Source organism: Modestobacter sp. VKM Ac-2984, assembly GCF_026967985.1.
GTDB lineage: Bacteria > Actinomycetota > Actinomycetes > Mycobacteriales > Geodermatophilaceae > Modestobacter.
Genome location: NZ_JAPVBJ010000008.1, coordinates 57672 through 173014, shown reverse-complemented (window position 1 = coordinate 173014; position 115343 = coordinate 57672). Strand labels below are relative to the sequence as shown.

Below are 115343 nucleotides of genomic sequence, written 5' to 3'. Positions count from 1 at the left end.
CGTCGCCGACTACCTGCGCGCGCGCCGCGGCCGCCGCGGCCGGTGACCGAACGTAGCTGCCCGGTGCGCAGACGACGGGCTGAGCCGGGATCGGGGAGACTGTTGTCGTGACCACCGAGGCGGAGACCGGGACGATCACCATCGAACAGGTGGACGCGGCGACCACCTACCCGCTGCGCGCCCAGGAGCTCCGTCAGGGTCGGCCGGTCGAGATCGACGAGGACGACGCCCCGTACACGCTGCACCTGGCCGCCCGGATCGACGGGGACGAGGTGGTCGGCGTGGTCCGCTTCCACCCGCGCGACTGCCCCTGGCGGGAGGGCGAGGGCTCCTGGCAGCTGCGGGGCATGGCCACCGATCCGCGGGTGCGGGGGCTCGGGGCCGGCCGGGCCCTGGTGGCCGAGGGCCTGGCCCGGGTGTCGGCTCTCGGCGGGCAGCTGGTCTGGTGCGATGCCCGGGCGTCCGCCGTCGGTTTCTACGAGCGGCTGGGTTTCGCGTTCGTCACCGAGGAGTACGACCTGCGGCCGGTGGGCGGGCACCGCGGCATGGTGATCGAGCTGCCGATCAGGTGACCGGGTGGGCTCCGCTGGAGCTGACCCCGGGGATCTTGCCGGAGCGGAAGGCGTTGACGAAGAGCCGGTGGTCGGCGCGGGTCCGCTCGGCGTAGGAGTGCGCGAAGGCGGTCAGGTCGGCGATGAACTCCTCCCGCCGGTCGCCGATCATCTCGGTGATCGCCTCCTCGGTCTGGAAGTCGACCAGCTCGTGGTCGCTGTCGGCGTCCCCGACGCAGTGCATCTTGGCCGTGGCCCGCCCCAGCTGGGCGACCACCGGCAGGATCTCCTCGGGCTCGGTCAGGTCGTCCCAGTCCAGGTCCAGCTCGTAGGGCGAGAGCTCGGCGACCACGAAGCCGATGCCGTCGATCTCGGTGTGCCCCAGGAACGACGAGGCGTAGGACTGCAGCGCCCGCTGGCTCATCGCCGTCCGGTGCCCCTCGTGCTCGAAGTGCCGGCGGATCTCCGGGTCGGTCACCACCCGGCTGGGGGCCGGCACGTTGCCCTGCTTCATCGACAGGACGACGTCGTTCTCCAGCGCCTGGTCGTACCCCTCGATCAGCACGTTGTAGGCCGGCAGCCCGGCGCTGCCGATGCCGAAGCCACCGGTGGCGACGACGTCCTTGACGTCGTAGGTCACCTCCCGACGGCGCTTGCCCGGCGGCAGGGTCTCCCGGTAGCGCTCCACCGCGGCCAGCACACGGTCCCGCTCGGCGTCGTCCAGCCGGCGGGTGCGCGGGCGGTCGGCGAAGCGGCGCTGGTGCCCCTCGATCACCGTCATCCGCTCCAGCAGGGCGATCCGGGTGTGCTCGGTGGTCTCCAGGACGAGCTCGTGCACCGCACCCTCGGTGTTCTCCCGGCGGAGGGCGAAGGAGCGGTCGTCGTCGGCGGCGACGAAGGCGTGCACCTGGTCCAGGTAGGACTCCAGGTAGCGGCGGAGGACGGCGTCGATCACGTCGTCGCCGAGGGCCTTGCGCCAGGCGAGGAGGGCGAAGCTGGCGGCGAACCGGCGCACGTCCCAGCTGACGTGGCCGAGGTAGGCCTCGTCGAAGTCGTTGACGTCGAAGACGATCCGCCCCTGACCGTCCATGTAGGTGCCGAAGTTCTCCGCGTGCAGGTCACCCTGGATCCACACGCGCGACGTCCGCTCGTCACACCAGCGGTCCTCCAGCGTCGCCATGTCGGCGTAGAACAGGCACGCCGACCCGCGGTAGAAGGCGAACGGGTCCGCCGCCATCTTGCGGAACTTGGTCCGGAAGGCATCGGCGTCGGCGGCCATCAGGCCGGAGAAGGCGTCGACGAGGACGTCGACGATCTGCTGCTGCCGGTCGTCGGGGTGCTCGCCAGCAGGGGTGATCTCGGTGCGGTCGGCCACGGCACAACCGTAGGGGGTGGCTAGCCTGGAGATCAGCACTCTCGACCGCGCCATGCGGCCGGGGAGCCGGGGAGAGGGGACGGGCCGCGTGACGCGAGCGAGCAGGGCGCGGCGGCTGGCGACCGGTGCCGCCTACGGCGGTGGCGGCGTCGGGCTCGCCGGAGCCGCCCTGGTGACCCTGCTGCGCGAGGAGGCGAGGGCCGCCCGGCGCCGGGTCAAGGCGAACCCGTCCGACGCCGACCCGCCCACCGGCAACGGCGTGTACGGCCGTGGCCGCGGCAAGCCGATCGTGCTCGCGGTGCTCGGCGACTCCAGCGCCGTGGGGCTCGGGGTGGACAGAGCCGGGGAGACCCCTGGTGTGCTGATCGCCGCGGCACTGGCCGAGCTGGCCGAGCGGCCGGTCCGGCTGGCCAAGTTCGCCCGGTCCGGGGCCGTGTCCAAGGACCTCACCGCCCAGGTCGACCAGGCGTTGCTCGAACGGCCGGACGTCGCCCTGATCATGATCGGCGCCAACGACGTCACCAGCCGGGCCCGGCCCGCGGACTCGGTGCGGGCGCTCGCCGAGGCCGTGCGCCAGCTGATCGCCGCCGACTGCCAGGCCGTCGTCGGCACCTGCCCCGACCTGGGCACCATCCGGCCGATCGCCCAGCCGCTGCGGGTGCTGGCCCGGCGCTGGAGCCGCCAGCTGGCCGCTGCGCAGACGATCGCCGTGGTGGCCGAGGGCGGGCGCACCGTCTCCCTCGGCTCGGTCCTCGGTCCCTCGTTCGCCAGCGACCGGACGCTGTTCAGCCACGACGAGTTCCACCCGTCCGCGGCCGGCTACGCCGCAGCCGCCGCCTCGCTGCTCCCCTCGATCGCCGACTCGATCGGCGTCTGGCCGGCGGCAGCCGACCGCGGCCTGCGGCTGCGCCGGGACACCGTCCGGCCGGTCGCCCAGGCCGCGGCCCGCGCCGCCGGCCGGTCCGGCACCGAGGTGCAGCCGACCGCCGTCCGCGGGAACGAGTCCGGTCCCCGCGGCCCGTGGGCCCGGCTCCGCCGGCGGCGCCCCCCGGACATCTCGACGCCGGAGCGCGCGGACGAGTCCGCCCTCGAGGTCGCGCCGCACTGAGCTCCACGCCACCGTGGGTGGCGCAGCTACCCGGGGGTAGGTTCGGGAGGCATCTGACGTCCGTCGCCGCCCTCGAGGTGGCGCGCCCTCATCGTGGAGGACCCATGCCCGAAGCCGTCATCGTCGCCGTCGCCCGATCCCCCATCGGCCGCGCGTTCAAGGGGTCGCTGAAGGACTTCCGCCCGGACGACCTGGCCGCGACGATCACCCGGGCGGCGCTGGACCAGGTGCCGCAGCTGGACCCGACCGACATCGACGACCTGATGCTGGGCTGCGGGCTGCCCGGCGGTGAGCAGGGCTTCAACATGGGCCGGGTCGTCGCCGTCCTGCTGGGGATGGACCACCTGCCCGGGACGACGATCACCCGGTACTGCTCCTCCTCGCTGCAGACCACCCGGATGGCGCTGCACGCGATCAAGGCCGGCGAGGGCGACGTGTTCATCTCCGCCGGCGTCGAGTTGGTGTCCCGCTTCACCAAGGGCAACTCCGACGCCATCCCGGACACCCACAACCCGCGCTTCGCCGACGCCGAGGCCCGGGTCGCCAAGACCGCCGAGAGCGGCGCGGAGAGCTGGCAGGACCCGCGCGAGGACGGCGAACTCCCCAACGCCTACATCGCCATGGGCCAGACCGCGGAGAACCTCGCGCTGCTCAAGGACGTCTCCCGCGCCGAGATGGACGAGTTCGCCGTGCGCAGCCAGAACCTGGCCGAGCAGGCGATCGCCAGCGGCTTCTGGGAGCGGGAGATCACCCCGGTCACCACGCCGGACGGCACCGTGGTCAGCTCCGACGACGGCCCGCGCGCCGGCACCACCCTCGAGGCGCTCGCCGGGCTGAAGCCGGTCTTCCGCCCCGACGGCCGGGTGACCGCGGGCAACGCCTGCCCGCTCAACGACGGCGCCGCCGCGCTCGTGATCATGAGCGACCGCAAGGCGCAGGACCTCGGCATCACCCCGCTGGCCCGGATCGTCTCCACCGGTGTCACCGGGCTGTCGCCGGAGATCATGGGCTACGGCCCGGTCGCAGCCTCGCAGCAGGCGCTGGCCCGGGCCGGCATGTCCATCTCGGACATGGACCTCGTGGAGATCAACGAGGCCTTTGCGGCGCAGGTCATCCCCAGCTACCGGGACCTGGGCATCGACATCGACAAGCTGAACGTGCACGGCGGCGCGATCGCGGTCGGGCACCCGTTCGGCATGACCGGCGCCCGGATCACCGGCACGCTGCTCAACGGGCTGCGCGCCCGGGACGGCCAGTTCGGCCTGGAGACCATGTGCGTCGGCGGCGGCCAGGGCATGGCGATGGTGCTGGAGCGCCTCTCCTGAGCGCATGACGACCAGTTGATCATCGGCATCTGGCTCTTCGGCACGCCGCCGGGCACCGCCGGATGCCGGTGATCAACGCAGCAGGACCCGCACGAACGACCGTGGCCCGGCCCCCTCGCGGGGACCGGGCCACGGTCGTTGGTGTGTCAGGCCCCGGGACGGGGCCCTGCGATCACTCGCGGAAGTAGCTGAGCAGCCGCAGGATCTCGATGTACAGCCAGATGACCGTGACGAGCAGGCCGAAGGCGATGTACCAGGCGAACTTCGGCTCGACGCCGCGGCGGATCGCCTCGTCGGCCATGTCGAAGTCCAGCAGCAGCGTGAACGCCGCGACGCCGATGACGACGATGCTGAAGATGATGGCCAGCGGGCCACCGTCGCGCAGGCCCAGGCCGCCCGGGATGAAGAAGCTGGCGACCAGGTTGACGATCACGAGCGCCAGGACGCCGAAGAGCGCGCCCACGATCCACCGGGTGAGCTTCGGGGTGACCCGGATGGCGCCGGTCTTGTAGACCACCAGCATGCCGGCGAAGACACCGAAGGTGCCGATGAGCGCCTGCGAGACGATGCCGCTGTACTGGTCGTTGAACGTCTCGCTGATCGCGCCGAGCGCGACGCCGTAGAGAGCGCCGTACGTCAGCGTCGCGACCGGGTTGGCGACCTGCTTGAACGCGATCACCAGGCCGAGGACGAGGGCGACCAGGACGGCCGGGAGCGTCAGGCCCAGCGCGAGGCTGTCCGGCAGCACGGCCCAGGTCACGGCCGCGGAGAGCACCGTCACGAGGAAGCTGAGGCCGGTCTTGGTGACGACGTCGTCCATCGTCATGTAGGCGCGGTCGGTGGCGGCGTACGGCGACGGTGCGGCGTACGGGTCGTGCTGGGTGGGTGCCCCGCCGTACGTCTGCTGCGGGGCGGAGCCCCAGCCGGCGGACGGGCCGTTGCCGGCTGCCGGGAGGCCCCGGAAGGCCGGGTTGCTGCTGGGCATCGTCATCTCCTCGAGGTGACTGGTCGGGCCGTGGGGCTCAGTTCGTCCGCCCCACGCTGTCTGGTGTAACGCCAGGTCAGTGCCGGTAGTTCCCGTTGGCCCCGGACCACCCGGACGGGTGCCCCCGGTCGGGTTCGAACCGACACCGGAACCCTTTTAAGGGGTCTGCCTCTGCCGATTGGGCTACGGGGGCGATCGCGCCAAGGGGCCCGCAGGCCCGCCCGGGACCCTAGCTGGCCCGGGGGCCCGACTGGTCCAGGTCCGCCTCGCTCTGGTCCCCTGGGGCATGGCTCGGCGGCGGGATCGACGGGGCCTGGCCGCCGGTGGCCGCGGCGACGAACTCCCGCCGCGGGTTCTGCAGCTGCCCGAGCGCGATCACCTCGCGGCGGAACACCGAGGCCAGCGCCCAGTCGGCGACCACCCGGACCTTGCGGTTGAGGGTGGGCACCCGGCTGACGTGGTACGCCCGGTGCATCAGCCAGGCCGGCCGGCCCTTGAGCTTGACCCCGTAGACCTGGGCCACCCCCTTGTGCAGCCCGAGGCTGGCCACCGACCCGGCGTAGGCGTGCCGGTACTCCACCGGCTGTTCACCGTTCAGCACGGCCACGATGTTGTCGGCCAGCCGCTTGGCCTGGCGCACCGCGTGCTGGGCGTTCGGGGCGGTGGTGGCGCCGGGCTCGTCCTTGGTCAGGTCCGGGACGGCGGCCAGGTCACCGGCCGCCCACGCGCCGGCCAGCACCGCGCCGTCCGGGCCCTCGACCTGCAGCGTGGCCCGGCAGCGCACCCGGCCGCGCTCGTCCAGGGGGAGGTCGGTCTGGGCGAGCATCGGGTGCGGCTTGGTGCCCGCCGTCCACACCAGGGTGTCGCTGGCGAACTCGTCGCCGTCGCCGGTGCGGACGACGCCGTCGTCGGAGACGGAGTCCAGCGTCGTGTTGAGCTTGACCTCCATCCCCCGTGCCTGCAGCTGCTGCACGGTCCAGGCACCCATGTCGGCGTCGACCTCAGGCAGGATCCGGCCGGTCGCCTCGACCAGGACCCAGCGCATGTCCGCCGGGGAGAGCCGGGGGTAGTAGCGCTCGAGCGCGTAGCGGGCCATGTCCTCCAGCTCGGCGAACGCCTCGATCCCGGCGTAGCCCCCGCCGACGAAGGTGAAGGTGAGCGCCCGCCGGCGCACCTGCGGGTCGTCGGTGGAGCTCGCGGCGTCCAACCGGGCCAGCACGTGGTTGCGCAGGTAGATGGCCTCGCCGACGTTCTTGAAGCCGATGCCGTGCTCGGCGAGACCGGGGATGGGCAGGGTGCGGGCGACCGAGCCGGCGGCCATCACCAGCACGTCGTAGCGCAGCTCGAAGGAGTCGCCCTCGGCCGGTGTCACCGTCGCGGTCCGGTCGGCGTGGCTGAGCCCGGCCACCGCACCGGTGATCACCCGGCACTGCTCCAGCGTGCGCCGCAGCGGGACGACGACGTGCCTGGGCTCCACGGAGCCGGCCGCCGCCTCGGGCAGGAAGGGCTGGTAGGTCATGTGCGGCTGGGGGTCGACCACGATGATCTCCACCCGACCGCGGCGGAGCTTCTTCTGCAACCGCAGGGCGGTGTAGAGGCCGACGTAGCCGCCGCCCACGATCAGGATCACCGGTCGCTGGGCCATGACCTCACCGTAGGCCCGCCGGGGCCCCGGCAAACCCCTGGCGGCTGCGTCAGTCTGCGGCGGCCAGCTCCTTCGCGCGGCTGAGCACCGCGTCCAGCATCGGCTCGGTGAGCCTGCCGGTGAAGGTGTTCTGCTGGCTGACGTGGTAGCTACCGAGCAGGGTCAGCGGGCCGCTCGGGCCGGCCAGCGACACCTCCACGCCGTGCCCGAACGCCGGCCGCGGCCGCGGCAGCGGCACCCCGGCGCCGGCCAGCACCGGCCACAGCGCGGTCCACCCGAACCCGCCGAGCACCACGACCACCCGCAGCCGGGGCAGCAGCGCCAGCTCCCGGGCCAGCCAGGGGGAACAGGTGTCCCGCTCCTCCGGGGTGGGGGCGTTGGCCGGCGGCGCGCACCGCACCGCAGCGCACACCCGGACGTCGGTGAGCTCCAGCCCGTCGTCCCTGGCCACCGACGTCGGCTGGTTGGCCAGCCCCGCCCGCCACAGCGCGGCGAAGATCCAGTCGCCGCTGCGGTCACCGGTGAACACCCGGCCAGTGCGGTTCCCGCCGTGTGCGGCCGGGGCCAGGCCGACCACCCCGATCCGCGCGTCGGCGGGCCCCAGCCCCGGGACCGGGCGCCCCCAGTACTCCTCCGCCCGGAAGGAGGCCCGCTTGACCCGGGCCACCTCCTCGCGCCAGGTCACCAGCCGCGGGCAGGCCCGGCAGCCGGAGATGCGTTCGTCCAGCACCGCCAGCTCACGGCTGCCGGCGGCGGCGCGGACGACCCCGGCCGGGCTGCGGGTGACGGGGTAGCCGTCGGCGTCGCGTGCCACCCGGACAGCACAGCACGCGACTGCGAAGCGCGCGCCGACCGCCCCCACGGCATGATCGGGGGGTGGCGAAGAAGCAGAAGGTGAAGACCCCGTTGCTGTACAAGCTGCTCGGCCCTGCGATGGCCATCCCGGCCGGGATCGTGGTCAAGAAGCTCGCCGACACGACGTGGGAGAAGGTGCGCGGCTACCCGCCGCCGAAGAACCCGACCGCACCCGGCGTCAGTTGGCCCGACGCGCTGGCCTGGGCCGCGGTCTCCGGCGCGCTGTACGCCGCCGGCCGGCTGGTCGCCGCCGCCGGTGCCGCCACCGTCTACGAGAAGATCACCGGCAGCCTGCCGCCGGGCGTCAACGCCGACAGCGCCGCCTGAAGAAGCAGGAGGACCCCCTCCTCCCCACCCTTCGCAAGCTCAGGGCGGTGCCCTGGAGGGGGCCGCTGCCCACCGCTCGCAAGCTCGCGGCGGGACCCTGCAGGGGGGCCGCCGTACGGCCCTGACGCCGCAGGCGGCGTCAGGGCCGCGCGAGGCGGAGGGCGATGCCGTCGAGGATGTCGTGCTCGCTGACGACGACCTCGTCGAGGTCGAACGCGTCCATGACCACCCGCAGCACCAGTGCGCCGGCGCCGATCACGTCGACCCGGCCCGGGTGCATGACCGGCGAGGCGGCCCGCCGGGCCCGGGTGGCGGTCAGCAGGCCGGCGGCGACCGAGCGGACGGCGCCCACCGGGATCCGTGACCCGTGGATGGCGACCGGGTCGTAGGCGGGCAGGCCGAGCGCCAGGGCCGCGACCGTGGTCACCGAGCCGGCCAGCCCGACCAGGGTCGCGGCCTCGCCGACCGGCACCGCGGCGGCGACCAGTTCCAGGGCTGCGCGCACGTCGGCCTCGGCGGCCTGCACCTCGTCGGGGGGCGGTGGGTCGCTGCGCAGGTGCCGCTCGGTCAGCCGGACACAGCCGACGTCCACCGACCGGGCGGACCGCACCCCGCCGGCGTCCCCGAGCACGAACTCCGTCGAACCGCCGCCGATGTCGACGACCAGGTACGGCGGCCGCGGGGCCGCCGAGCCGTGGGCCTGCGCGGCGGCGGCCAGCGAGGCGGTGGCCCCGAGGAAGGAGAGCTCGGCCTCCTCCGTGCCGGTGACCACGTCGGGCAGCTGGCCCAGGGTGGCGGTCACCATCGCCTCGAAGTCCTCGCGGTTGGCGGCGTCCCGGCTGGCGCTGGTGGCCACCATCCGCACCCGGTCGGCGCCCAGCTCCCGGGCCTGGGCGGCGTACTCGGCGAGCACCAGGCGGGTGCGCTCGATCGCCTCGGGCGCCAGCCGGCCGGTCGCGTCGACTCCCTGACCCAGCCGGACGACCTCCATCCGCCGGAGCAGGTCGGTGTGCGGGCCCTCGACGGGCACGTCGGCGACCAGCAGGCGGATCGAGTTGGTGCCGCAGTCGATCGCGGCGACCCGGGTCACGCCTGGTCCCGGACGTCGGCCGGGTCCTCGGGTGAGGGCTGGGCGCACGGACCGGCCGCCCACCACTCCCCCATCTCCGCGACCGCCCGGTCACCGATCGGGTTCACCCCGGGCCCGGCGGCCAGGGCGTGACCGGCCAGGGCGTGCAGGCACTTGACCCGGTCGGGCATCCCCCCGGCGCTGGCCCGGGTGGGCAGCACGTCGCGGGAGTCGCGGGTGGCGAGGAACGACTCGTGCGCCGCGCGGTAGCCCGCCGCCAGCTCCAGGTCGGTGGCCAGTTCCGCCTGCCAGTCCCGCATCCTCCCGGCCGACTCCAGCCGGCTGGCGGCGGCGGTGGCCCGCGGGCAGGTCAGGTAGTACAGCGTGGGGAACGGGGTGCCGTCCTCCAGCCGGGGCGCGGTCTCGACGACGTCGGGCTGGCCGCAGGGACAGCGGTGCGCGACGCCGACGAGGGCGCGTGGCGGCCGTCCGAGCTGACGGGCGATGACGGCGCGCTCGGCGGCGGTGACCGGCGGCGAGACCGGCGCAGGGTCGGGACTGTGCACGTCCCTAGTCTGCGGGAGGGCCCGGATCGGTCGCCGGGGGGTCGCCGTCGGCTGCGGCGAGCGAGCCGAGCAGCCCCTCGTACCAGGGCACGGGCGCGTTCCGTGCCGTGCTGCCGGCCGGGGGCTGCGCGGTGTCCCCGGGATCGCCGGCGTCCCCGACGACGACCAGCCGCTCGCCGGGCAGCACCATGGTCAGCCGCTCCCGGGCCTGCTGGGCGATGTAGGCCGGGTCGGCCTGGCGGTCCAGCTGGGCCTGGAGGTCGGCGGCGCGCTGGTCGAGCGCCTGCTGCTCGGCGGCCAGCTCGGCCAGCTCCTGCTGCCCGGCCACGTACTGGCGCAGCGGGCCGGCGAGGGTCAGGGCCAGCAGCAGCACCAGCGCACCCAGCAGCACGGCGCGGCCGGTGAACCGCGGGCCGCGTCGGGGTCCGGTGCTCCGGGCCGGGCGCCGGGTGGTGCGGCGGCCCGGCCGGTTGTCGGCCGCGCCGCGGGCACCGGCCCGCACCGGCCGCGACGAGCTCCGGCGGCGGGTGCCACCGGGCCGGGCGCGGCGGGTGCGGGCGGTGCTCACGTCGTGCGCTGGCTCAGCTGCGCGCAGCCAGGCGCGGGAACGCGGCGGCGCCGGCGTAGCGCGCGGCGTCGTCCAGCTCCTCCTCGATCCGCAGCAGCTGGTTGTACTTGGCCACGCGCTCGCTGCGGGCCGGGGCACCGGTCTTGATCTGCCCGCAGTCGGTGGCGACGGCGAGGTCGGCGATCGTGGTGTCCTCGGTCTCCCCCGACCGGTGGCTCATCATCGACCGGTAGCCGCCCCGGTGGGCCATGGTGACCGCGTCCAGGGTCTCGGTGAGCGTGCCGATCTGGTTCACCTTCACCAGCAGCGCGTTCGCCGCGCCGCGGGCGATGCCGTCGGCGAGCCGGGTCGGGTTGGTGACGAACAGGTCGTCGCCGACGATCTGCACGCGATCGCCCAGTTCCTGCGTCATCGACACCCAGCCGGCCCAGTCCTCCTCGTCGAGGGGGTCCTCGATCGAGACGATCGGGTAGGCGTCGACCAGGCCCTTGTAGTAGTCGATGAGGTACTCCGCCGACCGGGTCTGCCCCTCGAAGTCGTAGCCGCCGTCGGTGTGGAACTCGGTGGCGGCGACGTCCAGGGCGAAGGCGATGTCGGTGCCGACGGTGTACCCGGCGGCCTGCACGGCCTCGACGATGAGGTCGAGGGCGTCCCGGTTGCTGGGCAGCGACGGGGCGAAGCCGCCCTCGTCACCCAGGCCGGTGGCCAGGCCGCGCTTCTTCAGCACCGCCTTCAGGGCGTGGTACGTCTCGGTGCCGACCTGCAGCGCCTCGGCGAAGCTCGCCGCGCCGATCGGGGCGATCATGAACTCCTGCACGTCGACGTTGCTGTCGGCGTGCGCGCCACCGTTGAGGATGTTCATCATCGGCACCGGCAGGAGGTGCGCCGAGGGGCCGCCGACGTAGCGGAACAGCGGCAGGCCCGCGGACTCCGCGGCCGCCTTCGCGACGGCGAGGGAGACGCCGAGGATCGCGTTGGCCCCGAGCCGGGACTTGTCCGGGGTGCCGTCGAGCTCGATCAGCCGCTGGTCGACCAGCCGCTGCTCGGCGGCGTCGTAACCGACGAGCTCGGGGCCGATGACGTCCAGGACGCCGTCGACGGCCTGGGTCACGCCCTTGCCGCCGTAGCGGGTACCGCCGTCCCGGAGCTCCACCGCCTCGAAGGCGCCGGTCGAGGCGCCGCTGGGCACGGCGGCCCGGGTGATCGTCCCGTCGTCGAGTGCGACCTCGACCTCCACGGTGGGGTTTCCGCGCGAGTCGAGGATCTCCCGCGCGCCTACTGCATCGATGCTGGCCACGGGCTGCAGCCTAGCCAGCTCCCGGGGTCCTGCGGCACACCCGCGCCCGGAGCGGTCAGGCCGGCGCCCGGCCGGCGCCTGGGACGATGGCCGGCGATGACTCCCCCGCCCCCGTCCCGCCGGCACCGGCGCGCCGTCCGGCAGCTGCTCCTCGGACTGGTCCCCGTGCTGGTGGTGGGGGTCGTCGTGCTGCTCGCGCTGGCGCTGCGCCTGTCCGACGTGCAGGCCCCGCTGTCCGCCGCCGACCGCGCCGCGGCCGCGACGGTCACCGCCGCCGGCACCGCCCCCGAGGGCCGCGGGCTGGAGGTCTCCTTCCGCGACGACGCCGGCCGGGAGCGCAGCGGCACCCTCGTGCTCGACGAACCGCTCGACGTGCCGGTCGGCGCCGAGCTGACCGTGCAGTACCCCTCGGCCGCCGCCGCGGGCGACCCGGTCCGCGTGTACACCGCCGGGGACGCCGCCCACGCCGCCGTCGGGGATGTCGTCTTCGGCCTGGCCGCCGTGGTCCTGGTGCTGCTCACCGTGGCCACGCTGACCCTGGCCCGGCTGCTCAGCCGACCGCGGCTGCGCTCCCGGCCCGCCACCACGGTCACCGCCACCCACGTCGTCGGGAACCAGGGGCTGCTGATGCGCAGCTGGCTGGAGCTGGAGACGCCGGCCGGGCGGCGCTGGCTGCCCACGCACTGGGCACCGGAGCTGGACCGGCTTCCCCCGGGCAGCCGGGTGGAGGTACGGGGTGACCCGGCCCGGGACCGCCTGGTGCTGCCGGTGCTCGACGGTGCCGAGGTGTGGCCGTCGGGGCGGCTGCGCAGCCAGGAGCCGCGCGGTGACGTGCGGCAGGCGCCCGTCGTCCCCGACGCCGTCGAGGTGGGGCTGGCCCGGCAGGCGCGGGCGGACGGCGTCCTGCCCTTCCTCGCCCCGGTGCTGGGCCTGCTGTGGGCCTACGTGGACAGCAGCGGCCTGGCGGGGTTCGTCGTGGCGACCGCGCTGTCGGCGGCCGTGCTGTTCTGGGTCCCCCAGCTGCTGGGCTCGGACCCGCAGGCCACGCGCCAGGGCTGAGGGCGGACCCGCACGTCAGGCGAGCGGGTGCTCGTGGGACTCCTCGTCGATCCGGGCCCGCTCGGCCAGCTCGGCCTCGCTGGGGCCGGTGAAGGCCCGGGAGCGCTCCCGGGCCTCCTGGCTCCCGGTGAACAGGCCGGACTGCGCACCGGCCGGCCGGGTGCCGCCGTCGACCGCGGCCGGCGGCCGCGTCGGCGCGGTGTCCGGGCCGGCGACGCCCTCGTTGCGCACCTTCGGCAGCGCGCTGGGGTGCTCGCGCTGCAGCCACACGACCAGTCCCTCCCGCACGTGGCAGCGCAGGTCGAACAGGGTCGGGCCGTCCTTGGCGCTGACCAGCACCCGGACCCGCACCACGGCCCCGACCGCGTCGGTCACCTGGAGCACCACGACCCGCTCGTCCCACAACTCGTTGCCCAGCACCAGCCGGTCGAGCTCGGCGCGCATCTCCTCCAGGGGCACCGTCCAGTCGACGTCGAGTTCGACCGACCCGAGCACGGCGGACTCCTTGCGGGTCCAGTTCTGGAAGGGCGTCGTCGTGAAGTGGGTGGAGGGCAGCACCAGCCGCCGGTCGTCCCACACGTGCACCACGACGTAGGTGAGCGTGATCTCCTCGATCCGGCCCCACTCGTCCTCGACCACCACCACGTCGTCGACCCGGATGGCGTCGGTGAAGGCCAGCTGCATCCCGGCGAACACGTTGGCCAGCGAGGTCTGGGCGGCGAGCCCGGCCACCACCGACAGCACGCCGGCGCTGGCCAGGATGCTGGTGCCGGCCGCACGGGCCGCCGGGAAGGTCAGCAGCATCCCCGCGATCGCCAGCACCGCGATCACCGCGACGGTCAGCCGGCGGATCAGCGTGACCTGGGTGCGCACCCGCCGGGCGTGCCGGTTGTCGTCGACGTCGACGTCGTAGCGGGCCAGCGCCAGGTCCTCGACGACGAACGCGGTGACCGCGATCAGCCAGGCCACCACGGCGATGAGCGCCAGCCCGAGGACCCGGACGACGACGTCCCGCCAGTCGCCCACGCCGGGCGCGGCGTCCAGCACCAACGTGACCGCGAGCAGCACGAGGAGCACCCGCAGCGGCCGGCGGCCCCGCCGGGACAGGTCGGCCGCCACCGGCGAGGACCCGGCGAGCCGGCGCACCAGCGCCCCGATCGCGACGGCGACCAGCCAGGCCACCAGCGCGGCCCCCGCGACCACCACCAGCAGCAACCAGGTGCTCCGGGGCAGCACGCCGGAGAAGAGGCCGTCGGCGGCGAGGCTGTCGGCGGCGAGCGGGGGCGGGGTGGTCGGGAACGCGGTCAGCGGCACGCGGCGGGAGCTCCTTCGTCGTCGGCGAGCGGCCGGCCACCTCCGCGGCCGGTCGCCGTCCACGCTAGGGGCCGGCCCCGGCACCCGCGTCGCCCGGTGACCCGGACGGGGCAGGTCAGCCGCGCGCGTGGGCCGCCTCGTCGAGCTCGTCGGCGTAGCGGCGGACGGCGGCGCGCAGCGCGTCCTCGGCGTCCCACCCGCGCTGCCGGGCCGCGACGACCAGCCCGAGCAGCTGCTCCCCGAGCTCGGCAGGATCCGCGGCGGCCAGTTCGGCGGCCGGCGGGGTGGGCAGCCCGGCCCGCGCGGCCCGCCCGGCCAGCGCGGCTCCCCACGAGCTGGCCGGCTGCGAGCGCGACACCCCCTCGGTCGGCGAGCGACGCTGCTTCTCGGTCTTCTTGATCTCGTCCCAGCCGCGCTCGACCGCGGCGACGTCCCGGGGACCGGCGTCGGAGAAGACGTGCGGGTGCCGGCGGACGAGCTTGTCGACCAGGTCACCGGCCACGTCGTCGACGTCGAAGCGCCGGCCGGGCTCCGCCTCGGCGGCGACCCGGGCGTGGAAGGCGACCTGGAGCAGCACGTCGCCCAGCTCCTCGCGCATCGCGACCGGGTCGTCGTCGACGATCGCGTCGTAGGCCTCGTGCGCCTCCTCCAGCAGGTAGCCGCGGAGCGAGGCGTGCGTCTGCTCGGCGTCCCAGGGGCAGCCACCGGGCGAGCGCAGCCGGTCCATCACGCCCACGACGTCCAGCAGCCGGGCGCCGGGCGGCTCCGGTGCGCCCGCGACCCGCGGGACGCCCTCCCAGCCGGCGACCTCCTCGGGGATGGCCAGCAGGACGGCGCCGGGGCCCGCCGCAGCCGCCGCGGCCGGGTCGGGGACGTCGGTCACCGCGATCCCCTCCGTCCGCAGCGCCGCGGCGGTGGCGGCAGCGCCGGGCAGCGCCAGCACGGCCGGGGCGGTGGTGACCGCCCGCCAGCCGGCGGCGGCGAGCAGTCCGGGCAGGCGGGGGCTGACGGTGACGAGGAGCGCGACAGGCACCCGGTCAGTCTCCGGCAAGCCCGGCGGCGTCCTCACCGGCGTCCTCGAGGAGCTGCACCACGCCGCCGTCCGCGGCGACCACCTGCCCGCCCTCCAGCGTGCCGAAGCGCGGGTTGACCACCAGGTCGAGGTCGTCCCGCACCCGGGCCACCAGCGCGGCGCCGGCCTCCGCCGCCTCGGCCGCGGCCTGGTCGGCCAGCTGCGGGCGCAGCTGCTCGAACGTCGGGACGACGACGTCGCTGACGAAGCCGACCACCACCCCGCCGGCCTCCGGCAGCGCCAGGGTGAAGCCCTGGCCGGGGGGCGTGGCCGCGATCGGCTCGGCCAGCACCGCGGGCAGGTCGGCCGGTGCCCGGGGCTCGATCTGCGGCAGCGTGTTCGGCCCGGCGTACTGGGCGGCGACGGCCGGGTAGCCGGCCGGGTCGGTGGTCAGCTGGGCCAGCACGGCGTCGGCGGTGGCCTGGTCGGGCACCGTCACCAGACCGAGCTCGACCTGCGCGAGGCCGGGGGCCACCTGCTCGTAGCGCTCGCGCAGCGCCGCCGCGGAGGGCTCGACCAGCCCGGCGGCGACCGCGGCGCGCTGGCGGACCAGCTGCTGGCGGACGTTCTCCACCACGTCGGCCTCACTGGCGCCCTGCTGCTGGGCCACCTGGGTGAAGACCTCTTCCGGGTCGGCGCCGCCGAGCAGCTCGACGATCCGCGCCCGCACGTCGGCGTCGGACACCTCGACACCCCAGCGCCGGGCCACCTCGTCGTGGAGCTCCTCGCCCACGCGCAGGCTCAGCACCTGGCGGGTGTAGCCGACCTCGTTCCCGGCGGCGTACGCGGCGATGTCGGGGTCGGCGAGCCGGGTGTCGACCGCCTCGTCCAGCTCGGCGACGGTCACCTGGTCCTCGCCGACGTAGGCGGCGACGTCCGGGTCGGTGCGGCACCCGGTCAGGCCACCCACCCCGGCGGCACCCACGAGCAGGACGGCGAGGAGTCTGCGGCGCGGCACGGCGCGAGCGTGCCACACCCGGTGTGACCCACGCCGCACCCCGCGCTCAGGAGGCGACGGCGACGGGCTGTTCGAGGACGGACGTGAGCAGCGCGTGCAGCTTCTCCAGCAGGGCGACGTCGCGCAGCGGCGTGCGCCGGTCCGGGCCCACCGGCACCTTGATCGACACCGTGCGGACGGCGTCCTTGTAGGTGGCCCCCTCGGCGAGCCGGGACAGCTTCATCACCTGGGACTCGCGCAGCTCCACCGGGCCGACCCGGACGTTGCGCCCCTGCATCGACACCTCGGTGACCCCCAGGTGGCGCATGGCCGCCCGGAACCGGGCCACCGCCAGCAGGTTGAGCACCGGGGCCGGGGGCGCGCCGTAGCGGTCGGTGAGCTCGTCGAGCACCGCCTGCGCCTGGTCGTCGTCCTGGACGGAGGCCACCTTGCGGTAGGCCTCCATCCGCAGCCGCTCGCCGGGCACGTAGTCGTGCGGCAGGTGCGCGTCGACCGGCAGGTCGACCCGGACCTCCGCCGGCTCCACGGCCGGGGACTCCCCCGTCGCCTGGGCCCGGTAGTCGCTGACCGCCTCGCCGACCAGCCGGACGTAGAGGTCGAAGCCGACGCCGGCGATGTGCCCGGACTGCTCGCCGCCGAGCAGGTTGCCCGAGCCGCGGATCTCCAGGTCCTTCATCGCCACCGCCATCCCGGCACCGAGATCGGTGTTGTGCGCGATGGTGGTCAGCCGGTCGACCGAGGTCTCGGTGAGCGGCCGGGACGGGTCGTAGGTGAAGTAGGCGTAGGCCCGCTCCCGGCCCCGGCCGACGCGGCCGCGGATCTGGTGCAGCTGGGAGAGGCCGAAGGTGTCGGCCCGGTCGACGATCAGGGTGTTGGCGTTGGGGATGTCCAGCCCGGACTCGACGATCGTGGTGGCGACCAGGACGTCGTACTCCTTCTCCCAGAAGCCGACCATGATCCGTTCGAGCTCGTGCTCCTTCATCTGGCCGTGGCCGACCGCCACCCGCGCCTCGGGCACCAGGTTGCGGATCTTCGCCGCCGCCTTGTCGATCGACTGCACCCGGTTGTGGATCACGAACACCTGGCCGTCGCGGAGCAGCTCGCGGCGGATCGCGGCGGCCATCTGCTTGTCCTCCCAGGCGCCGACGTAGGTCAGCACCGGGTGCCGCTCCTCCGGCGGGGTGAGGATCGTCGACATCTCGCGGATGCCGGTGAGGCTCATCTCCAGGGTGCGCGGGATCGGGGTGGCCGACATCGACAGCACGTCGACCGCCGTCCGGACGCTCTTCAGGTACTCCTTGTGCTCGACGCCGAAGCGCTGCTCCTCGTCGACGATGACCAGCCCCAGGTCCTTGAACCGGGTGGTCGGCTGCAGCAGCCGGTGGGTGCCGACCAGGACGTCGATCTCGCCGTCGGCCAGCTTGCGCAGCACCTCGTCGGACTCGGTCTTCGACTGGAACCGGGACAGCACCGCCACGGTCACCGGGAACTGCGCGAACCGCTCGGAGAACGTCTTGAAGTGCTGGTTGGCCAGCAGCGTCGTCGGCACCAGGATGCCGACCTGCTTGCCGTCCTGCACGGCCTTGAACGCCGCCCGCACCGCGATCTCGGTCTTCCCGTAGCCGACGTCGCCGCAGATGATCCGGTCCATCGGCACCGGCTGGGCCATGTCCGCCTTGACCTCGTCGATCGCGGCCAGCTGGTCGGGGGTCTCGGTGAAGGGGAAGGCGTCCTCCAGCTCGCGCTGCCAGACGGTGTCGGGCCCGAAGGCATGGCCCTTGGACGCCATCCGCGCCGAGTACAACCGGATGAGCTCCGCGGCGATCTGCTTGACCGCCTTGCGGGCCTGGTTCTTCGTCTTCTGCCAGTCCGCACCGCCGAGCTTGGACAGCGCGGGCGCCTCGCCGCCCACGTAGCGGGTCAGCTGGTCCAGGGAGTCGGTGGGCACGAACAGCCGGTCCGGCGGCTGGTTCCGCTTGCCCGGCGCGTACTCCACGATCAGGTAGTCGCGCTGCCCGCCGTGCACGGTGCGGCTGACCATCTCCACGTAGCGGCCGACGCCGTGCTGCTCGTGCACCACCAGGTCACCGGGCTGGAGCTGCACCAAGTCCACGGCGTTGCGCCGGCGGGCCGGCATCTTGGTGGCGTCCTTCATCGAGGTGCCGCGCTGGCCGGTGAGGTCGCCCTCGGTGACCAGCGCCAGGCCCACGGCCGGGAAGGTGAAGCCGGCCTCCAGGTTGCCCTGGGTGATCAGCGTCGGCCCCGTGGTGGGCGCGGTCTCGATGCCGGGCACCAGCCGGGCGCCCAGGTCGGCCTCGGTGAGCTGGTCGGCCGCGCGCTGGGCCGGGCCGGGACCGGCGAAGGTCAGGGCGACCCGCCAGCCGTCGCGGCCCCAGCTGCGCAGCTGGTCGAAGGCGCGCTCCTGGTCGCCGTGGAAGCGCTCGACCCCGGTGGCGTCCAGGGTGACGTGCTGCTCGTCGTCGTCCGGGGAGAGGGTGAAGGCGCCCGTCGTCCACCAGGGCAGGCCCCGGGCCCGGGCGGCGTCCTGGACGTCGGCGAGGTCCTGGAAGGAGGAGGCGCCCAGGTCGATCGGCGCCTGGCCGGCCTCGGCCGCGGTCTGCCAGGAGGCGGCGAGGAACTCCTCGGCGGTGCGCACCAGGTCCGCCGACCGGCTGCGCACCCGCTCGGGGTCGCAGACCAGCACGTGCGTGCCCGGCGCCACCAGGTCGGTCAGCAGCTGCATCTGGTGACCAGCATCCTGTCCCGCCCCACCGCCCCCACCGATGAGCGCCGGGATCAACGACTCCATGCCCTCCACGGCGATGCCCTCGGCGAGCTTGCCGGTCACCTCGGCCAGCTCCGGGTGGTCGACCCCCAGCTGGACGGCGCGCGCCCGGACCTCGGCGGTGAGCAGCAGCTCCCGGCACGGCGCGGCCCACAGCCGGTCGGGCCGCTCGTCCAGCGACCGCTGGTCGGCGGCGGAGAAGTACCGCAGCTCGTCGACCTCGTCACCCCAGAACTCCACCCGCACCGGGTGCGGCTCGGTGGGCGGGAAGACGTCGAGCAGGCCACCGCGGACGGCGAACTCCCCGCGCTTCTCGACCAGCTCCACCCGGGTGTAGGCGGCGTCGGACAGCGCCTGGGAGACCGCGTCGAGGTCCGCGCTCTGACCCGGCGCCAGCTCCACCGGCACCAGGTCGCCCAGCCCGGGGGCCAGCGGCTGCAGCACGCTGCGCACCGGGGCGACCAGCACGTCGACGGTGCCGTTCTCCCCGGGGTGGGCCAGGTCGCGGAGCACGGCCAGCCGGCGGCCGACGGTGTCGGCGCGGGGGCTGAGCCGCTCGTGCGGCAGCGTCTCCCAGGCGGGGAAGACCTCGACCCGGCGGTCGGGGAGGAAGCAGCGCAGCACCGTCGCCAGCGCGTCGGCGTCCCGCTCCCCCGCGGTGACCACCAGCACCGGCACGCCGGCACCGGGTGCCGGGGCCGCCAGGGCCGCCGCCACCAGCGGCTGGACCGGCGGCGGGGCGGTGACGGTCAGGTCGGCGGTGCCGGCCTTGCCCACCACCGAGGCAACGCCGGCGTCGGACAGGACGACGTCGAGCACGCCGCGCAAGCTCACGGGGGTCACTCCAGTTCCTGGGGCCGCACCATGTCCGCTGCAGAGCAGAACGCGCCGGGTGCGCGCGGGGGCCGTCGTCCAGGTTAGTCCCGGTCGCGGCGGGGCGCGGGGTCGCTCAGGAGCTCAGGGCGCGGGCCCCGCGGCCCACCGGCTCCTGGGCGTCGATGGCGGCCAGCGCCCTGCGCAGGATCGTGCTGGAGGTGTGCACCGTGTACGGGAAGTACTGCACCTGCACGCCGACCGCGGCGAAGTCCCGCTCGAGCTTCTGGCCCTTGGCGGTGCCCCGCCAGTCGTCGCCCTTGAAGAGGACGTCGAACCGCACCTCGCGCCAGGTGTCGATCTTCTCCGGGACCACCTCGGCGTGCACGTCGTCGACGAAGCGCAGGTTGCGCACGATCTCCATCCGCTCGGCCAGCGGGACCACCGGGAGCCGGCCCTTGGCCTGCAGCAGCATCTCGTCCGACACCACGCCGACGACGAGCCGGTCGCAGTGCTCGGCGGCGTGCTTGAGGACGTTGAGGTGCCCGATGTGGAACAGGTCGTACGCACCCGGCGCGTATCCGACGACGGTCACCAGTGGGTCCTCTCCGCAGCAGTGCGCCGGGCGCGGGACGCACCTCGGTCGAACACCCACCGTGACCAGGAGGACGAATCTCCCTGGCATGGCGAGCAGCTGACCAGCACGTTAGCTGCGGACCATGACCGAGCGTGAGCGATCTGGGCCTGCTTCACCCGATCGGGAGCCGCCGGTCACCCGTCCGTTGCGGTGACCGCGGCGACGATGTCGTCGACCCGGTCGGCGACGGTGGCGAAGGTGCGGCGGTGGACGTCCCTGGACTGCCGGAAGGGGTCGTCGACGTCCGGCGCACCGCCCCGGAGGACCTGTGGTCGGTGGCGGCCGGCCAGCCGCGGCAGGGCCGCCAACCGCGCAGCGGGGTCCGCCGGGACGTCGGCCGGCCAGCCCGCTGCGGCCACCAGGGACGCGATGGCTCCCAGCTCCGCGAGCAGGAAGGTCCGCCGGACGGCGGTGGGGTCGGCGCCGACCACCGCGGCACGGTGCCCGCGCTCCATCACCAGCACCAGGTCCGCGGTGCGGACCTGGTCGGCCTGGAGCTGCCGGGCGGCGAACCCGGTGGGGTCGGCGCCGGCCAGGCGGAGCAGCTCGGCGACGGGCGGGTCGATCGCCTGCCCGACCAGCGCCGAGGTCCCGGCGCTGGCGACGGTCACCCCGGCACCGGCGGGGAGCCGGGCGGCGAGCAGCCGCTCGGCCGCCGGCGAGCGACAGACGTTGCCGGTGCAGACGACGAGGAGCCGGGTCACGGCCGGGCCGCTCTGCCGAGCAGGGGCCCGGTCACGTGCGCGGCCGGTCGAGGAGCCGCGCGGCCCCACCAGGCCGGACGGTCTCGGTCGCCGCACCGGGCGCCTCGGCTGCACGGCCGGCCGGCACGGACGGCCGCTGGACCGCGGGGGTGCGCGGCGCGGCCGGACGGCGGCGGCGGCGGCGGATGCGGTCCACCGACCTGCGCCACCGCGACGGCTCCGGCAGCGCGCCGTAGCCGTACCCGTGGCTGGCCAGCTGGCTCCGCGCCGGGAGCTTGTTGAGCACGACGCCGAACAGCCGGGCATCGACCCGGACCAGCGACTCCAGCGTCTCGGCGAGCTGCGCCCGGCGCACGCTGCTGCTGTCGGCGACGACCACCACGCCCGAGACGGCGCGGGACAGGACCAGGGCGTCGGTCACCGGCAGCACCGGCGCCGCGTCGATGACGACGACGTCGTGGTGGGCCCCGAGCTCGGCCAGCAGCTCGGCCATCCGGGCGGACGACAGCAGCTGCACCGGGTTGGGCGGGACGGCGCCGGAGGTCAGCACGTGCATCCCGTGCGCCCCCCACTCCTGCTGGACGTCGGCCAGGCCGGCCCGGCCCAGCAGCACCGTGGAGAGGCCGGCCGCACCCTCCAGGCCGAGCCGGTCGGCGACCGTGGGCCGGCGCAGGTCGGCGTCGACCAGCACCACGCGGTGGCCGACCTCGGCCAGCGCGAGGGCCAGGTTCACCGCCACGGTCGACTTGCCCTCGCCCGGCAGGGCGGAGGTGACCAGCAGGGTCGTCGACCCCCCGCCGACCCGCAGGAACTCCACGTTGGTGGCCAGCTGCCGGAACATCTCCGCGTGGGTGCCCCGCGGTTCGTCGGCGACGGGGACGAGGCCGGACCGGCTCGCCGGGGCAGCGGCGATCGAGCCCAGCAGGGGCGCATCGGTGAGCGACTCCAGCCGGCCGACGTCCCGCACCCGGGTGTCCAGGTTCTCGCGGGCGACCGCGTAGAGGACGCCGACCGCGAGGCCCAGCAGCACGCCGACGGCGACGTTGCGCAGCGTGTTCGGCGAGGAGGGGTACAGCGGCACCGCCGCCGGGGTCACCTGGGTCACCCGCACGGTGGCCCGCCCGTCGGAGTCGGTCGGGGCGACGTCGGCCATGACCTCGACCAGCTGCTCGCTCACGGCCTGGGCGATCCGGGCCGCCGCGGCCGGGGCCGGGTCGGTGGCGCTGATCTGCAGCACGACGGTGTCGTTCGGCGCGGTGGCCGTCACCCGCCGGCCCAGCGCGCGGGCCGACTCCGTCAGGCCCAGCTCGTCGACGACCGGCTGCAGGACCGCCGGGGTGGTGACCAGCGTGGCGTAGGAGGCCATCTGGTCCTGCGTGTAGTTGGCGCCCTGCGCGAGGTCGCTGGCCGTCGTGCTGTTCTCCAGGGAGACGAACAGCTCGGCCGTGGAGGTGTAGGTGGGGGTGGCCAGCAGGCTCAGGCCCAGCGCCAGCGACGGGAAGACGACGAGGCTCACCACCAGCGCGGCGACGTGCCGACGGAGGAGTTCCAGATGGCTGCGCAAGCCCATCAGGGCCTCCCTCGTTCGACGTGCCGGTCACTCACTGCGAGCGACGGTAGCGGCGGTTCTGCCTGGTCTGCGCGGTGCGTCATCACGAAGAGTGACCTGACGCTGGCTCTCCGGGCCGCCGGGACCGTGTCCTGCGGCCGTCCGTCGCGGGCCGCCGCCTGGGCGGCCACCGCGAGGCCGGCGACGAACCAGGCCCAGGTCGCGTACTGGGTGATGAGCGCGACGGTGGCGAAGGCCGGCAGCTGCGCGACCAGGGCCAGCGTCGGCGGGGCGGCGCGCCGGCGCAGCACCGCGACGACCGCCATGGTCAGCCCGGCCAGCAGGCAGCCCAGCGGGATCAGCCCGTAGGTGAGGCCGATCAGGACGAAGGCGCTGTCGATGGACCGGAACGACCCGAACGAGACCTCTCCGGTCGGCGACCGGTAGAAGCTGTCGGACAGGCCGAGCAGCTCCATCCGGCCGACGAGGCCGAGCAGGTCACCCCGGTAGGCGGCGCTCCCGGCGGCCTCGTCCCCCGCGGCGCCGAAGACGCCGGCCACCAGCGGCAACGCGGCGACGGCGACCGCGGCCAGCCCGGCGGCCAGGGCCAACCGGAGCCGGCGGGTCAGGCCGGTGCGGCCGGCCAGCACCGTCAGCAGCACCCCGAGCACCGCCGTCCCCAGGCCGATCCGGCTGAACGTGAGGACGCAGGCCACGGCCATCAGCAGCACCAGCAGCAGCCGCACGCCGGCGCGGAAGGGCGCAGCCAGGGTCAGCGGGATCGCCAGCGCCAGGCTCCCGCCGAGGGCGATGGAGTGCCCGAACGCACCCTCGGCCCGCGGCAGGCCCCCGCGGAACTGGACGGTCGCCCAGGTCGAGTGCAGGGCGCCGGAGCCGGGCACCGACAAGAAGGGGTTCCAGCCGGTGGCGCCCTCGACCAGGGCGAGCACCGCGACGACCGAGAAGGTGACGGCGACGGCGGCGTGCACCCGGTCGGCGGACACCCGGTGCAGCACCAGGCGGCCGACGAGGAAGGCCCCGGTCCACTGCACGAGCAGGTCGAAGACGCTGGTGAGGGTGGCCCCGCCGAGGAACACCGGCACGAGGGCGGACGTGACGAACGCCAGGAGCACGGCGTCCGCGGCGGTCAGCGCGATCGGCAGCGAGCGGCGGAACGGCAGCAGCGCGGCCAGCACGAGCAGCCCGACGGCCACCTGCGGCTGCAGGAACACCCCGACCGAGACGCCGGCCCACACCGGCACCAGGCCCAGGACCGCCAACCACCCGGCGAGCGCCAGCAGCGGCGAGGTCCGCGCGACCAGGAGGGCCAGCAGCGCCAGGGCCAGGGCAGCCGCCGCGAGCAGGCCGTCGTCCGGGGCGCTCAGCAGACCGCTCACCGCGCGGTGCCGACCGGCACGTCGCCCGGCTCCTCGGCCGCGCCCGGCTCCGGCTGGCCGGTCCCGCGCGGAGCCCCCTGCCGGGCGATCGCGCGGCGGACCACGGTGAGCACCGAGAGCGCGTCCCGGCGCAGCGACGGCACCGGCACCACCACGGCGGCGTAGCCGACCAGTCCGCCGGCCACCCCCGCCAGGAGGGAGAGGACCGGGCCGGCGGCCACGGTGGCCGTCGACGCCGCCCAGCCGGCGGCCGCCACGGTGGCAGAGACGGCCAGCACCCGGCCGGCTCCGCGCAGCAGGTCGGCGACCGGGATGGTGGCCCGGCGGGACAGCCACCAGAACGACAGCGGCCACAGGACGGCCGGGGCGGCGGCGTAGCCGATCGCCACGCCGACGACCCCGCCGGTGCTGCCGATGCCGATGCAGACCAGCTTCACCGCCACCTGGACGAACGACCAGTGCAGCAGGTGCCGGGTCAGGCCCCGGGAGAGGTAGACCCAGTAGCTGACCAGGGCCAGCGTCTGGAACACCCCGGCGACCGCCAGCAGCCGCAGCAGCGGCGACACCGACGACCACTGCTCGCCGAGGAACACCTCGGTCAGCGGCGTGGCCGTGCCGATGACCAGCGCCAGGCCGACGACCAGGCTGTGTCCCAGGGCGAGCTGGCCGCGGAGCAGGAGGGCGGACCAGGCGCGCTGGTCGGACTGCAGCCGGGACAGCACCGGGAGGGCGACCTGGGTGGCCGGGCCGCGCAACTGGTTCAGCGGCGTCATCAGCAGCTGGAAGGCACGGTTGTACAGCCCCAGGGGCACCGCCCCGAACCGCAGACCGACCACCAGGGTGTCGATGTTGTTGCCCGCGTAGCCGATGAGCTGGGTGCTGACCAGGTGCCAGCCGAACCGGAGCAGGCCCGACATCGGCTCCCGCCGGTCGGGACGACCGGGGAGCCACCGGCCGGCGGCCAGCACCATCGTCATCATCACCGCGTACTGGACGAGCTGCTGCACCACGAGGGCCCAGAAGCCGGCCCCGGCCAGCGCCGCCGCCAGCGCCGCGGCCAGCCCGCAGATCGGGGAGACCGTGTCGGCCAGGACCAGCCGGCCGAACAGCAGCCGACGGGTGAGGTCGGCGCGGTACTGGGTCGCGATCCCGTTGAGCACGAACGTCCAGCACAGCACCTGGGTCAGCGCGGTCAGCTCCGGTCGCCCGTAGACGGCGGCCAGCAGCGGCGCCCCGGCGAAGACCAGCAGGGCCAGCCCCAGCCCGATCGCACTGTTGATCCAGAAGAGGTTGGACCGCTGGCCTCGGGTGAGGACGCGGGCCTGGACGGCAGCGGTGGACAGGCCGAGGTCGCGGAAGATGTCGGCGATGCCGATCACCACGGTCGTCATCGCCAGCAGGCCGTAGTCGGCGGGCGACAGCAGTCGCGACAGCAGCACGACGGACAGGACCTGGACGCCGATCCGCACGCCCTGACCGGCCAGGGTCACGACGGCGCCGCGTGCGGCCCGGTCCCCGAGCTGACCGGCGGGCGGCCCCGGGACCGACCCGGCGGTGGCGTCCAGCTGCCCGGTCCCGCCGAGGGATGCAGGCTCCGGGCCGGGCGGTGTGCCCGCAGAGGTCATCCGAGCCGCCGCAGAGCCGTCTCTGCCGGGACCAGCAGCTCCTGCGCCCGGTCCCGCACGCCGCGGGCGGTGGCGGCCAGGTCGGTGCGCTCGACGATCCGCAGGGTGGCGTCCACCGGGTCCGGCTCGGTCCGCAGGTCGATCAGGTGCGGCCAGCCGACCCCGGCCAGCAGCGGCTCGAACTTCCGCGAGTAGGCCAGCGGCACCGCAGGCGTGCCGACCGACAGCGCGTTCAGGCAGGCGTGCATCCGGCTGCCGATGACCAGCTCGGCCCCGGCCACCATCCGCCGCACCTCCGCCAGCGACGTCGGGACCAGCACCTCCGGTGCGTCCTCCCGCTCGGCTGCGAACTCGCGGGCGGCGCGCACGTCGTTGTCGGCGGACGCCGAGTCCAGCACGTGCGCCAGCAGGGCCACCCGCCGTCCGCGCCGGACCAGTTCCTCGTGCAGCCGGCCCACCGTCTGGCGGTAGCGGTCGGAGTCGACGTGCTCACCGGAGCGCCACAGCAGCCCGGAGACGTTGAGCAGCACGTCGTGGGTGGACACCCGCGCCGGCAGGTCGAGGGCGAAGACGACGTCGGTGGTCAGCACGTCGACCGGGCGGCCCAGCTCGGCGGCGTGGTCGGCGCTGAGGTGGTCGCGGGCCATGGTCGTCGTCGCGACACCCAGGCTGCGGCGGGCCAACGCCCGGGCCCGGCGTCCGTCGAAGGGCCCGATGGTCTGCGGGCCCAGGACGAGCGGGACGCCGGTGGAGTGCACGTGCTCCGCCGCCCACGACATCGCGAACAGCCGCTGGAGACCGTAGATGTCGGAGAAGCTGTCACCGGAGCGCGTGTCGACCACGACGTCGAAGTCACGGACCCACTCCCGCAGACCCGCGCGGCGGGTCACCCGCTCCACGGCCAGGGCACGCGGGTCCCCGAGCCGGACGGGGGCGACGGCGGAGCCGTAGTTCTGGGTCACGACCTCCACCCCCGGCCACACCCGCCCGAGCAGCGCGGCGGTGCCCTCGGCCAGAGCCCGCACACCCAGGTTGGGCGAGTGCTGGTCGGCCCACAGGACGAGAGCTCGCATGGTGAGGTGACCTCCGCCGGAGGACGACCGACGGCCGCGCTCGGCCGACGTCGTCCGGTCAGGACCCCGGGCCTCGTGGCCCAGGTCTGCGGCGAGGCTAGCCACGCTCTCGCCCCGGTCCGGCCCGCTGACCCCCCGTCCGGGGGAGGCCGGAGGGCGTTCTCCCCCGACCGGGTCAGCGCCGGTCGCCCGCCGGTCCCCCGGGCTCCTACCCTCCTCGAGTCGGGCCGGCGACCGTCGGCCTCCCGAGGCTGGGAGCACCGTGCCGGATCCGTCCTCTCCTGGGTTCGTCGTCCAGCAGTCCTTCCCGACGCCACGGCCCACGACGAACCCCTACATCGTCATGCTGGGCCGCAGCCTGGCCGCGCTCGAGGGCGTCGAGCTGCGGACGTTCAGCTGGCGCCGGGCACTGCTGCGCCGCTGCGACGTCTTCCACGTGCACTGGCCCGAGATCCTGGTGGCCGGGCAGAGTCCGCTGAAGGCGCTGGTCCGTCAGGTGCTGTTCCTGCTCCTGCTGGCCCGGCTGCGGCTGACCCGCACGCCGCTGGTGCGCACCGTGCACAACCTGGAGCTGCCGCAGGGCATCTCCCGGTGCGAGGTGGCCCTGCTGCGGCTGGCCGAGCGGCTGACCACGCTGCGGATCCGGCTCAACGAGAGCACCGAGGTCGCCGCCGGCCGGCCCGCGGAGCTGATCGTGCACGGCCACTACCGCGACTGGTTCGCCCGCTTCCCCGCGGCCGAGGTGGTCCCCGGGCGGGTCACCTTCTTCGGGCTGGTCCGGCGGTACAAGGGCGTCGAACGACTCACCGAGGTGGTCGCCGCGACCCCCGACGACCGCATCGAGGGCGGTCTGTCGCTGCACGTCGCCGGCCGGCCCTCCAGCGACGAGCTGGCCGACACCCTCCGCCGCACCGCGGGCACCGACCCCCGCGTGCACCTGCGGCTGGAGTTCCTCGACGACGCGGACCTGGTGGTCGAGGTGACCGCCGCCGAGCTGGTCGTGCTCCCCTACCGGGAGATGCACAACTCCGGCGGCGCGCTGACGGCGCTGTCGCTGTCCCGTCCGGTGCTGGTCCCGGCCAACGACGTCACCCGGGCCCTGGCCGACGAGGTCGGCCCGGGCTGGGTGTGGACCTACGACGGCGAGCTGGAGTCCGCGGACCTGGTCGGCGCACTGCACGGTGTCCGCGCCCGCGGCGACGTCCCCCCGCCCGACCTGTCCGCGCGCGACTGGGACGCCGCCGGCCGGGCGCACCTGGCCGCCTACCGGCGAGCGGTGGCCCTGGCCCGCAGCTGACCGGCCCGCAGCTGACCGGCCCGGCCGCGGACCGGCGTGCCGTACTCCTGGTACGCGTGCCCGACGGTCCCGGCCAGCATGCCGGCGCCACGGGCGGCGCTGCGGGCGCCGCGGGCCCGGTGCCGGACGTCGGCGGTGACCACACCGAGCGCCCAGCGGGCTGCTCCGCCGAGCACCCGCACACCACCGGCGGTCCAGCCCTGCGCGCGGGCGACGAGCCGGCCGCGCCGGCCGCGGGCCAGCACCAGGGCGACCCGGGTGACCGAGTTGCCCGAGCTGAAGGCCCGCCGCAGCACCCACTCCGGGCGGGCCCGCTCCACCGGGACGACGTCGGTGACGACGGCCTCCGCGCACCACACCAGCGCGCCGCCGGCAGCCGCGAGCTGCCGGGTGAACAGGGTGTCCTCTCCACCGCTGAGCCCGAACGCGGGGTCGAACCGCAGGCCGGCCGCGCGGACCCGGGGCAGGTGCAGCAACAGGTTGTTGGTGGCCGCGACGTCGAGCGGGGTGCCGGTGGGTAGCCGGCGACGGTCGAAGAAGCCACCCGCCGCGATCCAGGTCGGCAGCGGGGCCGGGAAGCGGGAGGTGACCGTGCCGGCGACCGCCGCGGCCCCGGAGTCGCGCTGGGTGGCCAGCAGGTGGCGGAGCCAGCCGGGGTGCGGCAGCTCGTCGTCGTCGATGAAGACCAGGAACTCGCTGCCGTCGGACTCCGCCAGTGCCCGGTTCCGGCCTGCGGCGATCCCCGGCGTCGGCTCGTGGACGTAGTCGACCCCGACGCCTGGCGAGCCCGTCCAGACGGCGTCCTCGACGATCCTGCGCCCGCTGCCGGCCGGGTCGTTGTCCACCACCAGCACGCGGGCGCCACCGCCCCCGGCGACCTCGGCCGCCTGCTCCACCAGCTCGGGCAGCAGCGCGGCGAGGGTCTCCGGTCGCCGGAACGTCAGCACGGCGACGGTGACCGACGACGGTGTCCGCCCGGCCGTCACCGGGCGTCCCAGGTGTGGTGCAGCAGGCGGGCGATCTCCGCCCGGTAGGTCTCCGGGGCGTGCCGGGCCCGGGCGAGCTGCGCGTCCTCGACCGCCAGCCGGCCCACCGTCGGCCAGTCGGCCACCAGCTCCGCGACCGCTTCGGCCCAGGCGGCCGGCCGGCCCGGGGGCACCGCACGAGCCGAGGCGTACCCGGCAGCGGCCTCCCGGAGCCCGCTGCTGTCGCTGACGACGAGCGGCCGTGCGGCCAGGACCGCCTCGACCGCGGTGTTGCCGAACGGCTCGTCCACCACCGACGGGACCAGGACGACGTCGGCGGCGGCCAGGACCGGCCAGACGTCGGCCTCGAAGCCCCGGAAGGCGACCTGCCCGTCCAGCCCCGCGGCGGACACCGCCTCCCGCAGCTCGGCCTCGAACCACTCGTAGCCCGGGAACACCCCGCCCAGCAGGTCCAGGCGGGCCGGCACCCCGCGGGCGCGGAGCTCCTCCAGCGCGGCGACCGCCACCTGCGGTCCCTTCCGCGCCGACAGCCGGCCGACGTAGAGCAGCCGGACGCCTCCGGTCAGCTCGGCCCGGGGCGGCGGCACGGTCGCCGGGGACGGGATGCCGTTGTGCACGACGGTGGCCCGGCCCGCCACCCGCGGCGCCGACTCGGCGAGCACCCCCAGGCTGAACCGGCTGTTGACCACGACCGCGGAGGCCCAGGTGACCGGCAGGGTGAGCAGCCGGCGGACCGGCGCCGGGGCGCCGCGTTCGGCCTCGTGCACGTGGCACACCACCCGCCGGCCCAGCAGCCGGGCCAGCAGCACCCACAGCGGGATGGTCAGGGTGCTGACGTAGACGCCGTCCCGGCCCGCGGTGCGCAGCAGCCGCACCGACGGGAGCAGGCCCGCGGCCGCGTCGCCGAGCAGCGCGAGCGCGCCGACCGGGCGCAGGGCGCTCTTGCGGACCACGGGCATGCGGCAGGTCACGACCTCCGCGCCGAGCTCGCGCAGCGCGTCGGCCAGCGGGCCGGGGCCGGGCAGCGCGACGACCACCTGGTCGGTCGCGACGAGCGCCGCGACCGACTCCAGGAACACCCGGTCGGAGCCGTAGAGCTCCGACCCGGGGTGGACCAGCAGCACCCGACGGGGACCTCGGTGCCCGCCGGCCGGCCGGCGGCGGACCGGCCGGACGAGGGCGGCCAGCGCCAGCACCGCCCCCTCGACCGAGCCGCGCAGCGCGGCCCACATCGGCCGCGGGGACTCGACCAGTTGCCGGCGGCCACCCCGCAGCAGGACCTCCCAGCTGACCCGCGGCGTGGCGGCGAGCCACCGCAGCAGGTCGGGGCGGGACAGGTTCCGCGCGGCGAAGGCCAGCCGGTTCCGGCAGTTGTAGCGGTAGTACAGGGCCGACTTCCCCCGGGTCCGGGTGGCACCGTGCGTGCCGCCCTCGTCGTGGACCACCCGCAGGTCCGAGCGGACCTCCAGGCGGCCACCGGCGGCGAGGGCCCGGTGGCTGAGGTCGACGTCCTCCCAGTAGAGGAAGTAGGTCTCGTCGAAGCCGCCCAGCCGGTCCCACAGCTGGGCGTGGACCACCAGGCAGGCCCCGGTCAACCACGGTTCGCCGTCCGGCAGGGGCGGGCGCGGCGAGCGGGCTCCGCGGATGCGCCCGTCGCGCAGCGACAGCGTCGACCCGCTGAACACCAGCTCGCCGGCCGAGGAGGTGATCAGCGGACTGAGCACGGTCAGCGGTTCGCGCAGGCTGTGCGCCCGCAGCTCGGCGACCACGGCCGGGGTGGCGCGGGCGTCGGGGTTGAGGCAGAGGAAGGTGACGCACCCCAGGGCACGGGCGCGCGCCACCCCCACGTTGGTCGCCGCACCGAAGCCGCGGTTGTCCGGCAGCCCGACCACGTCCCAGCCACGGACCCGGCCCAGCTCGACCAGGGACCGGCGCTCGGCCGCCGTGGTGTGGTTGTCGACGACGACCACCCGCACGTCGGGTCCCAGCTCCGGCGCGCTGTCCAGGTTCTCGGCCAGCAGCGCGTGCGAGCCGTAGTTCACCACCACGATGCCGATCGGCCCCGCAGCCGGCGTCGTCGTCTCAGCTGCGTGCACGTGACGACTCCCGTCGCACCCGGGCCCGGGTGCCGCGGGCGGCCCGGAGGGTGTCCCGGGGAGACCGCCACGCCCGCCCGAGGAGGCCGAAGCCCCGGTACCGCGGGACGGGGCGGCCGGCCAGCGCGTTGCCCACCAGCCGGCCGGCGAGGGTCCGGCGCCGGTCGGCCTGCAGCGGCTGGACGGCGACCACGGCGTCCAGGTCCACCGGGCCGACGGTCAGCACGCCGGCGGCCACGGCCCGCTCGACCAGCTCACGCCCCCGGCGGGTGCGGGCGATGAGCACGCTGCGCCCGGCGTCGTCGGCGAAGACCGGGTACCCGCGGTCGTCGGCGTGCCAGAAGTCGCCGGCGACCAGGTCGGCGCTCTCCCCGGTGCCGTCGGGGCACAGCTTGCACCGCCACTGCGTGGTCGGACCGAGGTGCCGGCCCCAGGACTCGTCGTAGGAGGTCCGGACGGTCTGCTGCTCGGTCACCGCGGTGAACTCCCCCGGCCACCCACGCCCCCGGTACCTCAGGTCGGTCACCCGTTCGCCGTCGCCCACGCCGAGGCTCCGCACCAGGTCCGTCGTCGCCGTCTGGGCAGGGACCCCCGCGCAGAAGAAGGACATCAGCAGAGGTGCGTCGGTGTCACCGGCCAGCGCCCGCAGGGCGGACACCTCACAGGGCTTGCCGACCACGGCCCCGCGCGGGTCCAGCGCGGCCGGGTGTGCGGCGTTCGCGACCGGGGCGTAGCGCGAACCGGCGGCGACGAGCGCACCGGCACGGTCGGTCACGGCGACCGCCACGGTCCGGGTGGCGTCGGTGGGGTCGGCCTGGGCGCCCACGACCTGGTCGACCTGCCCGGTGGACGCGAGCCACGCGGTCAGCGCGGTCAGGACACCGCCGCTGCTGCCGGCGTGCCGCACGTCCGGATCGGTCGCCCAGGCCTCCCACGCCGCGACGACCGGGCCCAGCAGGTCGTGCCGGACCGAGCCCTCCGGCGCCTGCGCGTCGACCCGTCGGCCAGGGCAGGAGCGGTCGAACGCCGCCACGACGTCACCGGCAGGCGGGCGGCGGGTGGAGAGCTGGACCGGGACCGGGCGGCTGCGGCCGGCCGGGTCGAGCTGCATCTCGAGCCCTCGGTCGAGCTGGACACAGGCGCCGCACCCGGAGCAGTTCCCGGCGGCCACCACACGGGCGACCTCAGCGGCCAGGGTCGGCACCGCCCGGCCCACGGAGCTGTTGCCTGCGGAGCTGCTGCCTGCAGAGAGGTGCCCGGTGGCCGTGGCCCTCGGGCTGGTTGAAGCGGACATGCAGCTCTCCCGGTCGTTGATCCCGGCGTCCGCCACCGCTGGTGGCCGGCTGTCGAGGTGACCACCCATCCCACCGCAGCCGGGCGCTGCACCACATCCCTCGTGCTGGTGACCCGGCCGGGGCCGGAGGGTGCACCGGAGGCCCGGTGCACCCTCCCCCGGGTCAGCCCGCGGCGGGGACCGAGCCGGCGGCGGTCACGCTCAGGCCGTCGAGGGAGAGGACCTGCGGGCCGGTGGCCGAACCGGAGGTGTACCCCATCACGTACAGCGCCCCGGCCCCCTGCAGCCCCGCACTGTCATCGGTCGCGCTCACCAGCCAGTCCACCGGCTCGGTCCCGCTCACCGCCCAGACCTTGGCCTGCACCGTCGTCGTCCCCGAGCCCACCGCCTCGACCCGGACCCGCAGCACGTCACCAGCGGTGTACGTACCCGGCAACGTCACCGTCCGCAGCGCCGTCTCCGCACCCGAGACCACCCGCACCACCGACAGCTGCACCACACCCCGAGAGGAGAACCACACCTTCGCCCGGTAGTCACTGCTCCCGACCCGACGCACCCCCAGGTTCACGAACGACCCACCACCGGACGGCGCAGCCTGCAACGCCACGTCCAGCTGCGCCGACACGTCCTGCACCGACACCGGCAGGGTCGCCCCCGCACTCCGCGCCGGAGCCACCGTCAACGTGCCCACCCCACCGCTCACCGCAGCGTTGGACACCCCACCGGCGATCGCCCACACACCACCCAGGTCAGCCGCACCCCACCCACCGGAGACCTCCCGACCGAACGCATCGGTCGCGAGCTGCTCCACCGTCGGCTCGGTCGGGTCCGTCGGCTCCGTCGGGTCCGTCGGGTCCGTCGGGTCCGTCGGGTCCGTCGGGTCCGTCGGCTCGGTCGGGTCCGTCGGCTCGGTCGGGTCCGTCGGCTCGGTCGGGTCCGTCGGCTCGGTCGGGTCCGTGGGCTCGATCGGCGCCGCCACGGTCACCTCGCGGGTCACGGTGCCGGTCACACCGTCGTCGTCGGTCACCGTCAGCGTCACCGCGTAGGTGCCGGCCGCCGCGTAGGTGTGCGACACCGTCGTCCCGGTCGCGGTCGTGCCGTCACCGAAGTCCCAGGCGTGGCCGGTCAGCACACCGTCGGTGTCGGCCGAGCCGGTCCCGTCGAACTGCACGGCCAGGTCGGCCGGGGTCGCCGTGAAGGACGCCGTCGGCGCCACGTCCACCGGTGCGGGCGCCGGCGTGGTGCCCGGCGCCCCGACGTGCAGCCCGTCGAGGGAGAGGACCTGCGGGCCGGTGGCCGAACCGGAGGTGTACCCCATCACGTACAGCGCCCCGGCCCCCTGCAGCCCCGCACTGTCATCGGTCGCGCTCACCAGCCAGTCCACCGGCTCGGTCCCGCTCACCGCCCAGGCCTTGGCCTGCACCGTCGTCGTCCCCGAGCCCACCGCCTCCACCCGGACCCGCAGCACGTCACCAGCGGTGTACGTACCCGGCAACGTCACCGTCCGCAGCGCCGTCTCCGCACCCGAGACCACCCGCACCACCGACAGCTGCACCACACCCCGAGAGGAGAACCACACCTTCGCCCGGTAGTCACTGCTCCCGACCCGACGCACCCCCAGGTTCACGAACGACCCACCACCGGACGGCGCAACCTGCAACGCCACGTCCAGCTGCGCCGACACGTCCTGCACCGACACCGGCAGGGTCGCCCCCGCACTCCGCGCCGGAGCCACCGTCAACGTGCCCACCCCACCGCTCACCGCAGCGTTGGACACCCCACCGGCGATCGCCCACACACCACCCAGGTCAGCCGCACCCCACCCACCGGAGACCTCCCGACCGAACGCATCGGTCGCGATGGCAGCCGGCGCCGTGGTCACGGTGACCTGCTGGGTGACGGTGCCGGTGACACCGTCGTCGTCGGTCACCGTCAGCGTCACCGCGTAGGTGCCGGCCGCCGCGTAGGTGTGCGACACCGTCGTCCCGGTGCCGGTCGTCCCGTCACCGAAGTCCCACGCGGAGGAGACGACCGTGCCGTCGGGGTCCACGGACCCGGAGCCGTCGAAGGTCGCGGACAGCGCGTCGGTCGCGACCGTGAAGGCCGCCGTCGGCGGAACGTCGGCCGGCGGCGCGAGGACCGTGACCTCGCGGGTGACGGTGCCGGTCGCGCCGTCGTCGTCGGTCACCGTCAGCGTCACCGCGTAGGTGCCGGCCGCCGCGTAGGTGTGCGACACCGTCGTCCCGGTGCCGGTCGTCCCGTCACCGAAGTCCCACGCGGAGGAGACGACCGTGCCGTCGGGGTCCGTGGAGTTGCCGGCGTCGAACTGCACGGCCAGATCGGCCGCGGTCACCGTGGCGGACGCCGTCGGCGGGACGTTGGCCGCCTCGCCGGTGGTGGCCGCGGTGTGGTGACCGGCGACCTGGGCAGCCGTCAGGGCGGTCGGGTAGATGGCCACCTCGTCGAGCTGGCCGCCGAACCACGTGCCGTTCCCGCCCCAGGTCTTGTCGCCACCGAGCCGCCAGTAGCCGTTGTAGGCCTGCGCGGCGGTGGTGTCGGCGCGCTCGGCCACCAGCTCGCCGTCGACGTAGAGGGCCATCCCCTCCGCCGAGAGGGTCGCCACGACCTGGTGCCACTGGCCGTCGTTGACCCGGCCGGGGGTCTTGAGGACCCGCTCCTGGCCCGGGTACACCCCGAAGTACAGGTACCCCGAGCTGTCGAGGTACAGGTGGCGGTCGTAGCTGCTGCTGGTCGTGCTGGTCCGGGAGGACCCGAAGCCGATCAGCTTCCCGCCCTTGGTCGAGGTCGTCTTCACGAACGTCTCGATGGAGAAGGTCTGCGGCCCGGCGACGGCGGTCTGGGTGGAGGCCAGCCCGCGGTAGGTGCCGTTGAACTGCGCGGCCGTGTCCTCGTCACCGGTCAGGGCGCCCTCACGTCCGCCGGTGACCCCGCTGGAGGCGGTGAGGTCCAGACCCGAGGTCCCGAAGTCGTACGCGGTGGTGCCGCTGGTCTCCCCCAGCCGCCACTGGTGGACGGCGCCGTCGGCGCGCACCGTCGCGGCGTACGCACCACCCGCCGAGGGCCCGGTGTCGGCCACGGTGACCGCGGTCGAGCCACTGGTCACGGTGTTGCCGAAGGGGTCGGAGACGACCACCTGGTAGCTGTGCTGCGCCCCGGGCGTGAGCCCGGTGTCCAGGAAGCCGATCCGGCTGGCGGTCTGCCGGTGGGCCGACCGCGTGGCGGTCTGGAACACCGGGACGGTGCCCCCGTCGCGGTACACCGAGTAGGTGAGCGTGCCGTTGTCCCGGTCGGTGGTGGTCGACCAGCCGACCCGGGCGGAGCCGGTGGAGAACGAGGTGACGTCCGGGGTCAGCGCGGGGCTGTCCACCGGCCCGACCGCGTTCGGCGCCAGGCTGGGCACGGCGAACCGGACGAGCCCGGCCTGCGCCTTGTTGTTCACGCCGGGGAACTCACCGGCGTAGGCGACGTACTGGCTGTTCCCGGTGACCGACCAGCCGGCCTGGCCCTGCCCGGTGACGGTGCCGGACAGGAACGTCGGGTACCAGTCGAGCACGGTCGGCGCAGCCTCGCCGACGAACCGCTTGTTGCGGATGGTCGCCGAGCCGACCGTGGTCGCGCTGGGCGCTGCGCTGTAGGCGATGGCGTACTCCGAGACCCGGGGGTCGGACTCCGGGAAGCCACCGATGTTGCTGCAGACGTGCGGGTGCCCGGCGATGTAGACCGCCCCGTTGATCGGCACGCTGGAGTAGGTGTCCCCGTGGCAGTCGCCCATCCAGACGAGCTCACCGGTGGCGGCGTTCGCCGCCAGGGCGCCCTCGACGTTGCCCGGCCCACCGAAGTCGTAGCCGGTGGCGTACACGTTGGTGCCGTCGGTGGACAGGCTGTAGACCGCGGACTTGTCGCCCTGGTTGGTGACCTGCTGGTTCACGGCGAAGGGCAGGGTCTCCCCGGTGACGGCGTCGACCGCGCCGATGCCGCTGGCCGCCACGCCGTTGAGCGTGCCGAACCGGCCGCCGACGACGACCTTCGAGCCGCCGTCGGTCACGACCATCGCCATGACGGAGGAGTTGACGGCGGTGCTGCCGTCGAGGTTGACCCCGGCCCCGGCCTGGGGAGCCCAGGGCAGCAGGCTGCCGTCGGTCGCGCTGACCGCGGCGAGCCGGCTGCGCGGGGCACCGTTCATCGAGGAGAAGCCGCCACCGAGGTGGACGGTCGAGCCGCTGACCGCGATCGTCCGGACCTGGTAGCCGGCGATCGGCCGGAAGTCCGGCACCAGCTGACCGGTCGCGGTGCTGTACGCGGCGACCCGGTAGCGGGCCTGGCCGTCGGCGGTCGTGAAGTCGCCGCCGACGTAGATCCGGGAGCCGTCCGGCGACGCGGTGACCACCAGCGCCTGGCCGTTGAGGTCCGGCGCGAAGGAGGTGATCAGGTTGCCGGTGCGGATGTCGTAGGCGAGGAGGTTGTTGCGGGTCGTCTCCTGCGTGCCGGCGGCGGCACCGGCCGGGCGGGCGGAGCTGAACTTGCCGGCCACGTAGACGGTGTCGCCGACGACCGCCTGGGACCACGCGACGCCGTCGATCTGCACGGTGGGCAGCGCATCGGCGGTCACGGTGGCCGGGGTGAGGGGGTCGGCGGGGTCCACCGGCGCGGAGTCGGCCCGCGCTGCGGCCGGCAGGAGAGCCAGCGACCCGGCGAAGAGCGCCATGCTCACCAGCCCGGCGACCGCCGCCCGACCCGTCGTCCTCAGTACGTTCATGTGCCGATGTCCCCGCTCACGCCGAGTAGCTGCCCAACTGGGCATTCGGATGCTAAGCGTGATGATCAGGGCGTCGTCACCCCCTGAACGGGTGCTTCCGCCCAGCTGGACCGCCAGATGGGTGAACACTCGCCACGCAGGGTGATCGGTTGATGTCACGCTGTGTGCCCGCTGCCCGGTCGGCCCGGACGCGGGTCGAGCCCGCACCCCGGTGTTCGGGTGCGGGCTCGACGGGATCGGCAGCGGTCGGCTGCGGGTGGTCAGCCCACCGGCCCCTGGAAGACCAGCAGCGGTGCAGCGGCGGTGTACCCGACGGTCACCGTGACCAGGTCCCGCTCGCCTGCGGGCACGGTGAAGACGTAGCGCCCCTCCGCCGCGGCACCCGCGGCCAGGACGCCCTGGGCCGGGGCAGCCGCCGGGTCGTTGACCGGCGAGGCCGCCGTCTCCTGCTCGGAGTAGGCGACGTTGACCTGCAGCCCGTCCAGCGAGATGGGCTCGGCCGTGGCGTTCGCGACCCGGACCGTGATCGCCAGGGCCGGCCCGCTGACGTTGCCCGGGCCGGAGCCGACCGCGTCGATCGCCGCGATGGCCGGGAGGGTGACCGTGACCCCGTCCGCGGCCACCGCCGCCTCGTCCAGGGCCACCGGCGCCAGCATCGCGGGGATGCCGGTGACCGGCCCGGGCCCCGCCGGCTCCGTGGGCGCCGCGGCCGGCGTGGAGGCCGCCGGCCCGCTCGGGCTCGAGCTCGGCGCCGAGGTCGGGCTCTGGCCAGGTGACGCGTCGGGTCCCGGGCCGGCGGACGACGTCGCCGCGGGCGCCGCCGAGGCCTGCCCGTCGCCGTCCCCGTCGCCGGTCAGGACCAGGACGAGGACGACGACCAGGACCACGAGCGCGGCCCCGACCGACGCCAGCACCCACCGCCGCCGGGCCCCCGTGATCGACGGTCGGTCTCTCGTGCTGCTCACGCGGTCAACCTCCCCATCTCGCCGAACCACTTGACGCAGGCCAGGGCCAGGTAGGCGGCCGTGGCGAGGAACAGCAGGCCGTAGGCGGTCACGAAGACCACCGGGGCGCCGAGCAGGACGAACACCAGGCAGAGGAGCCCGTAGTCGGTCGGCACCACCAGCAGCGACCGGAGCACGCTGGGGCGCTCGCCGGTGTGCGCGGCCCGGGTCGGCGCACCGTGCTGGGCCCGCAGCGACTCGTTGAGCAGGGTGCCGAAGAAGAGCACGACCGACACCGCGGAGAACCCCAGCGGCAGCAGCAGCCACGCCTCGCCCTCGACCAGGTCGGCGCGGTACCAGCCGATCAGCAGCGCGAGGTGCAGGCTGGCGATCTTGAGCGCGTCCACCATGTGGTCCAGCCACTCCCCGGCCGGGGAGCCGCCGCCACGCAGCCGGGCCAGCTGGCCGTCGGCGGAGTCGAAGGCGTACCCGAGGACCAGCAGCAGCGCGACCGTCAGGCCCATCGCCCAGGACGGGGGCACCAGAGCCAGCACCGTGATGCCGGTGAAGGTGCAGACGGCGCTGACGCCGGTGACGGCGTTCGGGGTGAGCCGGGCGTGGAACGCCACCGCCGCGAGCACCCGACCCAGCTTGCGGTTCACGAACCGGGAGTAGGCGGGGGCGCCCTGGGCACCCTTCTGCGCGCCGGCCAGCCGGCGCACCGTGTCGGCGATCGTTCCCTCCGGGCGGGCCACGGAGCCCGACACGGCGGTCACGACTGCGCCGTCCGGGCCGGCGGGACGGCCGCCGACCCGCCGGCCGCGGGCCGGGTTGCCGGCCGGGCGGGCGCCCGGCGGGGCTGCGGAGCGACGTCACCCTGCGCCTGCGGCGCCGGCCGGACCTGCGTCCACTCCTCGGTCCGGGTCCCGGCGGCCGGGCCGAGCCGCAGCCGGCGGCCGCTCGGGCGGGACCGCGGGAACGCCCGGGCGGCGAGGGAACGGCACAGCTCCTCGTAGCGGGAGGCGACGTGGTCCCAGTCGTAGCGGGCGGCGAGCAGGCGCGCCCGCTTGCCCCGGCGGCGGAGCTTCTCGGGGTCGCCTTCCGCCTCGTGCAGCGCGGTGGTGACGTCCTCCGGCGTCCGGAAGTAGCGGCCGCTGGACTCCAGGACCTCCCGGTTGAAGGAGACGTCGTAGGCGATGGTGGCCGCACCCGCGCCGATGGCGCGCAGCAGCGAGGGGTTGGTGCCGCCCACGGAGTGCCCGTGCAGGTAGGTCGCGCAGTTGACGTACAGCTGGTCGAGGAGCTGCTGGTCCCAGACGCCCCCGAGGAAGCGGACCCGGTCGTCGGCGAGCGCGTGCACGTGGCGGGTGTAGTCGTCGGCGTAGGGCGCCGAACCGACGACCACGAGCGGCAGCTCGGCGTCGCTGCGCCGGTACCCGTCGACGATCACGTCGACGTGGTTCTCCGGCTCGAAGCGGGCGACGACGAGGTGGTAGCCACCGGGGGTCAGGTCGACGGTCGCCAGCCGGTCGGACCCGGCGCCGTCGGTCTTCGGTGCGCCGTAGGCGATCTGCTGGGTGGGGGCCGCGAACTCGTCGCGGTAGTAGTCGGCGATGCCCTGCGCATCGGCGATCAGCGCGTCGGACCAGCGGACCGACAGCGCCTCGACGACGCGGTAGTACCGCTTGCCCACCCCGCCCCACTTGGCGCGCTTCCACTCCAGCCCGTCGACGTGGGTGGCGACCGGGATGCGGGCGGCCCGCAGCAGCGGCAGCCAGGGCGCGTTGGCTGCGTTGAACACGATCGCGGCGTCGACCCGGCGGGTGAGCAGGTGCGCGACCGAGAGTCCGGTGTGGCTCAGGGTCTCCAGCGACCGGCGGCGCAGAGCGGGCAGGTGCACCAGCCGCATCCCCAGGTGGGTGGCCGGCCGGGGTCCGCCGGTGGTGGTGCGGCAGTAGACGACGACGTCGTGACCGGCCTCCGCGAGGCGACGGCCGACCTCTTCGACGGCGGTCTCGAAGCCGCCGTACCGGGCAGGCACGCCACGCGTCCCGACCAGGGCGATGCGAAGAGCGCCCGACCTCCTGGGTGGCATGTCCTGTGGCTCCGTTCCTCCGAGTCGGTGCGGACCTCGGGACGAGGACGCGGGGACCGACCGACCTGCGCGTGCTGGGCTGCCGTGCTGGCCGTCCAGCACCGACCCTGCCCTCATCGCGGAGTGGCGTCGCCCTCGGCAGTGGTGCGATCACCCGGAGGGAGGACCCTCGACGTCGTCCGTGGCCGTCCGTCCCGCAGCGTCGACGGGCGGGGTCTCAGTACGCGCCGGAGGAGGAGACGACCGCGCGGGCGGTCTTCCAGAGGATCTGCACGTCCATCGCGAGCGACCAGTTCTCCACGTAGCGGAGGTCCAGCCGGACGGCCTCCTCCCACGGCAGGTCGCTGCGCCCGGAGATCTGCCACAGCCCGGTGAGGCCCGGCTTCACCAGCAGCCGCCGGCTGACCGAGGTGTCGTAGCGCGCGACCTCGTCGGGCAGCGGCGGGCGCGGCCCCACCAGGGACATCTCCCCGGTGAGCACGTTGACCAGCTGGGGCAGCTCGTCGAGGGAGAGCCGGCGCATCCAGCGGCCGACCGGCGTCACCCGCGGGTCCTGGCGGATCTTGAACAGCAGGCCGTCGGCCTCGTTCCCGTCCGACAGCCCGGCGACCTGCTGGTCGGCCCCGACCACCATGCTGCGGAACTTGAGCATCGTGAAGTGGCGGCCGCCGAGCCCCACCCGCTGCTGCCGGTAGAGGACCGGGCCGGGGCCCGACAGCCGGACCGCCAGGGCGAGCGCGAGCAGGACCGGCGTGAGGAGGAGCAGGGCGAGGGAGGCGACCGACCGGTCCAGCGCGCCCTTCACCACCCGGCGCCAGCCCTCGAACCGGGGCTGCTCGACGGAGAGGAGGGGCAGCCCGTCGAAGGGCCGGATGTGCAGGCGCGGACCGGCCACCTCGACCAACCCGGGGGCCACCAGCAGCTCCAGGCCGGTGCCCTCCAGCTGCCAGGACAGCGCCCGCAGGTACGCCGACGCCGTCTCGCTGGCGGAGGTGACGGCGATCGTGTCGGCCCCGAGCCGGCCGGCGAGCTCGACGACGTCGTCCAGGCCGGCGACCGGCAGGCCGGCCACCCGCTCCACCCGGCTGCGGTCGCCCGGCGTCACGCAGACGCCGACGACGTCCAGACCGGCGTGCCGGGTGCGGTGCAACCGGTCGACCAGGTCCAGGACCGCTCCCCCGCGCCCGACGACCACGACGCGCTTGACGCAGCGTCCGGCCATCCGCCGGCGGTGCAGCACGCGCCGGGCGGCGTACCGCTCGACCAGTGTCGCGCCGGTGAGCGCCGGGACGGCGAGGACCACCAGCGCACGGCTGAGGTCGAGCTGGGCGGCGTAGCTGAGGAAGCCCATCCCGGCCAGGAGCAGCAACCCTGCCCGGCCGACCCGACGGAACTCGTCGCTGCCCACCCCGAACCAGCGTTCCTCGTAGGCACCGGTGACGGCGAGCAGCGCCGGCCAGGCGACGACCAGGCTCAGTCCGGCCCAGAACAGGACGCTGCCCACCACCGGCCCGTCGTGGGCGAGCAGCACCACGGCGGCTGCCGACGCCGCGATGAGCGCCTCGGCGACGACCAGGCCGGTGCGGTGCCGCCGGACCCAGCGGGCGGTGCCCCGGGCGCGGGCACCGGTGGCCGGCAGCTGCCCCGCGGCCGGGGTCGAGGGGACTGCCCCCGACGGCGCGTGACCGACGGTGTCGGGCAGTTCCGCACGTTCGAGCAGCATGGGGCCCCCAGGTTCTCCGCAGTGATCACGCACAGTGCGCTGGCGACTCGCAGGAGCTGGACGGTCCCGGGTCGGACCCGGCCGAACAGCTGCACTGGTGACGCTCAGCCACCATCACAGACGGTGAGGAACGGAGGCAACGCAGACGGCGACCCTTCACCCGATGGGGCCGGGACCGGGCCCGCTGCCACCCGTCCGGGCGACGGCGCGCCCGGACGGTGCTCAGCTGCGGGGGTGGACGACGTTCTGCGCCGCCTCCAGGCCACGCTCGAGCAGCAGCTCGGTGGCATCGGCGGCCTCGCCGACGAGCAGCTCGAGCGTCTTGCGCTCGGTCGCGGAGAAGTCCTTGAGGACGTAGTCGGCCGGGTCCTGCCGACCGGGCGGCCGGCCGATCCCCACCCGCACCCGCAGGTAGTCCCGGGTCCCGGTGGACCGGGAGATGGAACGCAGGCCGTTGTGCCCGCCCTCCCCGCCGCCCCGCTTGAGCCGCACCACGTCGAAGTCGAGGTCGAGCTCGTCGTGCACGACGACCAGGTCGGTGGGCGGCAGGTGGTGGTAGTCGAGCAGGCCGCGGACCGGGCCACCGGACTCGTTCATGTAGCTGGACGGCACGGCCAGGACCACCCGCCGCCCGGCCAGCCGGCCCTCACCGGACTGCGACCGGGCCCGCGGGCCCTTGCCGGGCGACAGCCGGACACCGGCCCGGGCAGCCAGCTCGGCCAGCACCATCGCGCCCACGTTGTGCCGGTTGCCGGCGTACCCGGGGCCGGGGTTGCCCAGCCCGACGACCAGGAAGGGCCCCTCGGACACGGGGGGCGTGGCGGCGGGGGACGCCGCAGGGGCGCCGGCGGTGCCGGCGCCCCTGCGGGTCGTGCTCTCGGTCAGCGTCGTCCTCCGAGGAGAGTCGTGCTCAGGCGTCGCTGGACTTCTCGGCGGACTCCATCGACTCGCCGCTGCCCTGGTCCTGCGGCTCCGGCACGACGTCGCCGTCGGTCTCGGACTCGTCGCGCTCGATGCCGGCCTCGGCCTCGGCCTCTTCCAGCTCGGCCTCCAGCTCGGCGGCGGTCGGCGCACCCAGGAAGCCGATGACCAGCGCCTCCGGGTCGGTGATCAGCGTCGCGCCGGCCGGCAGTGGCAGGTCGCCGGCGGTGACGCCGTTGCCCGCGGTGCGGCCGGTGATGTCGACCTCGATCGACTCCGGCAGGTTGGTGGCGTCGGCCTCGACGAGGACGCTGTTCAGCTGGTGGTTGCTGATCGTGTCGGGGGCCGGCTCGCCGGTGATGATCACCGGGACGTCGACGGTGGTCTTCTCACCGCGGCGGACCAGCAGCAGGTCGACGTGCTCGTGGACCCGGGTGATCGGGTCCCGCTGGATGGCCTTGGTCAGCGCCAGCTGGTCCTTGCCGTCCAGCTCGACGGTCAGCAGCACGTTGGTGCCGCCGTTGCGCAGGGCCGCGGCGAACTCGCGGGCCGGCAGCGACAGGTGGACGACGTCCTGGCCGTGCCCGTACAGGACGGCGGGGACGCGGCCCGCACGACGCGTCCGGCGGGCGCTGCCCTTGCCGAACTCGGTGCGGTGCTCGGCGGCGAGGCGGAATTCAGCCACGGTGGTGTGCTCCTCAACAGGTGGATCGGGTCTGTGTGCTCAGCGCACGAGCGCGGCACACCCCTGGAGGGCACACGCACGTCGATCACGGAGAACGGCAGACCGTCTCCCTCGCCGGGCAACCACACGAGCGTACCTGAGCGGCCGAGGCCCCGGCACAGGGCCGTGAACGGTGACGACCAACGCCGCCAGCGGAGCACCCAACCCCACGAGCGAGGACCGACGAACGCAACCAGCGGGCGGATCCCGGACCCATCGCCCGGAGGGCGTCTGCTGATCCCGGCGCGGGGCCGGAGGCTCCCGCCGGGATCAGCAGGAGGGTCCGTCCGCGACGCCGGCACGGGGCCCGGAGGGTCCCTGCCGGCGTCGCGGGAAACGGCTCAACTCACCAGGGGAACGGCTCCTGGCCGCGATGCGGCCCGGAGGGTCGCGAACTAACTGTCCCCACCGAACAAGCTCGTCACCGACCCGTCCTCGAAGACCTCCTTGATCGCCCGGCCGAGCAGCGGGGCGATGGAGAGCACGGTCAGCTTGTCGAACCGGCGGGCGGGCTCGATGGGCAGCGTGTTGGTGATGATCACCTCACTGACCCGGCTGTTCTTCAGGCGGTCGACCGCGGGGCCGGAGAGCACCCCGTGGGTGGCGGCGATGATCACGTCGGCGGCGCCGGACTCGAACAGCGTCTCGGCGGCCTTGGAGATCGTGCCGCCGGTGTCGATCATGTCGTCGACCAGGATGCAGACCCGGCCCTCGACCTCTCCGACCACCCGGTTGGCCACGACCTCGTTGGGCCGGGTGACGTCGCGGGTCTTGTGGATGAACGCCAGCGGGGTCCCGCCCAGCTTGTCGCTCCACCGCTCGGAGACCCGGACGCGGCCGGAGTCGGGCGAGACGACGGTGAGGTCGTGGCCGCTCCACTTCCGCTTGACCTCGTCGATGAGCAGGTCCATGGCGAACAGGTGGTCGACCGGGCCGTCGAAGAAGCCCTGGATCTGCGCGGTGTGCAGGTCGACGGTCATCAGCCGGTCGGCGCCGGCGGTCTTGAACATGTCGGCGACCAGGCGTGCGGAGATCGGCTCGCGGCCGCGGTGCTTCTTGTCCTGCCGGGCGTAGGGGAAGAACGGGGCGACCACGGTGATCCGCTTGGCGGAGGCGCGCTTGAGCGCGTCGACCATGATCAGCTGTTCCATCAGCCAGGTGTTGATCGGTGCGGTGTGGCTCTGGATGACGAAGGCGTCGCAGCCGCGCACCGACTCCTCGAACCGCACGAAGAGCTCACCGTTGGCGAACTCGTAGGACGAGGTGGGCGTGGGCGTGACGCCGAGGTGCCCGGCGATCTCCGTCGCCAGCTCGGGGTACGCCCGGCCGGAGAAGAGCATCAGGCTCTTGTTGGTGGTCTGCCTGATCGCGCTCATGTTCGCCCCTGCTGGTCGTCGTCCGTCGCGGCCGGGGGCCGGTCCGCGGACTCGGTGGTTCGGGTGTGGGTGGCGGCGGCCGCTGCGTCGTCAGCCGCTGCTGCAGCCTCTGCGCCGGGCGTACCCGGTCGGCGCCGCGCGACCCAGCCTGCCACATTGCGCTGGCGGGCCCGGGCGACGGCCATCGCCCCAGGCGGGACGTCGGTGGTGATCACGGACCCGGCAGCGGTGTAGGCACCGTCGCCCACGGTGACCGGCGCCACGAGCATGGTGTCCGAGCCGATCCGCACGTGGTCACCCACCGTGGTGCGGTGCTTGTCGACGCCGTCGTAGTTGACGAAGACGGTCGCCGCGCCGATGTTGCTGTGCTCGCCGATGGTCGCGTCGCCGACGTAGGACAGGTGCGGCACCTTGGACCCCTCGCCGACCTCGACGTTCTTGGTCTCGACGTAGGCGCCCACCTTTGCCCCGCGGCCCAGCCGGGTGCCCGGGCGGAGGTAGCTGAACGGGCCGACGGTCGCCGCCGGGCCGATCTCGGCCAGCTGGACGTGCGACCGGACGACCGACGCGCCCTCCCCCACCTCGGTGTCGACCAGCGTGCTGTCGGGGCCGACCACGGCACCGGCCCGGACGGTGGTCGCACCGAGCAGCTGTGTGCCCGGGTGCAGGACGACCTCCGCCGCCACCTCGACGGTCACGTCGACCCAGGTGGTCAGCGGGTCCACCACGACCACCCCGGCTCGCATCAGGTCGTCGAGCACCCGGTCGTTCATCGTGCGGCGCCGGGCGGCCAGCTCCCGCTGGTCGTTGCAGCCGAGCGTGTCCTCGGGGTCGGCCGCCCGGTGCCCGCCGACCGGCGCGCCGTCGGCCACGAGCAGACCCAGGACGTCGGTCAGGTACTGCTCGCCCTGGTCGTTGGCGGCCCCGACCCTGGTCAGCGCCTCTCGCACGGCGGTGGCGTTCCCGACGTACACCCCGGCGTTGACCTCGCGGATCGTGCGCTGGGCGTCGTCGGCGTCCCGCTCCTCGACGATGGCCCGCACCGCACCGTCGGCGTCCCGGACGATCCGCCCCAGGCCGGTGGGGTCGGCCACCTCGGCGGTGAGCACGGTGAGCAGGTCGCCGGCCTGCTGGTGCGCCCGGACGAGCGCGGTCAGGGTCTCCTCCCGCAGCAGCGGCGCGTCCCCGTTGAGGATCAGCACCGCGCCGGTGACCTCCGCCAGCGCGTCGAGCGCGACGGCCGCGGCGTGCCCGGAGCCCAGCTGCTCCTCCTGCACGACCGGCAGCGCCCCCGGCGCGACCTCGCTCAGGTGCTCGGCCACCGCATCCCGACCGGACCCGACGACGACGACGGTCTGCGCGGCCCGCAGCGGGGCGGCGGCCGCCAGCACGTGGCCCAGCAGCGAGCGACCCCCCAGCAGGTGCAGCACCTTGGGGGTGCGCGAGCGCATCCGGGTGCCCTGCCCGGCGGCGAGGACGACGACGGCGCCGACGGCGCCCTCCGTGGCGGCGGTGTCCTGCAGGGTCACTGAACGAGCTCCTCGCGGTGGCGACGGGACGACGGCGCGCGTCGGCGCTGACTGGCTGGGGGACTCGGACTCGAACCGAGACTGCACGGCTCCAAAGGCCGGCGGGCTGCCGATTACCCCATCCCCCATCGCGGTCCGCCGGGAAGAACCGCGACGGCCGCACGCCAGCCTAGGGCCGCGATCGGACGCCGGCACCCAGGGTCACCCGGCCGGCCGCGGGCAGGAGAGCACGATGGGGCTGATGAGCACCCTGGGCAACAACGCTCTGCCGGGTGGCGGCGCCGTCCGGCCGCGGGTGCGGATGACCGGTGCGCAGCGTCGGCAGCAGCTGCTGGACGTCGGCCGTGAGCTCTTCGGGCAGCGTGGCCACGAGGCGACCTGTCCTCGGTCAGCCCACCAGGCGGGCTCCGTGGACCGGCCCGTGCACGACCTGGACGGCCCGGAACACCCCGGACCCGGCGAGCTCGGCGGCGAGCCGGACAGCGCCGTCCTCGTCCTCGGCCAGCGCGGCCACCGTCGGGCCGGAGCCACTGACCAGCGCCGCCCGTGCCCCCGCGTCGGTCGCGACCTGCATCGCCCGGCCGAGCTCGGGGCGCAGCCGCAGCGCGGGCGCCTGGAGGTCGTTGCTCAGCGCGGCCGCCAGCGCCGACGCCGGCCCGCTGCGCAGGGCGGCGAGCACCGGCTCGGTGGAGGCCATCCGCTCGCCGTCCGGGAGCGCCCCGGCCGCCCGCTGGGCGTCCAGCTCGCCGTACACCGTGGGGGTCGACAGCCCCTCCCCGGCGATGCCGAGCACCCAGTCCCAGCGCCGGCGGGCCAGCACGGGCGAGAGCCGCTCACCGCGCCCGGTGCCCAGCGCCACCCCGCCGAGCAGGCTGAAGGGCACGTCGCTGCCCAGCTGCGCGGCGAGCGTGGCCAGGTCGCCACGGGTGGCCCGGGTCCCCCACAACGCGTCCAACGCGACCAGCGTCGCCGCCGCATCCGCGCTGCCGCCGGCGAGCCCGGCCGCGGCCGGGATCGACTTGTCGACCTCCAGGTGGGCGTCGGCGCGCACCCCGGCGTGCCGGGCGAGCAGCTCGGCGGCCTGCCAGACCAGGTTGCGCTGGTCGGTGGGCACGCTCGCCGGGCCGGCGCCGTCCCCGGCCCCCTCCCCGCGGACGGCGAGGGACAGGCCGTCGGCGCGGCGCACGGTGACCGTGTCGAACAGCGACACGGCGAGGAAGACGGTCTGCAGCTCGTGGAAGCCGTCGGCCCGCAGCGGCCCGACCCCGAGGTGCACGTTCACCTTCGCCGGGGCCCGAGCCGTGACGGCGCCGTTGCCGGCGAGCCGGCCGGGCCCGCCCGCGGTCGCGTTGCTCACCCGGTCATCCTGCCCGCCGGTCCACCGTCGTCCACCGGCTCAGCCTGCCTGCCGGCCGCGGCACGCGCTACCGCCCCTCCGGGTCGACCGGGTCGGTGGCCGCGAGCCGGGCGAAGTCGGTGACCGACAGCTGCTCTCCCCGCGTGGTCGGGTCGATGCCGGCCGCGCGCAGCCGGACCTCGGCGGCGGCGGGGCTGCCGGCCCAGCGGGCCAGCGCGGCACGCAGGCCCTTGCGCCGGGTGGCGAAGGCCGCGTCGATGACGGCGAAGGTGGCCGCCCGGTCGCCGGCCGGGGCCGGGCGGCGGGTCAGCGCGACCAGCCCGGAGTCGACGTTGGGGACCGGCCAGAAGACCGGCCGCGGGACGTTGCCGGCCCGGCGGACGTCGGCGTACCAGGCGGCCTTGACGCTGGGCACCCCGTAGGCGGGGGTGCCCGGTGCGGCGGCGAGCCGGTCGGCGACCTCGGCCTGCACCAGCACCAGCGAGGTGCGGATCGTGGGCACCAGCTCCAGCAGGTGCAGCAGCACGGGGACGGCGATGTTGTACGGCAGGTTGGCCACCAGCGCCGTGGGCGGCGGCCCGGGCAGCTCCCGGACCCGCAGGGCGTCCGCGGTCACCACGGTGAGCCGCCCGGCCACGTCCGGGGCTCGCTGGGCCACGGTCACCGGCAGCTGGTCGGCCAGCCGGGGGTCGATCTCCACGGCGGTCACGTGCGCGCAGACCGGGAGCAGCCCGAGCGTGAGCGACCCCAGGCCCGGGCCGACCTCGCAGACGACGTCGTCGTCCTGCAGGCCGGCCGTCCGGACGATCTTGCGGATCGTGTTGGCGTCGTGCAGGAAGTTCTGCCCGAGGGTCTTGGTCGGTCGCAGGTCCAGCTGCTGGGCCAGCTCGCGGATGGCCGCGGGGCCCAGCAGCGCGTCGGCCTGCTCCGGGGTGTCGCTCAGCGTCTGACTCAGCCGAAGAGACGGGGGCCGCAGTGCGGCCACTGCCCTGCACCGGAACGGGCGTACAGCATCTGCGCCCGCATGGTCTGCTCCCCCGCCGACGCGGCGGCCGGGTCACCGCTGCCCCCGACGGCGGCCCAGGTGCTCGTGGAGAACTGGTACATGCCGCGGTACTTGCCGGTGCCGCTCACCGCGGTGGGCCGGCCTCCGGACTCGCACGCGGCCAGGGCCGCCCAGTTCAGTCCGTCGGCGCTGACCACGGGCGCCGGTGCAGCCGGCTTCTCCTTGGTGCCGACCGCCACCTGCTGGTCGACCGCCGGGGTGCTGACCACGACGCCGAGCTGCTCGCGGGCGGTCTCCACCCCGTCGGTGACGGTGACCCGCCAGGTGATCGTCTGCGCGCCCTCGACACCCTTCTGGGTGACGGTGCGCTCCCCCTGGAAGGCGTCCGGGTCCGGGGTCTCGACGGTCGTGTAGTCCAGCGGCTGCACCTCGGTCACGTCGGTGACGGCGACCCGGGTCACCTGCAGCACCATCGCGTCCAGCAGGGGCTGCGCCGGGTAGATCGAGGTGCGGTCGGTGGCCGACAGGACGATGCCCAACTCGGCCAGCAGGTCACCGGCGGTGGCCGCGGTGGTGGTCACCACGCGCTGCTGGCCGTCCGCGATCAGCGTGACGTCCTTGTTGGTCGTGATGGCGAGGTCCATGCCGTCCAGCGGCAGACGCTGGCTGCGGCTGGCCGAGAGCACCAGCTCGTCGGTGCGGTACCCGAGCTCGTCGAGCGCGTCGTCGACCGAGAGGGCCGTCGTGTAGACGTCGGTGCGCACCCCGTCGACGGTCAGGGTCAGCGGCCGGGCGCGGTTGAGCACGATGGTGGCGCCGTCACCGATGGCGTCCTCCGGGTCGGGCAGGACGACGTCCTGCGACGCCGGGCGCAGCCCCTCGTCGGCCAGCACCTCAGCGGCCGTGCCGGCGTAGGTGCGCACCTCCCGCGACTGGCCGTCGACGGTCAGGGTCACCGTCTTCTGGGCAGCGAAGTAGGCAGCGGAACCGCCCACCAGGCCCAACAGGACCAAGGTGAAGAGAATCGACTTCAGCGATCGGTGCACAACACATCCACGGGTCACGGGGCCCGGGCAGGGGAACGAGGGCAACAGCCGACGGACCCCACCCGGAGGGCGGCGTCCGTCGTCGCGCGGCCCGACGAGCTCCGGCCCGGGAACGGTCACCCGGGCAGGAACGTGCGCCCGGGTGTTCCCCACCCCGGCTTGTCGGTCACGGCACGATAACGAACGCCTGACGGAAGAGAACGGTGCAAGAGCAGGGAATCACCATGTCGACTCAGCCCTCCGCAGGCGCGCCGACACGGTCCGTGAACAACGCGCCGCGCATCGGACGCGTGGCCCGCTGAGCTCCCGTGGGCAACGACACACGGCCACCGGGGGCCGGACGGCGTCAGGCCAGGGCGTGCGAGGTCTGCCGCACCGGGCGCAACCAGGTCACCAGGAAGCCGGCCACCACCAGCCCCGCGATGATCGCGGAGAAGCCACCCGCCACCAGGGCCACCGGGAGCAGCCCGGCGCCGTCGGAGCTCACCCGGTCGCCGAGGTCGATCGCGGCGCGGAGCAGCAGCGCCCCCAGCGGGAGCAGAGCCAGCACGCTGGCCGCGGCGACCGACAGGTGCGCGGTCCAGGTGCGCTGCGCCTCGTCGACCGGCACGTCGGCGCCCGCGGCGGGCAGCGGGCGCAGCAGCACCCGGAGGAGCGCCGCCTCGGCCAGCAGCCAGCCGGCCAGCGGCACCGCCGTCGCCGTGGAGACGACCGGGGACGTCAGGTCGTCGAGCTGCAGCAGGGCGGTGAGCAGCACCCCGGCGACCGCGGCGCGCATGGTCCACAGCAGCCCGAGCGAGATCTGCTCGCTCCGCCGGGGCCGGCGGGGCGGGCTGGACGTCGCCCAGCGCGGCCGCGGCCGGGTGGCCTCGGCCAGCAGCACCCCGCCCAGCAGGCCCACGGCGAGCGCAGGCACCCAGAGGAAGACCGATGACTCGGCGAACAGCACCACCGTGGTGACCACCAGCGCCACCCCGAGCAGCAGCCCGAGGAGGCGCACCCGGTGGGCGTGGGTGGCCTGGCGGGCCAGCTGGGCGGTCGCCTCGGGCGTCGCCGGGACGAACTCGACCCCGGCGGAGGCGACGGCCCGGCGACCGGACGCGAGTGACCAGCCCCGGGCCAGCATGGCGGCCGGGACCATCAAGGCGATGAAGAGGACGATGGCGATGAGGCGGCCCACGGAGTCGATTGTCGTCCTCTGCGACGACAACGCCACCACGAGCGGTCCCTCACTTCCTGTGAGTCGCTCCCCGCTCCGGACGGGTGGTCAGCCCCAGGGGCCGAAGACGCGCTCCGCGGTGGCGGTGAGGACACCGCACAGCTGCTCGAGGTCGGTGCCGGTGACCTCGGCCAGCGCCCGCACGGTGTGCGGCACCAGCCGGGCGGAGTTGGGCCGCCCCCGCAGCGGGACCGGGGTCAGGAAGGGGGCGTCGGTCTCCACCAGCAGCTGGTCCAGCGGGGTCAGCGCCGCCGCCTCGCGCAGCGCGCCGGCGCTGGAGAAGGTCACCGTGCCGGCGAAGGACAGCACGTGGCCGCGCTCGATGCAGGCCCGGGCGAACCCGGCGTCGCCGGAGAAGCAGTGGAAGACGGTGTGCTCGGGCGCACCCTCGTCGTCCAGCACCCGGAGCACCTCGTCGTGGGCGTCGCGGTCGTGGATGACCAGCGCGACCCCGTGCCGCTTGGCGATGTCGATGTGCGCCCGGAAGGACGCCTCCTGGGCGGCCCAGCCCTCGGGGCCGGTGCGGTAGCGGTCCAGGCCGGTCTCCCCCACCGCCCGCACCCGGGGCAGCGCGGCGAGCCGGTCGATCTCGGCCAGCGCCGCCTCGGTCGCCCCGCCGGCGCCCGCCTCGTTCGGGTGCAGCGCCACCGCAGCCAGCACGTTCGGGTGCCGATCGGCGAGCGCGGCCGACCAGCGCGAGGACGCCACGTCCACGCCGACCTGCACCAGCCGCGGGACGCCGACGGCGACGGCGGCCGCGATCGCCTCGTCGACCTCCGCGTCGGTGGGCTCCCGGTCCTCACCGCCCACGGCGATGTCGAAGTGCGTGTGGCTGTCGACCGCCGGGGACGGCAACGGCTCCGGGGACGGGGGCGGCTCCCCCCGCCGGTTCGCCCGCGAGGACGCCGACCGGCTCACCCCTGCCCCCGTTCGACAGAAATGGCCATTTCTGTCGCTGCGGGGCTCACGCCTCGCCGTCCGTCGTGCCGCTCGTCCCCTTCTCCTCCAGCCGGGCCAGCTCCTCCTCCACGATCGAGGGGTCGAGCTTGGTGAACACCGGCTTCGGCGGGGCCAGCGGCGTGCCCGGCGGCGGCAGCGGCGTCGAGGCCCAGATGGCCTGCCCGCTCGCGTAGTCACCGGTGATGATCGGGTACGGCGAGCCGTCGTCCAGGTCTTCGGTCTCGACCACCTGTGGGGCGACCGACCAGACGCCGGTGCCGCCGAGCAGCTCGTGCACCTGCTGGGAGGAGTGCGGCAGGAACGGCGTGAGCAGCGCGTTGCAGTCCTTGATCGCCTGCAGCGCGGTGTGCAGCACGGTGTCCCGGCGGGCCGGGTCCTCCTTGAGCTTCCACGGCGCCTGGTCCGACAGGTACCGGTTGGCCTCGGTGACCACCCGCATCGCCTCGGAGGCCGCCGCCTTCTGCCGGTTGCGCGCCAGCAGGTCACCGATCGGCGCGAAGGCCCCGGACGTGGTGGCCAGCAGGGCCCGGTCGGCGTCGGTCAGCTCACCGGGGGTCGGGACGGCGCCGACGTTCTTGGCGGCCATCGACACCGAGCGGTTGACCAGGTTGCCCCACCCGGCGACCAGCTCGTCGTTGTTGCGGCGCAGGAACTCCGCCCAGGTGAAGTCGGTGTCCTGGTTCTCCGGGCCGGCCACGGCGATGAAGTAGCGCAGCGCATCGGGGTCGTAGCGGGACAGGAAGTCGCGGACGTAGATGACCACGTTGCGCGAGGAGGAGAACTTCCGCCCCTCCATGGTCAGGAACTCGCTCGACACCACCTCGGTGGGCAGGTTGAGCCGGCCGTAGGAGCCCGGCGTCCCGCCCTTGTCGCCCGCCCCGTTGTAGCCGAGCAGCTGGGCCGGCCAGATCTCGGAGTGGAAGACGATGTTGTCCTTGCCCATGAAGTAGTAGGCGTCGGAGTCCGGGGTCTGCCACCACTGCCGCCAGGCCTCGGGGTCACCGGAGCGGCGGGCCCACTCGATCGACGCCGACAGGTAGCCCACGACGGCGTCGAACCAGACGTAGATGCGCTTGTCCGGCCGGTCCCGCCAGCCGTCCAGCGGCACCGGCACGCCCCAGTCGATGTCCCGGGTGTAGCTGCGCGGCTTGAGGTCGTCGAGGAGGTTGACGCTGAAGTTCAGGACGTTGGGCCGCCAGCTCTTCCGGGTGCCCAGCCAGTCGCCGAGCGCCCGGGTGAACGCCGGCAGGTCGAGGAAGTAGTGCTCCTCCTCGACGAACTTCGGCGTCTCGCCGTTGATCCGGCTGACCGGGTTCACCAGGTCGATCGGGTCCAGCTGGTTGCCGCAGTTGTCGCACTGGTCGCCGCGGGCGCCGTCGTAGCCGCAGATCGGGCAGGTGCCCTCGATGTAGCGGTCGGGCAGCGTGCGGCCGGTCGACGGGCTGATCGCGCCGAGCGTGGTCTGCGGGAAGACGTAGCCGTTCTTCAGCAGCCCCAGGAAGATCTCCTGGCTCACCGCGCGGTGGTTGGCCGTCGTCGTCCGGGTGAAGAGGTCGTAGCTCAGCCCGAGGCTGGCCAGGTCGTCGACGATGACCCGGTTGTTGCGGTCGGCGATCTGCCGCGGGGTGATGCCCTCGGCGTCGGCGGCGACCGTGATCGGCGTCCCGTGCTCGTCGGTGCCGCTCACCATCAGCACCTGGTCGCCGGACATCCGGTGGAACCGGCTGAAGACGTCGGAGGGGACGCCGAACCCGGAGACGTGCCCGATGTGCCGCGGGCCGTTGGCGTAGGGCCAGGCGACGGCGGTGAGGATGTGCCGATCTGTCACGGCCTGAGGGTAGTGACCGGCGTCGACCCGGTTGACCGGCGCGTCCTCAGGGGGCGTCGGTGACCGCGACCGTGCTCGGTGTGGGGACGTCGCCGGCGGGCACGCCCACCAGTGCGACGGCGGTGAGCGCCAGCCCGATGCCGGCCACGGTGACGCCCCGCAGCGCGCGGTGCTCGACCACGGCAGCCCGGCGGGCCGGGCGGGGGCGCCCACCGGCGGCCACCCAGGCCACCGCGGACGGCGCGCTGGCCAGCAGCAGCTTCCCGGTGGGGACGGCGAGGGCCAGCAGCGCCAGCGCGGGCACCGGCAGACCGCCGAGCGGACCGATCGCCACCAGCCAGATCCCGTCCGCACCGACCAGCCCGACCGCGCAGAGCACGACCAGCAGGGCGATCTCCCCGCTGGCGACGGCGACCAGCAGCAGCCGGCCGGCGCCGTCCACCAGGCCGGCCCCACCGCCGGCGCACAGCACGACCCAGCCGGCGAGCAGCAGCAGCGTGCCGGCCACGAGCCAGCCGGAGGGGCGCACCCCGGAGCCGAAGACGCCCTCCAGGCTGGTCAGCCCGAAGGCGAGCAGGCCGAGCGCCTCCAGCACGGAGAGACCACCGGCTGCGGCCACGGTCACCGGCAGCCGCACCGGGCGGGCAGCGGCGGGGGTGGTGCGGGGGGCGTCGAGGACGGCGCTGGGCACGGGGGTCTCCTGACCGGGAACGGGTGTCCCTGATCAGGTCGGGCGTCCGTGCGGCCGGCCGCAGGGGCCGCCGGCCGGGCCTCACCCGCCTGGGTGAGACCCGGGACCGGAGGGCCGGGGATGCTGGACCCCGACAGACCCGAGGGAGGACCGGTGACCGACACCGACAGCAGGACCAGCGAGCACGCCCCCGGGCCGCCCGCCGAACTCCCGCAGACGCTGCGCCCCCGCCCGGCGGGCGCACCCCGGGAGAAGCAGCCCGAGCGGGACACCGGCGACCCCGTCGTCGACTGCGCCGTCTACGTCCGCGGCGAGCGGCTGGACGTGGCACCGTCGGAGGCGCTCCAGGTGGCCCGTGACCAGGGCGGATTCGTCTGGCTGGGGCTCTACGAGCCCTCCGAGGCCGAGCTCACCGCGATCGGGGAGCACTACGGCCTGCACCCGCTCGCCGTCGAGGACGCCGTCTACGCCCACCAGCGGCCCAAGCTGGAGCGCTACGACGAGGCGATGTTCATGGTGCTCAAGACGGCCAGCTACCTGGAGCACGACCAGCTGACCGCCACCAGCGAGGTGCTGATCACCGGCGAGATCATGGTCTTCGTCGGCCGCGACCACGTGATCACGGTCCGGCACGGCACGCACGGTGAGCTCGGGCAGCTGCGCACCCAACTGGAGGAGCAGCCGGACCTGCTGTGCAACGGGCCCTCCGCCGTCCTCTACGCGATCGCCGACCACGTCGTCGACGACTTCCTCGACGTCGCCAACGCGGTCGAGGAGGACGTCGAGGAGGTGGAGACCTCGGTGTTCAGCCCGAGCCGCACCGACGACAGCGGCCGCATCTACCAGCTCAAGCGGGAGCTGATGCAGCTGCGCCGGGCGGTGCTGCCGCTGGAGCTGCCGCTGGCCACGCTGGTCGACCGGCCCAACGAGCTGGTGCCCGAGGCGATGCGGTCCTACTTCCGGGACGTCCAGGACCACGCACTGCGGGTGCGTGACCAGGTGACCGGCCTGGACGAGCTGCTGACCTCGATCCTGCAGGCCTCGCTGGCCCGCACCTCGCTGGCCGACAACGAGGACATGCGCAAGATCTCCGCGTGGGCCGGCATCATCGCGCTGCCCACCGCCATCGCCGGCGTCTACGGGATGAACTTCGAGTACATGCCCGAACTGGACGAGCGCTGGGGCTATCCCGCCGTGCTGCTGCTGATGCTGGTCGCCTGCCTCGCCCTGCACCGCGGCTTCAAACGCACCGGCTGGCTGTAACCCCCTGCCCGTGCCGCGGTTGTGCGCTGAGCGGGGCTTCGCGACGCCGAAGACCCCGCTCAGCGCACAACCCCGGTCAGTGCCGCAGCGATCGTGGCGATCAGCCGCGACGGGTCCTTCAGGTCTGCGGCGGTCACGAAGACCACCCTCCAACCGGCCGCCTGCAACCGGTTCAGCCGCGCACGGTCGCGTGCGAACTGACCGGGTTCTGCATGCCACAGACCGTCGTACTCGACCGCTACCCGCTGCGCTGGCCAACCGAAGTCGACCCGCGCCACGAAGCGGCCCTCGTGCACCACCCGCAGCTGGGCGACCGGCGCCGGCAGCCCGCCGCGGCCGATGACCAGCCGCAGCCGGGTCTCCTGTGGCGACTCGGCCAACCCGTCCGCGAGCGCGCAGGCCTGCCGCGCGCGACGGGAACCGGCACCGGTGGCGCGTCCCGCCAGCTCCCGGACCAGGGGCAGCGAAGCGAGCCCACCGCTGGTCAGCTGGTCGACGGCGATGACGGCGTCGTCCAGGGGCAGTGAACGGGCCAGCGCCACCGCAGTCGCCTCCGGCACGGTGACCCGGACTCCCCGACGGAGGCAGACATCCCCGTCGTCCAGCAACGCCCGCCGGACTCGGAGGCCGGGCAACCGCACCGGATGGGCGCCCGGCGGCAGCGTGATCTCGACGTCGTCGGTCGCGGCAGCCAGGTCGACGCCCCAGAGCACCGCGGCGCTGCGACCGGTCACGACCCCGCCCGGCCGGAGCACGGCCGCAGCGGCGTGCGCGCGGAGGGCGTGGGTCACCGGCAGGCTCGCCTCGACGTAGACGTCGTGGAACAGCGCCCGCCACGTGGGCCCGCGGAGTTCGTCCGGGGTCAGCCACCCGCGCCGCAACGCCACAGATCCGCGGAACACCCGGCCACGCAGTTCATCCGGGATGCGGGGTGCGCGGGCCACCGGAGCACCGTCCCCGAGAAGGGCACCCTCCCGCTGACGCCGTCCACAGGCAGCAGCGGCGGTTGTGCGCTCATCGGGGTGACGGGCTGGGTCTGACCCCGGTCAGCGCACAACGGCGGGGAGGTCAGGGGGTCTTGGCGGCCACCACGGCGTCGTAGACGGTCCTGCGGGGCAGGCCGGTTCGGGCCACGACGGTGCGGATCGCCTCCTTGCGGTCGGCGCCGGCGGCCTCCTCGACCGCGACCTCGGCGGCCAGTTCGGACGGCGTCAGCGTGGCCGGCCCGGCGACGGCGCCGGCGACCACCAGGGTGATCTCGCCGCGCACCCCCTCGGCAGCCCACTCGGCCAGCGACGCCAGCGAGCCGCGGCGGACCTCCTCGTGGGTCTTGGTCAGCTCCCGGCAGACCGCGGCGGGCCGGTCGGCGCCGAGGGCCCCGGCCGCGTCGGTCAGGGCGTCGGCCAGCCGGTGCGGCGACTCGTAGAACACCATCGTGCGCGGCTCCGCCGCCAGCGCCGCGAGAGCCGACCGCCGCTCCCCGCCCTTGCGCGGCAGGAACCCCTCGAAGGTGAACCGGTCGCACGGCAGCCCGGAGACGGCCAGCGCCGTGACGACGGCGGACGGCCCGGGCACCGAGGTCACCTCGATGCCCGCCTCGATCGCCGCCCGCACCAGCGTGTAGCCGGGGTCGGACACCGACGGCATGCCCGCGTCGGTGATCAGCAGCACGGTGCGGCCCTCGGTCATCGCCGCGACCAGCCCGGGCAGCCGTGACCGCTCGACCGTCTCGTGGAAGGTGACCACCTTGCCGGTGAGGGTGACCTCGAGGTCCTTGGCCAGCCGGTGCAGCCGCCGGGTGTCCTCCACGGCCAGGACGTCGGCGTCGGCCATCGCCTGCCGCAGCCGCGGGCCGACGTCGCCGGGTTGTCCCAGCGGCGCGCCGCCCAGCACGAGTCGTCCGGTCATGCGGCCGAGCCTGTCACGGCGGCCCGATGGCCCCCCTGCAGGGACCCGGCGCGAGCCTGCGAGTGCCGGGGGGCAGGGGGGTCCTTTGACTACCCTGGCCGGCATGGCGGTGCTGGTCCCGGAACGCGCGGAGTCGGCGGTCGAGGCACCCGCTCCCCGCCGGTTCCCGCCGCTCCCTCCACGCCGCCGGCAGGGCACCCCGCCGCTGCCGACCGACCGGGTGCTGGCCGCGGTGCTCACCGCCGTGCTCGGTCTGGCGACCCTGGCGGCCCGGCTCTGGGACATCGGCTACCCGACCGACCTGGTGTTCGACGAGGCGTACTACCCGCCCGAGGGGGCCGAGCTGCTGGAGCTCGGCTACGAGTACAACCGCGGCTACACCTTCATCGTCCACCCCCCGCTGGGCAAGTGGCTGATCGCGGCAGGCGAGCAGCTGTTCGGGTACGGGCCGCTGGGCTGGCGGGTGCCGAGCGCGGTGGCCGGGTCGGTGGCGGTCGTCGTCCTCACCCGGCTGACACGCCGGCTGACCGGCTCGACGCTGCTGGGTCTGCTCGCCGGCCTGCTCCTGGCGGTGGACGGGTTCTCCTTCACCCTCGGCCGGATCGGGCTGCTGGACGTCTTCCTGCAGGTCTTCGTCGTCAGCGCGGTCGCCTGCCTGGTGGTCGACCGGGACCGGGTGCGGCAACGGGTCCGGGACGGTGCCGACCGGGTGACCGCGGCCGGTTTCCGGCTCGGCCCGCGGGGCTGGCGGATCGCCGCCGGGGTGCTGTTCGGCTGCGCCTGCGCGGTGAAGTGGAGCGGGGTCTGGTTCCTCGCCGCCTTCGCGGTGCTCTCGCTCGTCTGGGACCGGGCGGCCTGGCGGGAGGCGGGGGTCGCCCGGCCCACCTGGACGGCGCTGCGCCGCGGCCTGCCCGGAGCGACCTGGGCGCTCGCCGTCGTCCCGGTGCTGACCTACCTGGCCTCGTTCACCGGCTGGTTCCGCGGGGAGAACGCCCAGGGCCGGCACTGGGCGTCGGGGAACCCGGACACGTCGTTCGGCTTCGTGCCCGACGCGCTGCGCTCGCTGTGGCACATGCACGGGGAGTGGCTGGAGTTCCACAGCGGGCTGTCCAGCCCGCACCCGTGGGAGTCCGGGCCGTGGTCGTGGCTGGTGAGCGGCCGGCCGATCCTGCTGTGGAACCCGCAGGGGCTCACCGACGCTGCGGGTGACCAGGTCGTCCGGTACATGCTCATGCTGGGCACGCCGACGCTGTGGTTCCTCTTCGTCCCGGCGCTGCTGTGGCTGGCCTGGCGGATCGTGGCCCGCCGCGACCCGGCGGCCATCGTCGCCGCGACCGCGATCGTCGCCGGCTGGGGCACCTGGTTCATCAACCTGGACCGGACGATGTTCCTCTTCTACATGGCCCCGGCCCTGCCGTTCTTCGTGCTGGCGGTCGTGCTCGTGCTGCAGGACGTGCTGGGCCCGCCGGGCGCCTCCGCGCTGCGCCGCCAGGTGGGGCTGGGCGTCGTCTGCCTGTACGTGGCGGTGGTCGTGCTGACGTTCGTCTTCTTCCACCCGGTGCTCACCGGGCAGCCACTGTCCCAGGCGGAGTGGCTACAGCGGATGTGGTTCCCCTCCTGGTTCTGACCGCACAGGTCAGCCCCTCGGGCCGGCGACCGGGACCACGCGCTGACGCCTGCGGAAACGCGTCAGGCCGGGCCCTGGTGGGCCCGGCCTGACCGGGGTGGAGCTGAGGGGAATTGAACCCCTGACCCCCTCGATGCGAACGAGGTGCGCTACCGGACTGCGCCACAGCCCCTTGCCCCGATGACTTTACCGTCTGCCTGCTCCGGTGCAGCCACGGGGGTGGCACTCCTGCCGGGAGGGGCAGGAGCGCCGTCCGTCAGCCGTTGACGACGCGCTTCGGGGCGTAGACGTCGATGTCGGCGAAGCCGATGTCGTCGTCGTCCAGCCCGACCACGGCGCTCTGCTGCCAGCCGGCCGGGGCCGGCGTGCGGGCCGCGACCACCCGACCGGGGCGCAGCGGGTGCACCGGGGCCAGCGGCAGGCTCGGGTGCACCGGGCCGGTCTCGGCCGCCACCGGGGCCGGCGCGGGCACCGGGTCCGCAGCCGCGGGGCGCTGCTGCGCCGGGCGGGCGTGCGGCGCCCGCTGGGCGGCCCGGGCCGCACGGCGAGCGGCGGTCCGCCGCTCCCGCTTGGCCGCGGCAGCGGTCACCATCAGGTAACCGACGACGGCGACGTCCAGCAGCACCTGCGGAGCCCACAGCCACGACCGGTAGGCCAGCGCACCGACCAGCGCCAGCACGGCCAGGGCGACGAGCCCGGCCAGCGTGCGGCGGCGCCGCGCGTGCACGTCGACGTGCAGCTCTCCGCTGCTGCGCAGCTGTGCCCGGTCGATGCTCACCCGCTCGGTCTCGGCGTGCACCACCGGGTCGACCGGCCGCCGTCGTTGCAGGGTCCGTCCTGAGTTGGCTGCACCGTTCCCCGTGTGCGTGTCGCCCCGGGTGACCACCATCGGCACCAGGACCACGAACCACAGCACGACGAGAGCGGCCAGCAGTACGCCCGATCCCATCTCGAACACCCCGATCCATCCCTGGCCCAGCGGAACGACCCCATCCCTGGGGCCACACGAGTCACATCCGTCACTCGGGAGTCAAGGTAAGGGCGGGGACTGCCGATACCCGGGACGTCTCCCGGTGTGTCGGCGCGCGTCGCCGGCAGATCGGCGTGCCGGCGTCCCCACCCGGCGGCTCAGCGCGGTGCGCGGGCGCGCCAGCGGGCCAGCACACCGCCGGGTGTCTCCTCGGCCAGCAGGGCGTAGCCCAGGTGGTCCCGCCAGGCCCCGTCGATGTCCAGGTAGTCCCGGAAGAGCGCCTCCTGCCGGAAGCCCAGCCGCTCGACCAGCCGCCGGCTCGGCCGGTTCTCCGGCCGGATGTCGGCCTGCAGCCGGTGCAGCCCCACCGGGCCGAAGGCGTGGTCGCAGACCAGCGCCACCGCCAGCGAGGCCACCCCCCGCCCGGCGACCGCCCGGTCGACCCAGTAGCCCAGGCTGCCGGAGCGCAGCGCCCCGCGGACGACGTTGTCGACGGTCACCTGGCCGACCAGTCGCCCCTCGTACCGGACGGCGAAGGGCAGCGACGTGCCGACCCGGGCCCGCCGGGTCGCCGCCCGGCGCATCGCCCGGTAGGCCGCCGGCGTGTGCCGCGCAGCCCAGCTCAGCCCGGTGGAGGGCTCCCAGGGCAGCAGCCAGGACTCGTTCTCGGTGCGCAGCCGGGACCACTCGCGGGCGTCCTCGCGGCGCAGCGGGTGCAGCTCGACCGGCCCCCACGCCAGCCGCACCGGCCAGCCCGGGTGCGGTGCCGGGTCCAGCTCAGCCCCCGAGCAGCATCGGCATGACCGTGACCAGCCCACCGGCGGAGACCTCGGTGACGTCCTCGTCGACCACGATCAGGCAGTTGGCGCGGGCCATCCGGGCGAGCATGGCCTGGTCGCCGTCGCCGATCGGCTCGACGACGTAGCCGCCGTCCGGGTGGCGCATCACCTGGCCGTGCAGGTACTGCCGGTACCCCAGCGGCGAGAGCAGCTGCTGGGCGGAGACCGCCTGCACGGTGCGCCGGAAGAGCTGGCGCTTGCCGAGCATCAGCCGGATCGCCGGACGGACGAACACCTCGAAGGCGACCAGGGCGGCGACCGGCTCGCCCGGCACGCAGATCACCGGGACCGCGTCGGGGCCCAGCTTGCCGAAGGCGTGCACCGGGCCGGGGTGCATGGCCACCTGGGTGAAGGTCAGCCCGCCCAGCTCGTCCAGCGCCTCCTGGAGCAGGTCGTGACCGCCGTTGGCGAAGGTGCCGGCGACCAGGACGACGTCGCTGCGGAGCATCTGGCCCTCCAGCAGCTCGACCATCCGCCGCCGGTCGTTGGGCATGATCCCCGCCCGGTAGGCCTCGGCGCCGGCGTCCCGGGCCGCGGCGGCGAGTGCGTAGCTGTTCACGTCGACCTGCTGGCCGGGGCCGGCCACCGCTCCGACGTCGACGAGCTCGTTGCCGGCGCACAGCACCGTGATCCGCGGGCGCGGGCGCACCGCCACGCGCTCCCGACCGACGGCGGCCAGCAGGCTGATCTGGGCCGGCCCGATCGGGGTGCCGATCTCGACCGCGATGTCACCGGTCGCGACGTCGTCGCCGATCCGGCGGACGTAGCTGCCCGGCGCGAGCGCGGCGAAGACCTGCACCCGGGCGACGCCCTGGTCGGTCCAGGCGGCCGGGACGACGACGTCGGCGCCGGCCGGCAGCATCGCGCCCACGGCGACCTTCTGCGCGAGGCCGGCGCTGATCGAGGCCTGCTCCCCCGCACCGGCGGCCGTCTCACCGAGGACGGCGAGGTCGACGGGCTGCTCCACGGTCGCGGTGGCGATGTCCTCCGCGCGGACCGCGTACCCGTCGAGGCCGGCCTGGTCGAACGCGGGCAAGGACCGCTGGCTGGTCACGAGCTCGGCGCAGAGCAGCCCCTGGGCGTCGAGCACGGCGAGCTCGATCGGGTCCGGCTGCGGGACGGCGCCGAGGATCTCGTCCAGGTGGTGCTCGACCGGGCGCAGCCGGACCCCGGACACGTCGACCGAGCCGGTGTCGGCCATCGGGTCCGGTGACCGGTCGCCGGTGGCGATGGCCGGGGAGGGCACCCGGTCGGAGGAGAACACCGACCGGTCGACCTGCACGGTGTCGTGGGTGACCACCGGCGTCGGACCGGAGAGCAGCTGGTTGTCCCGTGGCGACGGGACCAGCCCGCCGCTCGCCGGGTCCAGCTGCGTCGTGTCCCGGCCTCCGCCGGACATCCACCCGCGTGTGCTGTCGTCGCTCATCCCCACCACCGTCGTCTCCCGCCATCGGGCCTCCCCCGTGCCCGGGTCGCCGGGCACGGCCGCCGATGACGGACCTGGGCCCGATGGTGCCCTCTGGAGGGTCCGCTCAGGCGGGCGACGCGCCCTCGGCGGGCAGGTCGGCGACGAACTTCCGCAGCCACGGCCCGAAGGTGGGACCGAGGTCCTCGCGCTCCACGGCCAGCTGGACGACGGCCTTCAGGTAGTCCAGCTTGTCGCCGGTGTCGTACCGGCGGCCGGAGAAGACCACGCCGTGCACGGGCATGCCGTCCTCGACCAGCTTGAGCAGCGCGTCGGTCAGCTGGATCTCCCCGCCGCGGCCGGGCGGGGTCTCCCGGATGGCCGCGAAGACCTCCGGGGGCAGCACGTAGCGGCCGATGATCGCCAGCGTGCTGGGGGCCTCGTCGGCCGGGGGCTTCTCCACCATGCCGGTGACCCGGAAGACCTCGTCGCCGGCGGCGTCCCCGGAGACCTTCGCCTCCTCGACGGCGACCGCGCCGTACTTGGAGATGTTGTCGGCGCCCACGTCGAGGAGCGCGACCACCGCACCGCCGTGCTCGGCCTGCACGGCCAGCATCTGCTCGAGCAGGTGGTCGCGGGCGTCGATGATGTCGTCACCGAGGAGCACAGCGAACGGCTCGTCCCCGACGAAGGCCGCGGCCTGCAGGACGGCGTGGCCCAGGCCCTTGGCCTCGCCCTGGCGCACGAAGAAGACCTGCGCGACGTCGGTGGACTCGTGCACCGCGTCGAGCCGGCTCTGGTCGCCCTTGGCCTCCAGGGCGGTCTCCAGCTCCGGCGTGCGGTCGAAGAAGTCCTCGATGCTGCCCTTGTTGCGCCCGGTGACCATCAGCACCTCGCCGACGCCGGCCCGGGCGGCCTCCTCGACGATGTACTGCAGGGCCGGCCGGTCCACGACCGGCAGCAGCTCCTTGGGGACGGCCTTGGTCGCGGGGAGGAAGCGGGTGCCCATCCCGGCGACCGGGATGACGGACTTCCTGGCCGGACGCGGACTCTGGGCGGACGGAGTCGACATGCCGGGCAGCGTAGCTAGCCTGCCGGCATGGCGGACTCCCCCGAGGTGGTGAGGGCGAAGGCGACGCTGCGCGCGACCCTGCTGGCCGGGCGGGCGGCCCGCTCCCCCGCGGCCCGTGCCGCGGCCGCCGACGCGCTCGCCACGGCGCTCGCCGACCGGCTGGGCGGGACGTCGGTGACCGCCGCGTACGTGCCCGCGACCGAGGAGCCCGGCGCCGGCCGGCTGCCCGACGCGCTGCCCGGACGACTGCTGCTCCCCGTGGTGCCGGCGCGTGGGCGGGAGCTGTCCTGGGCCGAGCACGACGGCCGGCTGACCCCCGGCCGCTTCGGGCTGCAGGAGCCGACCGGGCCGCGGCTGCCGCCGGGTGCGCTGGCCGCGGCCGACGTGGTCGTCGTCCCGGCGCTGGCCGTGGCCGCCGATGGCACTCGGCTGGGCCGCGGGGGCGGGTACTACGACCGGGCGCTGGCGCACGCCCGACCCGGGGCGACGCTGGTGGCGGTGGTGTTCGACGAGGAGTTCGTGGACCAGCTGCCGGCCGGGCCGCACGACCGCCGGGTGACCGCCGTCGTCACCCCGTCTGCCGGCTGGTGGCAGCTCGCCTGACGAGCCCGGCGGCGCGGTGAGAGGGTGACGGACGTCTCCGTCGTCTCGTTGGAAGGACCAACCCCCTCGTGAGTGGCCCCCTGGACGGCGTCCTCGTCGTCGACCTGACCCGCGCCCTGGCCGGACCGCACGCCGGGATGATGCTCGGCGATCTCGGCGCCCGGGTGATCAAGGTGGAGAGCCCGGGCAGTGGTGACGACAGCCGCGGCTGGGGCCCGCCGTTCGTGCAGCCCGAGGGCGCCGGCCGGGAGTCGACGTACTTCTTCTCCGCCAACCGCAACAAGGAGTCGATCACCCTCGACCTCAAGGACGACGCGGACAAGCAGGTGCTCACCGAGCTGGTGCGCCGCGCCGACGTGCTGCTGGAGAACTTCCGGCCCGGCACGCTGGCCCGCCTCGGCTTCGGCACCGACGTGCTCGCCGAGCTGAACCCCCGGCTGGTCCAGCTGTCGATCAGCGGCTTCGGCCACGACGGCCCCGAGGGGCAGCGCGCCGGCTACGACCAGATCGCCCAGGGCGAGGCCGGGCTGATGTCGCTGACCGGCTCCGGCCCGGACGACCCGCAGAAGGTCGGCGTCCCGATCGGTGACCTGCTGGCCGGCATGTACGGCGCCTACGGGGTGCTCGCCGCGCTCCTGGAGCGCGAGCGCACCGGGCAGGGCCAGGTGGTGCGCACCTCGCTGCTGGCCGCCGTCGTCGGCGTGCACGCCTTCCAGGGGACGGCGTACACCGTCGCCGGCCAGGTCAACCGCGGGCAGGGCAACCACCACCCCTCGATCGCCCCCTACGGGCTGTTCCGCTGCGCGGGCGGGAGCGTGCAGCTCTCCTGCGGCAGCGAGGGGCTGTGGCGCCGGCTGTGCACCGAGTTCGGCTTCGACCCGGAGGCACCCGGCCTGGCCACCAACGGCGAGCGGGTGGGCAACCGCGAGCGGGTGATCGAGCTGCTGGAGAGCGCGTTCGCCGAGATCCCGGCCGAGGAGCTGCTGGCCCGGCTGGCCGCGGCGGGGGTGCCGGCCGGCAAGGTGCGCACCCTGGACGAGGTCTACGCCTGGGAGCAGACGCTCTCCCAGGGGCTGGCGATCTCCGTCGACCACCCGACCGCCGGGCCGCTCACCCTGCCCGGCCCGCCGCTGCGCTTCTTCGCCCCGGGCAGCGAGGGCGAGACCGAGACGACCCGCCGGGACCACACCCCGCCCCCGGTGCTGGGCGCCGACGGCGAGGCGATCCGGGCCTGGCTGTCCGGCCCGGCCCAGGGCGTGCCGCAGCCGGCCGGCGAGGGCGCCGACGTCGAGGACGGGCACGCCACGTGAGCTCCCGGCTGGACGCCCGGGCGCTGCGGGACATCGTGCTCGACCCGGGGTCCTGGCGGTCCTGGGACTCCAGCGTGCCCCCGCGCGAGGTCGACGACGCCTACGCCGGAGAGCTGGCCCGCGCGGCGGAGAAGAGCGGCCAGGACGAGGCGGTCGTCACCGGCGAGGGCACGCTGCGCGGCCGGCGGGTGGCCGTCGTGGCCGGGGAGTTCGGCTTCCTGGCCGGGTCGATCGGCGTCGCCACCGCGGAGCGGCTGATGGCGGCGGTCGAGCGGGCCACCGACGAGGGGCTGCCGCTGCTGGCCGCCCCGGTCTCCGGGGGCACCCGGATGCAGGAGGGCACCGTCGCCTTCCTGCAGATGATCGGGATCACCGCGGCGATCGCCCGGCACAAGGACGCCGGGCTGCCCTACCTGGTCTACCTGCGCGGCCCGACGTTCGGCGGGGTGCTCGCCTCCTGGGGCTCGCTGGGGCACGTCACGATCGCCGAGCCGGGCGCCGCGATCGGCTTCCTCGGCCCCCGGGTGTACGAGGCGCTGTACGGCGAGCCCTTCCCGGCGGGGGTCCAGACGTCGGAGAACATGGCCTCGCATGGGCTGATCGACGGCGTCGTCCCGGTCGACGAGCTGGCCGACGTCGCCGACCGGGCACTGCGGGTGCTGGCCGCCCGGGAGACCTGGCACCGCGCCGCCTCGGTCGAGGGCCCGGTCTCCGGCGACGGCACGCAGGCCGACGACCCGGAGGACGGCCGCAGCGCCTGGGAGGTGGTCACCGCGTCCCGGCGGACGGCGCGCCCAGGGGCACGCCAGCTGCTGCGGACGGCGGCGACCGACGTCGTGACCCTCAACGGCACCGGCGCCGGCGAGTCCGACCCGGGGCTGCTGCTGGCGCTGGCCCGCTTCGGCGGCGCGCCCTGCGTCGTGCTGGGCCAGGACCGGCGTGGGCAGTCGCTGTCGGCGCCGCTGGGTCCGGGTGCGCTGCGCGAGGCCCGGCGCGGCATGCGGCTGGCCGCGGAGCTGCGGTTGCCGCTGCTCACGCTGATCGACACCCCTGGCGCGGCGCTGTCGGTCGACGCCGAGGAGGGCGGGCTGGCCGGGGAGATCGCCCGCTGCCTGCAGGACATGGTGGTGCTGAAGGCGCCGACGCTGGCCGTGCTGCTCGGCCAGGGCACCGGCGGCGGCGCGCTGGCCCTCGTGCCGGCCGACCGGGTGCTGGCCGCGGCCAACGGCTGGCTGGGCCCGCTGCCCCCGGAGGGCGCCTCGGCGATCGTGCACCGCACCGTCGACCGGGCCGACGAGCTGGCCGCCTCGCAGGGGGTGCGGGCCACCGACCTGTGGCGGGCCGGGATCGTCGACCGGGTGGTGCCCGAGCGGCCCGACGCCGCCGACGAGCCGGTGGAGTTCTGCCAGCGGCTGGGCCGGGTGCTCGCCGAGGAGCTGGCCGGGCTGCTCGGCCGGGACGACGTCGAGCGGATGCGCTCCCGCACCCGCCGCTGGCGGCACCTGGGCCGCTGACGCCGCTGTCCTCCCGCACCAGCGTCGGACCGGGGACGGCCTCCTGGTCGTCGTACCCCTGGGCCAGGATGTCCGGCGTGGACAGCCGCCCCATCCGCCGTTTCCGGCCCGATCCCGGCCGGGCCGCCCCGACCGACGACGAGCGCGCACGGTGGCCGCTGACCGTGCCGGCGGTCGCCCAGCTGCTCGACACCGGCCTGGAGCTGCCGCACGGCGCCCTGGTGCTGGTCGGTGAGAACGGGTCGGGCAAGTCGACGGTGATGGAGCTGCTCGCCGTCACGCTGGGCCTCAACCCGGAGGGCGGCACGGTGAACACCCGGTTCAGCACCCGGCCCAGCGAGCCGGAGTCGCTCGGGCTGGTCGTCGAGCGCAGCCCCGGCGCCTCCCGGTGGGGCTGTTTCCTCCGCGACGAGACGCTGCACGGCCTGTACAGCCACCTGGAGGGTCTCGGCGGGCCCGACCCCGACTACCACGAGCTCTCGCACGGGGAGGCGTTCCTCGAGGTCCTGACCCGGCGGGCCGGCGGCGGGGGCGGCACGTACCTGCTCGACGAGCCCGACGCGGCGCTCTCGTTCGGCGGCAGCCTGGCGCTGGTCACGGTGCTGCTGGACCTGGTGGCGTCCGGCGCCCAGGTCGTCGTCGCGACCCACTCCCCCGTCGTCGCGGCCCTGCCGGGCGCCCAGCTGGTCGAGGTCGGTGAGTGGGGTCTACGGCCGGCGCGCTGGGACGAGCTGGAGCTCACCGTCAACTGGCGGCAGTTCCTCGCCGACCCGGCCGGCTACCTCCGCCACCTGCGCTGACTGTGAGGCTGGTCGGGGGTGGACCGATCGGCGGAGGACGTCGGGAGGTCGTACCCCGGGGCCAGGATGGCCGGGTGGACCTGCGACCGATCCGCCGTCTCAAGCCCGATCCCGGTACGCCACCGCCGAGCGACCAGCAGCGAACGCGGTGGCCGATGACCGTGCCGGCCGTCGCGCAGCTGCTCACCGAGGGGCTGGAGCTGCCGGCCGGCGCCCTCGTGCTGGTCGGCGAGAACGGCTCGGGCAAGTCGACGGTGATGGAGCTGATCGCTGCCACCCTGGGGCTGAATCCCGAGGGCGGGTCGACCGGCGCCCGGCACCGCACCCGCGCCAGCGAGCCGGAGTCGCTCGGGCTCGTGGTCGAGCGCAGCCCCGGCGCGTCCCGCTGGGGGTACTTCCTCCGGGACGAGACGCTGCACGGCCTCTACAGCTACCTCGAGGCCAACCCGACGGACCGACCGGAACCCCTCTTCCACGAGCTGTCCCACGGCGAGGCGTTCCTCGAGGTGCTCACCAGCCGCGCGGCCGGGAAGGGCACCTACCTGCTCGACGAGCCGGACGCCGCCCTGTCGTTCGGCGGCAGCCTGGCCCTGGTCTCGCATCTCCTCGCACTGGTGGACCGGGGGGCGCAGGTCGTCGTCGCCACCCACTCCCCCGTCGTCGCCGCACTGCCGGGCGCCCAGCTGGTGGAGGTCGGCGGATGGGGGCTGCGACCCACGCACTGGGAGGAGCTGGAGCTCACCGTCCACTGGCGGCAGTTCCTCACCGACCCGGCCGCGTTCCTCCGCCATCTGCGCTGACGAGCGAGCCGGTGGGGTGGGTGCGCCACGAGGACCGCGGGCAACGTCGTCGGGACCGGTCCGCCCCCGTGCTCAGTCGGGCTCGTGCACCCGCAGGGTGGCGTCGGGGTCCAGCCGGTCGAGGACGGCGGCGAGCGCCTCTCCGAGCGCCTGCGTCTGCGCGGGGGTCAGCGCGGCGAACAGCCCTTCCCGGACCGCGGCCACGTGTCCGGGGGCGACCCGCTCCACGACCTCGCGGCCCGCGTCGGTGAGCACGGCGAGGTTCCCGCGGCGGTCCTCGGCGGCCTTCTCGCGGCGCACCCAGCCCCGATCCTCCAGCCGGGCCACGGTGTGCGAGAGCCGGCTCTGCGACTGGTTGGCGGTGCGGGCCAGGTCGCTCATCCGGCGGCTCCCGCCCGGCGCCTCGGACAGCATCGCCAGCACCACGTAGGCCGGGTGGGTGAGGCCGGCGTCCCGCTGGAGCTGGGCGTCGAGGGTGCGCGGCAGCAGCTCCGCGACGGCCAGCCACGCCCGCCAGGTGCGCTGCTGCTGCTCGTCGAGCCACGGGGAGGCCACGGTCGAACGGTATCCGGCGGCTGCCGCCCATCCGACCGCCGGCCTGCCAGACTCCGCGCGTGCAGGCCCCGTCGGCTCCTCGCCCGAAGCCCTCGCGCGTGCCCGCCCGAACGCTCCGGCACCTCGCCTCGGCGACTGTCCTCGGAGTGGCCGCCACGCTGATCGGCACGCCGACGGTCCTCGCGTCGTCGTTCAGTGGGGTGACCGCCGTGCTGCTGGTCCTGGGGCTGCTGACCGTGGCCGCGGTGGCGCTGGCCACCGGCATCGACCGGGTGACCGGCCCGCCCGACCCGGATCCGTTCGGCTCTTTCGCGCGCGGGGTCACCCTCGGGCTCATGGGGACGGGGGCCGCCGCCCTGTTCGGCCTCGTGGTGGTCCAGGCGGACCTGCGCTCGGCGCTGCCCGACGCCCTGCTCCTTGCCGCCGCGGCACTGCCGTTCCCCTTCGTGGCCGCGCTCCAGTGGCCCGGTTCCGTCCGGAGAGGGACGACGCTCGTGATCGTCACGTGCGTGGTCGCCTCCGTTGCCGCGTGGTACCCCGGGGCGCGGCAGGGCTGGCAGGACGAACGGGTGCTCACCGAGGTCGGCACCCTGTCGCGGCCCTGGGTCACCACCGTGGACGGGTATCAGCGGGAGTCGCCGCAGCACACCGGCGGCGAACTGATCGTGACCCCTCACCTGCCCGTGGACGGGATCCGTGGCGGGGAGTTCCGACTGTTCCGCGACGCCGCGACCGCCGTCGAGGGCGACCCGTGCGCCGCAGGGACCACGCCGGGGACCCTCGCCGTCGAGACGCTCCGCTCCTGCCGCCAGGTGGCCGCGCACCGCTGGTCCTTCACGACCGACGCCTCGCAGGTCCTGCTCGGTCAGGAGGAGGACGCCTGGGTGTGGGTCGCTGCAGCCCCGGACGAGCCCTCGAGCCTGCTCGACACGGCGCTCGACGGAGCCCGGCCCATGACCGGGGACGAGTACGACGCCTGGCTGGACGAGGTGCTGGCGGAGTCGGGGCCGTAGTCGTCCAGGGGCCATCGAGCAGGCGCACTCCGACGCGAACATCACACTCGCCCGGCAGACATGGACGTGACCGGGCCGCGCGGCGCATCATTGGCAGTCGCCGGGGCGGAGTGCCAGCCCGGCTCGGATCGGACGAGGAGCTCCAGCACCGTGCCCACCTACCAGTACGTCTGCACCAACCCCGAGGTCAAGCACGAGTTCGAGGTCGTGCAGTCGTTCACCGACCCCGCGGTCGCCACCTGCCCCGAGTGCGAGGCGCCGGTGCGCAAGGTCTACGGCTCGGTCGGCGTGGTCTTCAAGGGCTCGGGCTTCTACCGGACCGACAGCCGCAAGGGCGAGGGCGCGTCCACCAGCTCCGGCGCCAAGGACTCCGGCGGGAGCAAGGAGTCCAGCAGCAACAAGGAGTCCGGCAGCAAGGACTCCGGCGGGAGCAAGGACTCCAGCGGCAGCAAGGAGTCCGGCAGCAAGGCCAGCAGCACGGCGTCGTCGTCGAGCAGCTCCTCGTCCAGTGGCAGCGGGGGCAAGGCCGCGAACTGACCGGCGCACGGACGACGGCGGCGCGCTGCCGCCGGTCCACAGCCGGGCCCGCAGTCCACAGCTCCACGCCGCGACGGGAGGGACACCCCCGTCGCTCCTAGCGTCGCCGTGTGCCCCGATTCCGCCGTCCGCACTCACCCGTGCACCTGCTGCTGCGACAGGTGGCCGCGGCGGCGCTCGTGTGCCTGGCGCTGGTCCTGGCGCTGCGTCCCCCGCCGCCGGGCCCGGCCGGGCCGGCCGCGGCGACCACCCCGGTCGTCGTCGCCACGGTCGACCTCCCGGCCGGCACGGTGCTCACCGCCGGCGACCTGGCGGAGGCCGAGCTGCCGATCGGCCTGCTCCCGTCCGGCGGCACGGCCGACGCCGAGAGGTTGACCGGCCAGCTGCTGGCCGCGCCGGTGCGCGCCGGGGAACCGGTGACCGACGTCCGGCTGGTCGGGCCGGGGCTGTGGTCCACGGTCCCCGCCGGCCAGGTCGCGGCACCGGTGCGGTTGGCCGACCTCGCGGTGGCGACGCTGCTGCGCGCCGGTGACCGGGTCGACGTGCTGGCCGCCGGCGCTGCCGGCCCGACCCCGTCGCCGGCCGTCGAGGTGGTCGCCGCCGACGCTCTCGTGCTGACCGCCCCGACGCCGGCGGTCGCCGACGGCCCGGCCGCGGGTGCACCGGCCGGCGGCGGGCTGCTGGTGCTGGCCGTCTCCCCCGACACCGCGGCCCGGTTGGCCGCTGCCGCGGCGACCGCGACGCTCACCGTTACGCTCGGCCGGCCGTGATCATGGGGCCACGCCGGGTGCTCCCGCGACCGAGAGGTGCTGCCCGTGCTCAAGGGCTTCAAGGACTTCCTGCTCCGCGGGAACGTCATCGACCTCGCGGTGGCGGTGGTCATCGGGGCCGCGTTCACCGCCCTGGTCAGCTCGTTCACCGAGGCGTTCCTGCGCCCGCTGATCGGCCTGGTCGGGGGCGGTGGCGTGCAGGGCGGGACGTTCGAGGTCAACGGGCAGACCTTCGGCTGGGGCGACTTCGTCAACCAGCTGATCACCTTCGTGCTGACCGCGGCGGTCATCTACTTCGTGGTCGTGCTCCCGATGAAGGCGCTGTTCGAGCGCCGCGAGCGGGGCGAGCAGACCGGGCCGGTGCTGCCCACCCAGACCGAGCTCCTGGTCGAGATCCGCGACCTCCTCCAGGCCCAGCACGGCCTGCCGCCGGCGGCCGACTCCGAGGCCCGGCACCGCGCCTGACCCGCGAGGCGGCTCCTTCAGTCGCTGCCCCAGTGCGGCGGGCGGTCCTCCAGGTAGCGGCGGTCGTCGTCGTCCGGGTCGGTCAGCCGGTCACCCCAACCGACGTCGCTGTCGTCGGGTGCCCGCTCGCGGCGCGGCGCGGCGGGCGCACCGGGTGGCTGTTCGCACTCTGACACGCCACCGAGGGTAGGCACGGTCAGCCGATCGGCTGGCCCAGCCCCTCGAGCACCTCCGCGCCCGGTAGCCCGGCCAGCACCGCACCGGGGACGGCGAGCTTGCTCCCCCGGGTGCCCGAACCGATGACCACGAGCTCGCTGGCGGCCACCGCGGCGTCGACCAGCACCGGCCAGGACGCCGGCAGCCCGACCGGGGTGATCCCGCCGTAGGCCATCCCGCTCTCGGCGACTGCGACGTCCTGCGGGGCGAACGAGGCCTTCCGCGCACCCAGGTGCCGCCGCACCAGGCCGTTCACGTCGGCGCGGGTGGTGGCCAGCACCAGGCAGGCGGCCAGCGTCGTCTCCCCCGACCGGCGTGCGGCGACGACCACGCAGTTGGCCGAGGCGGCGGCCGGGACCTCGTAGACGTCGGTGAACGCGGCGGTGTCGGCGGCGGCGTCGTCGATCGCCGCCACCCAGGCTGGCCCGGTCAGCGCGGGCAGCGCCGCGGCCACCGGCTGCCCGAGCAGCTCCGGGTGGTCGGCGGCCGGGAGCCAGGTCAACGTGCCGAGCTGCGGGGCGGAGTCGGGTGTGGCCATGCCCCTGATCGTGCGACACGGTCGAGGCCGCCGCCGCGCGGGGGTCGGCTGCCGGAGGCCTGCTGGTGGTGGCCGACCGGGGCGGGAGAGGATGGCCGGCATGATCGGTCAGCTGCACTCCGTGGTCATCGACGCCCCCGATGCGCACGCCCTGGCGACGTTCTACGCCGGCCTGCTCGGCATGGAGGTCAACGGCGAGCCCGGCGACGACTGGGTGGTGGTCACCGGCGCCGGCTACCGGATCGCCTTCCAGCAGGCCCCCGACCTGCAGCCGCCCGACTGGCCGGACCCGGACCGCCCCCAGCAGTTCCACCTGGACATCCGGGTCGTCGACGTCGACGTCGCCGAGCCGCAGGTGCTCGAGCTGGGCGCCCGCCGGCTGCCCGGCGGCGGTGGGGACTTCCGGGTCTACGCCGATCCGGTCGGGCACCCGTTCTGCCTCGTCTGGGACGCCGCGTGACGCCGGACCTGACGGCCGCCAGCGCGTTCGTCGCGGCGACCGGGTTCGACCTGGCCGAGGTCACCGGCACCCGGGTCACCGGGCACGTCGAGGTGGGGCCGGAGCACCACACGCCCTGGGGCGTCGTGCACGGCGGCGTCTACTGCACGATCGTGGAGGGCGCCGCCAGCGTCGGGGCGAGCGCCGCGGTCGCCGAGCGCGGCCAGTTCGCGGTCGGAGTGAACAACAGCACCGACTTCCTGCGCCCGATGACCGCCGGCGGGCTCGACGTGCTCGCGGAGCCGGTGCAGCAGGGCAAGACGCTCCAGCTGTGGCTGGTCACCCTCACCCGTGACGACGGCAAGATCGTGGCCCGCGGGCAGGTGCGACTGCAGAACGTGCCGCTGCCCGCGCAGTGACGGCGACGGCGACGGCGACGGCGACGGTCGAGCAGGCCGTCGCCGCCGCGGTCGCGGTCGCCCGGCGGCACGGCCTCCCCGTCGACGACCCGGCGCTGCTGTCCTGGGGCGTCAACGCCGTGGTGCACCTGCGCCCGGCACCCGTGGTGGCCCGGGTGGCCGTGTACACACCACTGCTCCGCCCGGAGATCGACCGGCCGTTCACCCGGGAGGTGGCGCTCGCCGCGGCGCTGACCGAAGCCGGGGCGGCCGTCGTGCCGCCGACGGACCTGCTGCCACCCGGCCCGCACGAGCACGACGGGCTCACCGTGTCGTTCTGGCGACATGTCGACGTGTCGCCGGATCGACCGACCGCGGCGCAGGCCGGCCGGTCGCTGGCCGAGCTGCACGAGGTGCTCGACACGCTGCCGCCGCTGTGGACCGGCTCGCCGCTGGACCGGCCGCTGGAGGACCTGGCGGTCTTCGTCGCCTCCGGCACCCGACTGGGCGCGGACCGCACGCTGCTCGGCGAGGTCGAGGAGCTGGTGACCGCCCTGCGGCCCCGGCTCGCCGGCCCCGAGATGACGCTGCACGGCGACACGCACCCGGGGAACCTGCTGGTCACCGGCGACGGGCTGCGCTGGACCGACCTCGAGGACACCAGCCGTGGCCCGCGGCACTGGGACCTGGCCAGTCTGCGCGCCTCTGCTCGCCTCGACGGCCGGGCGGCGCTGGACGCGATGCCCGATCCCGTGGGCGATGCCGAGCTGGCGCCCTTCGTCTGGCTGCGGCGGCTCTACGCGGGCGCCTGGTGGTTCGTGCACGCGGCGCGGGAGCCGGCGGACCTCCCCGAAGCCCGCGCCCGGCTGGCCGCCGCGGTCGAGGAGGTCCACGCCGGCCTGGCTTGAGCCGCCTGACCTGACGTTGAGCCGTGCCGCGGCGTGGCTCGACGTCAGCTCGGCCGGGTCAACCCGGCCGGCGACCGACGAGTTCTCGGGACGACGTCAGGGCCGGAGGCCCGTCGGCACGGCGGCGGGGTCGAGGACCACGCGGAACAGCGCCCGCGGGTCCTGCAGGGTGGCCGGCGGCCGCGCCGCCGACCGCGGCACCACCGAGGTGAACCGGGCCGGACGGCGGTGCGGCAGCAGCTCCTTCGCGGCGAAGGCGTAGTCGCCCACGACCTCGCCGAGCAGCAGCCCGGCGCCGAGCTCGACCGGCAGCCCGACCAGGTCGCCGGGAGCCACCTCGTCGAGGAAGGCCGACAGCTGCCGCAGGTCCTTGGCCGGGCGGCGGCCGGAGAGCTCCTTGGACAGCGCGCGCAGCTCGGCCGGCGACTGGCCGGTCGCGTCGACGTCGATGCCGGACTGGGTGCCCAGCCCGACCACGCCGGTGGCCAGCGCCGCGCCGAGCTCGTTGTGCGCCCGTGGCCGCACGACCCAGACCGGCACCCCCTCGGGCTCGGGCGCCCGGGGGACGTCGTCGGCCCCGGGCCAGACGTACGGCAGGTCGTCGGGGTCGCCGGGGAACCGGGACCGGTAGAACGCCGGGTCCTTGGCCAGCAGGTTCGACCGGTGCGAGCGGTGCAGCTCCTCGTCGCCCACCCAGGTGGGCAGCAGCCCGGCCGCAGCCGCCTCGGTCTGGGTCAGCCGCGCGGCGTCCGGGGCGAACTCGGAGATCAGCGTCTCGGTGCTGTCGGCGAACCCGCGCTCACGCCAGACCCGCACCATGGCCAGGGAGTAGACGACCAGCCCGGCGGTGTGCCCGCGCCACATGGTGACGACCGGGTGGTTGGCCCAGCCGTAGTCGGGGAGCTCGAGGGCGCGCAGCACCTGCAGGCACTCGACCCGCTGCTTGCCCAGCCGAGGGTTGTCCAGGAGCCGGGCGGACTCGGTGAAGTCGGCGACCGGCAGGAACGTCTGCATCGCCCGACTTCCTGCCCGGGCCGACCGTCGGCCAACCTCCCAGCCGTCGAGGGGCCGAAGTAGCGAGTCCGGCCCCTCCCAACGGTCTTGAGGGGCCGAAGTCGCGATTGTGGCCCTTCAGGTGTCGAGCGTGCGGAGTGCGGTCTCCCAGCGGGCCCGGCGCTCGGCATCGTCCTGGTCCCACCAGGCGGGGCCGCGTTCACCGAGGCCGGTCTTGGCCAGCTGCACCCGGGCGCGGGCGGCGGCCACCGCGTCGTCGTCCCCGCGCGACGTGCGCACCGCCGAGCGGGCCACGCCCAGGTGGTGCAGCAGCCGGGCGCGGACGTCGTCCGGCAGCGCCGGGTCGGCGGTCCGCCAGCGCCGGCCGTCGGCGACGACCCAGCGGCCGTCCGCGGTGCGCTCGACCTCACGGCTCATCCCAGTCGGCGGGCCAGCTCGGGCAGGACCGCACCCAGCGGCGCGTCGACCTTGACCGTGGCCTTCGCGTCCCCGCGGGTGGACCCGGAGTTGACGATGGCGACCGGGATGCCGCGCTTGGCGGCGGCGATGACGAACCGGTAGCCGCTCATCACGGTCAACGACGAGCCGAGGACCAGCAGTGACCGGGCGCCGTCGACCAGGGCGAAGCAGGCGTCGACGCGGTCGCGGGGCACGGTCTCGCCGAAGAAGACCACGTCGGGCTTGAGCGGCCCTCCGCCGCAGGCCAGGCAGTCGACCATCACGAACCCGTCGAGCGCCTCCTCGGGCAGCTCGACGTCGCCGTCGGGGTTGACCTCGTCGGTCGGCTCGGGCCGGAACCCGGGGTTGACCGCCCGCAGCCGGACGTCGAGGTCGGCACGGGAGGCCATGTCACCGCAGGCCAGGCAGACGGTGCGGTCCAGCCCGCCGTGCAGCTCCAGGACGTCGCGGGCACCCCCGGCCTGGTGCAGCCCGTCGACGTTCTGGGTGATCACCTCGCCGACCGCCCCGGCCTGCTGCAGCGCCGCCACCGCGCGGTGCCCGGCGTTGGGGCGGGCCCGCTCGATCTGCCGCCAGCCGACGTAGCTGCGCGCCCAGTAGCGGTGCCGGCCCCGCGGGTCACGGGTGAAGGTCTGGTACGTCATCGGCGTGTGCCGGCGCAGCGAGCCGGTGGCGCCGCGGTAGTCGGGGATGCCGGAGTCGGTGGACAGCCCGGCACCGGAGAGGACGACGGCTCCACCGTGGGCGAGCAGGTCGGCGAGCTCGGAGAGGCCCTCGACGGTGGGGGTCGCTGCGGTCACTCCCCCATCGTCCCTGCCCGACGGCGGACGCGCCGCGATCGGCGTGTGTAGCCGGCCGCCTGCCCGGTCACTCTTCTCCAGAGTTCCCGTCCGCCCGGCCTCCCTGGGCCCGACCGAGGAGGCCGACCGTCTTCGCGCCCCAGCCTGACCGCACCACCGACCACCGACCGGGTGCCCGGTGACCGGGTGGTGGTGGGACGTCATCGGCGTGGCCATCGTGGCGTTCGCCGTGGTCGACGAGGTGCGGACCACGCTGGCGGTGGCCAGCGGCCCCGGGCCACTGACCCAGGTGCTCACCCGCGTCGCGTGGCGGCTGACCCGGCGGCCCGCGGTGGCGGACTCGGCCCCGGTGCGCTTCGTGGGCGGCCCCGGGGTCATCCTGATCGGCGCGACCCTCGGCGCCTGGTTCACGCTGCTCTGGGTGGGCTGGTCACTCGTCTTCCTCGGCGGCGAAGATGCGGTGGTCGGCTCCTCGAGCGGGGCGCCCGCCTCAGTGTGGGAGCGCTTCTACTTCGCCGGCTACAACGTCGCCACCCTGGGCAACGGCGGTTACCAACCGGCCGGAGCGGGCTTCCAACTGGCCACCATGGCCTCCGCGCTCAGCGGGATGCTGCTGATCACGCTGGCCGTGTCGTACCTGACCCAGGTGATCTCCGCGGTCGTCGGCAAGCGGAGCTTCGCCTCCCAGGTCACCGGGTTCGGCAGCACCGGCGCAGAGATGGCAGCTGGCCTGGCCTCGCCCGGCACGGCGTTCCCGGCGGTGGTGTCCCTGTCGTCGCTGTCCTCGACACTCACGACGGTGGCCCAGCAGCACCGGGCCTACCCACTGCTGCACGCCTACCGACCACGCACGCCCGAACTCGGCACCGCGCCTGCGGTCGCCGTGGTGCTCGACGCGGTGTTGGTGCTGTCGTCGGCGGCCGACCCGGCCGACCGGCTGCCGCCCGGGGTGCGCCGATCGGTGCTCTCCGCCGTGCAGCAGTACGTGACCCATGCCCCCACGGCCGGGGGCGAGCAGGCTCCCCCCGCGCCGGCGCTGGACGCCGCGGAGACCAGCCGCCAGGGGCTGACGGTGGACCCCGTTCGACTCGCCGAGCAGACGGCCGAGAGTGCCGAGCTGCGCGACGAGCTGTCGCGGCGGATCACGGCGGCCAGCTACGACTGGCCCGGCACCCCGTCCTGAGCGCGCCCCGCGTCAGCGGGTGGCGAGCTCCTGGTCCAGACGCGTCAGCATCGCGCCCTGGATGCGGGCGAGGCCCTTGGGCGCGAAGGTGCGCTCGAAGAAGCCGCCGATGCCGCTCGCGCCGGTCCAGGTGGTGTGAGCACGCACGGTGCTCGCACCGGCGTCGGCCGGGTGCACGGTCCAGGTGGTGACCATGGAGGAGTTCGTGTCGCTCTCCACCAGGGCGCCGTCGGGCCCGGCGGTGACGACGACGTCCTGCTCGCGCACCCGCTTGGAGGTGGCCTGCAGGCGCCAGTGCACCTTCGTGCCCGCGCCCTGCCCGCCGGCGTCGACCCGGTACTGGCTGTACTGCTCCGGCAGCACCTTCGGGCGGGTGACCTCGTAGTCGGCGAGCGCCGCACGGACGACGTCCGCCGGTGCGTGTACGACGTGCTCTGCGGTGGCGACGACCTGACCCATGGGCCCATCCTCCGCCCCGGGCGCTACGGCTGCTCCGGGTGCCCCTCCTCGGCGTTGAGGTACCGGCAGCGGAACCGGGCATTGGCCATCGCCTCGGTGAAGCGGGCCTCCCACAGCGGGTCACGGGCCGGGAAGCTGTCGAAGACCCGTTCCTCCAGCACCTCGGGCCGGCCGTCCAGGCCGATGCAGGTGCGTTGCAGGAGCACGCGGGTGACGCCGTCGACCTCGTCGTGGCCGGCCGTCCAGCGGGCCGCGGCGATCGCCGACTGCCGGCGCACCCGGTCGCGGGCGGGCAGCCGCCAGCCGTCCGGGCCGGTCACCGTGGTCTGCGGCACCGACATCGCCCAGGCCACGAGCCCGGCCAGCACGAGGACCAGCAGCGCAGCCGCCAGGATGCCGACCATGTCCGAACGGTAGTCCTGGATCCGCCCGCCGGCCGGGGCTCAGCCCGGCAGCAGCTCGGGGACGGCGACCTCGGCCACCCGCTCCTCCACCCGGCGCTGGGTCGCGGCGTCGAACACCTCGGTGAAGCGCGCCCGGGGCCGGTGCTGGAGCGGCCCGGTGTTGGCGCCCTTCCACGCCTCGAAGTCCTTGATCAGACCCTGCGCAGCGGCGGCCCGCCCGGTCACCATCGCCGGGGTGAAGGGGAGGCCGACCACGGCACACGCCGCGGCCAGCACCCGGTCGGGGTCCTCCGCGAGCGCCGCGTAGCTCAGCACGGCATGACCGGGGCGCCCGTGGTGGGCTGCGGTGATCCCCACGCACTCCGCCCAGAGGTCGACGGCGTCGTCGGCCGTGTAGGAGCTCCCCCAGCCGGGGGCGACCGAGCAGAGGCTGGCCGCGACGTCGGCGCCGTCCCGGACGATGTGCAGGAAGCGTGCCCCGGGCACCAGCCGCTCGATGAGGTCGATGGCGTAGAGGTTGGCCGGGGTCTTCTCCACCCAGGTCGTCGCGCCCGCGGCCACGGTCACCGCGTCGGCGGCGGCGACGAAGGCCCCGGCCGTCTCCTGCACCGTCGCCGGCTCCGGCCACGCCAGCTCCGGCCGGCCCAGGAAGTGGGCGACCTGTGGGAGGTCGGCGGCGAGCTACGGGCTGATCAGCCCCTGGTGGCGCCGGTCGCCGGCCGCCTCCAGCCGGTAGAAGAAGTGCGTCTCCGGGAACGAGTGGACGTCGGGGTGGGCGGCCAGGAAGGACTGCAGGAGCGTGGTGCCCGACCGCGGGCAGCCGACCACGAACAGCCGGTTGGCGACGGTGGTCGGGGGCACCGCCGGAACCTATCCCTGGTCCCGGGCGCCCCGCTGGGCGACCTCGGGACGACTCCGGTCAGACGTCGGCGGTGGCCTCGGTGAGCCGGTGTGCCCCGCAGGAGCAGCCCGGGTTGCGCGCCGAGAGCACCAGGGAGACCGCGTGCGCCCGGTCCCGGGCACCCAGCTTGCGCAGGATCGCCTTCACGTGGGACTTCACCGTGTCCTCGGAGATGAACAGGTTCTTCCCGATCGCCCGGTTCGACTGCCCCTGGATCAGCTCATCGAGCACGTCGGACTCCCGGCGGGTCAACGGCACCTCCGGGGTCAGCTCCCGCGACACCGGCTCCGCCGCCCCCTCACCGCGACGGATCTGCGGGTCCACCACGGTGCGCCCGGCGCGGGCGGCGAGCACGGCCCAGCCCAGCAGGGTCGGGGAGGTGTTCATCAGCAGGTAGCTGCGGACCCCGGCGGCCAGCGCCTCGTTCACCACACCCGGGTCCTCCGAGGTCGCCAGCGCCACCACGGCCAGCTGCGGGAACCGGCGACGCAGGTCCCGAACGGCGTTCAGGGTGGCCGCCCGGCCGGTGCCCAGCTCCACCACCACCGCGTCCGGGCGGGCGGACTCGGCCAGGGTCAGCGCGCGACGCGGCTCCCCGGGGGTGCCCACCGCCTGCATGCCGGCGGTCTCGTTGATCATGCCGACCAGCCCACGGCGCAGGACCGGGGCGTCGGCGAGGATCAGGACGCGGGTGACGCCGCGGGGGGTGCTGGCCATCGGGGTGGACACGTTCGGTCTCCGCTCACTGTGGGTCATCGACTGACGAGCAGTAGATCGACCGGGTGAACGGACTGCTTGAGCACTTCTGCAGAGGAGACTTCCCGGGCGGTGACGCCGGGTCACCAGGGCCGGGGCGCGTCCTCCGGGGTCAGCTCGGCCGACTCGTCGAGCGGGCCGGGTTCGAACAGCACGGTGAGCCGGTCCCGGTCGTCCACGCCCACCCGGGCCCGGACGCCGTACACGCGGGCGATGAGCTCCGCGGTGAGCACCTCCCTCGGCGACCCGCCGGCCACCGCCCGGCCGCGCTCCAGGACGATCACCTCGTCGCAGAAGGTGGCCGCCAGGTTGAGGTCGTGCAGGGCTATGACGCTGGTGACGGGCAGCCGCGAGACCAGCGACAGCAGCTCCAGCTGGTGGCGGATGTCCAGGTGGTTGGTCGGCTCGTCCAGCAGCAGCTCGCGGGGTTCCTGCGCGAGCGCACGGGCGATGTGGGCGCGCTGACGCTCTCCTCCGGAGAGGGTGTCCCAGCGCTGGTCGGCCTTGTCGGTCAGCCCGGTGTGCCGCAGCGCCTCGGCCACAGCCTCCTCGTCACGGGTCGCGGAGGCGGTGCCGAAGGAGTCGCGGTGCGGGATCCGGCCGAGCCGCACCACGTCCCGCACGCGGATGTCGACGTCGGTGTCGGCGTGCTGGCTCACCACGGCCACGGCGCGGGCGATGTCGCGCCGGGTGAGGGAGCGGAGCTCGGCACCGTCGAGGGTGACCACCCCGGAGTCCGGCTTGGCGGTGCCACCCAGCAGCCGCAGCAGCGAGGACTTGCCCGAGCCGTTCGGCCCCAGCAGGCCGACCGTCGTCCCGGGCGCCGGGCGCAGCGTCACGTCGTCGACGACGAGCGCGCCGCCGCGGTGCCACACGACCCGCTCCGCCTGCAGCGTCACGGCGCCCGCCGCTTCCGCACCAGGATCAGCACGAAGGCCGGCACCCCGACCAGCGCCGTCCCCACCCCGACCGGCAGCGGTGTGGGCTGGAAGGCCACCCGGGAGACGGCGTCGACCCACACCATGAAGACGGCGCCGATGAGCGCCGTGGCCGGGATCAGCGCGGCGTGCCGGGGGCCGAAGAGGAACCGGGCGGCGTGTGGGAGCACCAGGCCGACGAAGCCGATGGCGCCGGTGACGCTCACCAGCGTCGCGGTGATCAGCGCGGTGAGCACCAGCAGGCCCAGCCGCACCCGGGCCACGGCGATGCCCAGCGAGGCGGCGATCTCGTCGCCGAAGGAGAAGGCGTCCAGCGCGTGGGAGTAGGCCAGGCACAGCGCGATGCCCACGGCGACGACGACGGCGCACAGCACCACGTCGTCCCAGCGCACGCCCTCCAGCGACCCCAGCAGCCAGAACATCACGCCGCGGGTCTCGTCGGCGTCGGCGAAGGCGAAGATCACGAAGGAGGTCAGCGCGGAGAACAGCTGGGTGCTCGCCACGCCCGCCAGGATCACCCGGTCGGTGCCGCCGCCGGCCAGCCGGGCCAACAGCATGACCAGGGCGAAGGCCAGCAGCGCCCCGATGAACGCCCCGCCGGACAGGCCGATCACGGAACCGCCGACGCCGAGGACGCCGATCACCACCGCGCCGGTGGAGGCGCCGGAGGAGATCCCCAGCAGGAACGGGTCGGCCAGCGGGTTGCGCAGCAGGGACTGCATCACCGCGCCGCAGATCCCCAGGCCGGCGCCGGCTGCCGCCGCGGTGAGCGCGCGGGGCAGTCGCTCCTCCCAGACGATCGCGTCCTTGACCACCCGGACCGGGATGTCGGCGAGCCCGAGGTGGTTGAGCAGCACGTCGCGGACGTTCACCAGCGAGACGTCCGCCGGCCCGAGCGTGATCGCGGCACCCACCGACAGGGCCACCGCGACGACCCCACCGACGAGCAGCAGCACCACCCGCAGCGTGTTCCCGGGCGACGTCCTGGACTCGCTCCCGGCCCCGTCCGTGACGGGGGTGGTCACGGCGGTCAGGGTGCCTGCTCGATCTCGTCCAGGCCGTCGGCCAGCTTCTCCAGCGCGTCGACGAAGCGGATGGACGGGTTCATCTCGGCACCGTGCAGCGCGATGTAGTCCTCTCCCTGGACGGCCTGCATCGTGCTGGTCAGCGGATCGGAGGCCAGGAACGCCTCCTTGTCCGCCAGCCGGTCACCGGGGAACCGGTCGCGCTGCAGGTCGCCCAGGACCAGCACGTCCGGGTCCCGCTCGACCACGGTCTCCCAGCCGACCGCGGTCCAGTCGTCGTCGAGGTCGGCGAAGACGTTCTCCGCACCCACCGTGGTGGCCAGCAGGTCAGCCCCGCCGAGGCCTCCGGCCACGTAGGGGGACTTGGTGTCGGCGAACCAGAAGGCGATCGTGCGGTCGCTGGCCTCGATCCGGTCGGTCGCGGCCTCCGCGCGCTCCTGCAGGTCGGCGATGAGCTCGTCCCCGCGGGACGAGACGTCGAAGATCTCCGCCAGCTCACGGATCTCCTGGTAGACGGAGTCGATCTCCAGCGGCCGGGTGCGGGTGCCGCCCCCGTTGATGAGCAGCTCGCCCTCGCAGTCGGCCGGCGACAGGTAGGCGTCGACGCCGGTCTCCGCCAGCCGCTCCCGCTCGACCACGCCGCCGGTGCGGTAGTGCCGAGCGAAGGAGGCGGTCACGAAGTCGGGATCGGCGTCGAGCAGGACCTCGTAGCTGGGCGCGTTGTCGGCCAGCCGCGGCACCGCGGCGTTCGCCTCGGCGAGCTCGGGCAGGACCGGGTCGGTCCAGGACGCGGTGCCGACCACCCGGTCCTCGAGACCCAGCGCGAGCAGGATCTCCGTCGAACCCTGGTCGAGCGAGACGACCCGCTGCGGCGCGGCCTCGAACGTCATCGTCTCGCCGCAGTTGTCGACCACCAGCGGGTAGTCGGTGGCGTTCTCGCCCCCGCTCGCGACCTCGGCCTCCGGGACCGGCTCGGAGGCACCGCAGGCGGCGAGCGCCAGGGCGGCGGCGATGGCGGTGGCGGTGCGGCCCACCCGGCCGGAGGACGTGCGCATGCTGGGGTCCCTGTCGATGGGTCCGGGTGCACGGCCCTGACCTGACGTGCCGTCAGGAGGCTGCGCACACACCGGAGGCGTGCTGAGGCTTGCCTAAGCTACCCGCGACCCATCCGAGCCTTGGACCCGGCTCGTCAGCTCCCCTGGGAGACCAGGTCGGCGTACCGCGCCAGGTACAGCGGCCAGCCGGCGTCGTCGGCGACCCCGTCGCGGACGGCCTCCCAGCCGTCGCCGTGCCGGTCGAGGTGACGGTGCTCCAGCTCCACCCGGGTGTGCGCCGGGCCCTCGGCGAGGAACCGGACCTCGACCTCACTGGTGTGCTCGGGGTCCGTCTCCACCTGCCACTGCGGGCTGATGTCCCAGCTGAAGACCACGCGGTCCGGCGGGTCGAAGGCCAGGACGCGCGCCCAGCGGCACTCGCTGCCGTCGACGCCCCGGTCGGTGACGTGGCCGCCGACGACCGGGTCGAACACGGTCTCGGCGATCGGGACGCCGAGCAGGTTGTGCTCCGGTGGCTTGAAGTCGCCGAGCCGCTCGGTGAACGTCGCGAAGGCCCGGTCGATCGGGGCCTGGACGACGATCTGCCTGCGGACCACGAGGGCGGCCGTCTCGGTCATGAGTCCTCCTGCGTCGGGTGTCCATCGGGGTCGTGCACGACGACGTCCTGAGCTGCGACGTCCTGAGCTGCGATCTCCTGATAGCCGTCCAGCGCGCGGCGCCAGAAGGTGTCGAGCTGGTCCCGCAGGGCGCCGAGGCCCTCGGGGCTGAGCCGGTAGACCCGGCGCGTGCCGGCAGCGCGGTCGATGACGAGCCCGGCGTCCTTGAGGACCTTCAGGTGCTGGGAGACCGCCGGACGGCTGATCGGGAGCTCGTCGGCGAGCTCCCCCACGGCCTGCGGTCGCTCGGCCAGCGAGGCGACGATGGCGCGCCGGGTGGGGTCACCCAGCGCCTCCCAACCGTCGCGGTCTTGGTGAGCAGCCACGAACGTAAGCTACGACTTACGGTCGGCTGGGTCAATGCCTCCGCTCAGGGGCGGGGGTCGGTCCGTGTCCAGCCGCGATCGTCCCGGCGGGCGCCCTGGGCCGCGCGACAACGCCGGCAGACGGCCTGCACGCCCTCCGCGTGCCGGCCGGACTCGGGCTGCACGTCGACCCAGCCGACGTGCGGGAAGCGGGTCAGCCGCGACCGGCTCAGCGACAGGCCGCAGACCGTCTCGTTGCGCCCCGGCCGCCAGGCGTGCACCTCCCCGGCGGGGTACCGGACGCCGTCGTCGGGGTCGGTCCACTGGTCGGAGGCGGCGACCGCCGCGCTGCGTGCTGGCACGCGCCGCCCGCTACCCGCCGGGGTGCGGTGCGATGCGACCGGTGTCGCCGCGCCCTCAGTCCGACCGGCCCCGCCGGAACCGGGCGGGCCGCCGCACCGTGTCCTCGCGGGCCCAGCGGGTGGGTCCCCAGGTGACCCGGTCCGGGGAGGGCAGCAGGAGCGGGTCGCCGTGGGAGGTGACGTCCAGCCGGCTCAGCCGGCCGTCCTCGACGAACAGGAGCACCCCGCCCACGGGTGCCCCGTCGGCGCCGACGACGGTCCCCTCGACCGGCGCCGGCCCGCTGGCCGGCGCGACCGGGACGTCGTCGGGGACCTGCAGGTCGAGGGTCCCGCACCCACAACGACAGCCCGCCGTGGCGGTGGCCCTCGCCACCTGAGCGCGCAGTTCGGCGACGCCGAGGAAGTCGTGGGCGAGGAGTGCGTCGAGCAGGTCGCGCGCGTCGTCGTCCAGGGGCCTGGGGCTCTGGCCGGCCCGCGGCCCGGGATCAGCAGCGGTCATGCCCCCAGTGTCGCGGGTGTCGTGACGAGCGATGCGACCGGCGGGTCGGCGTGGCCGCACGGTCCGGGGCTGCCGGGACCGCGAGGTGTGGCACGGTGTCGCGGTGCCCGCCCGCGTCCGCCCGACGGACCTGCGATGACGCAGGGCATCCGCAACCCGGTCGGCCGCTCGGCCCCCGCCCGCGGGTTCCACCACCCGGGGCGGGTGATCGCCGGCGCCTTCGCCGTGGCGATCGCCGTCGGCACCGCACTGCTGTCGCTGCCCGTCGCCGTCGCCGGCCCCGGGCGCGCCGACCTCCTCACCGCGCTGTTCCACGCCACGTCCGCGGTCTGCGTCACCGGGCTGGTCACCGTGGACACCGGCACCTACTGGTCAGGGTTCGGCCAGGGCGTGATCCTGCTGCTCATCCAGGCCGGCGGCCTCGGGATCATGACGCTGGCCACCCTGCTCGCGGTCGTGCTGTCCCGCCGGTTGGGGCTCCGGGCCCGGCTGATCGCCCAGGCGGAGACCAAGGCGCTGTCCGCCGCGGACGTCCGCCGGGTCATCCGCAGGGTGGTGCTCTTCAGCCTCGGCATCGAGGCCGTGGTCGCCGTCGTGCTCGGGATCCGGTTCGCCACCGGTTACGACCAGCCGCTGTCGTCGGCGGCCTACTCGGGCGTGTTCCACGCCATCTCGGCGTTCAACAACGCCGGCTTCGGGCTCAACGCCGACAGCCTGGTGCAGTACGTGGCCGACCCGTGGATCAGCCTGACCATCAGCGTCGCGATCATCGTCGGCGGCCTGGGCTTCCCCGTGGTCTTCGAGCTGGCCCGCGAGTGGCGGTCGCCGAAGAGCTGGTCGGTGCTCACCCGGATCACCGTCATCGTCACCGTCGTCCTGCTCGTCGGCGGGACCCTGCTGTTCCTGATCGCCGAGGGCGGCAACCCCGGGACCCTCGGCCCACTGGGCGCCGGGGCGACGGTGCTGGCCGCGTTCACCGCGGCGGTGATGCCGCGCACCGCCGGGTTCAACAACCTCGACATCGCCGCCTACCAGCCCGAGACGCTGCTGCTCACCGACGCGCTGATGTTCATCGGCGGAGGCAGCGCCGGAACCGCCGGCGGCATCAAGGTGACCACCTTCGGCCTGCTGGCCTACGTCCTGTGGGCGGAGATGCGCGGTGACCCGGACGTCGAGATCGGCCGTCGCCGGGTGCCGAGCACCAACCAGCGCCAGGCGCTGGCGATCGCACTGCTCGGCATCGGCGTGGTCGCCGTCTCCACCTTCGTCATGGAGGCCCTCACCGACTTCAGCTTCGACGTGGTGCTCTTCGAGGTCGTCTCCGCCTTCTCCACCGTCGGCCTGTCCACCGGCATCACCGCCGACGTCCCACCAGCCGGGCAGGTGCTGCTCGTGCTGCTCATGTACATCGGCCGGATCGGGCCGCTCACCCTGGCGTCGGGGCTCGCGCTCCGCGATCGCGCCCGCCGGCACCAGCTCCCCGAGGAGAGGACCATCGTTGGCTAGCCACAAGGACCCCGTCGCCGTGCTCGGCCTGGGTCGGTTCGGCACCGCGCTCGCCCTCGAACTGGCCCGCGGCGGCACCGAGGTGCTCGCCGTGGACAACCGGCCCGACATCGTCCAGCGCCTGTCCGGGCAGCTGGGCCAGGTCGTCATCGCCGACTCCACCGACCCCGACGCGCTGGCAGAGATCGGCATCGCCGACTTCAGCCGCGTCGTCGTGGCCATCGGCGGCCACCTCGAAGCCAGCATCCTCACCACCGCACTGCTCTCCGAGCTCGAGATCCCGACCATCTGGGCCAAGGCCGTGACCCGCCAGCAGGCGACGATCCTGAGCCGCATCGGCGCCCATCACGTGGTCTTCCCCGAGCAGGAGATGGGCGAGCGGATCGCACACCTGGTCGCCGGCCGGCTGCTGGACTGGGTGGAGCTGGACCCGCAGTGGGTGTTCGCCAAGACCAAGCCACCGAGGGAGATCGTCGGCATCCCGCTCGGCCAGACCGGCCTGCGGAAGAAGCACCACGTCACGGTGGTGTCGGTGAAACCGGAGAACACGGCGAGCTACACCCACGCCGACTACGACACCGTGCTGACCTACGGCGCGGAGATCGTCATCGCCGGCCGGCCGGCCGACGTGGAGCGCTTCGTCGAACTGCAGTGACCAGCTGGTGCCCCCGGCAGGATTCGAACCTGCGGCACACGGTTTAGGAAACCGATGCTCTATCCCCTGAGCTACGGGGGCTGCGGCGGTACGGCGGACCGCACCGCCACCGGGCCGCTGCGTGCGGGCCGGTTGCCGACGAGAGGGTATCGGACGACCGAGGGGCCCGACGGCATGCGCCGTCGGGCCCCTCGGGTGTGTGCGCCGGTCGCTCAGCGAGCGCCGGCTGCACCGATCAGGCCTGCAGGGACTCCATGAAGTCCGGGTTCTCCTCGAGCCAGGCGTCGACGGCCTCGGAGTAGCGGCCCTCGCCGTACTCGTTGACGACCATGTTCTCCAGCGAGCCGTACTGCTCGTCGGTGAGGGTCGCGTTCTCCATCATCGACGCCACGTCGGCACAGTCGGCCGCGAAGCCCTCACGGGCCAGCGTGTGCAGGCCCTCGGCGTCGCCCAGGGCGCCTTCCGGGTCGGCGAGGTCCTTGACCGGGAACTCGCTGTTGGCCCAGAACGGGCGCCACAGGGTGACGACGATGTCCTCGTTGGCGTCGGTCGCCGCCTGCAGCTCGGCCAGCATCGCGGTGGTGGAGGACTCGACCAGCGTGTAGTCCCCCTCCAGCCCGTAGGTCGGCATGACGCTGTCCTTGGTGGTGGCGGTGAGGCCCGCGCCGGGCTCGATCCCGACGATCCGGCCGTCGAACATCTCGGCGTTGCCGGCCAGGTCGGCGATCGACTCGATGTCGGTGTACTCCGGGACGGCGAAGGTCAGCTTGGCGCCCTCGTACCAGGCACCGAGGTCCTCGAGCTGGTCGCCGTACTCCTCCATGTAGGCCGCGTGGGTGACCTCGGACCAGGCGGACGGGTAGACGTCGACGTCGCCCCCGGCCAGGCCGGCGTACAGCGGAGCCGCCTCGGAGATCTCGGTCATCTCGACCTCGATGCCCTGCTCGGCGAGGACGCCGTCCCACAGGTGGGCCATGCTCAGGCCGTCGGTCCAGGAGGGGATGAAGCCCAGGTTGACGGTCTCGCAGTCGCTGCCGGCCGACGCTCCGCCGGCGGCGGTGGTGTCCTCCTCGGCGTCCCCACCACACGCGGTGGCGGTGAGTGCGACGGCGGCGAGGCCGGCGGCCAGGCGTGCGCCTCGGGTGGTCAGGTGCTTGTTCATGCGGTCGTTCCTCTCCTACATCTGGTGGCGGTCGACTGCCCCGCGCACCGTTGGTGCTCCGGCTCCGCGGCGACGGCCCGGGAGGGCCGCGCCGGTCGGCTACCGGGCAGGTCGGTTCGGTGAGTTCTGGTCGGCCCCGACGGGCGTGACGGCATCGGCGGACCGGCTGCTGGCGGCGAGGCCGCCCTTGCCGACCGAACCACCGCGGCTCAGGAAGCTCGGGATCGCGCCGAGGCGACCGCGCTGCTGGCCGAACGCACTGGTCAACCGGTCGAGGTAGATGGCGAGGATGACGACCGACAGGCCGCCCTCGAAGCCCAGCCCGACGTCGAGCCGGGAGATGCTGGTGACGACGACGCCACCGAGGCCGGCCGCCCCGATCAGTCCGGCGATGACGGCCATGGACAGCGCCAGCATGATCACCTGGTTGACCCCGGCCATGATCGTCGGCAGGGCCAGGGGCAGCTGGATGCCGCGCAGGATCCGGCCGGGCGGGCTGCCGAACGCATGCCCGGCCTCCACCAGCTCCTGGTCGACCTGCCGGATGCCCAGCTCGGTGAGCCGGACGCCCGGCGGCATCGCGAAGATGATCGTGGTGACGACGCCCGGGACGAGGCCGATGCCGAAGAACGTCACCGCCGGCACGAGGTAGACGAAGGCCGGCATCGTCTGCATGAAGTCGAGCACCGGTCGGAGGGCGGCACTGACCCGGTCGCTCTTCGCGGCCGCGATGCCGATCGGGATGCCGATCGCCACCGCGATCACCGCGGACACCAGGACCAGGGCCAGCGTCGCCATGGCCGGCTCCCACATCCGCATGCTGATCAGCAGCAGCAGGCCCAGCAGCGAGACGACGGCGAAGCGCACCGACCGGACCACGCCACCGAGCACGGCCAGTGCCACGGCCAGCAGGATCGACGGGGGGAAGAGCAGCGCGTCGCGCAGTCCCTCCACCCCGGCCTCGGTCCCGTCGCTGATCACGTCGAAGACCGGGGCGAAGTTCTCGGTGACCCAGTCGAAACCGCTGTCGATCCAGTCGCCCACCGGGATCTGCGGCAGGGCGGCGTCCTCGGCGGCCCGGAACACGGTCTCAGCCACGGATGGTCTCCTTCATCGCCACGGCGGTGGCGCCCACCGGGTCGGCCGGTGCAGGCGCGGCGGACGGCGCGGGGCGCGGGATGCCCCCGAGGGCAGCCAGGACCGCCCCGCGGGGCACCACCCCCAGCAGCCGGCCGTCGTCGTCCACGACGGTCACCGGCACGTCGTCCTGGGCAGCGGGGGCGAGCAGGTCGCTCAACGTCGTGGTCTCCCGGACGTCGACCGGGGGCAGCAGGGCGAGCCCGGCCAGCGACGGCGCCCCCGTCGCGACGGCGGCCCGGACGGCGTCCTCGGTGGCCACCCCGGCCACCCGGCCGTCGCCGTCCCCGACGAGCACGGAGCCGGAGCGGTGCTCCTGCATCGCCTGGAGCACGTGTGCCGGCGCAGCCGCCGGCGCGACCAGGGTGGGCGCCTCCACCATCACGTGCCGCGCGGTGAACACCCGCCCACGGTCGACGTCGGCGAGGAACTGCTGGACGTAGTCGTCGGCGGGGGCCTCGAGGATCTGGTCGGGCGTGCCGATCTGCACGACCCGGCCGTCGCGCATGATCGCGATCCGGTCACCGAGGCGCATGGCCTCGTTCAGGTCGTGGGTGATGAAGATGATCGTCTTGCCCAGCGAGGCCTGCAGCTCCAGCAGCTGGTCCTGCATCTCGCGGCGGATCAGCGGGTCGAGCGCGCTGAACGCCTCGTCCATCAGCAGCAGGTCGGTGTCGGCGGCGAGCGCGCGGGCCAGACCGACCCGCTGCTTCATGCCGCCGGAGAGCTGCCCGGGCTTCTGGTCGGCCCACTGGTCGAGCCCGACGAGCGCGAGGGCCTCCTGCGCCTTGGCCCGGCGGGTGGCGCGGTCGACGCCGCGGACCTCGAGGGCGTAGGCGGCGTTGTCCAGCACGCTGCGGTGCGGGAAGAGCGCGAAGTGCTGGAACACCATGCTCATCTGCTCCTGCCGGAGCCGGCGCAGCGCCTTGTCGTCCAGCGCGGTCAGCTCGGCCTCACCCACGTGCACGGTGCCGGCAGTGACCTCCAGCAGCCCGTTGAGCATCCGCAGCAGCGTCGACTTGCCCGAGCCGGACAGCCCCATGACCACGAAGATCTCGCCCGGCTCGACGGTGAAGCTGACGTCGATGACGGCCGGGGTCGCGCCGCGCTCTCGCACGTCGGCCACGGAGGCGCCGTCCCGGAGCCGGTCGACCGCCTCGGCGGTACGCCGGCCGAAGACCTTGAACAACCCCTCGGCATGTACTGCGGGCACGGGCAACCTCTCGTCGGCGGACAGGACCCCGGCCTGGCGGCACGATGGGCAGAGGCGCGCAGCTCCGCAGAGCGCTCGTCACCTGTCCGTGTCGTGCCACCGGGCGCACCACCCCTCGGGGCGGGCGCCACGAGGCGCGGGTGCGGCTCGCCGGCCACGACGCCAGGGCGTCGGCACGCACGTCGCGGTGCGCCGGTCAGCGGGCCGGGGTGGGGCGGGCAGGGCCCGCTCCCATCTCGAGACAGGACGCTAACAGTGAATGGCGAACACAAATGGCGCTTTCAGCCCATCGGGTAATTCCGTTATGTGGTCGTGACACGCCCGGGGTGTCGAAGACCACAATGACAATTCCACCGCCCGGCCGAGATCGACGTTCCCCGACAGGTGTCACGCGACTGAGCTGCGGGTATGGAATCCAGAGCGCGCCCTGGAGAGCAACCGAGAATGTGTTGCCACTTCGTCATGGAATCGTCATCAGATCTCCATGTGGCACAACTGAACAGCAATTCCAGCCCGGTCGATCGCCGAATCGACGACTGCGACGGGCGTGGGTCGGGGAACCTCCGGGGTCGCCGACGCGTGAGGGAGATGCGGGCGGCACCGTGTCGCAACCGTTACCTTGTGTCAGCACATACGAGCCCCGGCAACGGCGCCGGAGGCGCGGGAGGTGGAGAGCACAGATGGAGATCACGGTCGTCGACGTCCCCGAGCGGGGCCGCTTCGAGATCCGGGACGGCGAGCGAGTCGTCGGCCTGGCCAGCTACCACGTCGACCAGGGCGTGATGACCTTGCCGCACACCGAGATCGACCCGGCGATGGGCGGCCGGGGCCTCGGGACGCAACTGGTCGGCACCGTCCTCAGCGCCGCCCGCGAGCGGGGCCTGCACGTGCTCCCCTACTGCTCCTTCATCCGGAAGTACCTGGTCGACCACCCCGATCAGCTGGACCTCGTCGCCGAGGCCGACCGGCCCACCTTCGGTCTGGCGCCGGCCCACAGCTGATCCACCCAGCGGCACCGGCGGGGCCTTCCTAGGCTCGGCCGGGTGCCCACCGCCCTGATCTGGTTCCGTCGCGACCTGCGGCTGGACGACCACCCGGCCCTGCTGGCCGCCGGCGACGCCGCCGGGCCCGGGGGCACCGTCGTCCCGGTCTTCGTCTTCGACGACCGGCTCTACGGACCCTCCGGCGAGCCGCGCCGGCGGTTCCTGCTCGACTGCCTGGCCGAGCTCGGCGCCTCGACCGGCGGCGCGCTGGTCACCCGCACCGGCGACCCGGCCGCCGTCCTCCCCCGGCTCGTCGCCGAGCTGGACGCGGTCAGCGTGCACGTCACCGCGGACGCCGGCCCGTACGGCCGGCGGCGCGACCAGGCGGTGGAGCGGGCGCTGGGCGAGGTCCCGCTGGTGCGCACCGGCTCGCCGTACGCGGTGGCGCCCGGCCGGGTGGTGAAGCGCGACGGCACGCCCTTCCGGGTGTTCACCCCGTTCGCCCGCGCCTGGCGCGAGCACGGCTGGCACTCCCCCGCCGTCCGCCCCGACCCGGTGCCGTGGCAGCAGGGCGTGCGCTCCGACGAGCCCCCACCGCGGCCCGACCTGGGTGAGGTCCAGCTGCCCCCGGCCGGCGAGGCCGCGGCCCTGGAGGCCTGGCACCGGTTCCGGGACGAACGGCTGCTCGGCTACGACGCGGGCCGCGACCGCCCCGGCACCAACGGGACGAGCCGGCTGTCGGCGTACCTGAAGTACGGCTGCATCCACCCGCGCACGCTGCTCGCCGATCTCGCCGCCGAGCAGGGCTCGGAGTCGGTGCGCCGGTACACCGACGAACTGGCCTGGCGGGACTTCTACGCCGACGTCCTGTGGCACCGGCCCGACTCCGCCCGGGAGTACCTCAACCCCCAGCTGCAGGGCATGGGCTACGACTCCGGACCGGACGCCGAGGAGCTGGTGTGCGCCTGGGAGACCGGCCGCACCGGCTTCCCGATCGTCGACGCCGGGATGCGGCAGCTGCTCGGTGAGGCCTACGTGCACAACCGGGTGCGGATGATCGTCGCCTCGTTCCTGGTCAAGGACCTGCACCAGGAGTGGACCCGCGGCGCGCGGTGGTTCATGCAGCACCTGGTCGACGGCGACCTGGCCAGCAACAACCACGGCTGGCAGTGGGTCGCCGGCACCGGCACCGACGCCTCGCCGTACTACCGGGTCTTCAACCCGATCACCCAGGGCAAGAAGTTCGACCCGGACGGCGCCTACGTCAAGCGCTGGGTGCCCGAGCTGCGCGACCTGGACCCGAAGCACGTGCACGAGCCGTGGACGGCGCCCGGCGGCGTCCCGGCCGGCTACCCCGAGCCGGTCGTCGACCACGCCCACGAGCGCCAGGTGGCCCTGGACCGCTACGCCGCCGTCCGCGCCCGCTGACCCTGGGGCCAAAGTCGTGACTTTGGCCCCAGGGGTGTCGGCTGGGTCACCGGTCCTGTCGTGGCGAGCGGGGCCCCGGCGGGTGAAGCTGGACGGCGTGATCGTCCGTGCCTGAGGGCCACACCCTGTTCCGGCTGGCCCGCGAGCAGCAGGCCGCGTTCGCCGGCCGCGAGGTGCACGTGACCAGCCCGCAGGGCCGCTTCGCCGCTCAAGCCGAGCTGCTCGACGGCCGGGTGCTCGACGAGGTGACCTCCTACGGCAAGCACCTGTTCGCCTTCTTCGGCCCGGACGTCGTCCACGTCCACCTGGGCCTCTACGGCAAGTTCACCTCCGGCACCGGCCTGCCGCCCGAGCCCCGCGGCGCGCTGCGGATGCGCTGGGAGGGGCCGGGCGAGGACGGCGAGGGCGTGTGGACCGACCTGCGCGGCGCCACCGCCTGCGAGCTGATCACCGACGGCGAGGTGCAGTTGATCCTCGACCGGCTCGGCCCGGACCCGCTGCGCCGGCGGTCGGACCCGGCGAAGGCGTTCGCCCGCATCTCCCGCAGCCGGACCACCATCGGCCAACTGCTCATGGACCAGGCCGTGCTCGCCGGCGTCGGGAACGTCTACCGGGCCGAGGCCCTGTTCCGGCAGCGGCTGAGCCCCTTCCGGCTGGGCAGGGACGTCGACGCCGAGCTCTGGGACCGGCTGTGGGCCGACCTGGCGACGCTGATGAAGGCCGGGGTCAAGGCCGGCCGGATCGTCACCACCGAGCGCGCCGACCGCGAACGGCGGAGCGGCCCGGCGCTCCGGGAGGACGCGCACTACGTCTACCGGCGCGCCGGGCTGCCCTGCCGGGTCTGCGGCACCGAGGTGCGCACCGAGCTCATGGCCGGCCGCAACCTCTTCTGGTGCCCCACCTGCCAGGCGGTCTAGAGGGCGCCCTTGGCCTCGTCGCCGGCGGGCACGGCGTGCAGCAGCCGGACGCCGATCGGCTCGGTCAGGTCGTCCTTCACGCTCTCGGTCAGCTGGTTGAACGTCTCGCCGGCCCCGTGCGCCTTGACGTCGTCCTGGGTGGCCCAGCGCTCGATCATCACGAACCCGTAGCCGTCCTCGTGCAGGGCGTACAGCTCGCAGCCGGGCTCCTCGTGCACCTTCGGGATGGCGGCGGTGAACGCCTCCCGGACGGCGTCGGCGCGGCCGGGCTTGGGCGAGATGGTGGCGACGATCGTGATGGACACGCAGGACTCCTCAGCGGTGGTCGGGCACGGCTGCCCGGGTTCACCCTGGCGCCTACCCGCCATCGGGACGACGATGCGGGCGTGGCCGAACCCGCTGTGCCCGGACGCCCGCTGCGCGTCGCCGTCGTCGGTGCCGGGCCGGCCGGCATCTACGCCGCCGACGCACTCGCCGGGCAGGACGACGTCCCGGTCGCGGTCGACCTGATCGACCGGCTGCCCACCCCGTTCGGCCTGGTGCGGCACGGCATCGCCCCCGACCACCTGAAGATGCGGGCGCTGCGGGAGACGCTGCACCACACGCTGGACCACGAGCGGGTGCGCTTCGTCGGCAACGTGGAGATCGGCACCGACCTGGCCCTGGACGAGCTGCGCCGGCACGTCGACGCCGTCGTCTACACCTACGGCGCAGCCGGTGACCGCACGCTGGGCATCCCCGGCGAGGAGCTGCCCGGCAGCCTGGCCGCCACCGACGTCGTCGCCTGGTACTGCGGGCACCCCGACGCCGACCGGACGCGGGTCGAGGAGCTGGTGGCCGGGGCCCGGGACGTCGTGGTGGTCGGGGTGGGCAACGTGGCCCTCGACGTGGCCCGGGTGCTCGCGCGCTCCCCTGCCGAACTGCACCCCACCGACATGCCGCACCACGTGCTCGACACGCTGGCCGCCGCCCCGGTCGAGCGGATCACCGTGCTCGGCCGCCGCGGCCCGGCGCAGGCCAGCTTCACCACCCAGGAGCTGCGCGAGCTGGGCCACCTGGCTGCGGCCACCGTGCTCGTCGACCCGGCCGACCTCACCGACGCCGGGGATGCGGCACTGGCCGCCGAGGACCGGCACGTCGCCCGCAACCTCGCCGCACTCGCCGACTACGCAGGCCACGAGGCCGCCCCCGGCACGGTGAGCGTGCGGCTGCGCTTCCACGCCCGCCCGGTGCGGCTGCTCGGCACCGACCGGGTCATCGGGGTGGAGGTGGAGCGCACCCGGGTCGACGCCGACGGCCGGGCGGTCGGCACCGGGGAGCTCGACGTCGTCCCGGCCGACCTGGTGGTGCGCTCGGTCGGCTACCGCGGGCACGCGCTGCCGGGGCTGCCGCTGGACGGCGGCACGGTGCCGCACGACGCCGGCCGGGTGCTCCGCGACGGCGAGGTCAGCCGGGGCGAGTACGTGGCCGGGTGGATCAAGCGGGGGCCGACCGGCGTCGTCGGCACCAACAAGCACGACGCCCGGGAGACCGTCGCCTCGATGCTGGCCGACGTCGCCGCCGGGGTGCTGGCGCCCGGCGGGGACGACGACTGGGTCGACACCCTGCGTGCCCGGGGCGGGCACCCGGTGCTGCTCTCCGACTGGCGGGCCATCGACGCCGCCGAGATCGCGCTCGGTGCCGTGCACGGCCGGGCCCGCACCACCCTCCACGACCGGCAGCAGCTGCTGGACGCCGTCCGGGCCGCCGCGGCGGCGCAGGAGGGCTGAGCTCGGGCTGGCGCGGTACGGCAGACTCGGTCTCGTGACCGGCTCAGCACAGACCTCGCCCGCCACCACGATGATCTCCTTCGCCCGCGGGGCCCCGTCGACCGACATCGTCGACGTCGAGGGCCTCAAGCAGGCCGCGGTCGCCGCGTTCGACTCCGACCCGGCCGGGATGACCGGCTACGGGACGGCGGTCGGCTACGTGCCGCTGCGGAAGTGGATCGCCGAGAAGCACGGCGTCCCGGTCGAGCACGTGCTGGTGACCAACGGCTCGATGCAGGCCGACGCCTTCCTCTTCGACGAGCTGGCCACCCCCGGCGCGGCGGTGATCACCGAGCGGCCCACCTACGACCGCACCCTGCTCGGGCTGCGCTCGCGCGGCGCCGACGTGCACCTGGTGACGCTGGAGGAGGACGGCATCGCCGTCGACGAGGTCGCCGCCCTGCTCGAGGGCGGGCTGGCGCCGACCCTGGCGCACGTCATCCCCAACTTCCAGAACCCGGCCGGCTACACGCTCTCGCTGGCCAAGCGCGAGCGGCTGCTGGAGCTGGCCCGCGAGCACGGGTTCGTGCTGTTCGAGGACGACCCCTACGTCGACATCCGGTTCAGTGGCGAGCCGCTGCCGCGGATGCTGGAGCTGGACGGCGGTGCGGCCAGCGAGCACGTCGTCTACGCGTCGTCGTTCTCCAAGACCGTCTGCCCGGGCATCCGGGTGGGCTACCTGGTCGGGCCGCCGGCGATCATCGAGAAGATCCGGGTGCGGGCCACCAACACCTACATCGCGCCGAACATGGTCGCCCAGGGCACCGTGCACGCCTACCTGCAGGGCGACCGGTTCCCGGCCGCGCTGGAGCGGGTGAAGTCGGCGCTGGCCGAGCGGGTCGGGCTGCTGGACGACGCGCTGCGCGAGCACCTGCCGCAGGCGACCTTCCGCCGTCCCGAGGGCGGCTACTTCCTGTGGGTGTCGCTGCCCGAGGACGAGGGCCACGACGTCGCCCGGATCACCACCGAGGCCGCCGCCCGCGGGGTGGCGATCGTGCCCGGCACCGACTTCCTGCTCGAGGGCGGGCACAACAGCTTCCGGCTGGCCTACTCGGCGGTGCAGCCCGGCGACGTCGACGAGGGCGTGCGCCGGCTGGCCGCCGCCATCGAGGCCGCCCGCAGCTGAGCCCGCCCGCGCCCCTGGGCGCAGGCATGTCCTGGTCGGCACGCTTGTGCTCTGCTCACTGGTGGTGAGCAGAGCACAAGCGTGCGCGGACCAGCTCAGCCGGAGTTGCGCAGCGCGGTGGCGACGCCGTTGACGCTCAGCTGGATGCAGCGGCGCACCAGCTCGTCGTCGTCCCCCTCGCGGCGGCGGCACAGCATCTCGACCTGCAGGTGGTGCAGCGGCTCCAGGTAGGGGAACCGGTTGCGGATCGACCGGGCCAGCGACGGGTTGTCGGCCAGCAGCTGCTCGTCGCCGGTGACCGCCAGCAGCATCCGCACCGTCCGCTCGTGCTCGGCGGTGATCTGGCTGAACACCCGGTCGCGCAGCTCCGCGTCGGGCACGAGCTCGGCGTACCGGGCGGCCAGCTCCAGGTCGGTCTTGGCCAGCACCATGCCCATGTTGGACAGCACGGTGCGGAAGAACGGCCACCGCGTGTGCAGGTCCTGCAGCTGGGCCAGCCGCTCCGGCGAGCCGTCGACCCACGACTCCAGGGCCGTCCCGGTGCCGTACCAGCCGGGCAGCATGATCCGGGCCTGCGACCAGCTGAACACCCACGGGATCGCCCGCAGGTCGGCGATCTTGTCCCCGGCCTTGCGGGACGGCGGCCGGCTGCCGATGTTCAGCTCCGCCAGCTCCCGGATCGGGGTCGCGGCGCGGAACCACTCGACGAAGCCCGGCGTCTCGTGCACCAGCGCCCGGTAGGCGCCCTGCGCCCGCGCCGCCAGGTCGTCCAGCAGCGCGTAGACCTCCTCGGCGTCCGCACCGAGGCCCTCGATGTCCAGCAGCGTCGACTCCAGGGTGGCCGCGACCAGCGCCTCCAGGTTCCGGCGGGCCAGGTCGGGTGAGGCGTACTTGGCCGCGATCACCTCGCCCTGCTCGGTGATCCGCAGCGCCCCGGCGACCGAGCCGGGCGGCTGCGCCCGGATCGCCTCGTAGCTGGGGCCGCCTCCCCGGCCGACGGTGCCGCCGCGGCCGTGGAACAGCCGCAGCCGGATCCCGTTGGCGCGGGCGACCTCGACCAGCGCCAGCTCGGCCCGGTACAGCGCCCAGTTGGCGGCCAGGTAGCCACCGTCCTTGTTGCTGTCGCTGTAACCGAGCATCACCTCCTGGTCGTCGCCGCGGTTGGCCACCAGCGCCCGGTACAGCGGCTGGTCCAGCATCGCGGCCAGGATCGTGCCGGCGGCCTGCAGGTCACCGATCGTCTCGAACAGCGGGGAGATGCCCACCGAGCAGGTGGGACCGACCCCACCGTCCGGAGTCAGGGGGCCCGGGTCGAGCAGCCCGACCTCCTTGAGCAGGACGGCGACCTCCAGCACGTCGCTGACCGACTCGCACATGCTGATCACGTAGTTCGGGATCGCCCGCGGGCCGAGCAGCGCCACCTGCTCGGCGGCCGCCACCAGCAGGTCCAGCTCGCCGCGGGCCAGCTCGGAGAGCTCGGCGCCCGGGCGCACCAGCGGCCGGCGCAGCTGCAACTCGCCGGTGAGCAGCTCGACCCGGGCGGCCTCGTCCAGCGCCGCGTAGTCCTCGCACACCCCGGCCCAGGCCAGCAGCTCGCCCAGCACCTCTTCGTGCACCGCGGAGTTCTGCCGCATGTCCAGCCCGCACAGGTGGAAGCCGAAGACCTCCACCGCGTCGCGCAGCCGGGCCAGCCGGTCGTCGGCCAGCGCACCGGCCCCGTGGCTGCGCAGCGAGGCGTCGACCGTGGCGAGGTCGGCGATCAGCTCCTCGGGGAGGGCGTAGGGCGGCAGGTCGACGTCCGGCTCCTCCCCCGGCACCGCGCCGAGCACCCGCCGCGCGGTCGCAGCCAGCCGCCGGTAGACCCCGCGCAGCGCGCGCCGGTAGGGCTCGTCGCCGCGGAACGGGGAGTCGTCGCCGGAGGCCTCGGCCAGGGCGTACAGCTCGTCGGTGGGCGTCACCAGCCGGTCGGACATCGACAGCTCGTCGGCCAGGCAGATCAGCTCGGCGAGGTGGTGGCGCAGCGCCGTCTCCGCTTGCCGGGTGGTGGCCCGGCGGACGGCGTCGGCGGTGACGAACGGGTTGCCGTCGCGGTCACCGCCGATCCAGGAACCGGGCTGCAGCATCGGGGTGGCGAGCAGGTCGGCGTCCGGCCAGCGCGCGCGCAGGGCCTGGCGGAGCTCGGTGTTGATCGCCGGGACGACCTCGAACAGCGACAGGTCGTAGTAGCGCAGCGCCTCGTCGATCTCGTCGGCCAGCCGCAGCCGGGACAGCCTCAGCAGCGCCGTCTGCCAGAGGGTGAGCACCTCGCGGGACAGGTGCGCCGCCCAGGCCCGCTCGTCGATCCCGTACGGCCCGGCGTCGTCGCGCTGTCGGATCAGGTCGGTCACCTGCTGCTGCACCTGGGAGATCGTCCGGCGGCGCACCTCGGTCGGGTGCGCGGTGACCACCGGGACGACGAGCGCCCCGGCCAGTTCCCGGGCCACCACGTCGCCGTCGAGGCCTGCCTCGTCCAGCAGGTCCAGCGACGCCGCCAGGCTCCCCTTCTGCGGGGGTGAGCCCTCCCGCCGGTGGTGCCGGCGGCGGCGCTCGTGGTGCACGTCCTCGGCGATGTTGGCCAGCAGCGAGAAGTGGCTGAACGCCCGCACCACGTGGTTGGCCTCGTGCAGGTCGAGCTGGGCCAGGCGGTCGGCGAGCTCGGAGCGGCCCACCTCGGAGCGCCGGATCCGGAACGCCTCGACCCTGGTGGCCTCGACCAGTTCCAGCACGTCGGCGCCGGCCTGCTCCCCGATCACCTCCCCGAGGACCCGGCCCAGCAGTCGGATGTCGGCCCGCAAGGGCTCGTCGGTGCGGTCGTCCGGGTCGGTGGGACCCCCGGAGGGGCGCAGGTCGGCAACGTCGACGGTGGCTTCGGACACGGGGGCAGTATCCGCAACCGGTGTGACGGCCCGGTGTCCCGGGGAGGATGGGCGGGTGATCCGACTGCAGGCGACACCCACCAGCCCCGTCCCGGCCGAGCACGGAGAGGGCCCGATCTGGGACGCCGCCGCCCAGGAGCTGCTCTGGGTGGACATCACCGCGGGGCTCGTCCGCCGCGGCACCGTCAGCGGGGACGACGTCGTCCCGGTGGCCGAGCACCGCGGCGGTGCGACGGTGGGCTTCGTCGCCCCGGCGGCCGCCGGGGGCTGGCTGCTGGGCGCCGGGGCGGGCTTCACCCGACTGGCCGCCGACGGCACCGCGGAGGTCCTCATCGAGCTGGCCGGGGAGGGTGGCTCGGAGTCCGCCGGCGGCACCCGGATGAACGACGGCGCCTGCGACCGGGCCGGCCGGTTCTTCGCCGGCACCATGGCCTTCGACGAGCAGCCCGGGGCCGGCAGCCTCTACCGGCTCGACCTGGACGGCACGGTCAGCACCGTGCTCGACGGTCTCACCATCTCCAACGGACTGGGCTGGTCGCCCGACGACCGCACGGTGTACCTCTCCGACTCCGGGCAGCAGGTCGTCTGGGCCTTCGACTACGACCTGGACACCGGCGCCTTCGGGCAGCGCCGGGTGCTGCTGGACTTCAGCGAGGACCCCGACGGCGTCGCCGACGGCCTCACCGTGGACGACGAGGGCTGCCTCTGGACGGCGCTGTGGGGCGGCGCGCAGGTGCGGCGCTGGTCCCCCGAGGGCGAGTTGCTCACGGTCGTCGAGGTGGACGCGCAGAACACCACCAGCTGCGCGTTCGCCGGCGACCTGCTGGCGATCAGCACGTCGGTGCACGGGATGGACGACGCCACCCGGGCCGCCCAACCCGACGCCGGCCGGCTGTTCACCGTGCGGCCCGGCGTGAGCGGCCCGCCGGCGCACGCCTACCGCGGCCCGCTCAGCGGCCTGCGCCAGCGCTGACCGCCCCGCCGTCCCGCCCCGGGTCGGGTGAGCTGACCCGGGGCGGACAGCGGCGTCAGGCCTTCTCGGCGGCCAGGGCCTCGCGCAGCTTCAGCCGGCCACCGGTGCGGAGCAGTGCACCGGCGTAGATCCGCCCACCGATCCGGACGATGACGGCGATCGCCAGGACCATCAGCAGGACGGCGAGCCCGACCTCCCACCACGCGGCCTCGCCCGCGGCCTGCCGCACCGGCATCACCATCGGGGACAGGCCCGGGACGTAGGAGGTCACCGTGGCCATCGTGCTGCCCGGGTCCTGGGCGGCCTGCAGGGCGATGACGAACCCGACCACCAGCAGGATGGTCGTCGGCGTCAGCACGCTGCCCAGGTCCTCCTGCCGGCTGACCAGCGAGGCGGCCACGGCGAACACCGCGGCGTAGAAGGCGTAGCCGATCACGAACCAGGCCAGCACGTTGAGCACGGTGCCGATCAGCTGCCCCGGCAGGTCGATGACGTCGAAGGCGAGCGCCCCGGCGACCCCGACCACGGCGATCACCGCGGTCTGCAGCAGCCCGAGCGCCCCCAGGCCGATGATCTTCCCGGCGAGCAGCTGCCACGGGCGCATGGTGGCCAGGAGCAGCTCGACCACCCGGCTCGACTTCTCCTCGACGACGCCCTGCGCGACGAACTGCCCGAAGAGGATGAAGAGGAAGTACAGCAGCCCCACCCCGAGCAGGGCGACGATCGTGGCCTGCGAGCGGTCGTCCTCGGCGCCCTCCAGGGCGACGACGTCGACCTCCGGGGCGGGGTCGAGCTGCACCCCGGCCTCGCTGAGCTGGTCGGCCACCGAGAGGGCTGCCAGGGCGCTCTGCACGAGGTCCTCGGCGCTCCCGCCCGCGGTCTGCACCAGGAGCTCGGGGCGGCTGCCGGTCGGGTCCAGCAGCGCGGCGTCGACGTCCTCCTCCGCCACGGCGGTGCGGGCGGCGTCCTCGTCGGCCAGCTGGACGACCGTCACCTCGGTGTCCAGCGCCTGGCCCTGCTGCTGCAGCACCTGCTCGACGGCCTGGTCGCCGCCGACCAGGCCGATCCGGCTGGTCGACTCCCCGCCGCCGATGAGCACCTGGAAGACCATCAGGCCGACGATCAGCAGGATCAGCACCGCGGAGCTGATCAGGAAGCCCTTGTCCCGGATCCGGGTGGAGATCTCCCGGCCGGCCACCAGCCGGACCAGCTGGGCCGGGCTGTGCGGCGTGATGTCGCTGGACGCGGGGGCGGTCATGCCGCCACCTCCCGGGTGTCGGTGACGGCGTGCCGGAAGAGCTCGACCAGGGTCGGCTCCCGCCAGGCGAAGTGGGCGACCCGGCCGGTGGCCAGGGCGGCGGCGAGCACCTGCTGGTCGTCGGCGCCGGGGGCGAGCTCCAGCACGGTGTCGCCGCGCTGCTCGGAGACCACCCGCACGCCGGGGACGGCAGCGGCCCAGCCGGCCGGCGCGTCCGGGGCGACGACGCGCAGCTGCCGGCCGGCGGCCGCGGAACGCAGCTCGTCGACCGTGCCGCTGGCGACGATCTTGCCGCGGGCGAGGATGCCGACCGCGTCGCACAGCCGCTCCACCAGGTCCAGCTGGTGACTGGAGAAGACGACGGGCACCCCGCGCCGGCACTGCTCGAGCAGCGCCTCGGCCAGCGAGTCGACGCCCACCGGGTCCAGCCCGGAGAACGGCTCGTCGAGGATCAGCACGTCGGGCTCGCTGACCAGGGCCGCGGCCAGCTGCACGCGCTGCTGGTTGCCCAGCGACAGCTTCTCCACCCGGTCGCCGCGCCGCTCCCCCAGACCGAGCCGCTCGGCCCAGTGCTCGGCGGCGCGACCGGCGGCGCGGGCGTCCAGACCGTGCAGCCGGGCGAAGTAGCTCAGCTGCTCACCGACCTTCATCTTCGGGTAGAGGCCCCGCTCCTCGGGCATGTAGCCGATCCGGCGACGGACGATCTCGTCGACCGGCCGGCCCGACCAGCGGACCTCCCCGGCGTCGGCGCGCGCGAGCCCCATGGCGATCCGCATCGTGGTGGTCTTCCCCGCCCCGTTGGACCCGCAGAAGCCGAACATCTGGCCCGGGGCCACGGTGAAGGTCACCCCCTCGAGCACCTGGTTGCTGCCGTAGGCCTTGTACAGGCCGTCGAACTCGAGCACTGCTCCTCCGGTGTCCGTCGTGTGCGGGCAGCCACTTGCCATCCGCAACGAGTGGGAGCCTGGCGCATCACTTTCCAGATCGTCAAGTGAACAGCTGATCTCGGGCTGCGGTGGCGCCCCCGGTCGGGTGTCATCGACCCATGAGCGAACGCAACCACCCCGCCCCGGTGCCCAGCGGCGTGGGCCTGGCCGGGCTGCGGGAAGCGGCGGCCGGCTGCCGGGCGTGCGAGCTCGGTGAGCCGGCCACCCAGACGGTCTTCGGCGAGGGCCCGGAGACGGCGCGGGTCGTCTTCGTCGGCGAGCAGCCCGGCGACCAGGAGGACCGCACCGGCGAGCCGTTCGTCGGCCCGGCCGGGAAGCTGCTGGACCGGGCGCTGACCGATGCCGGCATCGACCGGCGCGACGCCTACGTGACGAACGCGGTGAAGCACTTCCGGTTCAAGCCGACCCCCAAGCGCCGGATCCACCAGTCCCCGGGGGCCGAGCACCTGATGGCCTGCCGCCCGTGGCTGGAGGCGGAGTTCGCCGTCCTCCAGCCGGAGGTGGTGGTCTGCCTGGGCGCGGTGGCGGCCAAGGCGCTGATCTCACCGTCGTTCCGGATCACCCGCGAGCACGGCCAACTGCTCCCGTGGACCCCACCGGGCGTCCGCGCTGCGGAGGCGGCGCTCCCCGACGCCGACCAGGACGAGGACACCCCGCACCAGACCTGGGTGCTCGCCACGACGCACCCCTCGGCCGTGCTCCGGACGCCGGACGACGCCCGGGCCGCCGCCTACGACGCCCTCGTGACCGACCTCCGGACCGTCGCCCACGCCCTCGCCTGACATCCGAGCGGGGCCAGAGTCGCGATCTTGGCCCCCCGGGTGTCAGTCCTCCTCGGGCTCGGGGTGGCGGGCCCCGGCGGAGAGCTCGGTCCCGGCCTCGACCGTCGCCCGCCGGCCGACCAGGGTGATCGCGCCGTCCCCGCCGACCGTGGCCCGCTCCCCCACCGTCACCCCGTCGTCCAGGACGGTGCGGGTGACGGTGGCCCCGGCGCGCACCCGGGCGCCCGGCAGCAGCACCGAGTCGATGACGGTCGCCCCCGCCTCGACGATCACCCCGGGCGACAGCACCGAGCCGCGGACCTCCCCGGCCACCCGGGTGCCCCCGGAGACCAGGGTGTCCTCGACCACCGCCCCGCGCAGCAGTCGCGCGGCGCTGTGCCGGCCGCCGCGGGTGTGGATCGGCCAGCTCGCCTCGTCCAGGTCGATCGGCGGCTCCTCGCAGCGGAACTCCCGGTGCGCCTCCCAGTAGGACTCGACCGTGCCGACGTCCCGCCAGTAGCCGTCCAGTGGGTACGCCCGGGCCAGGCCGTCCTTCGTCTGCGCCGGCAGCAGGTGGGTGCCCAGGTCCTCCAGGCCGTCCTCGCCCACCTGGTCCTGGATCGCCTCGAGCCGGTCGAGGGTCTCCTCCGGGGAGAACACGAAGACCTCGTTGGTGGCGGTCGTCGTCGCCGGCTCGTCGGGCTTGTAGGCGTAGTCGGTGACCTTCCCGTCGTCCGCGGTCCGGACGATGCCGTACCGGGCGGCGTCGTCCGGCTCGACCTCGGTGGTCACCATCGTGACCTCCGCGCCGGAGCCCAGGTGGGCGTCGACGACGGCGCGGTAGTCGAGCTTGTAGACGGCGTCGGAGCTGACCACCACGAGGGCGTCGGCGCCGAACTGCCGGATGAGCTCGGCCTGCCGCCAGAGCCCGTCGGCGGTGCCCATGGTGAAGCCGCCGCGCTCGCTGCCCTGGAACGGCGGCAGCATCAGCAGCCCGCCGGTGGTGCGGTCCAGGTCCCACGGGCGGCCGCCGGCCAGGTGCTCGTTCACCGACTGCGGCTGGTACTGCTCGGACACCCACACGTCGGGGATCTGGGAGTGCTCGCAGTTGGACAGCGGGAAGTCGATGAGCCGGTAGACGCCGGCGAACGGGACGGCGGGCTTGGCCCGGGTCTCGGTCAGCAGCTCCAGCCGGCTGCCCTTCCCACCGGCGAGGACGAGGACGAGGACCCGCGGGAGCGCCATGCCCGGCACCTACCCGCCCGCCGGCGGCTCACCCCTCCGGCGGCGCGGCGTGCTCCTCGGCCAGCCGGCGGCGGGCGGCCCGGGCCACCTCGTCGGCCCGGGACGCCCGGAACAGCCAGAACGACGGGACCGCGACGGCCACGACCGCCATGGCGACCACGATCACCACCCCGCCGGAGACCATCGCCGCGGTGACCCCGACGCTGCTGGCCATCAGGCCGGCGCGCAGGTCGCCCAGCCGCGGCCCGCCGGCCACGACCACGATGAACACGCCCTGCATCCGGCCGCGCATCTCGTCCGGTGCCGCCGTCTGCAGCATCGCCGAGCGCAGCACCGCGCTGACCATGTCGCCGGCGCCGGCGACGGCGAGGCAGAGCACCGCCAGCCAGAGCGTCGAGGCGAGTCCGAACCCGATGATCGCCACGCCCCACACGGCGATGGCGGCCAGCACGACGGCACCCTGCCGGTCGACCCGGCTCACCCAGCCGGAGGTCAGCCCCATCAGCAGCGAGCCGATCGACACCCCGGCGAACAGCCAGCCCAGACTGTTCGCGTCGCCGCGGTAGACCGTCTGGGACAGCTCGGGGAAGACCGCCTGCGGCCAGGCGAACAGCATCGCGATGAGGTCGACGACGAAGGTCATCAGCAGCACCGGCTGGGTGCGCAGGAAGGCGAAGCCCTCCCCCACCCCGCGCACGGCTGCGCCGAGCCGCAGCGGGCCGGAGACGCCCTCCGGCGGCAGCGGCGGCAGCCCGCGCAGCAGCAGGACGGCGGCGACGAAGCCGATCGCGTCGATCGTGTAGACGATCGAGAGGTCGCCCAGGCCGATCAGCAGACCGGCCAGCAGCGGCCCGACGACCACGCCCGCCTGGCGCACCGTCATCGCCAGTGCGTTGGCCGCGGCGACCTGCTCCGGCCCGACCAGCGCCGGGATCACCGCACTGCGCGCCGGCTGGTTGACCGCGGCGAACGCGGAGACGGCGGCGGCCAGCAGCCACAGCACGCTGATGTGCCCGTCCCCGGGCAGCAGCGCCTGCACGGCCAGCAGCGCACTGGTGACCGCGGCACCCGTCGAGCTGATCAGCATCAGCACGCGGCGGTCCATGGCGTCGGCGATCGCCCCGCCGAGCAGTCCGAACACGACCAGCGGCACCAGCGCGACCACCGAGGTGAGCCCGACCATCAGCGAGGAGCCGGTCAGCTCGTAGACCTGGTACGGGACGGCGACCAGCGTCATCTGCTGGCCGAGCATCGTGACCGCGACGCCGCCGAAGACCCGGCGGTAGGCGCGGTTGCGCAGCGGCGTGGTGTCCAGCGCCCAGCCGCGCCGACGGGTCACCGGCTGCGGCTGCTCCACCGACAGTCCGCCCTCGACCGGATCCACCGGCTCCACGCCACCACCAAAATGGCCATTTTGGTGGTCTGGGTGGTTCGGGTCCGTCACGGGGCGAGGCGCTGCACGAACCAGCCGCCGCCTTCCTCGTCATCGCGCACGAACACCAGCCGGTCGTGCAGGCGGTCATGGCCGCCCTGCCAGAACTCCACCCGCTCGGGCAGCACCCGGTAGCCGCCCCAGTTCTCCGGGCGCGGCAGCTGCCCGGGCGGGGTCTGGGCGTCCAGCTCGGCCACCCGGGTCCGCAGCAGGTCGCGGGACTCCACCACCGTCGACTGGATCGAGGCGGCGGCGGCCAGCTGCGAGCCGCGGGGCCGCGGGTCCCAGAGCAGGTCCGAGGCCGTCGGCCCGATCCGTTCGACGGCACCGGAGACCCGGACCTGCCGCTGCTGGGCGTGCCAGGGGAAGACCAGCGCCGCCCGGGGGTTGACAGCGAGCTGGGCGGCCTTGGCCGAGGCGTAGTTGGTGCCGAAGACGAACCCGTCGACGTCGTAGCCCTTCATCAGCACGACGCGGGCGTCGGGCATGCCGTCGGCGTCCGCGGTGGCCACCACCATGGCGTTGGGCTCGGGCAGCTCGGCGGTGACGGCGTCGGCGAACCAGCGGTCGAACTGCTCGACCCAGGTGGCTGCGAGCCCCTCCTCGCCGAAGCCGCCGTCGTCGTAGTCCCTGCGCATGCGGATCAGGTCGGCCACCGGCCCATGCTGTCACCGTTGCAGCGCGCACCGCCCGCTGGCCGGGAGCCGGGGTGCACCCCGGGGTCGGCCAGCCCCTAAGTTGAGGCTCGTCGTGCGCTGACCAGCGTCCGTCCCCACCCGCGCGCAGAGGAGCATGCGAGATGGCCGACGACTTCGTACCGGGCCTGGAGGGCGTCATCGCCTTCGAGACCACCATCGCGGAGCCGGACAAGGACGGTGGGGCGCTGCGCTACCGCGGCGTCGACATCGAGGACCTGGTCGGGAAGGTCACCTTCGGCAACGTCTGGGCGCTGCTGGTCGACGGGGAGTTCGGCCCCGGCCTGCCCCCGGCCGAGCCCTTCCCGATCCCGGTGCACACCGGCGACGTCCGGGTCGACGTGCAGGCCGCGCTGGCGATGCTGACCCCGATCTGGGGCTACCGCCCGCTGCTGGACATCTCCGCCGAGGAGGCCCGCGACGAGCTGGCCCGCGCCGCGGTCATGGCGCTGTCCTACGTGGCGCAGTCCGCCCGCGGCATCGGGATCCCGGCCGTGCCGCAGAAGCGGGTCGACGAGGCCTCGAGCATCGTCGAGCGGTTCATGGTCCGCTGGCGCGGCGAGCCCGACCCGCGGCACGTCGCCGCCGTGGACGCCTACTGGACCTCGGCCGCCGAGCACGGCATGAACGCCTCCACGTTCACCGCCCGGGTCATCGCCTCCACCGGCGCCGACGTCGCCGCCTCGCTGTCCGGGGCGATCGGGGCGATGTCCGGCCCGCTGCACGGTGGCGCCCCCTCCCGGGTGCTGCACATGCTGGACGGCGTCGAGGCCTCCGGTGACGCGACGCGGTACGTCAAGGACCTGCTCGACAAGGGCGACCGGCTGATGGGCTTCGGGCACCGCGTCTACCGCGCCGAGGACCCCCGCGCCCGGGTGCTGCGCCGTGCCGCCGAGGAGCTCGGCGCACCCCGCTTCGAGGCCGCCCTGGCCCTGGAGAAGGCGGCGCTGCAGGAGCTGCGCGAGCGTCGTCCCGACCGGCCGATCGAGACCAACGTCGAGTTCTGGGCGGCCATCGTGCTGGACTTCGCGGAGGTGCCCAGCCACATGTTCACCTCGATGTTCACCTGCGCGCGCACGGCCGGCTGGTGTGCCCACATCCTGGAGCAGAAGAACACCGGCCGGCTGGTGCGCCCGTCGGCCCGCTACATCGGGCCCGACCCGCGCAAGCCCGAGGCCGTCAAGGGCTGGGACACCATCCAGACCAAGACGATCAGCGAGTAGAAGGACCCCGCTGCCCCCCACCACTCGCAAGCTCGCGGCGGGCCCCTGCACCGGGGCCACACAGACGACCGGAGGACGACGACCATGAGCATCACGATCCCCACCGACCTGCTCCCCCGGGACGGCCGCTTCGGGTGCGGCCCCTCCAAGGTCCGCCCCGAGGCGCTGCAGTCCCTGGCCACCTCCGGGGTCGGCCTGATGGGCACCTCGCACCGGCAGGCGCCGGTGAAGGGCCTGGTCAGGCGGGTCCGGGAGGGCCTGTCCCAGCTCTTCGACCTGCCCGACGGCTACCAGGTGGTGCTCGGCAACGGCGGGACGACGGCGTTCTGGGACGCCGCCACGATCGGCCTGATCCGGCAGCGCAGCGCGCACGGCAGCTACGGCGAGTTCTCCGCGAAGTTCGCCTCCGGGGTCGCCGAGGCGCCGTTCCTGGACGCCCCGGTGATCTCCAAGGCGGCGCCCGGCTCGCTGGCGCTCCCCGAGGCCGAGGCCGGGGTGGACGCCTACGCGTGGGCGCACAACGAGACCTCGACCGGGGTCATGGCGCCGGTCTCCCGCCCGTCGGGGATCGACGCCGACGCCCTGGTGCTCATCGACGCGACCTCCGGCGCCGGCGGGCTGCCGGTCGACGTCGCGCAGACCGACGTCTACTACTTCGCCCCGCAGAAGTCCTTCGCCAGCGACGGCGGCCTGTGGATCGCGCTGATGTCGGCCGCGGCCCTGGAGCGGGTGGCCGAGATCAAGGCCTCGAGCCGCTGGATCCCGGGTTTCCTGGACCTGTCGATCGCCGTGGACAACTCCGGCAAGGACCAGACCTACAACACCCCGGCGGTCGCCACGCTGTTCCTGCTGGCCGACCAGATCGAGTGGATGCTGGGCCTGGGTGGGCTCTCCGGGGCCGTGGCGCGGAGCGAGGAGTCCTCGAGCCGGCTCTACGGATGGGCGGAGAAGACCTCGTACACCTCGCCGTTCGTCGCCGACCCCGAGCAGCGCTCCTTCGTCGTCGGCACGGTGGACTTCGACGAGTCGGTCGACGCCGCACTGGTCGCTGCGACGCTGCGTGCGCACGGCGTCGTGGACGTCGAGCCGTACCGCAAGCTGGGCCGCAACCAGCTGCGGGTGGGCATGTTCCCGGCGATCGACCCGGACGACGTCAGCGCGCTGACCGCCTGCATCGACCACGTCGTCGGCCAGCTCTGACGGCCCCGTCCTCCGCGCCCCGGCTCGCCAGGGTGCGGAGGACGAGGTCCGTCAGGGCAGCAGCCAGGTGTCCTTGCTGCTGCCGTCCAGCACGGCTGATCCGTCGGCCAGGGCCATCCGGGTCCACGGCGCGGGCAGTGCCCGGGTGGTGGCACCGGCGACGGTGAACACCCGCAGCCCGGCGGCCCGCGGCACCAGCGCCCCGTCGACGACGGTGGGCACCGTGGAGCCGTCGACCGGCTCCTGGGCGATGAAGCGGTGCGGGGTGGCCGCCACCTCCGCCTGCAGCTCGGCGAGCTCGGCCGCCGAGCAGCGTGGCCCGACCACCACCCCGAAACCGCCGTACCCGTCGACCGGCCGCACGACCAGCTCGTGCAGCCGGTCGCGCACCTCCGCGAGGTCGGCGTCGTCGGCCAGCAGCCAGGTGCGCACGGTGTCCAGCACCGGCTCCTCGCCGAGGTAGAACCGGATCAGCTCCGGCAGGTACCGGTAGGTGGCCTCGCCGTCGGCCACGCCGTTGCCGGGGACGTTCGCCAGCGCCAGCTCCCCGGCCCGCACCGCGGCGCCGAGCAGCGCGTCCAGCGGCGCGCCGCTGGGGGTGAGGTGCGCGGCCAGCCCGGCCTCGTCCAGCTGACGGTGGAGGACGTCGACCCGCAGCCGCTGCCCGCCCACCTGGACCGCCACTCCCCCACCGCGAGCCGGCCAGAGGGTGTCCGGTGTGGCGATCGGGACGTCCATCGCCGCGGCCAGCAACCGGTGCTCGAACCAGCTGCTGCTGTGCGGCCCCTCGGAGAGCAGGGCCAGCTGTGGGGTCCCGGTGCAGGCCGGCGGGGCGGCCTCGGCCAGCGCGGCGTGCAGCAGCGACACCGCCTCGCCCGGGTCGGTGAGCCCCGCGACCTCCGCCGCGGCGTGCAGCTCCGGCAGCGCGGCCCGGCCGCTGACCCGGTCGCTGATCGCGTGGCCGATGCCCGAGGGCGTCGACGTGTCGTCCGCGACCGCCACCCACCCCCCGGGGCCGTGCCGCAGGTCCAGGCCGGAGACGGTGGCCCGCGACTGGCCGGGCACGGCCAGGCCGGCCGCCGAGGCGCGGAGCCCCGGGCTGGCGGCGACCACCCACGCCGGCACGACGCCGGCACGGACCACCTCGGCATGCCGGTCGGGGTCGGTGCGCCGCCGCCCGGCCGGGCGGTAGACGTCGGCGAGGAAGGCGTTCAGCGCCCGGTGCCGCTGCTCGGCGCCGCGGGCGACGGAGGACCAGTCGGCGGCCGAGAGCAGGCGGGGCACCGGGCACAGCGGGAGCGGCCGCTCCTGCAACCGGCCGTCGACGTGGCCGCCGACCACCACACCGCGGTCCCGGCGCTCCCGGGCCACCGCGTCGACGAGCGCGCCGATCCCGCCGGGGCCGAGCCCGTCGAGCACCTGCAGCACGGGCCGGTAGGCCGGCCGGAGCGAGCCTGCTGCGCCCACCGCCTCGTCGCGTGCCGAGCCGGGGTAGGGCGCGAAGACGCCGGAGGCGTCGGTCATCGCGGGCTCACAGCCAGCGATCGAACCACTCCGCGACCCGCTCCGACAGGTGCAGCAGGTTCTCCCGTCCCACGATCGTGTGACCCTCACCCCGCAGGAGGAGGAGCTCGACCGGGGCGCCGAGGGCGGTCAGCTCCTGGTGCGCCTGGATCGACTCCAGCACCGGCACGTTGGTGTCCCGGTCGCCGTGGGTGAGCAGCACCGGGGACCGGAGCCGGGCCAGCGCGGTCATCGGGGAGATCGCGGCCAGCATGTCCCGGTCGGTCACCGGGTCGCCGTACTCGGTGACCGAGGCCGCCGCCATCCACGGTTCGGTGCCGGCGAAGAAGGTGCGCAGGTCGCTCATCCCGGCCAGCGTCGCGCCGGCGGCGAACAGGTCCGGCCAGCGGGTGAGCGCCACCAGCGTCAGGTAACCGCCGTAGGACCAGCCGTGCGCACCGACCCGGCCGGGCAGCGCGATCCCCTCGGCCACCAGGTGCTCGACGGTGGCGACGACGTCGGTGAACGACTCCTCCCGTGCACCCAGGTCGTCGGCGGCCATGAAGGCCCGGCCGTACCCGCCCGAACCGCGCACGTTCGGCGCGAAGACGGTCAGCCCCACCGCGACCAGCGACTGCGCCACCGGGTGGTAGTCCGGGCGCTCCTGCCCCTCCGGGCCACCGTGGAAGCTCACCACCGTGCGGTTGGGGCCGGTCAGCCCCGGCGGGGTGTAGAGCCAGCCGTCCAGCTCGGTGCCGTCGGCGGCCGCGTAGCGCAGCCGGACCGGCGTGACCAGCAGGCGCAGGTCGGGGTGGCGGGGCGTGCTGGGCAGCGGCACCGGCTCCCCGTCGACGTCCAGCGGGACCGACCACAGCGACCGGGGGGAGGTGGGGCCGGTCAGCTCGGCGAGCAGCGTCCCGCCGTCGGCCGAGAGCGACCAGCCGGGCATGACCGGGTGCGGCAGCGCCACGGCACGCAGCCGGCCGCCGTCGGTGAGGTCCCGCAGCTCCAGCTCGGTGCTCCCGTCGGCGTTCCAGACGCACAGCACCGTGCCGTCGGCGCGCACGGCGTAGGAGTCCAGGTCCGCGTCGGGGCGGGCGAGGAGCACCTGGGCCGGGCCCGGCTGCCGATCGGCGTCCAGCGGGACGCGCACCAGCCCCGTGCGGTCGCTGCGCGGCAGCCCGGGCCGCGCCGGGAGGGCGGCGCGGAGGAAGACCGCCGAGCCGTCCGGGGCGAACCGGCCGTCCTCGGAAGCGCCGCCGCCGGGGTCGGTGAGCGGGATGACCCGCCGCTGGACGCCGGTGGCGACGTCGACCAGCACGATGTGCCGGTGCCCGCGCGGACCCCGCCGGGCCAGCACCGTCCGCTCGTCCGCGGAGACCGCGGTGACGGCGAGGAAGCCGCCGGTGGCCAGGGTGCGGTGGGCGCCGCTGACCACGTCGACCAGGACGACGTCGGCGCCCGGGCCGTCACCGGGGGCGATCGAGCAGACGTAGTGGCCGCCTGCGGTCCACCCGCCGGCGAACACGGTGGCGCGTGGGTCCTGCCCGGCCACCAGGTGCCGGTCGGTGCCGTCGGGCCGCACGGCCCACAGCTGCGCACAGATGGAGCCGCCGGGGCTCACCAGGTAGGCCAGCCACTCGCCGTCCGGCGACCACGCGACCGAGACGACCTCCTCCTCGGCACCGGACAGCACGGCGGGCGGGGTGTGCTGGTCCAGTGCCGCGACCTCCAGCCGGGGGACGCCGGAGCGGTCGCTGACGTAGGCCACCCGATCCCCCGTCGGCGCCAGGCTGGGGCACCAGGCGCCTGACACGCCGGCGATCTCGGCGACGGCGAGGCGGACCTCCGTGGGGAGCCCCGCCTCGCGCAGCACGTCGGTCATGGCACCTCCTCGGTCGGGGATCGGTGGGTCGGCGCGGCGGGGTCACGTCGCCGGGACCACGCCGTCCGTCGTCCCCGAGTGCAGCAGATGCCCCCGTGGTGCTGTTCCACGCCGCGCCGTGAGCGCGGCCACCTCAGGTCAGCGGATGCCGTGCCGCTGCAGCCACAGCTCCAGCAGCCCGACCTGCCACAGCTGGTTGGCGCCCAGCGTGGTGCGGTGGCTGTTCGGGTCGGCGAGCAGCCGTGCCACGTAGTCGGTGCGGAACAGGCCGCGTTCCCGGGCCTCCGGTGCGTGCAGCGCCGCGCGCACCGTCTCCAGGTAGTCACCGTGCAGGTCGGTGATCGCCGGCACCGGGAAGTAGCCCTTGGGCCGGTCGATCACGTCGGCGGGGATGACCGCGCGGGCGGCGTCCTTGAGCACGCCCTTCCCACCGTGGGCCAGCTTGAGCTCCGGCGGGACGGCGGCGGCCAGCTCCACGAACTCGTGGTCCAGGAACGGCACGCGGGCCTCCAGGCCCCAGGCCATCGTCATGTTGTCGACCCGCTTGACCGGGTCGTCGACCAGCATGATCGTCGAGTCCAGCCGCAGCGCCTTGTCCAGCGTGGTCTCCGCACCCGGCCGGGCGAAGTGCTCGGCGATCAGGGCCCGGCTGACGTCGTCGGTCACCATCCAGCGCTCGCCGAGCTGGGTGGCCAGCTCGGCGTGCGGCCGGTCGACGAAGACCCGCGCGTAGGCGTCGACGGCCGCCTCAGCCGGGACGCCGTCCAGCGGCGGGTACCAGTCGTAACCGGCCATCACCTCGTCGGCACCCTGGCCGCTCTGCACCACCTTGACGTGCTGGCTGACCTGCTGGGAGAGCAGGTAGAAGGCGACCGCGTCGTGGCTGACCTGCGGCTCGCTCATCGCCGCGACCGCACCGTCCAGGCCGGCGTGCACGTCGGCGCTGGGCACCATCAGCCGGTGGTGGTCGGTGCCGAAGGTCTCGGCGACCACGTCGGAGTACGCGAACTCGTCACCGGACCGCTCGCCCACGGCCTCGAAGCCGATGGAGAACGTGGCCAGGCCCTTCTGCCCCTCCTCGGCCAGCAGGCCGACGACGAGACTGGAGTCGATGCCCCCGGACAGCAGCACGCCCACCGGGACGTCGGCGACCATCCGCCGGCGCACCGCCACGCGCAGCTGCTCCAGCACCCGCTCCTGCCACTCGACCGCATCGAGGCCGGCGAACTCGGCCCGCCGCTCGTGCACCGGGCGCCAGTACTCCCAGTCGGACTCCCGGCCGTCGGCCTCGTAGGTGCGCACCGTGGCCGGCGGCAGCTTGCCCACGCCGGCCAGGATCGTCCGCGGCGCCGGGACGACGGCGTGGAAGGACATGTAGTGGTGCAGCGCGACCGGGTCGATGCTGGTGTCCACGCCCCCGGCGCGCACCAGCGCGGGCAGCGAGGAGGCGAACCGCACCCGGCCCGGCCCGCGGCTGAGGTACAGCGGCTTGATCCCGAAGCGGTCGCGGGCCAGGACCACCCGGCCGGAGTCCCGCTCAACGACCGCGAAGGCGAACATCCCCAGGAACCGCTCGACGCAGGCCGCACCCCACCGGTGATAGGCCTTGAGCACCACCTCGGTGTCGGAGGTGGAGAAGAAGCGGTAGCCGGCGCCCTGCAGCTCGGCGCGCAGCTCCTTGTAGTTGTAGATGATCCCGTTGAAGACCATCGTCAGCCCGAGCTCCGCGTCGACCATCGGCTGGGCGCCGGCGTCGGTCAGGTCGATGATCTTCAGGCGCCGGTGCCCGAGCGCGACCGGCCCGGCCTGCCAGCCGCCGGAGCCGTCCGGCCCCCGCCGCTGCAACTGGTCGCACATGGCGCTGACCGCCGCCATGTCGGCGACCCCGCCGTCGAACCGGACCTCACCCGAGATGCCGCACACGTGCGCCCCTCCCCTGTTCCTGTGGTGCGGCGCCGCGCTGCGCCGGTTCGCTGTCCCGCCGTCCCCCTCGGCACGTGGCCGAGCGGGTCCACCGGCTGCCGAAGTGTCCATTCTGGTCGGTGCGGCGGGGCGCGGCGACCGGGCCTCCCGGTGAGC

107 protein-coding genes and 4 tRNA genes (1 of these 111 only partly in view) are annotated in these 115343 nt (G+C 74.6%); 33 read left to right on the top strand and 78 right to left on the bottom strand.

The features are described 5' to 3' along the window. Both O2W16_RS16825 and O2W16_RS16820 read left to right on the top strand, forming a co-directional pair. A protein-coding gene (locus O2W16_RS16825) for a VWA domain-containing protein (protein ID WP_269159966.1) crosses the window boundary here: on the top strand, window positions 1–46 show its final stretch. Its footprint begins 1949 nt before the window's first position; only the last 46 of its 1995 coding nucleotides appear in the window; its start codon lies beyond the left edge, outside the window; it ends in the stop codon at window positions 44–46. A 61-nt stretch (window positions 47–107) separates the two neighbouring features. After that, a complete protein-coding gene (locus O2W16_RS16820; RefSeq protein ID WP_269159965.1) occupies window positions 108–572 on the top strand; it encodes a GNAT family N-acetyltransferase in 465 nt (154 codons plus the stop codon). Here the strand turns inward: O2W16_RS16820 and O2W16_RS16815 are convergent. Further along, window positions 565–1926 (bottom strand): DUF2252 domain-containing protein, encoded by a 1362-nt coding sequence (locus O2W16_RS16815; RefSeq protein WP_269159964.1) that lies wholly within the window; start codon window positions 1924–1926, stop codon window positions 565–567. The two genes, O2W16_RS16820 and O2W16_RS16815, sit on opposite strands and share 8 nt — an antisense overlap. Window positions 1927–2014: 88 nt before the next feature. On the opposite strand from O2W16_RS16815, the gene O2W16_RS16810 reads away from it, so the two are divergent. Together O2W16_RS16810 and O2W16_RS16805 are read left to right on the top strand one after the other, a co-directional pair. Next, window positions 2015–3034 (top strand): SGNH/GDSL hydrolase family protein, encoded by a 1020-nt coding sequence (locus tag O2W16_RS16810; RefSeq protein ID WP_269159963.1) that lies wholly within the window; start codon window positions 2015–2017, stop codon window positions 3032–3034. A 104-nt stretch (window positions 3035–3138) separates the two neighbouring features. Further along, entirely contained in the window at window positions 3139–4359 is a 1221-nt protein-coding gene (locus O2W16_RS16805; protein ID WP_269159962.1) for an acetyl-CoA C-acetyltransferase, read from the top strand. A 172-nt stretch (window positions 4360–4531) separates the two neighbouring features. On the opposite strand, the gene O2W16_RS16800 is transcribed toward O2W16_RS16805, so the two are convergent. The 4 genes from O2W16_RS16800 to O2W16_RS16785 all read right to left on the bottom strand — a co-directional run bounded on the left by O2W16_RS16800 (window position 4532) and on the right by O2W16_RS16785 (window position 7803). Further along, the gene (locus O2W16_RS16800) at window positions 4532–5344 is read right to left on the bottom strand and encodes a Bax inhibitor-1/YccA family protein (protein ID WP_269159961.1); all 813 of its coding nucleotides are present in this window, start codon (window positions 5342–5344) and stop codon (window positions 4532–4534) included. 119 nt (window positions 5345–5463) lie between these two features. Then, window positions 5464–5537, bottom strand: a tRNA-Leu gene (locus O2W16_RS16795). A 36-nt stretch (window positions 5538–5573) separates the two neighbouring features. Continuing rightward, complete coding sequence (locus O2W16_RS16790) at window positions 5574–6989, bottom strand: NAD(P)/FAD-dependent oxidoreductase (protein WP_269159960.1); 1416 nt, start codon at window positions 6987–6989, stop codon at window positions 5574–5576. A 49-nt stretch (window positions 6990–7038) separates the two neighbouring features. After that, complete coding sequence (locus O2W16_RS16785) at window positions 7039–7803, bottom strand: uracil-DNA glycosylase (RefSeq protein WP_269159959.1); 765 nt, start codon at window positions 7801–7803, stop codon at window positions 7039–7041. Between the two features lie 62 nt (window positions 7804–7865). Here O2W16_RS16785 and O2W16_RS16780 point away from each other — a divergent pair, with 62 nt between their 5' ends. Beyond that, entirely contained in the window at window positions 7866–8171 is a 306-nt protein-coding gene (locus O2W16_RS16780) for a DUF4235 domain-containing protein (RefSeq protein WP_269159958.1), read from the top strand. Between the two features lie 139 nt (window positions 8172–8310). Here O2W16_RS16780 and O2W16_RS16775 read toward each other — a convergent pair whose 3' ends face one another. The 4 genes from O2W16_RS16775 to eno are packed head-to-tail and all read right to left on the bottom strand — an operon-like array spanning window position 8311 to window position 11671. Continuing rightward, window positions 8311–9261: a Ppx/GppA phosphatase family protein gene (locus O2W16_RS16775; protein WP_269159957.1), complete on the bottom strand. Its 951-nt coding sequence runs from the start codon at window positions 9259–9261 to the stop codon at window positions 8311–8313. Continuing rightward, the gene (locus tag O2W16_RS16770; RefSeq protein WP_269159956.1) at window positions 9258–9806 is read right to left on the bottom strand and encodes a DUF501 domain-containing protein; all 549 of its coding nucleotides are present in this window, start codon (window positions 9804–9806) and stop codon (window positions 9258–9260) included. Before O2W16_RS16770 ends, O2W16_RS16775 begins: the two co-directional genes overlap by 4 nt. A gap of 4 nt (window positions 9807–9810) precedes the next feature. Then, window positions 9811–10374, bottom strand: coding sequence for an FtsB family cell division protein (locus O2W16_RS16765; protein WP_269159955.1), 564 nt, complete (start codon window positions 10372–10374; stop codon window positions 9811–9813). A gap of 13 nt (window positions 10375–10387) precedes the next feature. Further along, on the bottom strand, window positions 10388–11671 hold the full coding sequence (gene eno / locus O2W16_RS16760; protein WP_269159954.1) for a phosphopyruvate hydratase: 1284 nt from the start codon (window positions 11669–11671) through the stop codon (window positions 10388–10390). A 96-nt stretch (window positions 11672–11767) separates the two neighbouring features. Here eno and O2W16_RS16755 point away from each other — a divergent pair, with 96 nt between their 5' ends. Further along, window positions 11768–12730 carry a hypothetical protein gene (locus O2W16_RS16755; protein ID WP_269159953.1) on the top strand — a complete coding sequence of 321 codons (963 nt, stop codon included), beginning with the start codon at window positions 11768–11770 and terminating at the stop codon, window positions 12728–12730. Between the two features lie 15 nt (window positions 12731–12745). Here the strand turns inward: O2W16_RS16755 and O2W16_RS16750 are convergent, their stop codons facing one another. From O2W16_RS16750 to O2W16_RS16705, 10 genes are all read right to left on the bottom strand, one after another. Beyond that, window positions 12746–14044: a mechanosensitive ion channel family protein gene (locus tag O2W16_RS16750; RefSeq protein ID WP_269159952.1), complete on the bottom strand. Its 1299-nt coding sequence runs from the start codon at window positions 14042–14044 to the stop codon at window positions 12746–12748. Between the two features lie 115 nt (window positions 14045–14159). Next, window positions 14160–15077, bottom strand: a complete 918-nt coding sequence (locus O2W16_RS16745) for a MazG family protein (protein WP_269159951.1) — start codon at window positions 15075–15077, stop codon at window positions 14160–14162. 4 nt (window positions 15078–15081) lie between these two features. Beyond that, the gene (locus O2W16_RS16740) at window positions 15082–16074 is read right to left on the bottom strand and encodes a SurA N-terminal domain-containing protein (protein WP_269159950.1); all 993 of its coding nucleotides are present in this window, start codon (window positions 16072–16074) and stop codon (window positions 15082–15084) included. A gap of 46 nt (window positions 16075–16120) precedes the next feature. Beyond that, window positions 16121–19693 carry a transcription-repair coupling factor gene (gene mfd / locus O2W16_RS16735; RefSeq protein ID WP_269159949.1) on the bottom strand — a complete coding sequence of 1191 codons (3573 nt, stop codon included), beginning with the start codon at window positions 19691–19693 and terminating at the stop codon, window positions 16121–16123. 115 nt (window positions 19694–19808) lie between these two features. Continuing rightward, window positions 19809–20267, bottom strand: a complete 459-nt coding sequence (locus O2W16_RS16730) for an adenylyltransferase/cytidyltransferase family protein (protein WP_269159948.1) — start codon at window positions 20265–20267, stop codon at window positions 19809–19811. Between the two features lie 176 nt (window positions 20268–20443). Then, on the bottom strand, window positions 20444–21013 hold the full coding sequence (locus O2W16_RS16725; protein ID WP_269159947.1) for an arsenate reductase/protein-tyrosine-phosphatase family protein: 570 nt from the start codon (window positions 21011–21013) through the stop codon (window positions 20444–20446). 31 nt (window positions 21014–21044) lie between these two features. Next, window positions 21045–22583 carry a polysaccharide biosynthesis tyrosine autokinase gene (locus tag O2W16_RS16720; protein ID WP_269159946.1) on the bottom strand — a complete coding sequence of 513 codons (1539 nt, stop codon included), beginning with the start codon at window positions 22581–22583 and terminating at the stop codon, window positions 21045–21047. Then, a complete protein-coding gene (locus O2W16_RS16715) occupies window positions 22583–23959 on the bottom strand; it encodes a hypothetical protein (RefSeq protein WP_269159945.1) in 1377 nt (458 codons plus the stop codon). Before O2W16_RS16715 ends, O2W16_RS16720 begins: the two co-directional genes overlap by 1 nt. Next, entirely contained in the window at window positions 23956–25584 is a 1629-nt protein-coding gene (locus tag O2W16_RS16710; RefSeq protein WP_269159944.1) for a lipopolysaccharide biosynthesis protein, read from the bottom strand. The genes O2W16_RS16715 and O2W16_RS16710 overlap by 4 nt, the downstream gene beginning before the upstream one ends. Further along, window positions 25581–26657 (bottom strand): polysaccharide pyruvyl transferase family protein, encoded by a 1077-nt coding sequence (locus O2W16_RS16705; protein ID WP_269159943.1) that lies wholly within the window; start codon window positions 26655–26657, stop codon window positions 25581–25583. The genes O2W16_RS16710 and O2W16_RS16705 overlap by 4 nt, the downstream gene beginning before the upstream one ends. Window positions 26658–26919: 262 nt before the next feature. On the opposite strand from O2W16_RS16705, the gene O2W16_RS16700 reads away from it, so the two are divergent. Next, window positions 26920–27954 (top strand): hypothetical protein, encoded by a 1035-nt coding sequence (locus tag O2W16_RS16700; RefSeq protein ID WP_269159942.1) that lies wholly within the window; start codon window positions 26920–26922, stop codon window positions 27952–27954. On the opposite strand, the gene O2W16_RS16695 is transcribed toward O2W16_RS16700, so the two are convergent. From O2W16_RS16695 to O2W16_RS16600, 20 genes are all read right to left on the bottom strand, one after another. Beyond that, entirely contained in the window at window positions 27921–28940 is a 1020-nt protein-coding gene (locus O2W16_RS16695; RefSeq protein ID WP_269159941.1) for a glycosyltransferase family 2 protein, read from the bottom strand. The genes O2W16_RS16700 and O2W16_RS16695 overlap by 34 nt on opposite strands. Further along, window positions 28937–31036 carry a glycosyltransferase gene (locus O2W16_RS16690; protein WP_269159940.1) on the bottom strand — a complete coding sequence of 700 codons (2100 nt, stop codon included), beginning with the start codon at window positions 31034–31036 and terminating at the stop codon, window positions 28937–28939. The genes O2W16_RS16695 and O2W16_RS16690 overlap by 4 nt, the downstream gene beginning before the upstream one ends. Beyond that, window positions 31023–32330 (bottom strand): Coenzyme F420 hydrogenase/dehydrogenase, beta subunit C-terminal domain, encoded by a 1308-nt coding sequence (locus tag O2W16_RS16685; protein WP_269159939.1) that lies wholly within the window; start codon window positions 32328–32330, stop codon window positions 31023–31025. Before O2W16_RS16685 ends, O2W16_RS16690 begins: the two co-directional genes overlap by 14 nt. Window positions 32331–32493: 163 nt before the next feature. Continuing rightward, window positions 32494–37107 carry a PKD domain-containing protein gene (locus O2W16_RS16680; protein WP_269159938.1) on the bottom strand — a complete coding sequence of 1538 codons (4614 nt, stop codon included), beginning with the start codon at window positions 37105–37107 and terminating at the stop codon, window positions 32494–32496. 260 nt (window positions 37108–37367) lie between these two features. Beyond that, window positions 37368–38072 (bottom strand): hypothetical protein, encoded by a 705-nt coding sequence (locus tag O2W16_RS16675; protein ID WP_269159937.1) that lies wholly within the window; start codon window positions 38070–38072, stop codon window positions 37368–37370. After that, on the bottom strand, window positions 38069–38827 hold the full coding sequence (locus O2W16_RS16670; RefSeq protein ID WP_269159936.1) for a CDP-alcohol phosphatidyltransferase family protein: 759 nt from the start codon (window positions 38825–38827) through the stop codon (window positions 38069–38071). Before O2W16_RS16670 ends, O2W16_RS16675 begins: the two co-directional genes overlap by 4 nt. After that, complete coding sequence (locus O2W16_RS16665) at window positions 38824–40092, bottom strand: glycosyltransferase (RefSeq protein WP_269159935.1); 1269 nt, start codon at window positions 40090–40092, stop codon at window positions 38824–38826. The genes O2W16_RS16670 and O2W16_RS16665 overlap by 4 nt, the downstream gene beginning before the upstream one ends. A gap of 271 nt (window positions 40093–40363) precedes the next feature. Then, window positions 40364–41869, bottom strand: a complete 1506-nt coding sequence (locus O2W16_RS16660) for a sugar transferase (protein ID WP_269159934.1) — start codon at window positions 41867–41869, stop codon at window positions 40364–40366. Between the two features lie 222 nt (window positions 41870–42091). Next, a complete protein-coding gene (pth, locus tag O2W16_RS16655) occupies window positions 42092–42679 on the bottom strand; it encodes an aminoacyl-tRNA hydrolase (RefSeq protein WP_269159933.1) in 588 nt (195 codons plus the stop codon). A 100-nt stretch (window positions 42680–42779) separates the two neighbouring features. Next, the gene (locus tag O2W16_RS16650; protein WP_269159932.1) at window positions 42780–43475 is read right to left on the bottom strand and encodes a 50S ribosomal protein L25/general stress protein Ctc; all 696 of its coding nucleotides are present in this window, start codon (window positions 43473–43475) and stop codon (window positions 42780–42782) included. Window positions 43476–43909: 434 nt separating this feature from the next. Continuing rightward, the gene (locus O2W16_RS16645) at window positions 43910–44890 is read right to left on the bottom strand and encodes a ribose-phosphate diphosphokinase (RefSeq protein WP_269159931.1); all 981 of its coding nucleotides are present in this window, start codon (window positions 44888–44890) and stop codon (window positions 43910–43912) included. After that, window positions 44887–46419: a bifunctional UDP-N-acetylglucosamine diphosphorylase/glucosamine-1-phosphate N-acetyltransferase GlmU gene (gene glmU, locus O2W16_RS16640; protein ID WP_269159930.1), complete on the bottom strand. Its 1533-nt coding sequence runs from the start codon at window positions 46417–46419 to the stop codon at window positions 44887–44889. Before glmU ends, O2W16_RS16645 begins: the two co-directional genes overlap by 4 nt. A gap of 52 nt (window positions 46420–46471) precedes the next feature. Further along, window positions 46472–46547 (bottom strand) — tRNA-Gln (locus tag O2W16_RS16635). Between the two features lie 260 nt (window positions 46548–46807). Then, entirely contained in the window at window positions 46808–47776 is a 969-nt protein-coding gene (locus O2W16_RS16630; RefSeq protein ID WP_269159929.1) for a 4-(cytidine 5'-diphospho)-2-C-methyl-D-erythritol kinase, read from the bottom strand. 67 nt (window positions 47777–47843) lie between these two features. Then, window positions 47844–48761, bottom strand: a complete 918-nt coding sequence (gene rsmA / locus O2W16_RS16625; protein ID WP_269159928.1) for a 16S rRNA (adenine(1518)-N(6)/adenine(1519)-N(6))-dimethyltransferase RsmA — start codon at window positions 48759–48761, stop codon at window positions 47844–47846. Further along, window positions 48728–49828, bottom strand: coding sequence for a resuscitation-promoting factor (locus tag O2W16_RS16620; RefSeq protein WP_269159927.1), 1101 nt, complete (start codon window positions 49826–49828; stop codon window positions 48728–48730). The genes rsmA and O2W16_RS16620 overlap by 34 nt, the downstream gene beginning before the upstream one ends. Window positions 49829–50174: 346 nt before the next feature. Continuing rightward, window positions 50175–51008, bottom strand: a complete 834-nt coding sequence (locus O2W16_RS16615; protein ID WP_269159926.1) for a hypothetical protein — start codon at window positions 51006–51008, stop codon at window positions 50175–50177. Window positions 51009–51095: 87 nt separating this feature from the next. Next, window positions 51096–51902 carry a TatD family hydrolase gene (locus tag O2W16_RS16610; RefSeq protein WP_269159925.1) on the bottom strand — a complete coding sequence of 269 codons (807 nt, stop codon included), beginning with the start codon at window positions 51900–51902 and terminating at the stop codon, window positions 51096–51098. Between the two features lie 109 nt (window positions 51903–52011). Next, window positions 52012–53835: a methionine--tRNA ligase gene (metG, locus tag O2W16_RS16605; protein WP_269159924.1), complete on the bottom strand. Its 1824-nt coding sequence runs from the start codon at window positions 53833–53835 to the stop codon at window positions 52012–52014. Between the two features lie 46 nt (window positions 53836–53881). After that, a complete protein-coding gene (locus tag O2W16_RS16600) occupies window positions 53882–54526 on the bottom strand; it encodes a hypothetical protein (protein ID WP_269159923.1) in 645 nt (214 codons plus the stop codon). Between the two features lie 153 nt (window positions 54527–54679). Between O2W16_RS16600 and corA the strand changes: the two genes are divergently transcribed. Next, the gene (corA, locus tag O2W16_RS16595; protein WP_269159922.1) at window positions 54680–55789 is read left to right on the top strand and encodes a magnesium/cobalt transporter CorA; all 1110 of its coding nucleotides are present in this window, start codon (window positions 54680–54682) and stop codon (window positions 55787–55789) included. Window positions 55790–55848: 59 nt separating this feature from the next. Here corA and O2W16_RS16590 read toward each other — a convergent pair whose 3' ends face one another. Next, window positions 55849–56733, bottom strand: a complete 885-nt coding sequence (locus O2W16_RS16590) for an endonuclease domain-containing protein (RefSeq protein WP_269159921.1) — start codon at window positions 56731–56733, stop codon at window positions 55849–55851. Between the two features lie 124 nt (window positions 56734–56857). Further along, window positions 56858–57697 carry a 16S rRNA (cytidine(1402)-2'-O)-methyltransferase gene (rsmI, locus tag O2W16_RS16585; protein ID WP_269159920.1) on the bottom strand — a complete coding sequence of 280 codons (840 nt, stop codon included), beginning with the start codon at window positions 57695–57697 and terminating at the stop codon, window positions 56858–56860. A 103-nt stretch (window positions 57698–57800) separates the two neighbouring features. Between rsmI and O2W16_RS16580 the strand changes: the two genes are divergently transcribed. Continuing rightward, window positions 57801–59324, top strand: coding sequence for a dolichyl-phosphate-mannose--protein mannosyltransferase (locus tag O2W16_RS16580; protein WP_269159919.1), 1524 nt, complete (start codon window positions 57801–57803; stop codon window positions 59322–59324). A 98-nt stretch (window positions 59325–59422) separates the two neighbouring features. Here O2W16_RS16580 and O2W16_RS16575 read toward each other — a convergent pair. The 5 genes from O2W16_RS16575 to O2W16_RS16555 all read right to left on the bottom strand — a co-directional run bounded on the left by O2W16_RS16575 (window position 59423) and on the right by O2W16_RS16555 (window position 63610). After that, a tRNA-Ala gene (locus O2W16_RS16575) sits at window positions 59423–59496 on the bottom strand. Between the two features lie 84 nt (window positions 59497–59580). Then, window positions 59581–60273, bottom strand: coding sequence for a divisome protein SepX/GlpR (sepX, locus tag O2W16_RS16570; RefSeq protein ID WP_269159918.1), 693 nt, complete (start codon window positions 60271–60273; stop codon window positions 59581–59583). Window positions 60274–60452: 179 nt separating this feature from the next. Next, the gene (locus O2W16_RS16565) at window positions 60453–61040 is read right to left on the bottom strand and encodes a GNAT family N-acetyltransferase (protein ID WP_269159917.1); all 588 of its coding nucleotides are present in this window, start codon (window positions 61038–61040) and stop codon (window positions 60453–60455) included. A gap of 31 nt (window positions 61041–61071) precedes the next feature. Beyond that, a complete protein-coding gene (gene glp / locus O2W16_RS16560; RefSeq protein WP_269159916.1) occupies window positions 61072–62559 on the bottom strand; it encodes a molybdotransferase-like divisome protein Glp in 1488 nt (495 codons plus the stop codon). Between the two features lie 106 nt (window positions 62560–62665). Beyond that, complete coding sequence (locus tag O2W16_RS16555) at window positions 62666–63610, bottom strand: UTP--glucose-1-phosphate uridylyltransferase (RefSeq protein ID WP_269159915.1); 945 nt, start codon at window positions 63608–63610, stop codon at window positions 62666–62668. A gap of 27 nt (window positions 63611–63637) precedes the next feature. On the opposite strand from O2W16_RS16555, the gene O2W16_RS16550 reads away from it, so the two are divergent. The 5 genes from O2W16_RS16550 (at window position 63638) to O2W16_RS16530 (ending at window position 68637) form a co-directional block, all read left to right on the top strand. Continuing rightward, window positions 63638–64213, top strand: a complete 576-nt coding sequence (locus tag O2W16_RS16550) for a 5-formyltetrahydrofolate cyclo-ligase (protein ID WP_269159914.1) — start codon at window positions 63638–63640, stop codon at window positions 64211–64213. A gap of 68 nt (window positions 64214–64281) precedes the next feature. After that, the gene (locus tag O2W16_RS16545; RefSeq protein WP_269159913.1) at window positions 64282–65523 is read left to right on the top strand and encodes a CaiB/BaiF CoA transferase family protein; all 1242 of its coding nucleotides are present in this window, start codon (window positions 64282–64284) and stop codon (window positions 65521–65523) included. Continuing rightward, window positions 65520–67037: a carboxyl transferase domain-containing protein gene (locus O2W16_RS16540; RefSeq protein WP_269159912.1), complete on the top strand. Its 1518-nt coding sequence runs from the start codon at window positions 65520–65522 to the stop codon at window positions 67035–67037. The genes O2W16_RS16545 and O2W16_RS16540 overlap by 4 nt, the downstream gene beginning before the upstream one ends. A gap of 77 nt (window positions 67038–67114) precedes the next feature. Continuing rightward, window positions 67115–67837 (top strand): AAA family ATPase, encoded by a 723-nt coding sequence (locus tag O2W16_RS16535; protein ID WP_269159911.1) that lies wholly within the window; start codon window positions 67115–67117, stop codon window positions 67835–67837. Between the two features lie 155 nt (window positions 67838–67992). Beyond that, window positions 67993–68637: an AAA family ATPase gene (locus O2W16_RS16530; protein ID WP_269159910.1), complete on the top strand. Its 645-nt coding sequence runs from the start codon at window positions 67993–67995 to the stop codon at window positions 68635–68637. A gap of 72 nt (window positions 68638–68709) precedes the next feature. Here O2W16_RS16530 and O2W16_RS16525 read toward each other — a convergent pair whose 3' ends face one another. After that, a complete protein-coding gene (locus tag O2W16_RS16525) occupies window positions 68710–69192 on the bottom strand; it encodes a MarR family winged helix-turn-helix transcriptional regulator (protein WP_269159909.1) in 483 nt (160 codons plus the stop codon). Window positions 69193–69338: 146 nt separating this feature from the next. Between O2W16_RS16525 and O2W16_RS16520 the strand changes: the two genes are divergently transcribed. The 4 genes from O2W16_RS16520 to mscL all read left to right on the top strand — a co-directional run bounded on the left by O2W16_RS16520 (window position 69339) and on the right by mscL (window position 71977). After that, a complete protein-coding gene (locus O2W16_RS16520; RefSeq protein WP_269159908.1) occupies window positions 69339–70205 on the top strand; it encodes a hypothetical protein in 867 nt (288 codons plus the stop codon). 150 nt (window positions 70206–70355) lie between these two features. Next, on the top strand, window positions 70356–70742 hold the full coding sequence (locus O2W16_RS16515) for an FmdB family zinc ribbon protein (protein WP_269159907.1): 387 nt from the start codon (window positions 70356–70358) through the stop codon (window positions 70740–70742). 110 nt (window positions 70743–70852) lie between these two features. After that, entirely contained in the window at window positions 70853–71512 is a 660-nt protein-coding gene (gene cpaB / locus O2W16_RS16510) for a Flp pilus assembly protein CpaB (RefSeq protein ID WP_269159906.1), read from the top strand. 45 nt (window positions 71513–71557) lie between these two features. After that, window positions 71558–71977, top strand: a complete 420-nt coding sequence (mscL, locus tag O2W16_RS16505) for a large conductance mechanosensitive channel protein MscL (protein WP_269159905.1) — start codon at window positions 71558–71560, stop codon at window positions 71975–71977. A gap of 17 nt (window positions 71978–71994) precedes the next feature. Here mscL and O2W16_RS16500 read toward each other — a convergent pair whose 3' ends face one another. Together O2W16_RS16500 and O2W16_RS16495 are read right to left on the bottom strand one after the other, a co-directional pair. Continuing rightward, window positions 71995–72153, bottom strand: a complete 159-nt coding sequence (locus O2W16_RS16500) for a hypothetical protein (protein ID WP_269159904.1) — start codon at window positions 72151–72153, stop codon at window positions 71995–71997. Window positions 72154–72173: 20 nt separating this feature from the next. After that, complete coding sequence (locus O2W16_RS16495; protein ID WP_269159903.1) at window positions 72174–72731, bottom strand: YbaK/EbsC family protein; 558 nt, start codon at window positions 72729–72731, stop codon at window positions 72174–72176. A 100-nt stretch (window positions 72732–72831) separates the two neighbouring features. Between O2W16_RS16495 and O2W16_RS16490 the strand changes: the two genes are divergently transcribed. The 3 genes from O2W16_RS16490 to O2W16_RS16480 are packed head-to-tail and all read left to right on the top strand — an operon-like array spanning window position 72832 to window position 74476. Then, window positions 72832–73191: a VOC family protein gene (locus O2W16_RS16490; RefSeq protein ID WP_269159902.1), complete on the top strand. Its 360-nt coding sequence runs from the start codon at window positions 72832–72834 to the stop codon at window positions 73189–73191. After that, on the top strand, window positions 73188–73589 hold the full coding sequence (locus O2W16_RS16485; RefSeq protein ID WP_269159901.1) for a PaaI family thioesterase: 402 nt from the start codon (window positions 73188–73190) through the stop codon (window positions 73587–73589). Before O2W16_RS16490 ends, O2W16_RS16485 begins: the two co-directional genes overlap by 4 nt. After that, window positions 73586–74476, top strand: a complete 891-nt coding sequence (locus O2W16_RS16480; RefSeq protein ID WP_269159900.1) for a phosphotransferase — start codon at window positions 73586–73588, stop codon at window positions 74474–74476. Before O2W16_RS16485 ends, O2W16_RS16480 begins: the two co-directional genes overlap by 4 nt. Before the next feature lie 96 nt (window positions 74477–74572). Here the strand turns inward: O2W16_RS16480 and O2W16_RS16475 are convergent, their stop codons facing one another. The 3 genes from O2W16_RS16475 to O2W16_RS16465 all read right to left on the bottom strand — a co-directional run bounded on the left by O2W16_RS16475 (window position 74573) and on the right by O2W16_RS16465 (window position 76749). Next, the gene (locus tag O2W16_RS16475; RefSeq protein WP_269159899.1) at window positions 74573–75490 is read right to left on the bottom strand and encodes an MSMEG_6728 family protein; all 918 of its coding nucleotides are present in this window, start codon (window positions 75488–75490) and stop codon (window positions 74573–74575) included. A gap of 117 nt (window positions 75491–75607) precedes the next feature. After that, window positions 75608–75907: a biopolymer transporter Tol gene (locus tag O2W16_RS16470; protein ID WP_269159898.1), complete on the bottom strand. Its 300-nt coding sequence runs from the start codon at window positions 75905–75907 to the stop codon at window positions 75608–75610. Next, a complete protein-coding gene (locus tag O2W16_RS16465) occupies window positions 75904–76749 on the bottom strand; it encodes an NAD-dependent protein deacetylase (RefSeq protein WP_269159897.1) in 846 nt (281 codons plus the stop codon). Before O2W16_RS16465 ends, O2W16_RS16470 begins: the two co-directional genes overlap by 4 nt. A 178-nt stretch (window positions 76750–76927) precedes the next feature. Between O2W16_RS16465 and O2W16_RS16460 the strand changes: the two genes are divergently transcribed. Further along, complete coding sequence (locus O2W16_RS16460) at window positions 76928–77932, top strand: potassium channel family protein (RefSeq protein ID WP_269159896.1); 1005 nt, start codon at window positions 76928–76930, stop codon at window positions 77930–77932. 12 nt (window positions 77933–77944) lie between these two features. Here the strand turns inward: O2W16_RS16460 and O2W16_RS16455 are convergent, their stop codons facing one another. The 12 genes from O2W16_RS16455 to O2W16_RS16400 all read right to left on the bottom strand — a co-directional run bounded on the left by O2W16_RS16455 (window position 77945) and on the right by O2W16_RS16400 (window position 85292). After that, window positions 77945–78391 (bottom strand): SRPBCC family protein, encoded by a 447-nt coding sequence (locus O2W16_RS16455; RefSeq protein ID WP_269159895.1) that lies wholly within the window; start codon window positions 78389–78391, stop codon window positions 77945–77947. Window positions 78392–78414: 23 nt separating this feature from the next. Further along, window positions 78415–78795, bottom strand: coding sequence for a hypothetical protein (locus O2W16_RS16450; protein ID WP_269159894.1), 381 nt, complete (start codon window positions 78793–78795; stop codon window positions 78415–78417). A gap of 39 nt (window positions 78796–78834) precedes the next feature. Further along, the gene (locus O2W16_RS16445) at window positions 78835–79404 is read right to left on the bottom strand and encodes a sulfotransferase family protein (RefSeq protein ID WP_269159893.1); all 570 of its coding nucleotides are present in this window, start codon (window positions 79402–79404) and stop codon (window positions 78835–78837) included. 72 nt (window positions 79405–79476) lie between these two features. After that, a complete protein-coding gene (locus O2W16_RS16440; protein ID WP_269159892.1) occupies window positions 79477–79656 on the bottom strand; it encodes a sulfotransferase in 180 nt (59 codons plus the stop codon). 58 nt (window positions 79657–79714) lie between these two features. Further along, window positions 79715–80413, bottom strand: a complete 699-nt coding sequence (locus tag O2W16_RS16435; protein WP_269159891.1) for a response regulator transcription factor — start codon at window positions 80411–80413, stop codon at window positions 79715–79717. A gap of 122 nt (window positions 80414–80535) precedes the next feature. After that, window positions 80536–81351, bottom strand: coding sequence for an ABC transporter ATP-binding protein (locus O2W16_RS16430; protein WP_269159890.1), 816 nt, complete (start codon window positions 81349–81351; stop codon window positions 80536–80538). After that, window positions 81348–82415, bottom strand: coding sequence for a FecCD family ABC transporter permease (locus O2W16_RS16425; protein ID WP_269159889.1), 1068 nt, complete (start codon window positions 82413–82415; stop codon window positions 81348–81350). The genes O2W16_RS16430 and O2W16_RS16425 overlap by 4 nt, the downstream gene beginning before the upstream one ends. Window positions 82416–82420: 5 nt before the next feature. Next, window positions 82421–83470, bottom strand: a complete 1050-nt coding sequence (locus O2W16_RS16420) for an ABC transporter substrate-binding protein (RefSeq protein ID WP_269159888.1) — start codon at window positions 83468–83470, stop codon at window positions 82421–82423. A 134-nt stretch (window positions 83471–83604) separates the two neighbouring features. Beyond that, window positions 83605–84087, bottom strand: coding sequence for an SRPBCC family protein (locus O2W16_RS16415; protein WP_269159887.1), 483 nt, complete (start codon window positions 84085–84087; stop codon window positions 83605–83607). After that, window positions 84084–84452 (bottom strand): ArsR/SmtB family transcription factor, encoded by a 369-nt coding sequence (locus O2W16_RS16410; RefSeq protein WP_269159886.1) that lies wholly within the window; start codon window positions 84450–84452, stop codon window positions 84084–84086. Before O2W16_RS16410 ends, O2W16_RS16415 begins: the two co-directional genes overlap by 4 nt. A gap of 44 nt (window positions 84453–84496) precedes the next feature. Beyond that, window positions 84497–84793, bottom strand: coding sequence for a hypothetical protein (locus O2W16_RS16405; protein ID WP_269159885.1), 297 nt, complete (start codon window positions 84791–84793; stop codon window positions 84497–84499). A 55-nt stretch (window positions 84794–84848) separates the two neighbouring features. Continuing rightward, window positions 84849–85292, bottom strand: a complete 444-nt coding sequence (locus O2W16_RS16400; RefSeq protein WP_269159884.1) for a hypothetical protein — start codon at window positions 85290–85292, stop codon at window positions 84849–84851. A 135-nt stretch (window positions 85293–85427) separates the two neighbouring features. On the opposite strand from O2W16_RS16400, the gene O2W16_RS16395 reads away from it, so the two are divergent. Together O2W16_RS16395 and O2W16_RS16390 are read left to right on the top strand one after the other, a co-directional pair. After that, a complete protein-coding gene (locus O2W16_RS16395) occupies window positions 85428–86798 on the top strand; it encodes a TrkH family potassium uptake protein (RefSeq protein WP_269159883.1) in 1371 nt (456 codons plus the stop codon). Further along, window positions 86791–87453 carry a potassium channel family protein gene (locus tag O2W16_RS16390; protein ID WP_269159882.1) on the top strand — a complete coding sequence of 221 codons (663 nt, stop codon included), beginning with the start codon at window positions 86791–86793 and terminating at the stop codon, window positions 87451–87453. The genes O2W16_RS16395 and O2W16_RS16390 overlap by 8 nt, the downstream gene beginning before the upstream one ends. A 5-nt stretch (window positions 87454–87458) precedes the next feature. Here the strand turns inward: O2W16_RS16390 and O2W16_RS16385 are convergent. The 4 genes from O2W16_RS16385 to O2W16_RS16370 all read right to left on the bottom strand — a co-directional run bounded on the left by O2W16_RS16385 (window position 87459) and on the right by O2W16_RS16370 (window position 90965). Next, window positions 87459–87534 (bottom strand) — tRNA-Arg (locus tag O2W16_RS16385). Between the two features lie 154 nt (window positions 87535–87688). Then, the gene (locus O2W16_RS16380; protein ID WP_269159881.1) at window positions 87689–88615 is read right to left on the bottom strand and encodes a glycine betaine ABC transporter substrate-binding protein; all 927 of its coding nucleotides are present in this window, start codon (window positions 88613–88615) and stop codon (window positions 87689–87691) included. A 99-nt stretch (window positions 88616–88714) separates the two neighbouring features. After that, the gene (locus tag O2W16_RS16375) at window positions 88715–89713 is read right to left on the bottom strand and encodes an ABC transporter permease (protein ID WP_269159880.1); all 999 of its coding nucleotides are present in this window, start codon (window positions 89711–89713) and stop codon (window positions 88715–88717) included. Further along, window positions 89706–90965, bottom strand: coding sequence for a quaternary amine ABC transporter ATP-binding protein (locus O2W16_RS16370; RefSeq protein ID WP_269159879.1), 1260 nt, complete (start codon window positions 90963–90965; stop codon window positions 89706–89708). Before O2W16_RS16370 ends, O2W16_RS16375 begins: the two co-directional genes overlap by 8 nt. 680 nt (window positions 90966–91645) lie before the next feature. On the opposite strand from O2W16_RS16370, the gene O2W16_RS16365 reads away from it, so the two are divergent. The 3 genes from O2W16_RS16365 (at window position 91646) to O2W16_RS16355 (ending at window position 94293) form a co-directional block, all read left to right on the top strand. Continuing rightward, entirely contained in the window at window positions 91646–91966 is a 321-nt protein-coding gene (locus O2W16_RS16365; RefSeq protein ID WP_269159878.1) for a GNAT family N-acetyltransferase, read from the top strand. Between the two features lie 42 nt (window positions 91967–92008). Next, complete coding sequence (locus O2W16_RS16360; RefSeq protein WP_269159877.1) at window positions 92009–93376, top strand: cryptochrome/photolyase family protein; 1368 nt, start codon at window positions 92009–92011, stop codon at window positions 93374–93376. A 107-nt stretch (window positions 93377–93483) separates the two neighbouring features. Continuing rightward, entirely contained in the window at window positions 93484–94293 is an 810-nt protein-coding gene (locus O2W16_RS16355) for an Fpg/Nei family DNA glycosylase (RefSeq protein WP_269159876.1), read from the top strand. On the opposite strand, the gene O2W16_RS16350 is transcribed toward O2W16_RS16355, so the two are convergent. Beyond that, the gene (locus O2W16_RS16350; protein ID WP_269159875.1) at window positions 94290–94598 is read right to left on the bottom strand and encodes a putative quinol monooxygenase; all 309 of its coding nucleotides are present in this window, start codon (window positions 94596–94598) and stop codon (window positions 94290–94292) included. The genes O2W16_RS16355 and O2W16_RS16350 overlap by 4 nt on opposite strands. Before the next feature lie 81 nt (window positions 94599–94679). On the opposite strand from O2W16_RS16350, the gene O2W16_RS16345 reads away from it, so the two are divergent. Beyond that, window positions 94680–96062 (top strand): FAD-dependent oxidoreductase, encoded by a 1383-nt coding sequence (locus O2W16_RS16345; RefSeq protein WP_269159874.1) that lies wholly within the window; start codon window positions 94680–94682, stop codon window positions 96060–96062. A gap of 34 nt (window positions 96063–96096) precedes the next feature. Beyond that, window positions 96097–97227: an aminotransferase-like domain-containing protein gene (locus O2W16_RS16340; RefSeq protein WP_269159873.1), complete on the top strand. Its 1131-nt coding sequence runs from the start codon at window positions 96097–96099 to the stop codon at window positions 97225–97227. A 95-nt stretch (window positions 97228–97322) separates the two neighbouring features. On the opposite strand, the gene ppc is transcribed toward O2W16_RS16340, so the two are convergent. Beyond that, window positions 97323–100142 (bottom strand): phosphoenolpyruvate carboxylase, encoded by a 2820-nt coding sequence (gene ppc, locus O2W16_RS16335; RefSeq protein ID WP_269159872.1) that lies wholly within the window; start codon window positions 100140–100142, stop codon window positions 97323–97325. A 55-nt stretch (window positions 100143–100197) separates the two neighbouring features. Here ppc and O2W16_RS16330 point away from each other — a divergent pair, with 55 nt between their 5' ends. Continuing rightward, entirely contained in the window at window positions 100198–101115 is a 918-nt protein-coding gene (locus tag O2W16_RS16330; protein ID WP_269159871.1) for an SMP-30/gluconolactonase/LRE family protein, read from the top strand. 55 nt (window positions 101116–101170) lie between these two features. On the opposite strand, the gene O2W16_RS16325 is transcribed toward O2W16_RS16330, so the two are convergent. Then, window positions 101171–102373 (bottom strand): ABC transporter permease, encoded by a 1203-nt coding sequence (locus tag O2W16_RS16325; RefSeq protein WP_269159870.1) that lies wholly within the window; start codon window positions 102371–102373, stop codon window positions 101171–101173. Beyond that, entirely contained in the window at window positions 102370–103278 is a 909-nt protein-coding gene (locus O2W16_RS16320; RefSeq protein ID WP_269159869.1) for an ABC transporter ATP-binding protein, read from the bottom strand. The genes O2W16_RS16325 and O2W16_RS16320 overlap by 4 nt, the downstream gene beginning before the upstream one ends. 140 nt (window positions 103279–103418) lie before the next feature. On the opposite strand from O2W16_RS16320, the gene O2W16_RS16315 reads away from it, so the two are divergent. Further along, window positions 103419–104102, top strand: coding sequence for a UdgX family uracil-DNA binding protein (locus O2W16_RS16315; protein WP_269159868.1), 684 nt, complete (start codon window positions 103419–103421; stop codon window positions 104100–104102). Window positions 104103–104144: 42 nt separating this feature from the next. On the opposite strand, the gene O2W16_RS16310 is transcribed toward O2W16_RS16315, so the two are convergent. Genes O2W16_RS16310 through pdxH form a run of 3 tightly spaced genes read right to left on the bottom strand, consistent with a single transcriptional unit; the run spans window position 104145 to window position 107414 of the window. Continuing rightward, window positions 104145–105326 carry a glucose-1-phosphate adenylyltransferase family protein gene (locus tag O2W16_RS16310; protein WP_269159867.1) on the bottom strand — a complete coding sequence of 394 codons (1182 nt, stop codon included), beginning with the start codon at window positions 105324–105326 and terminating at the stop codon, window positions 104145–104147. A 28-nt stretch (window positions 105327–105354) separates the two neighbouring features. Continuing rightward, window positions 105355–106770, bottom strand: coding sequence for an MFS transporter (locus O2W16_RS16305; RefSeq protein WP_269159866.1), 1416 nt, complete (start codon window positions 106768–106770; stop codon window positions 105355–105357). Then, a complete protein-coding gene (pdxH, locus tag O2W16_RS16300) occupies window positions 106767–107414 on the bottom strand; it encodes a pyridoxamine 5'-phosphate oxidase (RefSeq protein ID WP_269159865.1) in 648 nt (215 codons plus the stop codon). Before pdxH ends, O2W16_RS16305 begins: the two co-directional genes overlap by 4 nt. Window positions 107415–107557: 143 nt before the next feature. Between pdxH and O2W16_RS16295 the strand changes: the two genes are divergently transcribed. Next, window positions 107558–108676 carry a citrate synthase 2 gene (locus tag O2W16_RS16295; protein WP_269159864.1) on the top strand — a complete coding sequence of 373 codons (1119 nt, stop codon included), beginning with the start codon at window positions 107558–107560 and terminating at the stop codon, window positions 108674–108676. Between the two features lie 84 nt (window positions 108677–108760). Beyond that, complete coding sequence (gene serC, locus O2W16_RS16290; protein WP_269159863.1) at window positions 108761–109876, top strand: phosphoserine transaminase; 1116 nt, start codon at window positions 108761–108763, stop codon at window positions 109874–109876. Window positions 109877–109927: 51 nt separating this feature from the next. Here serC and O2W16_RS16285 read toward each other — a convergent pair whose 3' ends face one another. From O2W16_RS16285 to O2W16_RS16275, 3 genes are all read right to left on the bottom strand, one after another. Then, a complete protein-coding gene (locus O2W16_RS16285) occupies window positions 109928–111400 on the bottom strand; it encodes a circularly permuted type 2 ATP-grasp protein (protein WP_269159862.1) in 1473 nt (490 codons plus the stop codon). A gap of 7 nt (window positions 111401–111407) precedes the next feature. Continuing rightward, window positions 111408–113264 carry a S9 family peptidase gene (locus O2W16_RS16280; RefSeq protein WP_269159861.1) on the bottom strand — a complete coding sequence of 619 codons (1857 nt, stop codon included), beginning with the start codon at window positions 113262–113264 and terminating at the stop codon, window positions 111408–111410. A 138-nt stretch (window positions 113265–113402) separates the two neighbouring features. Continuing rightward, complete coding sequence (locus O2W16_RS16275) at window positions 113403–115187, bottom strand: N-acetylglutaminylglutamine amidotransferase (RefSeq protein ID WP_269159860.1); 1785 nt, start codon at window positions 115185–115187, stop codon at window positions 113403–113405. Between the last annotated feature and the right edge of the window lie 156 nt (window positions 115188–115343).

Excerpts from the sequence above, each read along its gene's own strand:
- O2W16_RS16805 (WP_269159962.1), top strand. The coding sequence starts at position 3,139 with ATGCCCGAAGCCGTCATCGTCGCCGTCGCCCGATCCCCCATCGGCCGC.
- O2W16_RS16800 (WP_269159961.1), bottom strand. The coding sequence starts at position 5,344 with ATGCCCAGCAGCAACCCGGCCTTCCGGGGCCTCCCGGCAGCCGGCAAC.
- O2W16_RS16790 (WP_269159960.1), bottom strand. The coding sequence starts at position 6,989 with ATGGCCCAGCGACCGGTGATCCTGATCGTGGGCGGCGGCTACGTCGGC.
- O2W16_RS16755 (WP_269159953.1), top strand. The coding sequence starts at position 11,768 with ATGACTCCCCCGCCCCCGTCCCGCCGGCACCGGCGCGCCGTCCGGCAG.
- O2W16_RS16720 (WP_269159946.1), bottom strand. The coding sequence starts at position 22,583 with ATGGGCTTGCGCAGCCATCTGGAACTCCTCCGTCGGCACGTCGCCGCG.
- O2W16_RS16710 (WP_269159944.1), bottom strand. The coding sequence starts at position 25,584 with ATGACCTCTGCGGGCACACCGCCCGGCCCGGAGCCTGCATCCCTCGGC.
- O2W16_RS16705 (WP_269159943.1), bottom strand. The coding sequence starts at position 26,657 with ATGCGAGCTCTCGTCCTGTGGGCCGACCAGCACTCGCCCAACCTGGGT.
- O2W16_RS16685 (WP_269159939.1), bottom strand. The coding sequence starts at position 32,330 with ATGTCCGCTTCAACCAGCCCGAGGGCCACGGCCACCGGGCACCTCTCT.
- O2W16_RS16680 (WP_269159938.1), bottom strand. The coding sequence starts at position 37,107 with ATGAACGTACTGAGGACGACGGGTCGGGCGGCGGTCGCCGGGCTGGTG.
- O2W16_RS16660 (WP_269159934.1), bottom strand. The coding sequence starts at position 41,869 with ATGCTGCTCGAACGTGCGGAACTGCCCGACACCGTCGGTCACGCGCCG.
- O2W16_RS16645 (WP_269159931.1), bottom strand. The coding sequence starts at position 44,890 with ATGAGCGCGATCAGGCAGACCACCAACAAGAGCCTGATGCTCTTCTCC.
- rsmI (WP_269159920.1), bottom strand. The coding sequence starts at position 57,697 with ATGACCGGACGACTCGTGCTGGGCGGCGCGCCGCTGGGACAACCCGGC.
- O2W16_RS16580 (WP_269159919.1), top strand. The coding sequence starts at position 57,801 with ATGGCGGTGCTGGTCCCGGAACGCGCGGAGTCGGCGGTCGAGGCACCC.
- sepX (WP_269159918.1), bottom strand. The coding sequence starts at position 60,273 with ATGGGATCGGGCGTACTGCTGGCCGCTCTCGTCGTGCTGTGGTTCGTG.
- glp (WP_269159916.1), bottom strand. The coding sequence starts at position 62,559 with ATGAGCGACGACAGCACACGCGGGTGGATGTCCGGCGGAGGCCGGGAC.
- O2W16_RS16555 (WP_269159915.1), bottom strand. The coding sequence starts at position 63,610 with ATGTCGACTCCGTCCGCCCAGAGTCCGCGTCCGGCCAGGAAGTCCGTC.
- O2W16_RS16550 (WP_269159914.1), top strand. The coding sequence starts at position 63,638 with ATGGCGGACTCCCCCGAGGTGGTGAGGGCGAAGGCGACGCTGCGCGCG.
- O2W16_RS16530 (WP_269159910.1), top strand. The coding sequence starts at position 67,993 with ATGACCGTGCCGGCCGTCGCGCAGCTGCTCACCGAGGGGCTGGAGCTG.
- O2W16_RS16495 (WP_269159903.1), bottom strand. The coding sequence starts at position 72,731 with ATGGCCACACCCGACTCCGCCCCGCAGCTCGGCACGTTGACCTGGCTC.
- O2W16_RS16490 (WP_269159902.1), top strand. The coding sequence starts at position 72,832 with ATGATCGGTCAGCTGCACTCCGTGGTCATCGACGCCCCCGATGCGCAC.
- O2W16_RS16475 (WP_269159899.1), bottom strand. The coding sequence starts at position 75,490 with ATGCAGACGTTCCTGCCGGTCGCCGACTTCACCGAGTCCGCCCGGCTC.
- O2W16_RS16470 (WP_269159898.1), bottom strand. The coding sequence starts at position 75,907 with ATGAGCCGTGAGGTCGAGCGCACCGCGGACGGCCGCTGGGTCGTCGCC.
- O2W16_RS16455 (WP_269159895.1), bottom strand. The coding sequence starts at position 78,391 with ATGGGTCAGGTCGTCGCCACCGCAGAGCACGTCGTACACGCACCGGCG.
- O2W16_RS16450 (WP_269159894.1), bottom strand. The coding sequence starts at position 78,795 with ATGGTCGGCATCCTGGCGGCTGCGCTGCTGGTCCTCGTGCTGGCCGGG.
- O2W16_RS16435 (WP_269159891.1), bottom strand. The coding sequence starts at position 80,413 with ATGGCCAGCACCCCCCGCGGCGTCACCCGCGTCCTGATCCTCGCCGAC.
- O2W16_RS16420 (WP_269159888.1), bottom strand. The coding sequence starts at position 83,470 with ATGCGCACGTCCTCCGGCCGGGTGGGCCGCACCGCCACCGCCATCGCC.
- O2W16_RS16415 (WP_269159887.1), bottom strand. The coding sequence starts at position 84,087 with ATGACCGAGACGGCCGCCCTCGTGGTCCGCAGGCAGATCGTCGTCCAG.
- O2W16_RS16400 (WP_269159884.1), bottom strand. The coding sequence starts at position 85,292 with ATGACCGCTGCTGATCCCGGGCCGCGGGCCGGCCAGAGCCCCAGGCCC.
- O2W16_RS16395 (WP_269159883.1), top strand. The coding sequence starts at position 85,428 with ATGACGCAGGGCATCCGCAACCCGGTCGGCCGCTCGGCCCCCGCCCGC.
- O2W16_RS16380 (WP_269159881.1), bottom strand. The coding sequence starts at position 88,615 with ATGAACAAGCACCTGACCACCCGAGGCGCACGCCTGGCCGCCGGCCTC.
- O2W16_RS16365 (WP_269159878.1), top strand. The coding sequence starts at position 91,646 with ATGGAGATCACGGTCGTCGACGTCCCCGAGCGGGGCCGCTTCGAGATC.
- O2W16_RS16325 (WP_269159870.1), bottom strand. The coding sequence starts at position 102,373 with ATGACCGCCCCCGCGTCCAGCGACATCACGCCGCACAGCCCGGCCCAG.
- O2W16_RS16315 (WP_269159868.1), top strand. The coding sequence starts at position 103,419 with ATGAGCGAACGCAACCACCCCGCCCCGGTGCCCAGCGGCGTGGGCCTG.
- O2W16_RS16310 (WP_269159867.1), bottom strand. The coding sequence starts at position 105,326 with ATGGCGCTCCCGCGGGTCCTCGTCCTCGTCCTCGCCGGTGGGAAGGGC.
- O2W16_RS16295 (WP_269159864.1), top strand. The coding sequence starts at position 107,558 with ATGGCCGACGACTTCGTACCGGGCCTGGAGGGCGTCATCGCCTTCGAG.
- serC (WP_269159863.1), top strand. The coding sequence starts at position 108,761 with ATGAGCATCACGATCCCCACCGACCTGCTCCCCCGGGACGGCCGCTTC.
- O2W16_RS16285 (WP_269159862.1), bottom strand. The coding sequence starts at position 111,400 with ATGACCGACGCCTCCGGCGTCTTCGCGCCCTACCCCGGCTCGGCACGC.
- O2W16_RS16280 (WP_269159861.1), bottom strand. The coding sequence starts at position 113,264 with ATGACCGACGTGCTGCGCGAGGCGGGGCTCCCCACGGAGGTCCGCCTC.